Annotated in this window: 98 protein-coding genes (2 of these 98 running past the window's edge); 61 read left to right on the top strand and 37 right to left on the bottom strand. The window is 68.3% G+C overall.

What is annotated here, in order from left to right; genetic code table 11:
- From Q9K23_RS11680 to Q9K23_RS11660, 5 genes are all read left to right on the top strand, one after another.
- Nucleotides 1–234, top strand: the final stretch of a protein-coding gene (locus Q9K23_RS11680) for an MBL fold metallo-hydrolase (RefSeq protein ID WP_020790453.1). Its footprint begins 396 nt before the window's first position; only the last 234 of its 630 coding nucleotides appear in the window; its start codon lies beyond the left edge, outside the window; it ends in the stop codon at nucleotides 232–234.
- Nucleotides 235–455: 221 nt separating this feature from the next.
- Complete coding sequence (locus Q9K23_RS11675) at nucleotides 456–926, top strand: DoxX family protein (protein WP_020790451.1); 471 nt, start codon at nucleotides 456–458, stop codon at nucleotides 924–926.
- A gap of 60 nt (nucleotides 927–986) precedes the next feature.
- Nucleotides 987–2,345, top strand: a complete 1,359-nt coding sequence (locus tag Q9K23_RS11670; protein ID WP_020790448.1) for an MFS transporter — start codon at nucleotides 987–989, stop codon at nucleotides 2,343–2,345.
- A 114-nt stretch (nucleotides 2,346–2,459) separates the two neighbouring features.
- Nucleotides 2,460–4,175 (top strand): SulP family inorganic anion transporter, encoded by a 1,716-nt coding sequence (locus tag Q9K23_RS11665; RefSeq protein WP_053776961.1) that lies wholly within the window; start codon nucleotides 2,460–2,462, stop codon nucleotides 4,173–4,175.
- Nucleotides 4,172–5,698, top strand: a complete 1,527-nt coding sequence (locus Q9K23_RS11660; protein WP_053776962.1) for an ATP-dependent DNA ligase — start codon at nucleotides 4,172–4,174, stop codon at nucleotides 5,696–5,698. Before Q9K23_RS11665 ends, Q9K23_RS11660 begins: the two co-directional genes overlap by 4 nt.
- Nucleotides 5,699–5,713: 15 nt before the next feature.
- On the opposite strand, the gene Q9K23_RS11655 is transcribed toward Q9K23_RS11660, so the two are convergent.
- The 7 genes from Q9K23_RS11655 to Q9K23_RS11625 form a co-directional block, all read right to left on the bottom strand.
- On the bottom strand, nucleotides 5,714–6,487 hold the full coding sequence (locus Q9K23_RS11655) for an anti-sigma factor (protein ID WP_053776963.1): 774 nt from the start codon (nucleotides 6,485–6,487) through the stop codon (nucleotides 5,714–5,716).
- Complete coding sequence (locus Q9K23_RS11650; protein WP_053776964.1) at nucleotides 6,480–7,064, bottom strand: sigma-70 family RNA polymerase sigma factor; 585 nt, start codon at nucleotides 7,062–7,064, stop codon at nucleotides 6,480–6,482. Before Q9K23_RS11650 ends, Q9K23_RS11655 begins: the two co-directional genes overlap by 8 nt.
- A gap of 78 nt (nucleotides 7,065–7,142) precedes the next feature.
- Entirely contained in the window at nucleotides 7,143–7,997 is an 855-nt protein-coding gene (locus tag Q9K23_RS11645; RefSeq protein ID WP_053776965.1) for a DUF1295 domain-containing protein, read from the bottom strand.
- Nucleotides 7,994–9,364, bottom strand: a complete 1,371-nt coding sequence (locus Q9K23_RS11640) for a class I SAM-dependent methyltransferase (RefSeq protein ID WP_020792581.1) — start codon at nucleotides 9,362–9,364, stop codon at nucleotides 7,994–7,996. The genes Q9K23_RS11645 and Q9K23_RS11640 overlap by 4 nt, the downstream gene beginning before the upstream one ends.
- On the bottom strand, nucleotides 9,361–10,203 hold the full coding sequence (locus Q9K23_RS11635) for a DUF1365 domain-containing protein (protein WP_020792582.1): 843 nt from the start codon (nucleotides 10,201–10,203) through the stop codon (nucleotides 9,361–9,363). Before Q9K23_RS11635 ends, Q9K23_RS11640 begins: the two co-directional genes overlap by 4 nt.
- A complete protein-coding gene (locus Q9K23_RS11630) occupies nucleotides 10,200–11,606 on the bottom strand; it encodes an FAD-dependent oxidoreductase (protein WP_305950513.1) in 1,407 nt (468 codons plus the stop codon). Before Q9K23_RS11630 ends, Q9K23_RS11635 begins: the two co-directional genes overlap by 4 nt.
- Nucleotides 11,607–11,693: 87 nt before the next feature.
- Entirely contained in the window at nucleotides 11,694–12,101 is a 408-nt protein-coding gene (locus tag Q9K23_RS11625) for a YccF domain-containing protein (protein WP_020792583.1), read from the bottom strand.
- 68 nt (nucleotides 12,102–12,169) lie between these two features.
- On the opposite strand from Q9K23_RS11625, the gene Q9K23_RS11620 reads away from it, so the two are divergent.
- Nucleotides 12,170–12,424 carry a hypothetical protein gene (locus tag Q9K23_RS11620; RefSeq protein WP_020792587.1) on the top strand — a complete coding sequence of 85 codons (255 nt, stop codon included), beginning with the start codon at nucleotides 12,170–12,172 and terminating at the stop codon, nucleotides 12,422–12,424.
- 3 nt (nucleotides 12,425–12,427) lie between these two features.
- On the opposite strand, the gene Q9K23_RS11615 is transcribed toward Q9K23_RS11620, so the two are convergent.
- Together Q9K23_RS11615 and Q9K23_RS11610 are read right to left on the bottom strand one after the other, a co-directional pair.
- Complete coding sequence (locus tag Q9K23_RS11615; RefSeq protein ID WP_053776966.1) at nucleotides 12,428–12,997, bottom strand: LemA family protein; 570 nt, start codon at nucleotides 12,995–12,997, stop codon at nucleotides 12,428–12,430.
- Nucleotides 12,998–13,106: 109 nt separating this feature from the next.
- Nucleotides 13,107–14,894: a DUF2207 domain-containing protein gene (locus Q9K23_RS11610; protein ID WP_305950512.1), complete on the bottom strand. Its 1,788-nt coding sequence runs from the start codon at nucleotides 14,892–14,894 to the stop codon at nucleotides 13,107–13,109.
- Between the two features lie 195 nt (nucleotides 14,895–15,089).
- On the opposite strand from Q9K23_RS11610, the gene Q9K23_RS11605 reads away from it, so the two are divergent.
- The 6 genes from Q9K23_RS11605 (at nucleotide 15,090) to Q9K23_RS11580 (ending at nucleotide 21,865) form a co-directional block, all read left to right on the top strand.
- Entirely contained in the window at nucleotides 15,090–16,373 is a 1,284-nt protein-coding gene (locus tag Q9K23_RS11605; protein ID WP_053776967.1) for a helix-turn-helix domain-containing protein, read from the top strand.
- Between the two features lie 290 nt (nucleotides 16,374–16,663).
- Entirely contained in the window at nucleotides 16,664–17,290 is a 627-nt protein-coding gene (locus tag Q9K23_RS11600; protein ID WP_053776968.1) for a hypothetical protein, read from the top strand.
- A gap of 59 nt (nucleotides 17,291–17,349) precedes the next feature.
- A complete protein-coding gene (locus Q9K23_RS11595) occupies nucleotides 17,350–18,651 on the top strand; it encodes a dipeptidyl aminopeptidase (RefSeq protein WP_053776969.1) in 1,302 nt (433 codons plus the stop codon).
- A 211-nt stretch (nucleotides 18,652–18,862) separates the two neighbouring features.
- Nucleotides 18,863–19,720, top strand: coding sequence for a hypothetical protein (locus Q9K23_RS11590; RefSeq protein WP_053776970.1), 858 nt, complete (start codon nucleotides 18,863–18,865; stop codon nucleotides 19,718–19,720).
- A gap of 146 nt (nucleotides 19,721–19,866) precedes the next feature.
- Nucleotides 19,867–21,390, top strand: a complete 1,524-nt coding sequence (gene adh / locus Q9K23_RS11585; protein WP_053776971.1) for an aldehyde dehydrogenase — start codon at nucleotides 19,867–19,869, stop codon at nucleotides 21,388–21,390.
- A 52-nt stretch (nucleotides 21,391–21,442) separates the two neighbouring features.
- Complete coding sequence (locus tag Q9K23_RS11580) at nucleotides 21,443–21,865, top strand: DUF779 domain-containing protein (RefSeq protein ID WP_020792178.1); 423 nt, start codon at nucleotides 21,443–21,445, stop codon at nucleotides 21,863–21,865.
- Nucleotides 21,866–21,978: 113 nt separating this feature from the next.
- On the opposite strand, the gene Q9K23_RS11575 is transcribed toward Q9K23_RS11580, so the two are convergent.
- Entirely contained in the window at nucleotides 21,979–23,718 is a 1,740-nt protein-coding gene (locus Q9K23_RS11575; protein WP_305950511.1) for an HNH endonuclease signature motif containing protein, read from the bottom strand.
- 820 nt (nucleotides 23,719–24,538) lie between these two features.
- Between Q9K23_RS11575 and Q9K23_RS11570 the strand changes: the two genes are divergently transcribed.
- The gene (locus tag Q9K23_RS11570) at nucleotides 24,539–26,698 is read left to right on the top strand and encodes a DUF2254 domain-containing protein (protein WP_020790060.1); all 2,160 of its coding nucleotides are present in this window, start codon (nucleotides 24,539–24,541) and stop codon (nucleotides 26,696–26,698) included.
- Between the two features lie 448 nt (nucleotides 26,699–27,146).
- Here Q9K23_RS11570 and Q9K23_RS11565 read toward each other — a convergent pair whose 3' ends face one another.
- Both Q9K23_RS11565 and Q9K23_RS11560 read right to left on the bottom strand, forming a co-directional pair.
- Nucleotides 27,147–27,731: a DUF937 domain-containing protein gene (locus Q9K23_RS11565; protein WP_020790057.1), complete on the bottom strand. Its 585-nt coding sequence runs from the start codon at nucleotides 27,729–27,731 to the stop codon at nucleotides 27,147–27,149.
- Nucleotides 27,732–27,751: 20 nt separating this feature from the next.
- The gene (locus tag Q9K23_RS11560; protein WP_053778895.1) at nucleotides 27,752–28,828 is read right to left on the bottom strand and encodes an alpha/beta hydrolase; all 1,077 of its coding nucleotides are present in this window, start codon (nucleotides 28,826–28,828) and stop codon (nucleotides 27,752–27,754) included.
- 415 nt (nucleotides 28,829–29,243) lie between these two features.
- Here Q9K23_RS11560 and gltB point away from each other — a divergent pair, with 415 nt between their 5' ends.
- The 4 genes from gltB to Q9K23_RS11540 all read left to right on the top strand — a co-directional run bounded on the left by gltB (nucleotide 29,244) and on the right by Q9K23_RS11540 (nucleotide 36,741).
- Nucleotides 29,244–33,845, top strand: coding sequence for a glutamate synthase large subunit (gene gltB / locus Q9K23_RS11555; protein WP_053778894.1), 4,602 nt, complete (start codon nucleotides 29,244–29,246; stop codon nucleotides 33,843–33,845).
- Nucleotides 33,838–35,289: a glutamate synthase subunit beta gene (locus Q9K23_RS11550; RefSeq protein WP_053778893.1), complete on the top strand. Its 1,452-nt coding sequence runs from the start codon at nucleotides 33,838–33,840 to the stop codon at nucleotides 35,287–35,289. Before gltB ends, Q9K23_RS11550 begins: the two co-directional genes overlap by 8 nt.
- Before the next feature lie 239 nt (nucleotides 35,290–35,528).
- Nucleotides 35,529–36,380, top strand: a complete 852-nt coding sequence (locus tag Q9K23_RS11545; protein WP_305950544.1) for a cutinase family protein — start codon at nucleotides 35,529–35,531, stop codon at nucleotides 36,378–36,380.
- A gap of 196 nt (nucleotides 36,381–36,576) precedes the next feature.
- Nucleotides 36,577–36,741 (top strand): hypothetical protein, encoded by a 165-nt coding sequence (locus tag Q9K23_RS11540; protein WP_020791945.1) that lies wholly within the window; start codon nucleotides 36,577–36,579, stop codon nucleotides 36,739–36,741.
- A gap of 115 nt (nucleotides 36,742–36,856) precedes the next feature.
- Here the strand turns inward: Q9K23_RS11540 and Q9K23_RS11535 are convergent, their stop codons facing one another.
- Complete coding sequence (locus tag Q9K23_RS11535) at nucleotides 36,857–37,078, bottom strand: RNA-binding S4 domain-containing protein (RefSeq protein WP_053778892.1); 222 nt, start codon at nucleotides 37,076–37,078, stop codon at nucleotides 36,857–36,859.
- A 55-nt stretch (nucleotides 37,079–37,133) separates the two neighbouring features.
- Between Q9K23_RS11535 and lysX the strand changes: the two genes are divergently transcribed.
- The 4 genes from lysX to Q9K23_RS11515 all read left to right on the top strand — a co-directional run bounded on the left by lysX (nucleotide 37,134) and on the right by Q9K23_RS11515 (nucleotide 44,124).
- Nucleotides 37,134–40,490, top strand: a complete 3,357-nt coding sequence (gene lysX / locus Q9K23_RS11530) for a bifunctional lysylphosphatidylglycerol synthetase/lysine--tRNA ligase LysX (protein WP_305950510.1) — start codon at nucleotides 37,134–37,136, stop codon at nucleotides 40,488–40,490.
- A gap of 213 nt (nucleotides 40,491–40,703) precedes the next feature.
- Nucleotides 40,704–41,201, top strand: coding sequence for a ribonuclease E activity regulator RraA (gene rraA / locus Q9K23_RS11525; RefSeq protein ID WP_020792514.1), 498 nt, complete (start codon nucleotides 40,704–40,706; stop codon nucleotides 41,199–41,201).
- 92 nt (nucleotides 41,202–41,293) lie between these two features.
- Nucleotides 41,294–42,847 (top strand): succinic semialdehyde dehydrogenase, encoded by a 1,554-nt coding sequence (locus Q9K23_RS11520; RefSeq protein ID WP_020792515.1) that lies wholly within the window; start codon nucleotides 41,294–41,296, stop codon nucleotides 42,845–42,847.
- Between the two features lie 146 nt (nucleotides 42,848–42,993).
- Complete coding sequence (locus tag Q9K23_RS11515; protein WP_261978150.1) at nucleotides 42,994–44,124, top strand: CapA family protein; 1,131 nt, start codon at nucleotides 42,994–42,996, stop codon at nucleotides 44,122–44,124.
- Between the two features lie 642 nt (nucleotides 44,125–44,766).
- On the opposite strand, the gene Q9K23_RS11510 is transcribed toward Q9K23_RS11515, so the two are convergent.
- Nucleotides 44,767–45,336, bottom strand: coding sequence for a hypothetical protein (locus Q9K23_RS11510; RefSeq protein ID WP_053778558.1), 570 nt, complete (start codon nucleotides 45,334–45,336; stop codon nucleotides 44,767–44,769).
- Nucleotides 45,337–45,542: 206 nt separating this feature from the next.
- On the opposite strand from Q9K23_RS11510, the gene Q9K23_RS11505 reads away from it, so the two are divergent.
- Nucleotides 45,543–47,666 carry a glycosyltransferase family 39 protein gene (locus Q9K23_RS11505; protein ID WP_053778559.1) on the top strand — a complete coding sequence of 708 codons (2,124 nt, stop codon included), beginning with the start codon at nucleotides 45,543–45,545 and terminating at the stop codon, nucleotides 47,664–47,666.
- Nucleotides 47,667–47,696: 30 nt separating this feature from the next.
- Here the strand turns inward: Q9K23_RS11505 and Q9K23_RS11500 are convergent, their stop codons facing one another.
- Nucleotides 47,697–48,155, bottom strand: a complete 459-nt coding sequence (locus Q9K23_RS11500; RefSeq protein WP_020792401.1) for a DUF3224 domain-containing protein — start codon at nucleotides 48,153–48,155, stop codon at nucleotides 47,697–47,699.
- A gap of 70 nt (nucleotides 48,156–48,225) precedes the next feature.
- On the opposite strand from Q9K23_RS11500, the gene Q9K23_RS11495 reads away from it, so the two are divergent.
- Both Q9K23_RS11495 and Q9K23_RS11490 read left to right on the top strand, forming a co-directional pair.
- Nucleotides 48,226–49,059, top strand: a complete 834-nt coding sequence (locus tag Q9K23_RS11495; protein WP_053778560.1) for a helix-turn-helix domain-containing protein — start codon at nucleotides 48,226–48,228, stop codon at nucleotides 49,057–49,059.
- A gap of 31 nt (nucleotides 49,060–49,090) precedes the next feature.
- Entirely contained in the window at nucleotides 49,091–49,930 is an 840-nt protein-coding gene (locus Q9K23_RS11490; protein ID WP_053778561.1) for an alpha/beta fold hydrolase, read from the top strand.
- Here Q9K23_RS11490 and Q9K23_RS11485 read toward each other — a convergent pair.
- Both Q9K23_RS11485 and Q9K23_RS11480 read right to left on the bottom strand, forming a co-directional pair.
- Nucleotides 49,908–50,744 carry a histone H1-like repetitive region-containing protein gene (locus Q9K23_RS11485; RefSeq protein ID WP_305950509.1) on the bottom strand — a complete coding sequence of 279 codons (837 nt, stop codon included), beginning with the start codon at nucleotides 50,742–50,744 and terminating at the stop codon, nucleotides 49,908–49,910. The two genes, Q9K23_RS11490 and Q9K23_RS11485, sit on opposite strands and share 23 nt — an antisense overlap.
- A gap of 84 nt (nucleotides 50,745–50,828) precedes the next feature.
- Nucleotides 50,829–51,542, bottom strand: a complete 714-nt coding sequence (locus Q9K23_RS11480) for a DUF6474 family protein (protein WP_053778563.1) — start codon at nucleotides 51,540–51,542, stop codon at nucleotides 50,829–50,831.
- A 194-nt stretch (nucleotides 51,543–51,736) separates the two neighbouring features.
- On the opposite strand from Q9K23_RS11480, the gene Q9K23_RS11475 reads away from it, so the two are divergent.
- Nucleotides 51,737–53,608, top strand: coding sequence for a TM0106 family RecB-like putative nuclease (locus Q9K23_RS11475; RefSeq protein WP_261978093.1), 1,872 nt, complete (start codon nucleotides 51,737–51,739; stop codon nucleotides 53,606–53,608).
- Here the strand turns inward: Q9K23_RS11475 and Q9K23_RS11470 are convergent.
- Nucleotides 53,540–54,523, bottom strand: a complete 984-nt coding sequence (locus tag Q9K23_RS11470; RefSeq protein ID WP_305950508.1) for a hypothetical protein — start codon at nucleotides 54,521–54,523, stop codon at nucleotides 53,540–53,542. The two genes, Q9K23_RS11475 and Q9K23_RS11470, sit on opposite strands and share 69 nt — an antisense overlap.
- A gap of 217 nt (nucleotides 54,524–54,740) precedes the next feature.
- Between Q9K23_RS11470 and Q9K23_RS11465 the strand changes: the two genes are divergently transcribed.
- From Q9K23_RS11465 to Q9K23_RS11455, 3 genes are all read left to right on the top strand, one after another.
- Nucleotides 54,741–55,298 carry a helix-turn-helix transcriptional regulator gene (locus Q9K23_RS11465; RefSeq protein WP_020791469.1) on the top strand — a complete coding sequence of 186 codons (558 nt, stop codon included), beginning with the start codon at nucleotides 54,741–54,743 and terminating at the stop codon, nucleotides 55,296–55,298.
- Nucleotides 55,299–55,369: 71 nt separating this feature from the next.
- Nucleotides 55,370–55,876: a hypothetical protein gene (locus Q9K23_RS11460; protein WP_020791468.1), complete on the top strand. Its 507-nt coding sequence runs from the start codon at nucleotides 55,370–55,372 to the stop codon at nucleotides 55,874–55,876.
- Nucleotides 55,876–57,051, top strand: coding sequence for an MAB_1171c family putative transporter (locus Q9K23_RS11455; protein ID WP_053778564.1), 1,176 nt, complete (start codon nucleotides 55,876–55,878; stop codon nucleotides 57,049–57,051). Before Q9K23_RS11460 ends, Q9K23_RS11455 begins: the two co-directional genes overlap by 1 nt.
- 94 nt (nucleotides 57,052–57,145) lie before the next feature.
- On the opposite strand, the gene Q9K23_RS11450 is transcribed toward Q9K23_RS11455, so the two are convergent.
- The 3 genes from Q9K23_RS11450 to Q9K23_RS11440 all read right to left on the bottom strand — a co-directional run bounded on the left by Q9K23_RS11450 (nucleotide 57,146) and on the right by Q9K23_RS11440 (nucleotide 59,443).
- On the bottom strand, nucleotides 57,146–57,907 hold the full coding sequence (locus Q9K23_RS11450) for an SDR family NAD(P)-dependent oxidoreductase (protein ID WP_053778565.1): 762 nt from the start codon (nucleotides 57,905–57,907) through the stop codon (nucleotides 57,146–57,148).
- Between the two features lie 145 nt (nucleotides 57,908–58,052).
- Nucleotides 58,053–58,778: a TMEM165/GDT1 family protein gene (locus tag Q9K23_RS11445; protein ID WP_020792487.1), complete on the bottom strand. Its 726-nt coding sequence runs from the start codon at nucleotides 58,776–58,778 to the stop codon at nucleotides 58,053–58,055.
- Nucleotides 58,779–58,918: 140 nt separating this feature from the next.
- Complete coding sequence (locus Q9K23_RS11440; RefSeq protein WP_053778566.1) at nucleotides 58,919–59,443, bottom strand: hypothetical protein; 525 nt, start codon at nucleotides 59,441–59,443, stop codon at nucleotides 58,919–58,921.
- A gap of 184 nt (nucleotides 59,444–59,627) precedes the next feature.
- On the opposite strand from Q9K23_RS11440, the gene Q9K23_RS11435 reads away from it, so the two are divergent.
- Nucleotides 59,628–61,709, top strand: a complete 2,082-nt coding sequence (locus Q9K23_RS11435) for an ATP-binding cassette domain-containing protein (RefSeq protein ID WP_053778567.1) — start codon at nucleotides 59,628–59,630, stop codon at nucleotides 61,707–61,709.
- The gene (locus Q9K23_RS11430) at nucleotides 61,706–62,455 is read left to right on the top strand and encodes an energy-coupling factor transporter transmembrane protein EcfT (RefSeq protein WP_053778568.1); all 750 of its coding nucleotides are present in this window, start codon (nucleotides 61,706–61,708) and stop codon (nucleotides 62,453–62,455) included. Before Q9K23_RS11435 ends, Q9K23_RS11430 begins: the two co-directional genes overlap by 4 nt.
- Before the next feature lie 73 nt (nucleotides 62,456–62,528).
- On the opposite strand, the gene Q9K23_RS11425 is transcribed toward Q9K23_RS11430, so the two are convergent.
- From Q9K23_RS11425 to Q9K23_RS11415, 3 genes are all read right to left on the bottom strand, one after another.
- Nucleotides 62,529–62,978, bottom strand: a complete 450-nt coding sequence (locus Q9K23_RS11425; RefSeq protein WP_020792285.1) for a hypothetical protein — start codon at nucleotides 62,976–62,978, stop codon at nucleotides 62,529–62,531.
- A 313-nt stretch (nucleotides 62,979–63,291) separates the two neighbouring features.
- Nucleotides 63,292–63,921 carry a superoxide dismutase gene (locus Q9K23_RS11420; protein ID WP_020792288.1) on the bottom strand — a complete coding sequence of 210 codons (630 nt, stop codon included), beginning with the start codon at nucleotides 63,919–63,921 and terminating at the stop codon, nucleotides 63,292–63,294.
- A 309-nt stretch (nucleotides 63,922–64,230) separates the two neighbouring features.
- Nucleotides 64,231–64,377: a hypothetical protein gene (locus tag Q9K23_RS11415; protein ID WP_187343590.1), complete on the bottom strand. Its 147-nt coding sequence runs from the start codon at nucleotides 64,375–64,377 to the stop codon at nucleotides 64,231–64,233.
- Nucleotides 64,378–64,524: 147 nt separating this feature from the next.
- Between Q9K23_RS11415 and msrA the strand changes: the two genes are divergently transcribed.
- Together msrA and Q9K23_RS11405 are read left to right on the top strand one after the other, a co-directional pair.
- Entirely contained in the window at nucleotides 64,525–65,226 is a 702-nt protein-coding gene (gene msrA / locus Q9K23_RS11410) for a peptide-methionine (S)-S-oxide reductase MsrA (protein WP_053778584.1), read from the top strand.
- Between the two features lie 6 nt (nucleotides 65,227–65,232).
- Nucleotides 65,233–66,300, top strand: coding sequence for a winged helix DNA-binding domain-containing protein (locus Q9K23_RS11405; protein ID WP_053778569.1), 1,068 nt, complete (start codon nucleotides 65,233–65,235; stop codon nucleotides 66,298–66,300).
- A gap of 22 nt (nucleotides 66,301–66,322) precedes the next feature.
- Here the strand turns inward: Q9K23_RS11405 and Q9K23_RS11400 are convergent, their stop codons facing one another.
- Nucleotides 66,323–67,069 (bottom strand): VOC family protein, encoded by a 747-nt coding sequence (locus Q9K23_RS11400; protein WP_020792971.1) that lies wholly within the window; start codon nucleotides 67,067–67,069, stop codon nucleotides 66,323–66,325.
- A gap of 229 nt (nucleotides 67,070–67,298) precedes the next feature.
- Here Q9K23_RS11400 and Q9K23_RS11395 point away from each other — a divergent pair, with 229 nt between their 5' ends.
- The 5 genes from Q9K23_RS11395 (at nucleotide 67,299) to Q9K23_RS11375 (ending at nucleotide 71,824) form a co-directional block, all read left to right on the top strand.
- Nucleotides 67,299–68,153, top strand: a complete 855-nt coding sequence (locus tag Q9K23_RS11395; RefSeq protein ID WP_020792968.1) for a S49 family peptidase — start codon at nucleotides 67,299–67,301, stop codon at nucleotides 68,151–68,153.
- A gap of 397 nt (nucleotides 68,154–68,550) precedes the next feature.
- Nucleotides 68,551–68,892, top strand: coding sequence for a rhodanese-like domain-containing protein (locus Q9K23_RS11390; RefSeq protein WP_053778570.1), 342 nt, complete (start codon nucleotides 68,551–68,553; stop codon nucleotides 68,890–68,892).
- A gap of 11 nt (nucleotides 68,893–68,903) precedes the next feature.
- A complete protein-coding gene (locus Q9K23_RS11385; RefSeq protein ID WP_305950507.1) occupies nucleotides 68,904–70,031 on the top strand; it encodes a DUF4328 domain-containing protein in 1,128 nt (375 codons plus the stop codon).
- Nucleotides 70,028–70,819, top strand: a complete 792-nt coding sequence (locus Q9K23_RS11380; RefSeq protein ID WP_053778571.1) for a glycerophosphodiester phosphodiesterase — start codon at nucleotides 70,028–70,030, stop codon at nucleotides 70,817–70,819. The genes Q9K23_RS11385 and Q9K23_RS11380 overlap by 4 nt, the downstream gene beginning before the upstream one ends.
- A gap of 12 nt (nucleotides 70,820–70,831) precedes the next feature.
- The gene (locus tag Q9K23_RS11375) at nucleotides 70,832–71,824 is read left to right on the top strand and encodes a DUF5926 family protein (RefSeq protein WP_053778572.1); all 993 of its coding nucleotides are present in this window, start codon (nucleotides 70,832–70,834) and stop codon (nucleotides 71,822–71,824) included.
- Between the two features lie 898 nt (nucleotides 71,825–72,722).
- Here Q9K23_RS11375 and Q9K23_RS11370 read toward each other — a convergent pair.
- The 4 genes from Q9K23_RS11370 to Q9K23_RS11355 form a co-directional block, all read right to left on the bottom strand.
- Nucleotides 72,723–73,265, bottom strand: coding sequence for a ferritin (locus Q9K23_RS11370; protein WP_020792123.1), 543 nt, complete (start codon nucleotides 73,263–73,265; stop codon nucleotides 72,723–72,725).
- Between the two features lie 81 nt (nucleotides 73,266–73,346).
- Nucleotides 73,347–74,783, bottom strand: a complete 1,437-nt coding sequence (locus Q9K23_RS11365; RefSeq protein ID WP_348533961.1) for an LCP family protein — start codon at nucleotides 74,781–74,783, stop codon at nucleotides 73,347–73,349.
- 48 nt (nucleotides 74,784–74,831) lie between these two features.
- Nucleotides 74,832–75,641 (bottom strand): CPBP family intramembrane glutamic endopeptidase, encoded by an 810-nt coding sequence (locus tag Q9K23_RS11360; protein WP_053778573.1) that lies wholly within the window; start codon nucleotides 75,639–75,641, stop codon nucleotides 74,832–74,834.
- Between the two features lie 92 nt (nucleotides 75,642–75,733).
- Nucleotides 75,734–76,510, bottom strand: coding sequence for a DUF2470 domain-containing protein (locus tag Q9K23_RS11355; RefSeq protein WP_305950506.1), 777 nt, complete (start codon nucleotides 76,508–76,510; stop codon nucleotides 75,734–75,736).
- Nucleotides 76,511–76,646: 136 nt separating this feature from the next.
- On the opposite strand from Q9K23_RS11355, the gene pheA reads away from it, so the two are divergent.
- Together pheA and Q9K23_RS11345 are read left to right on the top strand one after the other, a co-directional pair.
- Nucleotides 76,647–77,645, top strand: coding sequence for a prephenate dehydratase (gene pheA, locus Q9K23_RS11350; RefSeq protein WP_053778574.1), 999 nt, complete (start codon nucleotides 76,647–76,649; stop codon nucleotides 77,643–77,645).
- Nucleotides 77,645–78,316: a histidine phosphatase family protein gene (locus Q9K23_RS11345; RefSeq protein WP_053778575.1), complete on the top strand. Its 672-nt coding sequence runs from the start codon at nucleotides 77,645–77,647 to the stop codon at nucleotides 78,314–78,316. The genes pheA and Q9K23_RS11345 overlap by 1 nt, the downstream gene beginning before the upstream one ends.
- A gap of 49 nt (nucleotides 78,317–78,365) precedes the next feature.
- Here Q9K23_RS11345 and Q9K23_RS11340 read toward each other — a convergent pair whose 3' ends face one another.
- A complete protein-coding gene (locus Q9K23_RS11340) occupies nucleotides 78,366–78,716 on the bottom strand; it encodes a metallopeptidase family protein (RefSeq protein ID WP_053778576.1) in 351 nt (116 codons plus the stop codon).
- A gap of 89 nt (nucleotides 78,717–78,805) precedes the next feature.
- On the bottom strand, nucleotides 78,806–79,924 hold the full coding sequence (locus Q9K23_RS11335; protein ID WP_082366100.1) for a septum formation family protein: 1,119 nt from the start codon (nucleotides 79,922–79,924) through the stop codon (nucleotides 78,806–78,808).
- Nucleotides 79,925–80,056: 132 nt separating this feature from the next.
- Between Q9K23_RS11335 and serS the strand changes: the two genes are divergently transcribed.
- Both serS and Q9K23_RS11325 read left to right on the top strand, forming a co-directional pair.
- Complete coding sequence (gene serS / locus Q9K23_RS11330; protein ID WP_020791111.1) at nucleotides 80,057–81,313, top strand: serine--tRNA ligase; 1,257 nt, start codon at nucleotides 80,057–80,059, stop codon at nucleotides 81,311–81,313.
- A 51-nt stretch (nucleotides 81,314–81,364) separates the two neighbouring features.
- A complete protein-coding gene (locus Q9K23_RS11325; protein WP_053778577.1) occupies nucleotides 81,365–82,309 on the top strand; it encodes a hypothetical protein in 945 nt (314 codons plus the stop codon).
- Nucleotides 82,310–82,357: 48 nt separating this feature from the next.
- On the opposite strand, the gene Q9K23_RS11320 is transcribed toward Q9K23_RS11325, so the two are convergent.
- Nucleotides 82,358–83,047 carry a response regulator transcription factor gene (locus tag Q9K23_RS11320; RefSeq protein WP_053778578.1) on the bottom strand — a complete coding sequence of 230 codons (690 nt, stop codon included), beginning with the start codon at nucleotides 83,045–83,047 and terminating at the stop codon, nucleotides 82,358–82,360.
- The gene (locus Q9K23_RS11315) at nucleotides 83,044–84,276 is read right to left on the bottom strand and encodes a histidine kinase (protein WP_053778579.1); all 1,233 of its coding nucleotides are present in this window, start codon (nucleotides 84,274–84,276) and stop codon (nucleotides 83,044–83,046) included. The genes Q9K23_RS11320 and Q9K23_RS11315 overlap by 4 nt, the downstream gene beginning before the upstream one ends.
- A gap of 123 nt (nucleotides 84,277–84,399) precedes the next feature.
- Here Q9K23_RS11315 and Q9K23_RS11310 point away from each other — a divergent pair, with 123 nt between their 5' ends.
- Nucleotides 84,400–84,966, top strand: coding sequence for a hypothetical protein (locus tag Q9K23_RS11310; RefSeq protein WP_053778580.1), 567 nt, complete (start codon nucleotides 84,400–84,402; stop codon nucleotides 84,964–84,966).
- A gap of 33 nt (nucleotides 84,967–84,999) precedes the next feature.
- Here the strand turns inward: Q9K23_RS11310 and Q9K23_RS11305 are convergent, their stop codons facing one another.
- A complete protein-coding gene (locus Q9K23_RS11305) occupies nucleotides 85,000–86,595 on the bottom strand; it encodes a Rieske 2Fe-2S domain-containing protein (protein ID WP_020791488.1) in 1,596 nt (531 codons plus the stop codon).
- Nucleotides 86,596–86,810: 215 nt separating this feature from the next.
- On the opposite strand from Q9K23_RS11305, the gene Q9K23_RS11300 reads away from it, so the two are divergent.
- Complete coding sequence (locus Q9K23_RS11300; protein WP_160319635.1) at nucleotides 86,811–87,410, top strand: DUF5134 domain-containing protein; 600 nt, start codon at nucleotides 86,811–86,813, stop codon at nucleotides 87,408–87,410.
- Between the two features lie 47 nt (nucleotides 87,411–87,457).
- Nucleotides 87,458–88,228 (top strand): lysophospholipid acyltransferase family protein, encoded by a 771-nt coding sequence (locus Q9K23_RS11295; RefSeq protein ID WP_053778582.1) that lies wholly within the window; start codon nucleotides 87,458–87,460, stop codon nucleotides 88,226–88,228.
- Between the two features lie 31 nt (nucleotides 88,229–88,259).
- Here the strand turns inward: Q9K23_RS11295 and Q9K23_RS11290 are convergent, their stop codons facing one another.
- On the bottom strand, nucleotides 88,260–89,132 hold the full coding sequence (locus tag Q9K23_RS11290) for a LysR family transcriptional regulator (RefSeq protein WP_305950505.1): 873 nt from the start codon (nucleotides 89,130–89,132) through the stop codon (nucleotides 88,260–88,262).
- A gap of 162 nt (nucleotides 89,133–89,294) precedes the next feature.
- On the opposite strand from Q9K23_RS11290, the gene Q9K23_RS11285 reads away from it, so the two are divergent.
- Genes Q9K23_RS11285 through Q9K23_RS11275 form a run of 3 tightly spaced genes read left to right on the top strand, consistent with a single transcriptional unit; the run spans nucleotide 89,295 to nucleotide 91,384 of the window.
- Entirely contained in the window at nucleotides 89,295–89,675 is a 381-nt protein-coding gene (locus tag Q9K23_RS11285; RefSeq protein ID WP_053778585.1) for a nuclear transport factor 2 family protein, read from the top strand.
- Nucleotides 89,676–89,732: 57 nt separating this feature from the next.
- Nucleotides 89,733–90,545 carry a lysophospholipid acyltransferase family protein gene (locus Q9K23_RS11280; protein WP_020793271.1) on the top strand — a complete coding sequence of 271 codons (813 nt, stop codon included), beginning with the start codon at nucleotides 89,733–89,735 and terminating at the stop codon, nucleotides 90,543–90,545.
- Nucleotides 90,542–91,384 carry a Cof-type HAD-IIB family hydrolase gene (locus Q9K23_RS11275; RefSeq protein WP_020793272.1) on the top strand — a complete coding sequence of 281 codons (843 nt, stop codon included), beginning with the start codon at nucleotides 90,542–90,544 and terminating at the stop codon, nucleotides 91,382–91,384. Before Q9K23_RS11280 ends, Q9K23_RS11275 begins: the two co-directional genes overlap by 4 nt.
- Before the next feature lie 443 nt (nucleotides 91,385–91,827).
- On the opposite strand, the gene Q9K23_RS11270 is transcribed toward Q9K23_RS11275, so the two are convergent.
- Nucleotides 91,828–93,222, bottom strand: coding sequence for an IS1380 family transposase (locus tag Q9K23_RS11270; RefSeq protein WP_053777956.1), 1,395 nt, complete (start codon nucleotides 93,220–93,222; stop codon nucleotides 91,828–91,830).
- A gap of 244 nt (nucleotides 93,223–93,466) precedes the next feature.
- Here Q9K23_RS11270 and Q9K23_RS11265 point away from each other — a divergent pair, with 244 nt between their 5' ends.
- Complete coding sequence (locus Q9K23_RS11265) at nucleotides 93,467–94,708, top strand: HNH endonuclease signature motif containing protein (RefSeq protein ID WP_160319578.1); 1,242 nt, start codon at nucleotides 93,467–93,469, stop codon at nucleotides 94,706–94,708.
- A 925-nt stretch (nucleotides 94,709–95,633) separates the two neighbouring features.
- Here the strand turns inward: Q9K23_RS11265 and Q9K23_RS11260 are convergent.
- A complete protein-coding gene (locus Q9K23_RS11260; RefSeq protein WP_059039794.1) occupies nucleotides 95,634–97,103 on the bottom strand; it encodes a peptidoglycan recognition protein in 1,470 nt (489 codons plus the stop codon).
- A gap of 330 nt (nucleotides 97,104–97,433) precedes the next feature.
- Between Q9K23_RS11260 and Q9K23_RS11255 the strand changes: the two genes are divergently transcribed.
- From Q9K23_RS11255 to pks13, 13 genes are all read left to right on the top strand, one after another.
- Nucleotides 97,434–98,921 (top strand): SpoIID/LytB domain-containing protein, encoded by a 1,488-nt coding sequence (locus Q9K23_RS11255; RefSeq protein WP_082365770.1) that lies wholly within the window; start codon nucleotides 97,434–97,436, stop codon nucleotides 98,919–98,921.
- Nucleotides 98,922–99,077: 156 nt separating this feature from the next.
- A complete protein-coding gene (gene glf / locus Q9K23_RS11250; protein WP_053776681.1) occupies nucleotides 99,078–100,280 on the top strand; it encodes a UDP-galactopyranose mutase in 1,203 nt (400 codons plus the stop codon).
- The gene (locus tag Q9K23_RS11245) at nucleotides 100,281–102,242 is read left to right on the top strand and encodes a glycosyltransferase (RefSeq protein WP_053776680.1); all 1,962 of its coding nucleotides are present in this window, start codon (nucleotides 100,281–100,283) and stop codon (nucleotides 102,240–102,242) included. It abuts the gene before it with no gap.
- Nucleotides 102,223–102,834 (top strand): phosphatase PAP2 family protein, encoded by a 612-nt coding sequence (locus tag Q9K23_RS11240; RefSeq protein WP_053776679.1) that lies wholly within the window; start codon nucleotides 102,223–102,225, stop codon nucleotides 102,832–102,834. Before Q9K23_RS11245 ends, Q9K23_RS11240 begins: the two co-directional genes overlap by 20 nt.
- A complete protein-coding gene (locus Q9K23_RS11235) occupies nucleotides 102,834–103,763 on the top strand; it encodes a decaprenyl-phosphate phosphoribosyltransferase (RefSeq protein WP_053776678.1) in 930 nt (309 codons plus the stop codon). The genes Q9K23_RS11240 and Q9K23_RS11235 overlap by 1 nt, the downstream gene beginning before the upstream one ends.
- A gap of 24 nt (nucleotides 103,764–103,787) precedes the next feature.
- On the top strand, nucleotides 103,788–106,199 hold the full coding sequence (zomB, locus tag Q9K23_RS11230; protein ID WP_261977766.1) for a flagellar motor control protein ZomB: 2,412 nt from the start codon (nucleotides 103,788–103,790) through the stop codon (nucleotides 106,197–106,199).
- Between the two features lie 394 nt (nucleotides 106,200–106,593).
- Complete coding sequence (locus tag Q9K23_RS11225; protein ID WP_053776677.1) at nucleotides 106,594–107,625, top strand: alpha/beta hydrolase family protein; 1,032 nt, start codon at nucleotides 106,594–106,596, stop codon at nucleotides 107,623–107,625.
- 352 nt (nucleotides 107,626–107,977) lie between these two features.
- Nucleotides 107,978–109,399 carry an alpha/beta hydrolase-fold protein gene (locus Q9K23_RS11220; RefSeq protein WP_187343524.1) on the top strand — a complete coding sequence of 474 codons (1,422 nt, stop codon included), beginning with the start codon at nucleotides 107,978–107,980 and terminating at the stop codon, nucleotides 109,397–109,399.
- 188 nt (nucleotides 109,400–109,587) lie between these two features.
- On the top strand, nucleotides 109,588–110,151 hold the full coding sequence (locus tag Q9K23_RS11215; protein ID WP_315971994.1) for a DUF732 domain-containing protein: 564 nt from the start codon (nucleotides 109,588–109,590) through the stop codon (nucleotides 110,149–110,151).
- Nucleotides 110,152–110,167: 16 nt separating this feature from the next.
- On the top strand, nucleotides 110,168–111,166 hold the full coding sequence (locus Q9K23_RS11210) for a cutinase family protein (RefSeq protein ID WP_053776676.1): 999 nt from the start codon (nucleotides 110,168–110,170) through the stop codon (nucleotides 111,164–111,166).
- A 183-nt stretch (nucleotides 111,167–111,349) separates the two neighbouring features.
- Nucleotides 111,350–112,360 (top strand): LLM class F420-dependent oxidoreductase, encoded by a 1,011-nt coding sequence (locus Q9K23_RS11205; RefSeq protein WP_053776675.1) that lies wholly within the window; start codon nucleotides 111,350–111,352, stop codon nucleotides 112,358–112,360.
- A 319-nt stretch (nucleotides 112,361–112,679) separates the two neighbouring features.
- Complete coding sequence (fadD32, locus tag Q9K23_RS11200; protein WP_020791898.1) at nucleotides 112,680–114,584, top strand: long-chain-fatty-acid--AMP ligase FadD32; 1,905 nt, start codon at nucleotides 112,680–112,682, stop codon at nucleotides 114,582–114,584.
- A gap of 94 nt (nucleotides 114,585–114,678) precedes the next feature.
- Nucleotides 114,679–115,343 carry the beginning of a polyketide synthase Pks13 gene (gene pks13 / locus Q9K23_RS11195; RefSeq protein WP_053776674.1) on the top strand. The gene runs 4,630 nt beyond the window's last position, so only the first 665 of its 5,295 coding nucleotides appear in the window; its start codon is at nucleotides 114,679–114,681; the stop codon falls past the right edge of the window.

Below are 115,343 nucleotides of genomic sequence, written 5' to 3'. Positions count from 1 at the left end.
TCGGTCATCCACGTGCCGGAGGCCGGCGTGCTGTTCAGCGGCGACACCCTGTTCCAGGGCGGGCCGGGTGCCACCGGGCGCTCGTTCTCGAGCTTCCCGACGATCATCGAGTCGATCCGCGACAAGATCTTCGCGCTCGACCCGGAGACCAAGGTCTACACCGGGCACGGCGACGGCACCACCATCGCCACCGAGGCCCCGCATCTCGAGGAATGGATCAAACGCGGCCACTGAAATGCCCTTCCGAACGGGCATATCGGTCGATGAATCGGAGATATCCGGCATCTGATCGGACATGGTGGACACACGGACGCCCCGGCCTCGGCCGGGGCGTCCGCGCGTGCAGGACCAGCAAGTATGCGGGATCTCGCGCCGCTGCGGGAGGTCTGCGTGGGATGGCTCACAGTAACTTCACAGCTATTGGTTGATTCTGCAAGCTCTGCGATATTTAGGCAATGCTCACCTCACTTGATAAGGCCGCGCCCTGGGCGATCGGCATCTTCCGCATCGTCGTCGGATTCCTGTTCTTCTGCCACGGGACGTCCACCCTGCTGGCCTGGCCCGTGGCTCCCTACAGCGGACAGACCGCCGACTTCGGCGCATGGCCGTCGTGGTGGGCGGGCGCGATCCAGCTGGTGGGCGGCGTGCTCATCATGGCCGGCATCGGCACCCGCGCCGCGGCGTTCATCGGGTCCGGGTCGATGGCCGTGGCCTACTTCTGGAAGCACCAGGGCGACGGACTGCTGCCGATCCAGAACGACGGCGACTCCGCCGCACTCTTCTGCTGGTCGCTGCTGCTGCTGGTGTTCATCGGATCGGGTCGCCTCGCGCTCGGATCGCTGCTGAACTCCCGCACCGAATCGGCTGCCCCGGAGCCGGTCCCGACCGGCTCCCGGTCCGAGGCCCCCACCCCGGAAACCGTCTGACCGCAGGGTTTGTGACGGGCGGCGTCTACGCGGTGCGGTCGTGGGGATAATATTTTCACAGTGAAGCACATCAGTACTGCGGACACGGAGCCCCAACCCGTACCGCGTAGCCGCATCGTCGTCGCCTCGATGGTGGGCACCAGCATCGAGTTCTTCGACTTCTACATCTACGCGACCGCCGCGGTGCTGGTGTTCCCCACACTGTTCTTCCCGGCCGGTGACGACACCGCCGCGCTGCTCTCGTCGTTCGCGACCTTCGGGCTGGCCTTCGTGGCACGCCCCATCGGATCGATCCTGTTCGGGCACTTCGGCGACCGCGTCGGACGTAAGGCGACGCTGGTCGGATCACTGCTCACGATGGGCATCGCCACCTTCGTGATCGGTCTGCTCCCGACCTTCGACTCGGTCGGCTATCTCGCTCCCGCCTTGCTGGCGCTGATGCGGTTCTGCCAGGGCCTCGGGCTCGGTGGCGAATGGTCGGGGGCCGCGCTGCTGGCCACCGAGACCGCCGAGAAGGGCAAGCGTGCCTGGGCGGCGATGTGGCCGCAGCTGGGCGCACCCATCGGCTTCTTCTTCGCCAACGGAACCTTCCTGCTGCTGATGGTCGGCCTGGACTTCGACGCCAAGAACGCCGCGACCAACCACGCCTTCCTCACCTGGGGCTGGCGCGTGCCGTTCCTGGCCAGCGCGATCATGGTGATCGTCGGCCTCTACGTGCGGCTCAAGCTCACCGAGACCCCGGTCTTCGCCCGCGCCGTGGAAGAGGGCAAGAAGGTCAAGGCGCCGGTCGCCGAGGTCGTCAAGACCAGCTGGCGGCCGCTCATCGCGGGCACCTTCATCATGCTGGCGACCTACACGCTGTTCTACATCGTCACCACGTGGACCGTGTCGTACGGCACCGGCAAGGTCGCCGACGCGACCGGTCCGAAGCTGTCGATCAGCTACGTCGACTTCCTCACCCTGCAGCTGGTCGCGGTCCTGTTCTTCGCCCTGTGTGTTCCGATCGCCGGGTGGCTGGCCGACCGGTACGGCCGGAGATCGGTGCTGCTGGTGATCACCACGGCGATCGTGATCTTCGGATTGTGCTTCGGCTGGCTGCTGAACCCCTCGTCGGTGACCCAGGGATCGATGCTGTTCTTCCTCATCCTGGGAATGGGACTGATGGGACTGACCTTCGGTCCGATGAGCGCCATCCTGCCCGAGCTGTTCCCGACCAACGTCCGCTACACCGGTTCGGGGATCGCCTACAACGTGTCGTCGATCCTGGGTGCGGCGGTGGCACCGTTCATCGCGACCTGGCTGGTGGCCGACTACGGCGTCTTCTGGGTGGGCGTCTACCTGGCGATCGCCGGCGTGCTGACGCTGATCGCCCTGTGGTCGGTCAAGGAGACCCGCACGCTGGACCTGACCGAGGTCTGACCCGTCCCCGGCCGGGCCGGCGCGGTCTGGTGTACCCCGTCTGACACATGCCCCCGGCCGCCGGGACGGCATTAGGCTTGGTCGGTGACGACGACATCGCCGCTGCGGCGCCTGATGCCGCCCGCGCTCGCGGGATATCAGCGGTCCTGGCTGCGTGCGGACCTCCTCGCGGGGGTGACGCTGGCCGCTGTCGCGATCCCGGAATGTATGGGGTACAGCTCCATCGCGCACGTCCCGGTGTCGGCGGGGCTGTACACGATCATCCTGCCTGCGGTGGTGTTCGCCCTCGTCGGGTCGTCGCGTCTGATGGTGGTGGGTGCCGACTCGGCCACGGCGGCACTGCTGGCGTCGGGTATCGCCGGCCTCGGAGTGGTGGGGCTGCAACCGGATTCGACGCAGTGGCTGCAATGGGCCTGCCTGATCGCGATCGTCACCGGCGGGATGCTCGCGATCGCGCGGGTGCTGCGCCTGGGTTTTCTCGGCGACTTCCTCTCGACGGCGGTGCTGATCGGCTTTCTCGCCGGTACCGGTCTGACCGTCCTGACCGGGCAGATCCCAGGCCTGCTCGGGATCCCCGGCACCGACGGGCAGCTGTGGACACGCTGGTGGAACGTCGTCACCCACCTCGGTGACATTCGCTGGGGTGCCGTCGCTTTCGGTGCCATCTCGCTGGCCGTGCTGATCGTGGGTGCGCGATTCGCACCGCGCGTCCCGGTTGCGGTGATCGTGGTGGTCGCCTCGATCGCGATGGTGTCGGCGTTCGGCTGGTCGGATGGGGTGCCCGTGGTCGGGGAGGTGTCCGGTGGACTGCCCGGCTTCGGGTGGCCGGAGGGCCTGGCCGTCACCGACGTCGGCAAGGCGGCCACCGTCGCGCTCGGCTGTGCTCTGGTGATCATCACCCAGAGCGCGGCAACCGCACGCAGTTTCGCACAGCGTCACGGTCGCAGCGCCGACATCAACCGCGACATCCTCGGGTTGTCGGGGGCCAACCTGATCGCCGGTTTCGGTGGGACGTTCGTGGTCAACGGCAGCCCCACCAAGACCGAGCTGCTCGACTCCGAGCGCGGACGCACGCAGGTGGCCAACCTGGTGATGGCGGCGATCACCCTGATGGTGGTGGTGTTCGCCGGGAGTGCGCTCCAGAATCTGCCCCATGCCGTGCTGTCGGCGATCGTCGCACTGATCGCGGTACGTCTCATCGACCTCGACGGCGCACGCCGCCTGTGGCGGATGCGCCGCATCGAATTCGGCATCGCCGCCATGACCGCGGTGATCGTGGTGATCTTCGGTGTGCAGATCGGTATCGTCGCGGCCATGGCGGTTTCGCTGCTCGAACTGGTCCGGCGTCAGTACCGTCCGGAACGATTCGTCCTCGGCGTCGGCTCCGGCGGAACCCGGCGATACGAGACCGCCGTCCCCGGACAACAGTCCCTGCCCGGACTCATCGTGTTCCGCTACGACGCCGACCTGTTCTACGCCAACGCCGGTCGCTTCGCCGACGACGTGATGGACCTGGTCCGCACCGCCCCGGATCGGGTGAAGTGGCTGGTCCTCGACACCTCGGCGATGAGCGACGTCGACTACTCGGCGTCGACGGTCCTCAAGGACCTGATCGACTACATCCACTCCTACGGAGCACATTTCGTCCTGGCCGGTGTCGACCCGGAACTGCAGCGCACCCTCGAGGTGGAGGGGCTGCTGGCCGACCTCGACCCCGACCACGTCTTCGTCACCGTGGGTGCGGCATTGCGTGCCTACCTCGTCGCCCACCCGGAGGCCACGCCCCCCGGCTGGGAACCCATGGACCCGGGGCCGGGCCGCACATCATGAGATTCGGACGGGTGGTGGAGGTGTCGACGGCGGTCGGCGCGACACGATCACGAAATGCCAAGGCCGAACTGCTCGGTCGGCTGCTCGCGGAGTCCGGCGACGAGATCGGTGTGGTGGTGGCCTGGTTGTCGGGGGAGATACCGCAGGGCCGGCTCGGAGTGGGTTGGCGCACACTGCAATCGCTCGCGGCCACGCCCTCGGGCGGCGGCCCGGACGCACCCGATGCCCTGACCGTCGCCGGCGTCGACGTCGCATTCACCGGGCTCGCCGCGGCGAGCGGCGCCGGATCGACTGCGGTGCGCTCGGAACTCCTGCACCGATTGTTCTCGCGTGCAACCGAATCCGAACAGAACTTCCTCTTCCGGCTGATGTCGGGGGAGCTGCGGCAGGGCGCCTCGGCCGGGGTGATGTCGGAGGCGATCATCGCGGTGTCGGGGCAGCCCGCCACGCTGGTGCGGCGCGCACACATGCTGACCGGGTCGCTGTCGGCGACCGCCCGTCTCGCGGTGGCCGGCCGGACTGCGCTGGAGACCGTCGGACTACAGGTCGGGCGGGCGATCTCGCCGATGCTGGCCACCCCCGCCGACGGTCTCGCCGATGCACTCACCGCATTGGGTCCCGAACTCGTCGTCGACCAGAAACTCGACGGGGCGCGCATCCAGGTGCATCGTGACGGCGATGACGTCGCGGTCTTCACCCGGACCCTCAACGACGTCACCGAGCGTGTTCCGGATCTGGTTGCGGCGGTACGGGATCTGCCGGTGCGGTCGGTGATCCTGGACGGGGAGACACTCACCCTGGCCGACGACGGACGGCCGCGACCCTTCCAGGACACGATGAGCAGATTCGGGTCGATGCAGGACGCCGGCGACACGCCCCGGGTACTCCGGCCGTTCTTCTTCGACTGTCTGCACCTCGACGGCGACGACCTCATCGACCGCCCGCTCGCCGAGCGGCTCGACGCGTTGGATTCGATTGCGCCGCAACTACGTATCTCCTCGATCCGCAATCCCGACCCGGACACCGCGCAGGCCTACCTCGAGGCCACCATCGCCGCCGGCCACGAGGGCGTGATGGTCAAGTCGCTGACCGGCCCCTACGCCGCGGGTCGTCGGGGCAAGGCCTGGCAGAAGGTCAAACCCGTGCACACGCTGGACCTGGTGGTGCTGGCGTGCGAGTGGGGATCGGGCCGGCGGACCGGGCTGCTGTCGAATCTGCACCTGGGCGCCCGCGATCCCGACGGGGGACCGCCGGTGATGGTCGGCAAGACCTTCAAGGGGATGACCGACGCACTGCTGGCATGGCAGACCGCCGAGTTCCCCCGACACGAGGATCACCGTGACGCGCACGCGGTGTATCTGCGGCCCGAGATCGTCGTCGAGATCGAACTCGATGGTGCGCAACGGAGTTCACGGTATCCGGGTGGGGTGGCCCTGCGCTTCGCGCGGGTGGTGCGGTACCGGCCGGACAAGACCCCCGCCGAGGCCGACACGATCGACGGGGTCCGCGCCCTGCTGCGGTGACCGAACCCGCCCGGATCAGCGCAGGGGCAGCTCGGCGACGATGGCACCGGGCGAGGCGGACCCGCCCGGCGGTTCGACCGTGAACGCCAGCGCCGTCGCGTCACCGAGATGCGGGATCACCGCCGTGGTCGACGGGGCCACGTCCTTGTCGGTCATGGTGCCCGCCGAGGTGGCACCGTTCGGACCGAGCAGCCACATCTGATACACCGACCCCGGCTGAGGGGGCGGCACATCGTTCATTACCAGGACTCCGGCATCGGCGGTGTCGGAGTAGGTCAACGTCGCCTGCCCGCCGGCGACCGCGCCGGAGGCCGACCGCACGTCGCCCGCGGTGAACACCTGCTGGGCGGTGGCCGGTTCGGTCGGGGCCTGCTGTGTCGACAGGCCGCTGCCGATCGCCCAACCGAGGCCACCGACGGCGATCGCCACCGCCGCGGCGGCGACCGCATAGGCGAGGCGGCGCGGGTTCCGGCGACTGCGGTCCTGCCGTGGGACCAGCGGGATCGGCTCGGGAGGTGCGGGCTCGGTGTCGACGGCGGGGGAATCGTCGGCGGAATCGGTGCCGATGGCCTCGAGGAGCCGAACACGCAGCGTCGCAGGAGGTTCGGTGACAGTGGTGGTGCTCACCGTGGCCATCGCCTCGCGGGTGTCGCGTACCAGCTCGTCGAACTGGAGACGTGTCTGCGCGTCGGACCGGGCACGCCTGCGGCGGACCGAGTCGAGCTCGGCGGGCGACAGTCCGTGCAGGCCGAGGATAGGGGCGAGATCGAGTAGTTCGTCGTCAGGCATGGCTGTCCCCCAAGCAGTTACGCAGGCGGCTGAGTCCGTCGCGGATCCGGCTTTTCACCGTGGGAAGGGCCACCGACAGGTGTTCGGCGACCTCGCGATAGGTCAGCCCGCGGTAGTAGGCGAGACCGATCGACTCACGCTGCACCTCGGTGAGGCTTTCGAGACATCCACGAACCTCGGCCCGGGATTCCCTGGTCTCTGCGGTCGCGGTCACCACGTCGAAGTCGGGCATGTGTTCATCTGTGGCGAAACCCAGGTCGCGGCGGGTGGCGGCGGTCTCCGAGCGGACCCGGTCGACGGCACGCCGGTGAGCCAGCGTGATGAGCCAGGACAGACCCGAACCCCGGCGTGGATCGTAGGCGTCCGCCGAGCGCCACACCTGTAGATAGACCTCCTGGGTGGTCTCCTCGCTGTATCCGGGATCGCGCAGAACCCGCAAGACCATCCCGTAGACACGATGACTCGTCTGGTCGTACAACTCGGCGAAGGCTGCTCGGTCGCCGCCGGCGATTCGCGCGAGCAGTTCGGCGAGGCCATCGGTGCCCGGTGCCGGTGCGGGGCGGGTCTGTGAACTCATTGCCGATCACCCTAACCGGCGCCGGGACCCTCATCAACGGCCGGTGTCGGGAGCCTGTCGCGGTTTCTGCACCGTCCATCAGCGCACCTCCGGCGTCCGAGGTGGACGCGGCAGGAAGTACGACGTGCGTTCCTGGTACTCGCGATAACCCGGGCGACTGGCCATCGATTCCTCGAGCAGCCGCGCCCCGGTCGCGTAGACCAGGAAATACGTCATCGCAACCGGTGACAGTACGGACAGGAGCCCGGGGGCGCCGATCACCGACGTCCCCGTGGTCATGGCGCCGGCGCTCGCGGTGAACAGCCAGATGCCCCACCACACCGACGCGTCCCCGAAGTAGTTCGGGTGCCGTGTCCACGCCCACAGGCCACGATCCATGATGCGTCCCCGGTTGGTCGGATCCGCCTTGAACGCACGCAGCTGGGCATCGCCGATCGCCTCGAACAACAGGCCGAGCACGTACAACGCGATACCGATCGCGGCCACGATCCAGGCAAGACCGGAGGTGGGACCGGCGACCGCCGACACCATGACGGGGATCGACACGAACCACTGGGCGAGGCCCTGGATCGCGAACACCCGCCGGACGACCACGGTCAACCGGGGGCCGTCGGGTCCGTATCCCCCTGTGCGCGAGAGAAGGTCGACGTAGCGGGGATCCTCGCCGTGGCCCTTCGACTTGACCGTCATATGCCAGGCCAGACGCAGACCCCAGATGCTCACGCCGACGGCGAGGATCCATCGCCGGATGGGATCCCCGCCGCCGAGAGCCAGTGACAGCCAGGCGATCCCGATGAATCCGAGGCCCCAGGAGACGTCGACGACGTTGAATCGGCCGATGCGCCAACCGATCGCGCACGTGATGGCCTGCAATGCCACCACGAACAGCAGGCCGCACCCGGCGAGCACGGCGAACCCGGTCCATCCGGTCATCGGGCATCTCCGAACGGGGCGTCGTCGGGAGCGTTCGCCGGACGCCGGAACACCAACTGGTGCACGTCGAGATAGCCGGCGCGGAATCCGGCCTCGGAGTAGGCCAGGTAGAAGTCCCACAGGCGGGCGAACGTCGCATCGAATCCCAACGGTGCGAGGTCGGTACGCCGCGCGAGGAAACGTTCCCGCCACAACCGCAGCGTCTCCGCGTAGTGGATGCCGAATGCCGAGGATTCGGTGAGGCGGAGCGAGGTGTGCTCGGCAGCCGCCGTCCGGAGCGCCCGAAGCGACGGGATCTGCCCTCCGGGGAAGACGTACTTGTGGACCCACGTGTAGGTCTGCCGCGAGGCCAGCATGCGGTCGTGGGGCATGGTGATGGCCTGGATCGCCACCCGCCCGCCCGGTGCCAGTACCCGGTCGATGGTGGCGAAATAGGTGGGCCAGTACTTCTGGCCGACCGCCTCGATCATCTCCACCGAGACCACCGCATCGTAGTCGCCGTCGACGTGGCGGTAGTCGAGCAGATCGATCCGGACCCGGTCGGCCAGACCCGCATCCGCGACCCGCTCGCGCGCGAGATCGCGCTGCTCCACCGACAGCGTGACCGACCGGACGGTGGCACCACGCTGCGCTGCGCGCAGGCACAGCTCGCCCCATCCGGTGCCGATCTCGAGCAGCCGGGTTCCGGGGCCGACCCCGGCGAGGTCGAGGAGACGATCGATCTTCCGGTGTTGGGCGTCGGCGAGGTCTTTCCAGACCGGACGGCCGGGTTCGGCGGTGGGTTCGGGGGTGAACAGGGCCGCCGAGTAGGTCATCGTCTCGTCGAGGAACAGCTCGAACAGGTCGTTGGACAGGTCGTAGTGGCGAGAGATGTTGGAGCGGGTGTTGGCGGTCGTGTTCTCCTCGTCGGCGGGGTGTCGCGGCAGTACCGCACGACGCAGGATCTGCAGGGGGCGTGGGACCACGTGTGCGATGTGTTCGGCAAACGGGGTGAGTACGCCGACCAGGTCGTCGGTGGTCCAGTCCCCGGCCATGTAGGCCTCGCCGACACCGATCAACCCCAGCGATCCGATCCGCCGGAACAGATCGGCTGGACGTCGGATGATCATGCGTGGCTGCACACCGTGGGAGAACCGCCCGCTGCGGGTTCCGTCCGGGTACTCGATCCGCACGTCGACCCCGGCGCTCGCCCGGGCGAACAGCCAGGCGGCCACGGCTTCTCGGGTCCGGGCCGACCACCTGTCGGGGACGGTGGCGACGTCTGGCCAGCGGTCGGCGTCGACCGGAGGTGTCTCGGCACCGGGTACGCCCCGTGGGTCGGGTTGTGCATGCCCGACGTCGAGCCGGTGGTGACGTGATGAACTCATGACTGTCCCTTCGCGATGTCGGCGGCTGTCTGGTCGGTGATGGTTCGGTCGGTTGCCGGGCCGTCGATGGTGGCGGAGTGCCCCGTCGTCGAGTGCCGGGGCGGTCGCGGATGGAGGGGAAGGCGCCGTGCCCACAAACGGATGCCGTGCAGACGGATCCGTGCGGCCACCACCAGCGGGGCCATCGGGGAACGCACCTGCGCGACGAGGACAGAGCGGATTCCGACCGGCCGTCCCTGCCCGGTGAGGGTGGCCACGAACGGTGGCTGCCCGACCCGATCGAGGATGATCGACACCGCGACCCGGCCGCCCCTCGGTTCCGGTACCCGCAGCCGGTACCGGCCCGAGACGTCGTTGAACGGGGAGACGTAGAACTCCTTGTCGACCAGCGCACGTCCGTCGGCATCGGGATGCACCACGTAGCAGTGCCTGCCGCCGTACGTGTTGTGGACCTCGGCGACGACGTGGGCCAGGGTGCCGTCGCGGCGATGACACCAGAACACACTCAGCGGATTGAAGACGTAGCCGCCCACCCGGGGCGACAGCAGCGCGACGATCCGGCCGTCGACGGGTTCGATCCCTGCGTTGCGGACGAACTCGTCGATACGGCTGCGCAGTGTGTCGGAGGGTCTGGCGGGTTGCGGGAAATGGTCGCCGGCACGGAAGTCGGCGAGCAACCCCAGTCCTCGCGGCATCGCCGGGGGTGCGTCGACGTCGATCAGCCATGAGGTACCGGAGTAGCTGAACGCGTGTCGGATGGGCGATCGCCGTTCATGGGTGATCCGTGTGCGTACCACCAGCGCGGTGGTGGGCGGGGCCGGTGCGTGCGTGGTGGTCACGACATCTCCAGGGAGCTCTCGGGTTCGGCTGGAAGGACGGTCCTCGCGGCGCCGGCCGGAAGGATCACGTCGGTCAGGATCCGGTGCGCCGCAGCCGCTCCGGAGGCGGCCCCGTCCTCGTGGAAACCCCAGCCGTGGTAGGCGCCCGCGAAGCGGACGGCGGGCGAGTCGATCGTCGGTAGACATGCTTGTGCGGCAACCGATTTGGTGGTGTAGACCGGGTGTTCGTAGGTCATCTCCGCGTGCACCGTGGTGGGATCGACCAGATCGGTCCGGCCGAGCGTCACCAGCATCCGGGGGTTGTGGACCTCCAGGCGCATGAGGCGCGTCAGATCGTAGGTGACCGCGACGCCGGACCCGTCGAGCACCCCCGACCCGATCTGCGTGCGGGCGGGGGCATCGGTGCGGATCTGGTCGGTGCGGATCTGGTAGTTCCATGCCGCCCGGGCCCGGGCGGAGTGCGGCAACAGTGACGTGTCGCTGTGCAGCACAGCAGATTTGGCGCTGTAGGTGATCGCGCCGAGTACCTGTCGCTGCGCGTCGGTGGGTGCGACGAGCATGTCGAGCGCCTGATGGGGGTGGGTGGCGACGACGACGGCGTCGAAATGCCCGGTGCCGAAGCCTCCGGCGGTGATCTCGACGCCGGACCCGTGATCGACGATGCGGCGGACGGGGGCGGAGAGTATGACTCGACCGCCGTGGTCTCGGACACGATCGGCCACCGCCTCCACGTATGTGATCGATCCGCCCTCGACGGTCCGCCACGTGGGCGACCCGAAGACCGACAGCATCCCGTGATGCTCGAGGAAGGTGAAGAGATATCGCGCCGGATAGCCCGCGGCGGTATCGGAATCGCACGACCACACCGCGGCCACCAGCGGTAGCAGGAAGTTGTCGAGGAAGTACGTCGAGAAGCGGTGGCGGGCGACGAACGCGTCGAGCGGTTCGTCGGACCCGGTGGAGTCGAGGACCCGTCGTGCGGCCCGGTGGAAGCGCACGATCTCGCCGAGCATCAGCAGGTAGCGGCCGCGAACCAGATTTCTCGGGGTGGGGAACAGGCCACGGGCACCGAGGGCGCCCGCGTACTCGAGACCGGAGATCTCCGAGTGCACCGACATCGACATGTCGGTTTCCCTGGTGGGGATCTTCAGATCGTCGAACAGACGGAGGAGGGTCGGGTAGGTCCGGTCGTTGTGCACGATGAACCCGGAATCCACCGAGACCTCGCGGCCGTCCGGCGTCGCGATCCGGTGGGTGTGGGCGTGACCGCCGAGTCGGCTGTCGGCCTCGAACAGCGTCACCCGCGCGTGTTCGCAGAGGTCGTGGGCTGCGGTGAGTCCGGCGACCCCACTGCCCACGACGGCGATCGACGGCGGGCGCAGCGCGTTGAACGATGTCGTCATGCCCGCTATTCGGAACGGTCACGGATCCGGATGGGTGAGGTCCCGGTCGCGGCGCGTCCTACGGCCGGGGCGTACGGCGAGATGCGTTCACACCGACACCGCGGCACCACCCGGGCCGACCTGATCGCTCGGGACGATGTCGGCGCCGAGCGGCAGCAGGGCGATCGGCACCATCTTGAAGCTCGCGATCCCCAGGGGGATACCGATGATCGTGATGCACATGGCGATGCCGGTGGTGATGTGTCCGATGGCCAGCCAGATCCCGGCGAACAACAGCCAGATGATGTTGCCGATCATCGACATCGCCCCGGCCTCGGGTTTGCGGACGACGGACCGGCCGAACGGCCAGAGAGCGTAGTTCGCCATCCGGAAGGAGGCGATGCCGAACGGGATGGTGATGATCAGGATGCAGCAGATGATCCCGGCGACGACGTAGCCGAGCGCCATCCACAATCCGCAGAGGAGGAGCCAGATGACGTTGAGAATGGTGCGCATGCCGTCGATTGTCCGCTCTTTGGGGCGTCAGGTGTGCGTTACGGCGCGGCGGGTTAACGTTACGAGCCATGGCCCCCGATGCCGATCAGGTGCGGACGACACTGTGGTGGCTCGTCACCACCTTCGTGCTCGTCGTCCGACTGCTCGCCACCATCGCGACCGTCCTGCTCACCATCTTCTGGGTGATCGCCGCCGTCCGTGACTCGTTCGGCAACGTCTTCTTGTGGCCGGCGGTCGGCAGCGCGGTCGCCCTGCTGGTCAGTACCTATCTGTACAGCCATCTGCGGGCACGCTATCCGCGCCGCAACGGCTGGATTCCCTGACCGTCAGAACCGCACCTCCGGAGGCTGCTGTTGCCCCTCGGGTGCGCGGTAGAACTCACGGTTGCCGACCTTGGCCATCCCGGCGAAGAACATCCACGGGATGGTCTGGACCAGCTGATTGAGGCGCGACACCGCATCGTTGTAGAACTGTCGGGCGAACGACAGTTTGTTCTCGGTGTCGGACAGCTCGGTCTGCAGGGCGATGAAGTTCGACGACGCCTTGAGATCCGGATAGTTCTCGGCCACCGCGAACAGCCGGCCGAGTGCGCCGTCGAGGCGCCCCTCGGCGGCGGCCTTCTCCTCGACGCTGCCGCCCTGCGCCGCCCGCGCCACCCCGGCACGTGCGGCGGTCACCTCCTCGAACACGCCGCGCTCGTGGGTGGCGTACCCCTTGACGGTGTTCACCAGATTGGGGATGAGATCGGCGCGGCGGGTCAGCTGGACGTCGATGCCGCCGAGCGCCTCCTGGGCGGTGATGTCGGCGCGGCGCAGTTTGTTGAATCCGACGGCGGCGAGTGCGAGGGCCACGACGACCACGATGACGACGATGACGACGATGACGGTCAGGAGCATCGGAGGACTTTCTGTGACGGGGGAATCCGGGCGATGTGCGAGTCGGTGCGGGGCAAGGGCATCGGTGTGGGTGGCGGTAGGGGCGCCGGCGGGGTCCGGTGGGGGCATCTCACCAGGAGCCGCCGCCCCCGCCTCCGCCTCCACCCCCGCCTCCGCCGCCGCTGCTCGACGACGAGGAGGACTGGCTGGCCGAGTACGCCGACAACGCCGAGGACAGGCTCGACTCGAAGCTGTCGATCCCGCCGCCCCCACCGAACAGGCCATGCGAGGAGCCCGATCCGGAGGAGACCAGCCAGACCGGTTGCGGCGGTTCGGCACCGGTGGCGATCCGGTACTTGCGTGCCCATGCGTCGGCGCAGTCGAATGCCACCGCATACGGGATGTAGTCGGTGTAGAGCTCACGCCGGGCACTGAAGTCGAGGCGCTCCACATTCGACGGCGTCGACAGCAGACGTTCGAATCCGCCTGCGCGTGACCACACGTCGCGTCCGAGCGGGGTCCGGCGGGTACCGACCCCGGACACGAACAGTCCGGCGCCGCCGACGGCGAATGCGGCGAAGGGCAACAGCCACAACGAGAACGGCGCCAGGAACACCGCGGCGATCGCGGCCGCGACGGCGAGCACCACCAGCCATCGGCCGGTCTTCTCCGATCGGCTGTGGGCCAGGACCCCGCTCCCGACCGCCCACGTCGCCGCGGCACCGGCCGCCGCACCCTTGGCGGTGTTGAGCTGTCGGCCCGCCGACACCGAGCCGTCGGCGTGGAAACTCGATCCCTTCCCGCCCAGACCCAATGCCGTGGCCACCGCCTGGCTGACCGGGTCGGCGGTGCTCCAGGTGACGGCGTCGATCTGGGAGGTGATGGTCCAGTCGTCGCCGGACCGCTGCAGCCGCACCAGATCCCGGTCGGCCATGTGCAGCAGCGTCGCCACCAGACCACGGGCGGGGGCGGCCTCGCGGGTCACGTAGTAGGTCTGCACCGGCCCGAGGAAGCCGGCGGTCTGCCCGGGATCGCGTGGCGGCTCGTACATCACCGGGAGCAGCGGCGTCGCCTCACGGCTGCGCAGCACCCAGTAGACGCCGAGGGCAAAGGTGAGCGCCGACACCAGCAGGAGCACGATCACGACGGTCGGTGAGCGGCCCAGCACCAGGTCGAGCGGCTGCGGCCACGGCGCGGTGATCTGTGGGGGAGCGGCGCCGGCGAGGTCGGCGCGGAAGGACACACCGATCATCGGCGGCAGCGGGCCCGTGGTGACGACGCGGGTCGTCGGACCCTGTTCGGTCACCACACATTCCTCGCGGGTACCGATGCTGCACGCCGCCGACACCGGTTCGGACGGCAGCGTGACGGTGGTCGTCGACCGCTGGATGGGCATCTGCCAGCCGTCGGCGACGATCCGCCACAGGAAATGCGAGCCGCCCTCCCCGGTCCGGCTGCCCGACGACGACTGGTCGGAGGTGCCGGGGGCGAGCGCCCCGCGCACCGTGTAGGTGATCACGTAGGTGTGCACCCCCTGCGGCACGTAGCGGCCGGGGTCGCCGATCTTCGCCACCACGAACCGGTGGCCCTGTTTGTCGTCGATCTCCACCGGGACCGGTCCGCCGTCATAGGTGACCTCGATGTTCTCCGGCTCGTAGCGGACCCTCGCATCGGCCGGGTCGGTGATGTCCCAGAACCGGAAGATCCCGTGGCGGCCCGACGGGAATGCGGTGGTCACCGTCTCGCGGGCGGTGAGCAGACCGTCGGCGGACACGTCATAGGTGGCGGTGTAGTCGGTGATGGTCACCGGGTCGGCCGACGATTCCGACGCCGACTCCGGGATCGCCCGGAACAGTGGGGCGATCAGTCCGACGAGGGTGAAGATCGCCAGGAACAGTGAGAACACGACGCGTTTCACCCGGGAAGCGTATGTGCGAAATGCCTGGCTGTACATGGTTCGGCCGGCGCGATGTCGATCGAACGATGCACTTGCTCGCCGGGAGTGGGCGAGGGGGTGCCGAACTCCGGTGTGGCCGGGTCGAAACCGGGGGTTGTTGCCGCAATCACACTTTTCACGGCACAATTGACGGCACCGGTGACGGAGAGAGGATGTATGGCCGAAGCTGGACCCTCGTCGCGGATTCGTCGTGCCTACGAGGAATTCCTTGTCGGGGTCAACCCGCCCACTGATGCGGTGCGATCGGTGGTGCGTGATTCCTGGGCCCGCTCACTCAAACGTGGGATAGACCCGGGAGAGGCCGTTCCGGAGGACGACGTCAGCGCGACCATGACGATGGCCGAGTTCGCCCGCTACCGCGACACCCATCCGATCACCTCGATCCGCCCACTCGTGCGATCGCTGATGCTCGATGACATCGCCGACACCGGCGTCGTCGTCGCCCTGACCGATCAGGTCGGCCGGCTGCTGTGGGTGGAAGGCGATTCCGAGGCCCTGGACCGGGCCGGCCGGATCAACTTCGTCGAGGGTTCGGTGTGGAGTGAGGACATCGTCGGCACCAATGCCCCCGGTCTGGCCCTGACCATGGACAAGGGTGTGCAGGTGATCGGCCCCGAGCATTTCGCCGGACCGGTACAGGATTTCAGTTGCGCCGCGGCCCCCGTGCACGATCCGATCACCGGACATGTCATCGGCGTCATCGACGTGACCGGTGGCCGTGAGGTGGCCGCGCCGTTCGCCCTCGCCGCGGTCCGCTCGGTGGTCGCCGCCGTCGAGCGTGAGTTACGTTCGCAGGCAGTCGATCTCGCCGATCCTGCGACATTTGCCGCCGAGGCGCCGGAACCGGCGGGTGCCCGACTGGTGGTGTTGGGCGACAACGGTTATCGCTGGGAGTCGGGGAGCGGGACCGCTCGGCAGCTGTCCCGGCGGCATGCCGAGATCCTGGTGCTGCTGCAGGAGTACCCCGAAGGCCTCAACACCGAGCAGCTGGCGATGCAACTCGCCGGCGACGAGATCGACCCGGTGACCGTTCGCGCCGAGATCTCCCGGCTGCGTCGCGATCTGGGCCCCGACGTGGTGCGGTCGCGGCCGTACCGACTCACCGCCGACCTGGTCTCCGACCTCGCCGACCTGCGCCGCCGCGTCGCCGACGGTGCCGACACCCGCGCGATCATCGACGACCTCGGCCGCGGTGGGCTCCTCGTCGAATCCAGTGCGCCGGGCATCGTCGAGATCTTCGAGGTGGTGCGCGAGGACATCCGGTCCCGGGTGATCGCGGAGGGCGAGGTGGGTGCGTTGCGCACCTGGACGTCGTCGATCCACGGGCGTGACGACCTGCAGGCGTGGCGCCGGCTGGAACACCGACTGCCCGTCGGGCACCCCGACCGCGCCGTCGTGGGCGGACGCATCCGGCTGCTCGACCGTCGTTACGGCGTCTGAGGCCCCGCCCCTGCCGAGGGCGCACCGGCGCCGACGTCCCGCGGTGGGCCCGACCGGGACGATCCGGGTGCTGACCGCCCGGCCGTGGTGAGCGGCATCTGCCGATGACATCCGTCTGGGCGGTGATCATGCGGTCTGCTCGTGGCGGATTGCCTGGTGGCAGCGAAATCACCGCCATCCGACGGACGACGGGCATGTGGTGTGCAGCGCACAGTGAGAAGCACCGATTCGAGAACCACATCGAATCATCGCCTCCCTCAGACGATCTCTGCAGACCCGAAGGACCCGCCATGAATGCCAAGGACATGATCATCGGCCTCGCGCCGTGGATACTGTTCTCCCTCGTCGCCTCCCACCTCGGCCCCGACGCGGCCGGATGGGCGGGCCTCGCAGCCTTCGCCGCCGCCGCGGGACTCCTCCTGGTCAGCGTGCTGCAGGGCCGTTCGATCAAGATCCTGGACGCGGCCGGTGCCGTCACCTTCGGGATCATCTCCGCGATCGGCTTCACCGGCGGACATGCGATGGACGTGTGGCTCACCGACTACGGCCGTGGCGCCACCACGGTGATCCTCGGTCTGGTCATGCTGGTCTCGGCCTACACGGTGCCGTTCACCGAGCAGTACGCCCGTGAGACCGTCGACCCCCGCTACTGGTCCAGCCCGATCTTCCGTGCGAAGAACAAGGCCATCAGCCTGCTGTGGGCGGGGACGATCTTCGCCATGGCCCTGAGCCATCTGATCGCCGGAGTACTCGCCGGTGCGGACGCGGTGTCGGGCGGTCATCCGGGCAACGTCCTGCTGAACTGGGTGATCCCGATCGTCCTGATCGTCTTCGCGGTCAAGCGGACCCGGCGCATCGCCGACGCCGACACCCCACCCGCACCGGTGCCCGCCGGTCACGCCGGACCGCGTCCCTGACCGGCATCTCTGACCGGCGTTTCTGACCGGGCCACCACCGAAACCGAAAGCGATCGATCGTGAACATCCTGCATCCGACCCACACCGCCTACTCCACGGGTTTCTACTCGGACCCCGGTCGCGACTATTCGGTGCGACTGCTGCTCGGCTACTGCGGTTCCGGGGCGGCCGACGCCGGCGAGGTCCTGCGCACCATCGACACCGTCGGCGCCGGTCACCAGCGTGACTGGTACGAGGCATGGCATCGCGTCGGGCGGCGACTGGCCGCCGACGCCGATGCCGGCGCGGCACGCGGACACCGCATCAGCGCGGCATTCGCCCACCTGCGGGCGGCCACCTATCTGTCCGAGGCCTTCGACGCGCTCGACGGGATCGCCGACGACGCCGAGCGGATGCCGGTCTTCGCCGAGCACCGGGCCGCCTGGGAGAAATTCGTCGACGACGGGCCCTTCGTGGGACGTCGGCTGACGATCCCGTACGAGGACACCACGCTGCCGGGCTGGTTCCTCTCACCCGGCGACGCCGGCGACGAGCCGCGGCCCACCCTGGTGGTGGTCAACGGCAGCGACGGGTCGGTGTCGGGTCTGTGGTCGTCGGCCGCGCACGGGGCGTTGCGTCGCGGCTACCGGGTGGTGATGTTCGACGGACCGGGTCAGCAGTCGATGCTCTTCGAGCACGGCGTGACCTTCCGGCCCGACTGGGAGGCAGTGCTGACCCCGGTCACCGACACGGTGCTCGGGCTGACCGGCGTCGACCCGCGTCGACTCGCCGTCTACGGCATCAGCCAGGCCGGCTACTGGGTGCCGCGGGCGTTGGCGTTCGAGCACCGGTACGCCGCGGCCGTCGTCGACCCGGGCGTCGTCGAGGTGCAGACGTCGTGGCTGGACAACATCGGCGGCACACTGGGCAAGAAGCTCGCCCAGGGCAAGTACGCCGACTTCGACTCGATGATGTCGATCGGGATGAAGGCGAGCAAGGCCACCAAGCGGATGTGGGACTGGCGTGCCCGCCCGTACGGCTCCGGCAGCTACTCCGACACCATGCGGGCCGTCGCCGAATACACCCTCACCGATGACGTCGCCGCACGTATCGCCACCCCCGTGCTCATCACCGCACCCGAGGACGAACAGTTCTGGCCCGGACAGTCCGAGAGACTGGCCGCCATGCTCGGTGACCGGGCGACGCTGATCGCCTTCACCGCGGCGGAGGGGGCGAGCGGACACTGCGAGCCGATGGCGCGGGCGCTGACCGAGCAGCGGATGTTCGATCGGCTCGACGAGATGCTCGCCCATGCGTCAGGCGCCGATGCCGATGCCTACGCCGATGCCGACCCCGGGGCGGCCGGGGTCGCGGCCGGATGAACGCCTGAATTGCCTGGATTTCATATCTTCGGGCGATACCCGACGACGCCGTCGGCGCCTACCCTTACCCGGCATGACTCGATCCGGCTTTCCCCCGATCCCGCCTGGTCCCACCCCGGGCGGCATGCCACCGGGGCCCGGTCCCATCCCGGGCGGCATGCCACCGGGGCCCGGGCCTCAGCGCCGGTCGGTCCCGATCCGCAAGGTCGCGATGGGCGTCGTCGTGGCGGGGCTGGTGCTGGTGGCCCTCGGGATCGTGACGACCGGAGTCGGTGTGGTCATCACCGGAATGGTCATCGCAGTCATCGGCATCCTCGTCCTCGCGGGGCGTACCCCGGGCAGCCTGGCTGTCGTGCTCGGCCTGACCGCATTCGCGACCGGCATGTCGTATGCGTTCGCGGTGGAAAACACCTACGAGTACGAATTCGGCACCGGACGTAGCTCGAGCTCGTCGGACTTCCAGGTGAACGGCGGCGCGATCGCCATCGCCGTCATCGGGGTGATCCTGGTGATCGTCGGATCGGTCCTGAACAAACGGCGTGTGCGGTGGCCGAGTGACCTCGGACCCGCTCTGGCGGGGGTGGGGAGCGCGGCGCGGCAGGCCGGTGCGGGTCTGGCGCGCTCCACCGAGTCGGCGATCACCGCTGCGCAGCGGGGTATGCAGGGATCGCGCCCGGATCAGACCGTCACCGCTCCGGTTCCGCCGAGTGCACTGCATGATGCGCTGCTGGCGATCCTCGCGCCGTCGGCGCCCGGGCCGCGCCCGGCGGGATACCTGTTGGAGAACCGGCCGGGGCTGATCCGACTAGCATTCGGTGCCGCCGACCGGCCGCCGCTGTTCGTCCTCGAGTTCCGGATCGCGGCCGCGGCGACGCCACCACCGCCGGGGCCGCCCGGCTCGATCCAGCCGCCCTCGTCGTCGGCGCAGGTCTTCACCGTGTGCAGTACGCCGGCGGCGCCGCCGGCCACCGGGATCGTCGCCGGTGAGGTACGCGCCGAGATCCTCGGTCTCATCGATCGGCAACTTCGGCTCCAGCTTCCCGGAGCTCAGGTTCAGGCGGGGGGCTGACCTGCGGTTTTGAGGGCAACCAACGTTGCAAACGTATCTGCAACGTGGCTGCAACCACACCACTCCTACGCTGTGCAACAGATCACATTGGCGGCCACCAACCGCCGGTGACACCCAGATGAATGCACTGAGGAGCTGGAGAAGAGATGACTGTCTACGCAAAGCCGGGCACTGCGGGCTCGGTGATGAGCTTCGAGTCGCGTTACGACAACTGGATCGGCGGCCAGTGGACCCCTCCGGTGAAGGGCCAGTACTTCGAGAACCCGTCCCCGGTGGACGGCAAGACCTTCTGTGAGGTCGCCCGCTCGACCGCCGAGGACATCGACCTCGCGCTCGACGCCGCCCACAAGGCTGCCCCGGTGTGGGGCAAGACCTCGGTCGCCGAGCGTTCGCTGGTGCTGCTGCGCATCGCCGACCGCCTCGAGGAGAACCTCGAGAAGATCGCCGTCGCCGAGACCTGGGACAACGGTAAGGCCGTCCGCGAGACCCTGGCCGCCGACATCCCGCTCGCGATCGATCACTTCCGTTACTTCGCCGGTGCCCTGCGCGCCCAGGAAGGGTCGATCTCCGAGATCGACGAGGACACCGTCGCCTACCACTTCCATGAGCCGCTGGGCGTCGTCGGCCAGATCATCCCGTGGAACTTCCCGATCCTGATGGCCGTGTGGAAGCTCGCCCCCGCGCTCGCCGCAGGCAACGCAGTGGTCCTCAAGCCGGCCGAGCAGACCCCGGCGTCGATCCTCTACGTCATGAGCCTGATCGCCGACCTGCTCCCGGCCGGTGTGATCAACGTGGTCAACGGCTTCGGCGTCGAGGCCGGCAAGCCGCTCGCCTCGAGCAACCGCATCCGCAAGATCGCGTTCACCGGTGAGACCACCACCGGCCGCCTGATCATGCAGTACGCCTCGGAGAACCTGATCCCGGTCACCCTCGAGCTGGGCGGCAAGAGCCCCAACATCTTCTTCTCCGACGTCATGTCGGCCGACGACGGATTCCTCGACCGTGCACTGGAGGGCTTCAGCATGTTCGCCCTCAACCAGGGTGAGGTCTGCACGTGCCCGAGCCGCGCTCTGGTCCAGGAGAGCATCTACGACAGCTTCCTCGAGAAGGCCGTCGACCGTGTCTCGAAGATCAAGCAGGGCAACCCGCTCGACACCGACACCATGATGGGTGCCCAGGCGTCCAACGACCAGTACGAGAAGATCCAGTCGTACCTGGCGATCGGTAAGGAAGAGGGCGCCAAGGTCCTCATCGGTGGCGAGGCCGCCGACCTCGGAGGCGACCTGTCCGACGGCTACTACATCAAGCCGACCGTCTTCGACGGCCACAACAAGATGCGCATCTTCCAGGAGGAGATCTTCGGCCCGGTGCTGGCCGTGACCACCTTCAAGGACTACGCGGACGCCATTCACATCGCCAACGACACCCTCTACGGTCTCGGTGCCGGCGTCTGGAGCCGCGACGGTGCCACCGCCTACCGCGCCGGCCGCGAGATCCAGGCCGGTCGTGTGTGGACCAACACGTACCACGACTACCCGGCCCACGCCGCCTTCGGTGGTTACAAGCAGTCGGGCATCGGTCGCGAGACCCACCTGATGATGCTCGAGCACTACCAGCAGACCAAGAACCTGCTGGTCGGTTACGCTCAGAACGCGAAGGGCTTCTTCTGATCGGGAGATCCCGCCGCTTCTGAGCCAGCTCGACCGAAAGCAGGTGAACCCCGTGTCAGAACAGAACGTTCCTGATCGGGTGGTCGCCACAGACACCGCCGTGCAGCTCCTGACCAAGTTGTCGGAGCTGCACGGCGGCCTCATGATCCACCAGAGCGGTGGATGCTGTGACGGTTCCGCCCCGATGTGTTATCCCGTCGGCGAGTACCGGGTGGGCCAGCGCGATGTGCTGGTGGGCGAGATCGTCCTCCCGGAACCGCTTCCCGCCGTGCGGGTCTGGATCAACGGCGACCAGTTCGAACTGTGGAAACACACCCAGCTGGTCCTCGACGTCGTCAAGGGCCGGGGCGCCGGATTCAGCCTCGAGGCACCAGAGGGAGTGCGGTTCCTCTCTCGCTCACGGGCTTTCAGTGACGACGAGAACGCAGTACTCGCCGCTCACCCGCCCTTGACCGGGGCGACCGCCGGCGTCTGAGGGACCGATAGACCGACAACTGAAGACGAGAACAGCGAGACCACCTGCATGCAGGTGGTCTCGCTGCTTTCGAGCGCGGTCGGGTGTGGCGCACGAAGGTGTGCGTTCCCATGTCAGAGTCCGAGGCCTTCCAGGATCTCGACCAGTCGGGTCTCGATCGGCCCGACGGGGGTGATGACTTCCCGGATCGGGAGTCTCAACCCAGTGTCTGTCGGGTCGGGGTTCGGGGTGATGTCGATGGGCGGTTCGATGTGGATGGGTGGGTCGAACACCTTGATCACCAGGGCATCGTCGTCGATCATGACGAACCCGTCGTCGGTGGTGCTGTCGAGAGTCACCGTGGCGGGCTGACCGGCCTCGGTACTGCTGCTGGTGTTGGTTTCGGTGCCGTGGATTTCGGCACGTACTTGTGCCAGGTGTGCCACATACTGTTGTCCGACATCCGGTAACCGGTTCACCTGTTTCTCGTTCTGGGGTTGGCCGGGTTTCGCATTGCGTTGCCACCAGGTGCGGCCCTCATCCGGGCCCGACCTGATTTTCCCGGTGGTGTACTGGCCGGGTTGGTCACCGACCATCCGGTGATGGGTGGGACACGCCGGTGCCAACTCGATGATGTCGGTGCGGCCGCCGTCGGCGAAGTCGTTGACCGCGTGATGGATTTCGACGTGTGCCGCGGCCCGGTCACATCCGGGTGCCGAGCAGTGATGCCCGTCTGGGGCGGAAAACAACATCAACCGTTGATGTTTCGTAGCTACCCGTTTCGCTTGCCCGAAATAGAGGGGGATCGCGGTGTGGCTTTTGAACACCGACAAATACATTTGGGCGTCGGCGGCGAGGTCGATCAGGTCTGGCATGGGGATGAGGGTTCCGGTCGCGGTGATGGCGTAGCCGGCTTCGCGGATCAGGTCGTTGACATCGGTTTTGACGATCAGTTGGATCGGGACACCCATGTTGGTTGTGCCGAGCATCCCGTCGGCGAGCACGGCGGTCAGCAGGGCGTTGACCGCATCATGGTTGCGTTGGGGTTGGGTACGCATGTCTTTGACCGAGGCCGCGTCCAGACTGTCGGGGTCGACGATCTCGGCGGTGCGACTGTCCCCGTTCAGGCCGTGTGGTGTGTCGGGGTTGTTGACGCCATGTTTGCCCCAGGCGGCGAAGAGTGTTTCGAGGCGGGCGCGCAGGATGGGGTCGACGTAGCCGGTCAGTTTGGACATGCCGTCGGCGCCTTGTTTGCCGAGGGTGATTCCGCGTCGACGGTCGCGGTCTTTCTTCTCGATGAGTTCGCCGTCGGGGTCGATGTGGGCGATGATGCGGGAGCCGCAGGTGCCGAGTGCGGATGCCCCGAATTCGGTGGCGTGTCCGGCGAGGGTGCGTTCGGCGGCGATCTTTTCGTCGTAGGCGGCGGCGAGGGGGATTTTTTTGAGCCAGGACAGGGCGATGTCGATGTGGGTGGTGCCGGCGTCGCCGGAGGCGAACACTTTCGCGAGTTCGGGGTATTCGGCCTGGGTGGGTTCGCCGGTCAGGGAGCGTTCGGGTTGGACGCGGTCCATCCGTTCGAGTCGGGCTTTGCAGTTGGAGGCGTGGAGTTCGGTGTCCATGAATGCGAAGATGGTGCGGTAGCCGCGGTCGCGGTGGATGTCTCGGTGGTTGATTTCGGTGATCACTCGGTCGCTTTGGAAGGTCAACCGGTTCAACGATTTTTCGGTGGTTTTCGCGATGGTGATCAGGGTGTCGGCATCACTGGTGGTGAGGTCGGCGGTAGCGAGTAGGTCCAACCCTTGTGTGATCAGGGCGACTGCTTGTGACACACGGGATTGGGGATCGGCTGTACCGGTGTCGGTGTTGTTGGTCATCGACGCTCACCCCCTGTCGCGTGAAGATCCTTTTATGATACAGGTGTTCGATGGTGTGTGCAATGGGTTTGGGGTGGTGGGTTTTCGGAGTTTGTTGCGGGAGTCTTGCGGGTTGGGTTCTGCTCGATCGGTTACGCCCAGTGGGTGGTTGTGTTGTTGGATGTGGTCGCCACTCGAGGCGGCCGGCGGAGATTTCGACACGAGTCCTCGCTGCGCTCGGTCCCGGCTCAATCAGCAATGCCCAGTGGGTGGTTGAGCCGATGAGGAGCGTAGCGACGAGGCGTGTCGAAACCTCAGACGGCCGGGTTCGTCGACGCGACCACCTCGGCAGTGCTCACCTCCCAGCGTGCGCTGCGGAGATTTCGACTCGGGTCCTCGCTACGCTCGGTCCCGGCTCAATCAGCAAAAGAGCCCGGCTCAATCAGCAATGCCCAGTGGGTGGTTGAGCCGATGAGGAGCGTAGCGACGAGGCGTGTCGAAACCTCAGACGGCCGAACTCAGGAGCGTCACCACCTCAGAAGTGGTCGCCTCCCAGCGTGCGCTGCGGAGATTTCGACACGGGTCCTCGCTGCGCTCGGTCCCGGCTCAATCATCAATGTGCGTCCCGGTTCGATCATCAATCGGTGTCCCGGCTCGATCATCGATGGCGTGCGTGGCACGCGTCGAACTCGGGGATCGATGTCGAAGCGGTGGATGGCATGGTGCGGCATCGGGTAAACCATGCAGCGGCTCCACATCACTCGTAGACGGGCCGCTGATCCCCTAGGCTCATCGGCAGTGCAATACGGACCGGATCGTGTAGGGATCGAGGACTTCAGAGATGACCGATTGGTTCCACCGCACCGTCATCGACCCCGGACGACTGCCGTTGTTCCTCTTTCTGGTCGCGTTCATCCTGACCTTCTTGTTCATCCGGTTCAGCGTGCGGATGATCCGGGCGGAGGTCAGCTGGTGGCCGGGCAACGTCACCCCCGGCGGGCTGCACCTGCACCACGAGTTCTTCGGCGTGATCATGATGGCGTTGTCGGGGTTCGGGCTGATCGCCGTCGCCCGCTACGACGCCCCGATCGCCGATGCGGTCCTCGCGTCGATCTTCGGGATCGGCTGCGCCCTGGTACTCGACGAGTTCGCCCTCATCCTGCATCTGCGCGACGTGTACTGGGAGGAGGAGGGGCGCTCGTCGGTGGACGCGGTGTTCGTGGCGATCGCGATCGGTGGCCTGTTCCTGGTGGGGCTGCGGCCGCTGGACATCTCGGCTGCGGTGGGGGACTGGCAACACACTGCGGATCCGTCCGAGCGAATCGGCGTGGTGATCGGGGTGGCGGTCAACGTGCTGCTCGCGGTGATCACCCTCGCGAAGGGCAAGCTCTGGACCGGGCTGGTCGGGATGTTCCTACCGTTCCTGCTGCTGTTCGGCGCGATTCGGGTGGCCCGTCCGGCATCACCATGGTCGCGGTGGTTCTACGGATCGCGAGAGGCCAAGTACGAGAAGGCCGTCGCCCGTGAGGTCCGGTACCGCGAACCGCTGATCCGCTGGAAGATCGTCGTGCAGGAGGCTCTTGCCGGACGGTTCGGTGTCCCCGACAAGCCGCCCGCCCTCCCCCCACAGTTGCCGGCCTCCGATACGACGGCACCGAAGGCCGTGGCACCCAATGCGATCGCCACCGCGATCCGGTGGCGGCGTACCCGGCGGGCATTGCATGTGGCGCCCACCTGGCGACTGCCCGCCGTCCTGATCGTCCTCGCGATCATCACCGCGATCCTGTGCATCACCCTCGACGAATCCGTCGGTCTGGATGTCGATTCCGGCACCCTCGCCGCGGTTCTGGGTGTGATCGCCGGCGCGATGGCCACCCTCACCGGCCTGGTGTTCACCGCCGTCACCCTCGCCATGCAGTTCGGCGCATCGCAGATCTCGGTACGCGTGATCCCCCGGCTGCAACGGGAACCCACGATGCGATGGTCGATCGGATTCTTCCTCGCCACCTTCGTGTTCAGCGTCATGGTGGCGATGGATCTCGCGTTGTCGGAACCGGAGGACGCCACGCCGGGTATCTCGACGGCGATCGCCGCCGTCCTCACCGTCGTCTCGGCCTTCCTGTTCGTCGCACTTGTCGCCAAGGTGGGGACGGTGCTCAACTCGGCACAGCTTCTGCGGTGGATCGCCGCCGACGGCCGGGGAGCGATACGCCGCGAGTACCCGGATGTGCACGACGTCCCGACCGCATCGCCGCTCGAGGAGTCGGCCGAGTCACCCGACGAGCACGACGAGTCCGACGAGCAGCCGCGCACCGTGATCCCGCTGCGGGAGACGGCGAGTCGCGGCCGTGTGTTGCTGGCGGTGAACATCCCCCGACTCCAGGCGCTCGCCGTCCGCTGGGACGTGCGTTTCGAGCTGCTGGTCGCCGTCGGCGACTACGTCCCGCACCACGTGGGGGTGATCGCGGTGACCGGGCCCGGACAGGATCGCGTGGCCATCCCCAAGGTGTTGCGCTGCTTGTTCTTCGGGGACACCCATCAGCCGTCGGTGAGCCCGTCGGCGGCCTTGCAGTCGATCTCCGACATCGCGCTCAAGGCGATCTCGAGTGCGGGCAACGACCCGAGCAGTGTGGTGCTGGCACTCGACCACACCGAGGACCTGTTGCTGATGCTCGCCCCGCGGGTACGCGCAGATGTGGTGGGCAGGCAGGCCACACTGGTCGACGGATATCGGCGCACCTGGGGTGACTACGTGGCGATCGGCACCGACGAGATACGGCGCCACAGCCGGAACCAGGCGCAGGTGCAACGACGCCTGCGTGCCCTCTACGGCACCCTGCTCGAACAGTGCTCGTACGACCAGCAACCGCCGATCGTCGAACGCATCCAGGCCCTCGACGAGCAGATCGAGACGGAATGGACGGTGCCACTGGACCGCCGGCTCGCGTCGGCCCCCGACCGCCAAGGATCTGGATCGGAGCGGGGCTCGACGCTCGCCTGACGACACCGTCGACCTCGACCGGCACCGCCGTGTTCTCCCAACGCATGCCACCGGTAGGGGTCGCGTATCGACGTGTGCTGCGGAGGTTTCGACGGCCGGTCGGCCTCGCTGCGCGAGGACGTCCTGCTCAACCATCCGGTGGTGGTGGGTGGTCGAGTTGAGTCGACGAGGAGTTCGGCAGTGCGTGGTCGCCGACATCGTCGGGTCACCAGGTTTCGACACGGGTCCTCGCCCAGGGGCTCGGTCCCGGCTCAACCACCAAGCGGGCCAATGTATTTGGTTGTGAATTGATCGGTTCTGACTCGGCCACCAAGTAGCACGACTTCTTGGGGTTGTGAATTTATCGGTTCGGGTTCGACCGCCAAGTAGGACGACCTCTTGGGGTTGTGAAACATATGGTCGTGGCTCGACCATCGAGCCGCGCATCATGTTCGGTCAGGGCGGGAGGCTATTTCTTCCCGCCCAGGATGCCGCCGAGCAGATCGCCGAGGCCTCCGCCGCTCTTCCCTCCGCCGGAGCCGCCGAGGACGTTGCCGAGGATCGAACCGAGCCCGCCGCCGCCGGCGCCACCCAGGACATTGCCCAGGATGGAACCGAGATCTCCGGTGCCGCCGCCGGTTCCGGAGCCCTTCATGACCTTGCCCGCCAGGTAGCTCATCACGATCGGTGCGAGTATCGGCAACAGCTTCTGGATCAGGCCCGAGTCGACCGCCGCCGCCGGGACCTGTCCGCTCAGTGCCGTCGCGACGTTCTCGGTCTCGCCGCCGAAGACGTGCGAGACGATCTTCTGGCCGTCGCCGGTGTCGACCGCACCGAGATCGATCTGGCCCTGTGCCAGATCGTTCTGATGTCCGGCCAGCGCGTTCGCCAGACCCTCCGCACCACCGGCCTGGTCGGCCTGATGTGCCATCCCGCCGAGCAGCGCGGGAAGTGTCTGTGCCACAGCGGACTGTGCCGTGGCCTCGTCGACGCCGAGCCGGCCGGCGATGTCACCGATCGGTAGGCGTGACATGAGGTCGTCGAGATCGGACATGGAAGGCCTCTTTCTTGTTGTCAGGACTGCTGGGGCAGGGTGGCGGGGGAACCCACCGTATCGATGAAATGTGCGGCGGCGGTGACGGCGTGGCCCGATTCGGGGGTGAGCCGCGGGAACATCTGGAAGACGTGGCCCTGGTCTGGCCAGCGCTGCAGGGTGGCGTCGGCGCCGGCGGCCAGCAGTGCGCGGTGGTAGGTGATCGCGTCCAGGCCCATCACCTCGAGGCCGCCGTACTGGATCAGGGTGCGGGGCAGGTCGTCTGCCGCCTCGAGTGCGATCCGCATCCGCGGCTCGTCCGGATCGGCGTTGCCGGTGTAGAACTTCAGGATTCGTTGCGCGGCAACGGCATCGATCAGGGGATCGCGAATGCCTGCCCGCTGGTGCGCCACTGCGAGATCGAAGGACGGGTCGTAGAGCGGGGAGAACAACACCATCCCGCCGGGTTGTGGGGTGCCGGTCTGCTGGTTGTCGGCGAGCAGGTCGAGCGCGAGGTGGCCGCCCGCCGAATCCCCGGCGACCACGATCCGGTCGGCATCGATGCCCTGCGCCAGCAGCCAGTGATAACCGCGGATGGCGTCGTCGCCGGCGGCCGGCCATCGGTACTGCGGGCCGAGCCGGTAGTCGAGGCTGAACGCGAGCGCGCCGGACCGGTGCGCGAGCCGCGCGACCAGCCCGCGATGGGTGCGGGGTGAGCAGACCACATAGCCGCTGCCGTGCAGGTAGTAGAGGACGGTCCCGGCGTCCCGCAGGGTCAGATGGTGGCCGTGGTGACCGGTGGCACCGACCCACTCGCCGCGGACCAGACCGCGCCGGTGGCGGGCCACCACGGGACGGACGGTGGTCCCGGCCGGCACCGGACTCAGCGCCACCAGCGTGCGGTTGACGCCGGGACGGGTGGCCCGCAGCATGCGTTCGGCGACCGGCGGGGGATTGAACCGGGTCGCCGCCATCATCGGGCGGCTGACCCGACCGAGGTATCCGTTGAGGGCACGGGCCCGGCGTGAACCACGGGTCCCGGCGGGGTGCGGCCCCCAGGTCGGGGCCTCGCCGGCCCTGTCCGGAAGCTCGGATATGTCCCATGCCGGCGTGCTCACAACCCGACCCTAGGACCTGGGCGGACGCGCCGGAGGGCAATTGGGTGACGGACAGGTACCGGTTGTGATGCGGTGCATGCGCTCTGGCGGTCCGAACAGGGGTTCCGGCATGCCCCCGGGCAGGTGTTGAGCTGCGGAATTCATATCGATGTGGTAGCCGGATTTCGATAGTGGGTACCCGCCGTGAGAAAATGGACGACAATGCTTAGCAAGCAGGGTGGTGTCATGTCCGGCCGATGATGTCCGGCCCACCAGTCAGCAACGGCGCTGACCATCCGGACGCCACCGTGTGACCGTCGGAGTGCCTGTTCAGCCCATATCGGGCGCTCCGAACTGCCGGTCGCCGGTGACGCGTACCGCGAAGACGCATATCGGGTGAATCTGTGCGCAGTGTCGCGCACGAAGTGAGGCGAACATGAAGTATGCCCCCGGGCCAGTGGGTCTCTACGACCCCATCAACGAGCACGACTCGTGTGGTGTGGCATTCGTCGTCGACATGCATGGTCGACGCAGCCGCGACATCGTCGACAAGGCCATCACCGCACTGGTGAACCTGGAACACCGTGGTGCCGCCGGTGCCGAGCCGAACACCGGCGACGGTGCAGGCATCATGATCCAGGTCCCGGACCGGTTCCTGCGTGAGGTCGTCGACTTCGAGCTGCCCGCCGAGGGTCGCTACGCCACCGGTATCGCATTCCTGCCGCAGGGCTCCAAGGACGCCGCCGACGCGGCTGCCGGGGTCGAGAAGATCGTCGACTCCGAGGGGCTGACGATGCTGGGCTGGCGCGAGGTGCCGGTCAACGAGAACGGACTCGGTGCGCTCGCCCGCGATGCCATGCCGACCTTCCGTCAGCTGTTCCTGGCGCTGGGCGACGACGTCGTCGACCCCGACGGCATGGAACTCGAGCGCAAGGCGTTCGTCGTGCGCAAGCGCGTCCAGCACGAGCTCGGCCTCAAGGGTGCCGGTGCCGACGGCCCGGGCCGCGAGACCGTGTACTTCCCCAGCCTGTCCGGCAAGACCTTCGTCTACAAGGGCATGCTGACCACCCCGCAGCTGCGCGAGTTCTACCTCGACCTGCAGGATGCGCGGGTCGAGAGTTCGCTGGGCCTGGTGCACTCGCGCTTCTCCACCAACACCTTCCCGTCGTGGCCGCTGGCGCACCCGTTCCGCCGGGTCGCCCACAACGGTGAGATCAACACCGTCACCGGCAACGAGAACTGGATGCGGGCCCGCGAGTCGCTGATCGACACCTCGGTGTTCGGCGCCGACGCCGCGGAGAAGATCTTCCCGACCTGCACCCCGGGTGCCTCCGACACCGCTCGTTTCGACGAGGTGCTCGAGATGCTGCACCTCGGCGGCCGCAGCCTGCCGCACGCCGTGCTGATGATGATCCCGGAGGCCTGGGAGCGGCACGAGTCGATGAAGCCGTCGCACAAGGCGTTCTACGAGTACCACTCGACGCTGATGGAGCCGTGGGACGGCCCGGCGTCGGTGTGCTTCACCGACGGCACCGTCGTCGGCGCCGTGCTCGACCGCAACGGCCTGCGCCCCAGCCGCGTCTGGGTCACCAAGGACGGACTGGTCGTGATGGCCTCGGAGGTCGGTGTCCTCGACATCGACCACGCCGACGTGGTGCAGAAGATGCGCCTGCAGCCGGGCCGCATGTTCCTGGTCGACACCGCCGCCGGTCGCATCGTCGACGACGAGGAGATCAAGGACGAGCTGGCCGCCGAGCATCCCTACGAGGAGTGGCTCGAGGCCGGGCTGGTGCACATCGACAAGGTCAAGGCGCTGCCCCACACGCATATGCCCCATGATCGGGTCACGTTGCGGCAGTTGGTGTTCGGTTACACCAACGAGGAGCTGAACCTGCTGGTCGCGCCGATGGCGAAGACCGGTGCCGAGGCCATCGGCTCGATGGGCACCGACACCCCGATCGCCGTGCTGTCGGCGCGTCCGCGGATGCTGTTCGACTACTTCCAGCAGTTGTTCGCCCAGGTCACCAACCCGCCGCTGGATGCCATCCGTGAAGAGGTGGTCACCAGCATCGGCGGCACCATCGGTGCCGAGGCCGACCTGCTGAACCCCACTGCCGGCTCCTGCCGCCAGATCGCGCTGCCCTCACCGGTTCTCGACAACGACATGCTCGCCAAGCTGGTGCGCATCGACGAGGACGAGAACCTGCCGGACTTCCGCAGTACCCACATCCACGGTCTCTACCCGGTGGCCGAGGGTGGCGCGGGCCTGCGTGCGGCGCTGGATGCGGTGCGCGCCAAGGTGTCTGCCGCGATCGCCGACGGTGTGAACCTGATCGTGCTCAGCGACCGCGAGTCCGACGAGACCCTCGCGCCGATCCCGTCGCTGCTGCTGACCGCCGCCGTGCACCACCACCTGGTGCGCGAGCGTCAGCGCACCCGCGTCGGCCTGATCGTCGAGTCCGGTGACTGCCGCGAGGTGCACCACGTCGCCACGCTCGTCGGTTTCGGTGCGGCAGCGGTCAACCCGTACATGGCCTTCGAGTCCATCGAGGACATGGTGGAGCGCGGGGTGCTCGGGGACATCGACTTCGAGACCGCCCGCAAGAACTACATCAAGGCCGCCGGCAAGGGTGTGCTCAAGGTGATGAGCAAGATGGGTATCTCCACCCTCGCCTCCTACACCGGTGCGCAGCTGTTCCAGGTGATCGGCATCGGCCAGGACACCGTCGACGAGTTCTTCACCGGTCTGCGCAGCCAGCTCGGCGGTATCGGTCTCGACGAGATCGCCACCGACGTCGCCGCCCGCCACTCGCTGGCGTTCACCGACCGGCCCAGCGAGCGGGCCTACCGCGAACTGCCGGTCGGCGGCGAATACCAGTGGCGCCGTGAGGGTGAGTACCACCTGTTCAACCCGGACACGGTGTTCAAGCTGCAGCACTCCACCCGCACCGGCCAGTACAAGGTGTTCAAGGAATACACCAAGATGGTCGACGACCAGTCGCGCACGCTCGCGACGCTGCGCGGTCTGTTCGACTTCAACTTCGGTGACCGCGACCCGATCCCGATCGACAAGGTCGAGTCGGCGCGCGACATCGTCAAGCGCTTCTCCACCGGCGCGATGAGCTACGGCTCGATCTCGGCCGAGGCCCACGAGACCCTGGCGATCGCCATGAACCGTCTCGGCGGCCGGTCGAACTCCGGTGAGGGCGGCGAGGATCCGCGTCGTTTCCATCACGACGAGAACGGCGACTGGCGCCGCAGCGCGATCAAGCAGGTCGCCTCCGGCCGCTTCGGTGTGACCTCGCACTACCTGACCAACTGCACCGACATCCAGATCAAGATGGCGCAGGGTGCCAAGCCGGGTGAGGGTGGCCAGCTGCCGCCGCACAAGGTGTACCCGTGGGTCGCCGAGGTCCGTGGTTCGACGCCGGGCGTCGGCCTGATCTCGCCGCCGCCGCACCACGACATCTACTCGATCGAGGATCTCGCACAGCTGATCCACGACCTGAAGAACGCGAATCCGCAGGCGCGGGTGCACGTGAAGCTGGTCAGCGAGGTCGGTGTCGGCACCGTCGCCGCGGGTGTCTCCAAGGCGCACGCCGACGTGGTGCTGATCTCCGGGCACGACGGCGGCACCGGTGCCTCCCCGCTCACCTCGCTCAAGCATGCGGGTGCGCCGTGGGAGATCGGTCTGGCCGAGACCCAGCAGACGCTGCTGCTCAACGGTCTTCGTGACCGGATCTCGGTGCAGGTCGACGGTCAGCTCAAGACCGGCCGCGACGTCGTCGTCGCGGCACTGCTCGGCGCCGAGGAGTTCGGTTTCGCCACCGCGCCGCTGGTGGTGTCGGGCTGCATCATGATGCGTGTCTGCCACCTCGACACCTGCCCGGTGGGTGTGGCCACCCAGAACCCGCTGCTGCGTGAGCGGTTCACCGGCAAGCCGGAATTCGTCGAGAACTTCTTCCTGTTCATCGCCGAAGAGGTCCGGGAACTGCTGGCCCGCCTCGGGTTCCGCACCCTGCAGGAGGCCGTCGGCCACGTCGAGGCACTCGACACCGGCAAGGCGCTCGCACACTGGGGTTCGGCCAAGGCCGGCAAGCTCGACCTGTCGTCGGTGCTCGCCGTCGCCGAGTCGCCGTTCATGAACCAGGACCTGTACTGCTCCGGCTCCCAGGACCACGCCCTGGACAAGGCACTCGACCAGCAGCTCATCGCGCAGAGCCGTGAGGCGATCGACCACGGCACCGCGGTGTCGTTCACGTCGACGATCACCAACGTCAACCGCACGGTGGGCACCATGCTCGGCCATGAGGTGACCAAGGCCTATGGCGCACACGGGCTTCCCGCGGGCACGATCAACATCGACTTCACCGGCTCGGCCGGCAACAGCTTCGGTGCGTTTGTCCCCAAGGGCATCACCCTGCGTCTGGCCGGTGACGCCAACGACTTCGTCGGCAAGGGTCTGTCGGGTGGCCGGATCGTGGTCCGCCCCGCCGACAACGCGCCGGAGGGCTTCGTGGCCGAGGACAACATCATCGCGGGCAACGTGATCGGGTTCGGCGCCACCGCCGGCGAGATCTACCTGCGCGGTGTGGTCGGCGAGCGTTTCTGCGTGCGCAACTCGGGTGCCACCGCCGTCGTCGAGGGCGTCGGCGACCATGCGTGCGAGTACATGACCGGAGGTCGCGTGGTGGTGCTCGGTGCCACCGGACGCAACTTCGCGGCCGGGATGTCGGGCGGTATCGCCTTCATCCACGACCCGGCACAGAACTTCGCCGACAACCTGAACACCGAACTCGTCGACCTCGAAGAACTCGACGCCGACGACATCGAGTTCCTGCACAGTGCCATCAGCACGCACCACGCGGAGACCAAGTCACCGGTCGCCGTCGGGCTGCTCGCCGATTGGGCCACTGCGCAGAAGCAGTTCGCCAAGGTGATGCCCCGCGACTACAAGCGGGTTCTCGCGGCGGCCGCAGCGGCCGAGCGTGAGGGACGAGACGTGAACGAAGCGATCATGGAGGCCGCACGTGGCTGACCCCAGAGGATTCCTGAAGCACCCCGAGCGGGAGCTGCCCGACCGCCGTCCGGTGGACCTGCGTCTGCTCGACTGGAAAGAGGTCTACACCGACTTCGACAAGGGCGAGTTGGCAACCCAGGCCAGCCGTTGCATGGACTGCGGTATCCCGTTCTGCCACAACGGATGCCCGCTGGGCAACCTGATCCCCGAGTGGAACGACCTGGTGTACAAGGGGCGGTGGGAGGACGGTATCGAGCGTCTGCACGCCACCAACAACTTCCCCGAGTTCACCGGCCGGCTGTGCCCGGCCCCGTGTGAGGCGTCGTGCGTGCTGGGCATCAACCAGCCCGCGGTGACCATCAAGCAGGTCGAGGTGGAGCTCATCGACAACGCCTGGGACGAGGGTCTGGTCCAGCCCGTGCCGGCGAGCCAGAGCACCGGCAAGACCGTCGCCGTGGTCGGTTCCGGCCCGGCCGGTCTGGCCGCCGCCCAGCAGCTCACCCGCGCCGGACATGCGGTGACCGTCTTCGAGCGGGCCGACCGCATCGGTGGACTGCTCCGCTACGGCATCCCCGAGTTCAAGATGGAGAAGCGCCACATCGACCGCCGTCTGGAGCAGATGGAGGCCGAGGGCACCGTCTTCCGTGCCGGGGTCAACGTGGGTGTCGACGTCACCGTCGAGCAGCTGCGCGGCGACTTCGACGCCGTGATCCTGGCGGTCGGGTCGACCATCGGCCGTGACCTGCCGATCCCGGGCCGCGAGCTCGACGGCATCCACCAGGCCATGGAGTTCCTCCCGCAGGCCAACAAGGTGCAGCTCGGCGACACCGTCGAGGGACAGATCACCGCCACCGGCAAGAAGGTCGTGATCATCGGTGGCGGCGACACCGGCGCCGACTGCCTGGGTACCTCGCTGCGTCAGGGCGCCGAGATCGTCCACCAGTTCGAGATCATGCCGAAGCCGCCGAACCACCGCGCGGACTCCACCCCGTGGCCGACCTACCCGCTGATGTACCGGGTGTCCTCGGCTCACGAGGAGGGCGGCCACCGCGTCTTCTCGGTCAACACCGAGGAGTTCGTCGGTACAGACGGCAAGGTCACCGCACTCAAGGCCTACGAGGTGGTCATGCGTGACGGTCGCTTCGAGAAGGTGGAGGGCAGCGACTTCGAGCTCGAGGCCGATCTGGTGCTGCTCGCGATGGGCTTCGTCGGCCCGGAGCGCGGCGACCTACTCGACAAGCTGGGCGTGGAGTACGACGCCCGCGGCAACATCAAGCGCAACGACGACTTCGCGTCGTCGGTGCCGGGTGTGTTCGTCGCCGGTGACGCCGGCCGCGGACAGTCGCTGATCGTGTGGGCGATCGCCGAGGGCCGTTCGGCCGCCGCGGCCGCCGATGCGTTCCTGGCCGGCTCGACAGATCTGCCGTCCCCGATCGTGCCGACGCAGGTCGCCCAGCGCTGATCTCACGGACAACTCCGACAGGGAGCCACCCACCCGTTCGCGGGCGGGTGGCTCCCTGCTCTCGTCGGCCGGCCGGTCCCGATCTGCCTTCGCACAGCGCCGATTCCGGCGATCCGGGCGTGCGCCGAATGTTCATCCGTCGGATCGGTTGCGAACGGCCCGGGCGGTCCTAGACTCTGCTGGGTACCACGTCGGGGATTGTGCTGGAGGATGCTGTGCGCAGGTTGTTCGTGGCGGCGATGGCCGTCATCATCGGGATCGTCGGCGCGGTGCTCTCCGCAGGTCATGCCGCAGCGGCGGACTGTCCGAAGCTGTATGTGCTGGCCGTGCCCGGCACCTGGTCGAACGACGGCCCCGGATTGCTCGGTCCGGTCACCTCCGGCCTGGGTCCGGAGACCAAGGTCACCTACGTCGGCTACGACGCCACCGCCTTCCCCTGGGAGTCGGCGATCTACGGCAAGTCCAAGGCGCAGGCCGTCGACAACGTCAAGGGACTGGCCACCACCATGCTCCGACGATGCCCGGGCACCAAGATCGCGCTGACCGGGTACAGCCAGGGCGCCGACGCCGCCGGTGACGTGGCCAGTGAGATCGGCACCGGCCGGGAACGGATCAGGCCGGGACAGGTCGCCGGTGTGGTGCTGCTCGCCGATCCGCGCCGGTCGTCGAAGGACCCGCTGGTCGGTCCGCCGCTGACCGGGCAGGGCAGCGGTGGTCCCCGGGTGAACGGTATGGGCTGGCTGACCGCCAGGACCCGCACGATCTGCATCCCGACCGATCTGTACTGCAACACCCCGCGCGACTACTACCTGACGCGCATCGTCGGCTATCTCGCCGAGACGAGCGATCCGACGCCGAGCCAGATGGCCCAGTATCAGGCCGAGGCCGGTGCGATCGTGGCGGAGATGCTCACCGGTGGCGGACCGGGACGGATCGTCGAGGAGCTGTCGAATGCGCGCGCACGGCAGCAGATCATCGCCTTCAACCGGTTCATCCAGTCCGGCTCGCACGGTGACTACACCCGGTTCGAGGTGAAGCCGGGGGTGACCGCGGTGCAGTGGGCGCACGACTACCTGGCCGATCTGGCCTGACGGCAGGGGTCCCGGACGCTGCGGATTCGGCGCCGGAACGTCCTCTGAGGGGATGAAGTGTGACGCGCGTCGCTCCCGGAAGGGTAACGAACGTGGTGCGATGATCGATGGTACGGGTAAGTCGGCGGCGCCGAGAAGGTCCGCTACAGTAATTGAAACGATAGATCCGCTATCTCGAATTCAGGGATGTTCCGTCATGAAGTTGACCACGACTTTCCCCCATCCGAAGACCGCCAACGGCCTGCGGCGGCCGTCCATGTTGGGCTCGATCATCGGCCGGCGCCGCACCCGGTCGCAGATGTTCCCGGCCGAGGCCGAACGACTGGTGACCGCCGCCGAGCTCGAACGCCTCCCGCGCTGACCCTCCTGCGCTGACCCGCCCGCGCTGAACCGCCCGCACTGAACCTCTTGCGCCGGCCGTCGGCGATCCCCGGCCGGAGGGATCTCCGGCCGAAGTCATCGAAGGCCGTCGGGGGTCAGCCGCGGGTGACCCGGGCGGACTGGCCGGCGAACTCCACCACATCACCGACCTCGAGTTGCCGCCCCCGGCGGGTCTCCACCTCGCCGTTCACCGACACCAGACCGTCGGCGATCACCTCCTTGGCCTCCGCACCGGATTCGATGAGGCTGGACAGCTTCAAGAACTGGCCCAGCCGGATGCCCTGATCTCTGATCTCCACGTCGAACACGAATGCCATCCTGCCGAACACAGATGGCTGCCGCGAGCCCGGGCGCCGACTACGGTTGTCCGTCATGGCGGTCATCACCCCACCCACGCGTACCCCGGCAGATCGCCGGTCCGCGGATCTCCTCGAGAGCATCCGGCATCCACGAGGATTCGGGCATCGCGCGCCCCGTATCGCCGGCACCGTCCTCGGTGTCCTCGCGACCATCGCGCTGCTGTCGAGCATCTTCCCGTTCTTCCGGCACTGGATCCATCACCCCCGCGACTACGTCGACAGCTATCTGATCTCCATGCCCGACACCAGCTTCGCGTGGGCGTACGTGCTGGCACTGGTCGCGATCGCGCTCGCCTCCCGCAAACGCATCGCCTGGTGGATCTGCGTGATCTACCTGGTGCTGTTCATGATCGGCAATGCCTTGCTGTTGCTGCCGCCGGTGAGCCAGGACTTCGCGATCTCCGAGGGCGAACGCGTCAACATCTGGATCGGCCTCGGCGTCGACGTGGCGGTCCTGGTGTTCCTGATCGCCACCTACCGGCAGTTCTACACCCGGGTGCGCCGCGGGGCGCTGCTGCGCGCCGTCGTGGTGCTGATCGCCGGACTGGGCGTGGCCACCCTGGTCGGCTGGGCGCTGGTCTGGGCCGTCCCCGGCTCCCTGGTCCCCGGCGAGAAACTCACCTACGCGTTCAACCGGGTGGTGGCCTTCGCGACCATCGACCAGCGCACTTTCGACGGCCATCACGCACCGGCGTTCATCAACGGGCTACTCGGCCTGTTCGGGGCGATCGCCCTGATCGCCGCGGCAATGGTGCTGTTCCGGTCGCAGCGGCTCAAGTCCCTGATGACCGACGCCGACGAGCGACTGATCCGTGCGCTGATCACCCGGTTCGGTGAGCTCGATTCGCTGGCCTACTTCTCCACCCGTCGCGACAAGGCGGTGGTGTTCGCACCGGACGGCCGGGCGGCCATCACCTACCGCGTCGAACTCGGTGTGTGCCTGGCCGGTGGCGACCCGATCGGCGACCGCGACTCGTGGCCGGGTGCGATCGCCGAGTTCCTCACCCAATGTGAACGCTACGGCTGGCATCCGGCGGCGATGGGTGCGAGCGAACGGGGTGCCGAGGCCTACGACGCGGCCGGATTCGGCACCCTCAACATCGGTGACGAGGCGATCCTGCACACCGCCGAATTCAGCCTGCGCGGCGCCGCGATGAAGGGTGTCCGTCAGGCCGTCACCCGCACCCGCCGTGCCGGGGTCACCGTGCGGATCCGCCGGCACGGCGAGTTGTCGGCGGAGGAGATGGCGGCCGCCGTCGAGCGGGCCGAGGCGTGGCGCGACACCGACGAGGAACGGGGCTTCGCGATGGCGCTGTCCCGGCTCGGCGACCCCGCCGACGGCGACTGCCTGCTGGTCGAGGCGATCGAACCCGGTTCCGACGGCGACGAGCGGGTGATCGGCATGCTGTCGTTCGTGCCGTGGGGTCGTCGGGGCGTCTCGCTGGATCTGATGCGGCGCGACCGCACCGGCCCCAACGGCGTGGTGGAGACGATGGTCAGCGAGTTGTGCCGGGACGCCGACCGATTCGGCATCGCCGACGTCTCGCTGAACTTCGCCACCTTCCGTGCGTTCTTCGAGCAGGGCGGGCAGATCGGTGCCGGACCGGTGATGCGTGCGACCTACTCGGCACTCATGTTCGGGTCCCGCTTCTTCCAGATGGAGTCGCTGTACAAGTCGAATGCCAAGTACCTGCCGGACTGGCAACCCCGGTTCCTGTGCTTCGAGGACGCACGGATGCTGCCCCGCGCCGGGATCGCCTCGGTGGTCACCGAGGGGTTCATCCGGCTGCCGTCGTTCGGCCGTACCCGGCAGCGCGGTGACGGGACGCCGTCGGTCCCGGCCGCCGTCGACGTCGACGCCCTGATCGCGACGCTGCGCGAGGAGGCCGACGCCGAGGTGGGCGAGGTGCGCCGCCCCGAGCAGGTGCGGGTCCGGATGACCAAGCTGGAGCGGCTGATCGAGGAGGGATTCGATCCCTATCCGCCGGGCGACGCCCCCAGCCACACCGTCGCGCAGGCCGTCGCCGCGCCGGCCGGGACGCAGGTGACCATCGCCGGGCGGGTGACCCGGATTCGTGACTTCGGCAAGGTGGTCTTCGCCGACCTGCACGACTGGTCGGGGCAGGTGCAGCTGCTCGTCGAGGAGTCGGCGATCATCCCCGGCACCCCCGACTTCGGTTGCGACGTCGACCTCGGTGACCTGATCCAGGCGCGCGGCGTGGTCGGCGCCAGCCGGTCGGGTGAGTTGTCGGTGCTGATCGACGCGTGGCGGATCAACGGCAAATGCCTGCGGCCGTTGCCGGACAAGTGGGCGGGTCTGACCGATCCGGAATCCCGTGTGCGTCAACGATATGTGGATCTCGCGATCAACCCGGAGAGTCGTCGGCTGCTGCAGACCCGCAGTGTGGTGGTCAAGGCGCTGCGCGACTTCCTCGCCGCGCGTGACTACCTCGAGGTGGAAACGCCCATCCTGCAACGGATTCACGGCGGTGCCAATGCCACCCCGTTCCGCACGCACATCGACGCCTACGATCTGGACCTGTATCTGCGGATCGCGCCCGAGCTGTATCTCAAGCGGCTGTGTGTGGGTGGTGTGGAACGGGTCTTCGAGCTCGGCCGCAACTTCCGCAACGAGGGGGTGGACTTCAGTCACAACCCCGAGTTCACGAGCCTGGAAGCCTATGCGGCGCACAGCGATTACCTCAAGATGCTGGATCTGACCCGGGAGATGATCCAGTTCGCGGCGACCGCCGCGCACGGTGAGCCGGTGATCATCCGCCCCGACGCCGACGGCAATCCCGAACGCATCGACATCTCCGGTGAGTGGCCGGTGCGGACCGTCCACGAGGTGGTCTCGGAGGGGGCGGGGGAGGAGATCACCCCGGAGACCGGGGCCGACGACCTGCGCCGGATCTGCGATCGTCTCGAGATCGCCCACCGCCCCGACTGGGATGCCGGGGCGCTGGTGCTCGAACTCTACGAGCACCTCGGCGAGGACCGCACCACGTTCCCGACGTTCTACACCGACTTCCCCACCTCCACCTCACCGCTGACCCGCGCGCACCGAAGCCGTGCCGGGGTGGCCGAGCGATGGGACCTGGTGGCGTGGGGGGTCGAGCTCGGTACCGCCTACACCGAGCTGACCGACCCGGTGGAACAGCGGGCCCGGCTCACCGAACAGTCGATCCTGGCCGCCGACGGCGACCCGGAGGCGATGGAACTCGACGAGGACTTCCTGCAGGCCCTCGAGTACGCGATGCCGCCGACCGGCGGGCTCGGGGTGGGCGTCGACCGGGTGGTCATGCTGATCACCGGGCAGTCGATCCGGGAATCGCTGCCGTTCCCGCTGGTCAAGCCGGACGAGGGGTGACCGGCCGGCCGGGACTGTCGCCCGAACGGTGTTCCTCGGGGGCCGATCCGGTTCGTCTCGTTCGACGGGATCGCGCCGTCGGGTGGGCGTCGTCGGGTGGACGCCGTCGGGTGGGTGCCGGTGAACCGACGCCGGTGACGCCGGTGCCGTCGGTGGCGCACCCACGATTGCGGTAGGTGTGGCACTGGGTAACACCTAGTCGGGGCACCGCCTATGCTGGGCGGCATGACCGAACTCACCTTCACCCCGACCGCGGACCTCGTCGACGAGATCGGCGCCGATGTGCGCAGCTGCGACACCCAGTTCACCCAGTACGGCGGCGTGCGCGAGTTCGTCGGACCGATCACCACCGTCCGCTGCTTCCAGGACAACGCCCTGCTCAAGTCGATCCTCGGCGAGTCCAACCCGGGCGGTGTCCTCGTGATCGACGGCGACGCATCGGTGCACACCGCGCTCGTCGGTGACCTCATCGCCGAACTCGGCCGCTCCAACGGCTGGGTCGGCATCATCGCCCACGGCGCGATCCGCGACTCCAAGACCATCGGTGGGATGGAGATCGGCGTCAAGGCGCTCGGCACCAACCCGCGCAAGTCCACCAAGACCGGTGCCGGTGAGCGCGACGTGCCCCTGGAGATCGGCGGCATCACCTTCGTCCCCGGCGACATCGCCTACTCCGACGACGACGGCATCGTCCTCGTCGCCGCAGTGTGATCTGACCGGTCCGATCGCACCGGCCTGATCCGGACCTCCCGTCCGAAGCCCTTCCACGCCCGACCGCCCCAACCCGCAGAGGAGTCCTCGCGATGCCCAGACCCACCGCCGACTACTTCGCCCGACTCGGTGCCCTGGTGGCGATCGACGACGCCGCCGACCGGCCTACCCGCCCCGTCCTGGAGGCGTTCAGCGGCGCGGAGATGGCGACCATCCCGGTCGGCACCGCCGAAGACCTCGAGACCGCGGTGACCCGTGCGCGCCTGGCCCAGAAGCCGTGGGCCGCGCGGACCGCCGCCGACCGTGCATCGGTGATCGACCGGTTCTCCGAACTGGTCCACCGCAACGCCGGTGCGCTGATGGACATCGCGCAGGCCGAGACCGGCAAGGCGCGGGCATACGCCCAGGAAGAGGTGCTCGACGTCGCGCTGACCGCACGGCACTACGCCACCGTCGGGCCCAAGCTGCTCGCCGACCGCAAGGTCAAGGGCGTCATCCCCGGCGCCACCAGCGTGCGCGTGCGGCACCAGCCCAAGGGTGTGATCGGTGTGATCAGCCCGTGGAACTACCCGCTGACGCTCGCGGTCTCCGACGCGGTGGCCGCGCTCGTCGCGGGCAACGGTGTGGTGATCAAACCCGACAGCCAGACCCCCTACTGCGCGCTGGCGCTCGCCGAGCTACTGTATGAGGCCGGGCTGCCGCGGGAACTGTTCGCGGTGGTGCCCGGGCCGGGCAGCGTCGTCGGCCAGGCCATCGTCGCCACCACCGACTACGTGATGTTCACCGGGTCGTCGGCGACCGGCGCGACCCTGGCCGAGCAGGCCGGCCGACGCCTCATCGGTTTCTCCGCCGAACTCGGTGGCAAGAACCCGATGATCGTCACCGCCGGTGCCGACATCGGCAAGGCGGTCGAGGGAGCGGCACGGGCGTGCTACTCGAACTCCGGGCAGCTGTGCATCTCGATCGAGCGGCTCTACGTCGAGAAGTCGATCGCCGACGAGTTCACCGCGAAGTTCGCCGAATACGTCCGCAATATGAAACTCGATGCGACATACGACTTCTCGGCCGACATGGGATCGCTGGCCTCGGCTGCACAGGTCGAGACCGCCGAGGCGCACGTCGCCGACGCCGTCGCCAAGGGTGCCACCGTGCTGGCCGGCGGCAAGCGTCGCGCCGACCTCGGACCGTTCTTCTACGAGCCGACCGTGCTCACCGGCGTCACCGAGGAGATGACCTGCTACGGCGACGAGACCTTCGGGCCGGTGGTGTCGGTGTACCCGGTGGACACCGTCGACGAGGCGATCGCCCTCGCCAACGACACCCCCTACGGCCTCAATGCCAGCGTGTGGGCCGGCAGCAGCGCCCAGGCACAGCAGATCGCCGAGCAGCTGCGGGCGGGCACCGTCAACATCGACGAGGGGTATGCGGCGGCGTGGGCGTCCACCGCGGCCCCGATGGGCGGCATGGGGATCTCCGGCGTCGGCCGCCGGCACGGTGAGGAGGGTCTGCTGAAGTACACCGAATCGCAGACCATCGCCGAACAGCGCTTCCTCGGCATCGACCGGGCCCCCGGCATCCCGCAGGGCGTGTACCGCGCGGTCACCCCGCTGGCCATGCGGGCGCTGAAGTACCTGCCCGGACGGTAGGACATCCCGACCGCACGACAGGCCCGACGGTGACCCGGGTCACCGTCGGGAACCGGGGATTCCCCTGAACGCAGGACAGGCCGCAACCCGCCGGATCCGGTTGGATGTCAGGGGTGTTCGGTTGGTTGTCGGGTCGTGGTGCCCGCATGTCGCGACGGTCGGTGCTCTGTGGTGCCGTCCTGGTCGCGGTGAGCGGGGCACTCGTCGCGGCGTCGGCGGTACCGACCGGCGGGGTCGCCGCCGAGATCGTGGCCGTGTCCGAACCGATCCCGGCACCGCCGGTGGACCAGGAGCTGGTGGTCAGCTTCACCGGTGACAACATCCTCGGCACCGACGACAACTTCTCGTCCGCGACGAGCCTGCCGACGGTGTGGGCGCAGAACGGCCGACGCCCGGACTTCTTCTTCCAGAACGTCCGCCGCTACTTCGACACCGACGACCTCACCGTCGCCAACTTCGAAGTGGCCCTGACCGATCGGCTCACCAAGCGGTACAAGGGCGAGGGGGAGGTCTACCACTTCCACGGCAGCCCGGCGCTGGCCGCGACGCTGCCGGCCGGCGGGATCGACGTGGTGACCGTCTCCAACAACCACACCTTCGACTACGGACAGACCGGCTTCGACGACACCCTCGCCGCACTTCGCGGTGCCGGGGTCCCGTTCTTCGGAACCGGTTATGCCGGTGAGGGATCGGACTACGACTACCGTCACCTCGCGACCGTGAAAGGCGTGAGGTTCGGGTTCGTCGGCTACCAGGCCTGGACCGACGACGCCGACATGCGGCGAAAGCTGGTGTCCGACATCAAGGCCCTGCGCGCCGATGGCGCCGACGTGGTGATCCCGTTCATGCACTGGGGAATCGAGTCCGAACACCAGCCCTACGGCGTGCAGACCGAACTGGCCCACCTCGCCATCGACTCCGGGGCCGACCTCGTCGTCGGCACCCACCCGCACGTGATCCAGTCGATGGAGATCTACCGCGGCAAACTCATCGCCTACTCGTTCGGCAACTTCTCGTTCGGCGGCAACAGCAATCCCACCGACAAACGGACGTTCATCCTGCAGACCAGGTTCCGGATGTCCGGCGAGCAGGTCCGCGGCGTCGACTTCAAGGTGATCCCCACTCGGGTCTCACGGACCGAGTCCTACAACGACTACGTCCCGACCCCATACCCGGCCGGTGAGAAGGAACAGGTGCTCGACTTCATCAACGAGATCTCGCCGACGCTGCACGGCCGTGCCACCGACGCCTTCGTGCCGGTGGTCGGGCGCGGGTAGGGCCGGCTCCGTCGCTCTCGCGACAACGTCCTGCGCGATCGACGGGGGCGGGTGGTCGGCGTCGGGGGTGGGTGGTTGGGGTTGTCGGGTTGCGGGGGTCTCGACACGGGTCCTCGCCTTGGCGGCTCGGTCCCGGCTCGACCATCGGAGGTGGCTTGTCGGGTCTTGACGTGGGTTGACCACCGGAGGTGGGTGTCGGGTCTCGACGTGGTTCGACCATCGGGGTGGGGTGTCGGGTCTCGACGTGGGTTGACCATCGGGGGTGGTCGCCGGGTCTCGATGCGGCTTGATCATCGGGGGTGGTCGCCGGGTCTCGATGTGGGTTGATCATCGGGGGTGGTCGCCGGGTCTCGATGTGGGTTGATCATCGGGGGTGGTCGCCGGGTCTCGATGTGGGTTGATCATCGGGGGTGGTCGCCGGGTCTCGATGTGGGTTGATCATCGGGGGTGGTCGCCGGGTCTCGATGTGGGTTGATCATCGGGGGTGGTCGCCGGGTCTCGACGCGGGCTGACCATCGGAGATGGCTGGTTGAGCCGGTGAGGAGCGGAGCGACGAGACGTGTCGAAACCTCCGCCGGCCGACGTCGGAAGGTGACCACCGCCGATCGTGACAACGCACGACCGCGATGGTGGTGCGGCTCTCTAGCGCGACGCCCACCCGTGGGGGGCGATACCCGCCTGCTGCCACTCGCGGTCCCAGTCGTCGGCGAGTTGTCGGGTGATGCGGCGGCGCAGCAGCACCGCGATGCCGAGGGCTGCGGCTGCCGCGGCGATCCAAGCGGTCAGGCCGACCCACACACCACAGAAGACCCGCTCGAACGGACCGGCATGATCGGTCAGCCGCGACCCGTCCGGAGTCGTCCAGACCGGTACCTGCGTACCTGTCCGGGTGGAGCGCGAAACCTGGGTCATCCCGGTGTACTGGGTCTCGCCCTGACGCCACACCACCGATGCCGCGGACTCGGCCGACGTCGGGTCGGTCGCGGCGACGCTGACCACCGTCGCGGTGGCCGGGACGGCGGTCTCGGCACGCTCGGTCACCATCCGGTAGGTCCCCATCCCGGCCCACGCACACAGGGGTACTGCGACCAGCACGATCACCAGCATGGTGAACATGATCCAGGCGATGACGCGGTCGCCGTGGCGCATGAGGGGATTAGACGACCAGGGCCGATACGGCGCGGTCCGCTGCCGGCTGAATGAGGTGGCCATGTTGTCCTCGTGGTTCGGGATTTCCTGCAGTATCCAGAATTCGCCTCGAACGCCGCAAAATCCAATCTCGTGGGGTAGGACACACACTACCTGTGACCGACGACACATGTACCGCGGCGCTCACAGACTTCTCCCAGCTTGCTACCAGCGGCGCCGGAGAGCGACAGCGCACGGTGGACACCGAAGTCATCCGCTCAGGAGGAAGAATGACCGCACTACTGGACCGGGCGAGCACCTCGCCGCCATCCGACCACACCGCGCCACCGGAGCGTCGCCGCACCGGCCGATCACTGCCCTGGGGGAGGTTCGGTCTCGTCGGACTGCTCGCGTCGACGGCCGTCCTCTACCTCTGGAACCTGTCGGCCAGCGGCTACGCCAACACCTTCTACGCGGCGGCCGCCTGGGCCGGTTCGGAGAGCTGGAAGGCGTGGTTCTTCGGGGCGCTGGACCCGTCGAACTTCATCACCGTCGACAAGCCCCCGGCCTCGCTGTGGGTCACCGGACTGTCGGTGCGCCTGTTCGGGATGAACTCGTGGGCCGTGCTCGCCCCGCAGGCGATCATGGGTGTTCTCTCGGTGGCCCTGCTCTACGCCACCATGCGTCGCGTGTTCGCCGATCCGCGGCAGGGGGCCGCGGCCGGCCTGATCGCCGGTGCGGTACTCGCCTTCACCCCGGCCGCCGCCCTGATGTTCCGGTTCAACAATCCCGACGCGCTGCTGGTGCTGCTGATGGTGGCCGCCGGGTACTGCCTGGTGCGTGCCGTCGGCACCAACTCGGGCCGCTGGCTCGCACTGGTCGGCGTGGCCCTCGGCTTCGCCTTCCTCACCAAGATGTTGCAGGGACTGCTGGTGCTGCCCGCGTTCGCGCTGGCCTACCTGGTGTTCGCGAACAACGGCTGGGTCCGTCGCATCCTGCACCTGCTCGGCGCGGCCGTCGCGATGATCGTGTCGGCGGGCTGGTTCGTGGTGGTGACCATGCTGGTCCCGGCGAGCTCACGCCCCTACATCGGCGGCTCCACCGACAACTCGTTCATGGATCTGGTGCTGGGCTACAACGGCATCGGCCGGATCAGCGGTGGTGAGGGCCCCGGCGGCGGTGGCGCCGGTGGCGGACAGGCCGGCGGTTCGTTCGGCGGCTCGACCGGACTCAACCGGCTGTTCAGCTCCGAGATGGGCAACGAGATCTCCTGGCTGCTGCCCGTGGCGCTGCTCGTCGTCGCCTTCGGCGTGTACCTGATGATCCGCAGCTTCCCGGTGTTCGGCTACCGCAACGGCGTCAACCGCATCGAGTCCGCGGCGATCGTCGCCTTCGGTGGCTGGCTGCTGGTGACCGGCATGATCTTCAGCTACATGAGCGGCACCATCCACCCGTACTACACGGTGGCGCTGGCACCGGCGATCGGCGCACTGGTCGGCATGGGCGGGGTGTTCGCCTCGCGGCGTCGCGCCAACTGGGACGGCCGGATCGCGTTGGGCGCGATGATCGGACTGGCCGGCTGGTGGTCGATCGTGCTGCTCGACCGCAACGACTGGGGCCCCGTCTGGTGCCGCTGGCTGATCGGCGCGGTGGCGATCCTGGCGATCGTCGGCGTGATCGCGGGCAGCCTGCTCGGGATGAAGAAGATGCTGGTCGCCTCGGTGATCGCCGGTGCGCTCGCCGGATTCGGCGGAACCGCGGCCTTCTCGATCGCCACAGCCGCCACCGCCCACGGCGGATCGATCCCGACCGCGGTGCAGACCGACATGGCCGGCGGCGGAATGGGCGGCCCCGGCGGCGGTCCGGGCGGCGGGACCCGACCCTCGCAGGACGGCACGACGGCCCAGAACGGTACGACCCAGAACGGTACGACCCAGAACGGTACGACCCAGAACGGTACGACCCAGAACGGCCAGAACGGCCAGTCCGGCTCGACTGCGCAGAACGGGACCCAGCAGAACGGGACCCAGCAGAACGGGACCCAGCAGTCGCAGTCCCAGCGTCGTGGCGGCGGGATGGGCGGCCCCGGCGGAGACACCTCGTCGAACACCGAGCTGGTGACACTGCTGCAGGCCACCGACACCAAGTGGGCGGCCGCGACCAACGGATCGCAGTCGGCGGCCGGGATCGAGATCGCCACCGGCAAGGCCGTGATGGCCATCGGCGGCTGGAGCGGCGACCCCGCCCCGACCCTCGACGAGTTCAAGCAGATGGTCGCCGACGGCCAGATCGGCTACTACATCGGCGGCGGCCAGGGCGGCGGACCCGGCGGCAACTCGGAGATCTCGCAGTGGGTGTCGGAGAACTTCACCGCCACCACCGTCGGAGGGCAGACCGTCTACAAGCTGATCTGACCCGACGACCCTCCTGAGCCCCGACGGCGGCTACTCGATCGTGTACTCCACGGTGATCGGGTAGCCGCCGTCGTCGTGTCCGGCGATCTCGATGTCGGCGTGGCCGCGCATCCGCTCGAGCCCGCCGGTGCCGAGACCCTCGACGATGGTCAGCCGCTCGTGGACGCCGACGGCGTCGTGGGTGCCGTCGTGGCGGAACACCAGGGTGCCCTCGTGGCCGTCGATGGATCCTTCGAAGACCTCGAAGCCGGTGGTCGGCGCCGCGGCACCCTCGATATAGGCGATCAGATAGGCCAGGGTGCCCCGGCCACTGAGGTCGCCGGAATAGGTGTAGCCGACGTCGGCGCGGGTGAACCCGTGCGCCGGGTACTGCACCCCGCTGATCTCGACGGTGCGGTCGTCGCGGGTGTAGACCGGGTTCTCCGTCCAGGACGAGACCTGGAAAGTGGCTGTGGCGGTGTGGGATCGGGCGCGTGATGAGGTGGTCATGAACTCATCGTCGCGCCGGGCCGGCCAGGATTCTTGGACAAACGCGACAGCGCCCCCGACACTGGATTCCGTGGCAGCAGACGCCCCCGAGGGGCGGGGACAGGGCGCGATCATCGGGGGCGGCACGCGTCTGCCGTTGCGGGTGGGGCGCCATGCGCCCCCGCAAGCACTCGCGTACTGGGTGGACTACCTCTGGATCGTCCGGTGGTCGGTTCGCGAACCCCATGTGCAGCAGGTGATCCCGCAACCGGTGATCCACGTGGCCGCCGAGGACGGCCGGTTGTCGGTCCACGGGGTGGGCGACAACAGCTTTGCCCGCACCCTGCTCGGCGACGGGCACGTCGTCGGAATCGCCTTTCGGGCCGGCGGTTTCCGCGGATTCGCCGACGGCCCGGTGAGTGCCCTGAGCAGATCTGTCCGGCCGTTGCAGGAGGTGCTCGGCGTCGACGACCGGCCGATCGCGGCAGACCTGCTCGACCCGGACCCCGACGACGCCGAGCTCACCCGGCGGGCAACGGAATGGCTGATCGGACTCGGCCCCACCGCGGACCCGATGATCGACCGGATCGCGGCACTCGTCGACATCGCCGAAGGTGATGCGACCATCACCCGTGCCGAGCAACTCGCCGAGATCGCGGGCGTGAGTCTGCGGACATTGCAGCGCCAGTTCGGCGACTACGTCGGGATCGGCCCGAAATGGGTCATCCAGCGATTCCGGGTGCTCGACGTCGCCGCCGTCGCCAACCGTGGTGGGGAGGTGGACTGGGCCGATACCGCCGTGCGGCTCGGCTTCAGTGACCAGTCCCACCTGATCCGTGCGTTCACGCGTATCGTCGGAACACCACCGGCGTCCTACGCCCGCGGCGACCTTCCGTCGGCGCGGACGGACACCGACAGTCGGTGACACGGACGAAGCGGAGGGGTGATGTCCTGTCATGATCACTGAATTCAGCAGGGGCGGATACATTTTCGATGTCATCGACTCGGGACCGGCCGATTCGGCCATCCCGGTGGTGCTGCTGCACGGATTCCCCGAGCGGGCGTCGTGCTGGGAATCGGTGACGCCCATCCTCAACCAGGCGGGACTGCGCACCGTCGCCCCCGACCAGCGCGGGTACTCACCGCGGGCCCGGCCCGGCCAGGTGCGCGACTACCGCATGTCGGAGCTGGGTGCCGACGTGATCGCACTCGCCGACGCGCTCGACGCCCCGCGGGTCCACCTCGTCGGTCACGACTGGGGTGCGGCCGTGGCCTGGGCGGTGGCCGCCGATCACCCCGATCGGGTGGCCACGCTGACCGCCCTCGCCGTCCCGCACCCGGGTGCCTACCTGCGCGCGATGCCGCGGGGACAGCTCCTGCGGTCGTGGTACATGGGACTGTTCCAGATCCCGCGGCTGCCGGAGTGGCTGATCAGTACCGGCGCGTCGGGGCGGGGGCCGCAGATCGGGTCACCCGGTTTCACCGAGACACTGCGCACCGACATCGTCGAATATGGTGCCCTGACCGGCGGTCTCAACTGGTATCGCGCCATGCGCCTGGGTGATCGGTCCCTGTACGGCCGCAAGATCACCGTCCCCACCACCTACATGTGGGCCGACCGCGACATCTTCTTGTCTCGCGCCGGTGCCCGCGGCTGCGCCGCGATGGTCGATGCGCCCTACGAGTTCCGTGTACTCGAAGGTGTCGACCACTGGATTCCGCAGCGCCGCCCCGAGGTGGTTGCCGAGGCGATCCTGGCGAGGGTGGCCTCGATCAGCGACGACGACGAAGGATGACCAGCACCGCGAGCAGCGCGGCGAGGATGCCCCCGACGATCGCCGGCACGGGCAGCGGGTAGGGCAGCTCGGTCGGTGCGCCGGCGCGGAGCTGGGCGAAACTGGCCCGCTGCGCGTCGGATTCGGCCACCACGTCCACGACCGGCTCGGCCACTGTGTCCACGGTCGGCTCTGCCTTGGCGTCCACGGTCGGCTCTGCCTTGGCATCCACGACCGGCTCGGCCGCTGCATCCGCGGTCGGCTCTGCCGGGCCGGCCGGCCGGGGATCGGCGGTGACCTCCGTACGAGTGTCGGAAACCTTCTCGGCCGCAACAGGTTGCGACGGAATCGATTCCGGCGCAACGGCTTCGGGTGCCGGGTGCCCGGAGGTGGCAGGTCCGCCACGCTCGGCCGGGGCGGGTGCGGGCTTCGGGGCGGGGTGCGACGGTACGTCGAGCGGGAGGGTCGGCTCGAGGACGTCGTCGGCGGGAAGCCCTACCGGCGGAACGGACTTCGGCGGCGCACTCTTGGCGGTGGTCTTCTTGGCCGGGGCCTTGTTCGCGGCCTTCTTCGCCGTCGCCGGCTTCTTGGCCGCGGCATTCTTCACCGGAGCCTTCTTGGCCGGCGCCTTCTTCGTAGGGGTCGAGGCGGCGGCCTTCTTCGCCGGAGCCTTCTTTGCCGGTGTCTTCTTGGCCGGCGCCTTCTGTGCCGCGGTCTTCTGCTCGGTGTTCTTGTTCTCGGTGTTCTTGTTCTCGGGGGCCTTCCCGGCAGACGACCCGCCGGCGGGTGTCGAATCGGTGGGGGACGCAGCGGTGGTCGGATCCGGTTCACTCATGGCTTGATCGCTCCCTTGCGTCTGCTGCGGTAGGCCACCATCCTAGTGGCCGGTGTCCGATTCGGTTCTGGTGTGAATTGCGGGTCAGGCCCGGACGCCCAGCCGGGCCAGGATGTCGGCGTCGATCGCACTCAGCTCGTCGGTGATCGCCCGATGCGCGGTCCGGCGCTGTGCCGCCGACATCGGCTCCGCGGCGTCGACCGCGATCGACAGGTTGTCCAGACGCTTGGTCATCGCGGCGACGAAGGCCCGCGAGTCGGCAGAGGAGTCCTGGGCGGCGACCTTCTGCAGTGAGGTGCGCGTGGTGGCGATGCGCGCGGCCAGCGGTGCGCCGTGGCCGGAGTACTGGCTCAGCAGTCCCGGGGCCACGCCGGCCCGCTCGGCCTGCAGGCCCGCGATCCGCCCGCGTCCGGCCACCGCGGCACGGTAGGCGATCGGTGCGACGATCGGGGCGACCATCCGCGCGACGGTCAGGTAGCGACGCACACTCGCAGGGCTGAACGGTTTGGCGTCGGCGGCGGCCTTGGCCTCGGCGGCCACCGTCTTGGCCTCCGCCTGCGCGATCTTGACCTGCGCCTTGGCGTTCTTGCGCTCCACCTTGGCGAGCTTGCGGCCGTTCTTGCGTTCGAGCGCGAGTTCCTGCTCACGGAAGCGATGCTCGGCCTTGCGCTCGGCCTTCGCGGCCTTCCGGCGGTCCTTGGACTCGAACTTCGCCTCGTACTTGGCCTTCGCCTTCAGCGCCTTGCGTTCGGCCTTGCGCTGGGCGCGGGTCTTACCGTCGGACGAGAACAAACCCATCAGGGCAACCTTTCGCTGCGAAAACGCCGGATGGTGGCCGCCCATACCACGACGCACCGGGCCGGCGCGCGGGCGTGAAGCAGACACCGCACGGTCAAGCATTACATAGGCTCGGCAGAGGAGGTCGGCGACGCCCGGCCGAACCGGAGCTGGATGACCGATGCGCCCGAGCGGGCGGGGAAACGAGGGACAGAGTGGCGGTGCCGATGCTGCATCCGCGGGATCTCGCCGGGTGCGAACACCGCCTTGCACTCGACGTCGCGCACCCGGACCTGGTCCGCGACCGGCCGCAGCCCCCGGATGTCGCACGCCGCACCGAGGCCGCGGGCCGGCATCGTGATCGTGTCCGTGACCTGCTCGCCTCCATGCACACCGACCAGCCGGGCGCCTTCGTGGTGATCGACCCGGGCCCCACGCCGCAGCGGGCGGAGGCGACCCTCGCGGCCTGCGCCGCCGGTGCCGAGTGGATCTGGAACGCCACCCTGCCCACCGACCGCGCCGCCGGCCGCCGCGGCCACTCCGAACTGCTGGTGCGGGTGGACGGCGGGTACCTGCCGGTCATCGTCGTCAACCATCGGGTCAGCTACCCGGCCAAGACCCGCCGCGACCTCGCCGGGGAACCGACCGTCTTCCGGACCAGCCCCCTGTGGGGATGGGTGCCCACCCCCGACCCGTACCGGGTGGGCCGCAACCACCGGCGGGATCAGCTACGACTGGCGCAACTGACCCACATGCTGCTCGACGCCGGGCTGGCGGCCGCCGACGACGAGGAGCAGTTGCGGGCCGGGGTGATCGGCCTCGACGCCGACTGCATCGTCGTACATCGCATGCAACCGCTGCTCGACGACTACCGCACGGTGTTCGAGCGGCGTCAGGCCATCGCGGCAGGCCGACTGGTCACCACGCCGCGCCGGATCGGCGAATGCCGCAGCTGCGTGTGGTGGGGCCGATGCGGACCGGAACTGGCCGAACGCCGCGACATCAGCCTCGTCGCCGCCGGAAACCAGGCCGATGCGCTGGCCGAGATCGGCCTGACCACGATCGATCAGCTCGCCCATCACCGTGGCCCCGCACCGGTGAACTGGCCCGGCAACGTGGCATTCGACGACGCGATCGTCAACGCGATCGCCTGGCTGACCGACACCCCGCTCATCCGCAGGCACGAGCGGCCGCAGGTTGCGCGCGCCGACGTCGAGGTGGACGTCGACATGGAGTCGTTCGGCGAGGACGGCGCCTACCTGTGGGGGACCCTGCTCACCGACAACGTCGACCCCGACCGGCCCGTGGTGTACCGCGCGTTCGCCACCTGGGACCCGCTGCCGACCCGAGACGAGGCGAGATCGTTCGCCGAGTTCTGGCGGTGGCTGATGGCCGAGCGCCGTCAGGCCCACGAGGCGGGCAAGACGTTTGCCGCGTACTGCTATTCCCAGCAGGCCGAGAACCGGTGGTTGCTGGGGTCGGCCGACCGATTCGCCGGTGCGCCCGGCATCCCCCGCCGCAAGGAGGTCGAGGCGTTCATCGGCTCGGCCGAATGGGTCGACATCTACGAGGCGGTGGGCACCAACTTCATCTGCCCACAGGGCAAGGGGCTCAAGAAGATCGCCCCGGTCGCCGGGTTCACCTGGCGTGATGCCGAGGCGGGGGGTGCGGCGTCGATGGACTGGTACCGGGCGGCGGTCGGGATCGGTGACGCCGTCCTCGACCTCACCCAGCGGGACCGGTTGCTGGAGTACAACGAGGACGACGTCCAGGCCACCAAGGTCTTGCGTGAATGGATGGACTCGGCCGACGTCCTGCGATTGCCGACGGCCGCCGAACTCCTCGCATTCCGGGGTGCGGACGACGCCGACGTGGTCGATTCTGCCGAAAACGATTCGCCCGCAACAGATCCGGCGGCAACGGCGGGGTCGGGTGCGGTGGATTCCGACGCCCAGGATTCGGACGCCCGGGATTCGGACGCAGGAGATGCGGCGGTGACGGGTTCGGTTGTGCCCGACTCAGAAGCGGGTGGTGCGCAGCGCGTCGAGGAACGGGCCGCTGCCGACGAGGGCCAGCGCGCCGAGTAGAAGTAGGCCACCGGGCGCGGTGTCGACGAGGAATCCGCGCACCCCGGTGAGCGCCGGGGTACCCGTCTGCGGTGCGGCCTCCGGCCGGGTGACCGGGGCATCGGCCGCCACCGCGGTGTCGGCGTTCGTGTTCGGCTGCCGGTCGGGGGTGTCGGCGGAGCCCGCTCCGGTGCTCGGGCCCGTGGTACCGGAGCCGGCGCTCCCGGCACCCGCACCCCCGGGAGCTGCGGGAGCTCCGGGTGCGGCCGGAGCTGCGGGGACGCCCGGCACGGTAGGTGCCGCAGGGGCCACCGGGACCTGCCCGCGGGGTTCGGGTGCGTCCACCGGTCCGGCCGGGGCGGGGGCCTGGGGTGCGCCCGGGCCCTGTCCGGTCGGCGGCAGGACCGGAACGATCCCGCCGTTCGAGGTGTGATGGCTGGTGGTCGTCACCACGCTCGTCGTGGTCCCTGAACTGGTGGTCCCTGAGCTGGTGGTCTCCGACGTCTCCGAAGTATCCGAGGTCTCCGAACTGCCCGAGCCGGATGTCGTGGTCGTACCCGACGACGAACCGGTGGTCTCGTCATCGTCGTCGTCATCCGGGGTGCTGCTGGACTGGCCGGTGGTCTGGCTGTTCCCGCCGGTGGTGCTCCCACCTCCGTTGTTCCAGCCGCCGCCGTTGTTGCCGCCGTTGTTCCAGCCGCCACCGTTGTTTCCGCCGTGGTTCCCGCCGCCGTGGTGGTGTCCGTGGCGGGAGTTGTCGCCGGGGGTGGCGAGGGCGAAACCGAATCCGGCGCCGATCAAGAGGACGGCGAGTGCGCCGAGGGCGAGGGTGATCGGCAGGCGTCGCCGGGGGGCGGTCGGCAGACGATGTCGTGAACCCATACGTTCTCTCCGGTCGGGGTCGGTGATGCGGTGGCACCGGCTCGTGTTGGTCATATGTTCACCTCGCGGTCAGGCGAGTGTCGCCCGCCACGTGCAGGACCGGTGAACTCGTGTGATCAACGCCACACTCACCGGCGCCGTGCTGGCAGAGAGGTTTGCCAGGGGCGGAGATTCGAACATCAGACAATATTTGATGATAGTCATCGTTGCGGTGTCGGCCGCTCACGGTCTTTAATGATTGCAAATGCAACTTTCAGGTTTCGGAGAAGGTATGACGCCACGAGGGGACAGCAAGTCCGCGGGTCAGACGAACGACGACCTCCAGAAGCCGGTCGACACCGATCCTGGACTGTTCGCCCGCCGGCTCGAAGAACTGTTCCGTACGGTTCCGGGCCCCAACGGCCGGGCGTACAGCGCCAAGGCCATCGCAGCGCGGTCCACCGAACGCGGATTCCGGCTCGGTGAGTCGTACCTGAGCCAGCTGCGGTCGGGTAAGGCCAAATCGCCGTCGTTCCGGACCGTCGAGGGCATCGCGGCGGCGTTCGGCGTCGACGTGCACTACTTCCTCGAAGACCGGGCAGCCCAGCGCACCCGTGACGAGATCGACATGATGCGCCTGCAGGCCGACACGAATGTGCAGCTCGCAGCCTTCCGGCTGGCCGGTTTGTCCAGTGATTCGGTGACCGTCGTCAACGAGCTCATCAAGGTCCTGCGCGAGCAGCAGGGGCTGCCCAAGGATCCGCCGGATATCGTGGCTGCTGGATTGACCGAGGAGCAGGAATCGGATCAGCGGCTGCGGGTTGTCGGCGGCAAGGAGATCCAGGACTGACATCCACGGACCGGCGGCCACCACCACCGCCGGCCCGACCTGCTCCGTCGACGACGAGAGCAGGTTTTTCGATGATGCGCACGGGGCGAGAACTGCGGGCGCTGTGCCGCGAGGCACTGTCGGATCTGGATCTGGATCTGCCGCTCGATGCCGAACAGCTCTGTGAGCGATACGGCGCGCGGCGCGGACGCCCGATCCGGGTGATCGCCCATCCCTTGCCGTCCGGTGTGCCCAACGGGGTGTGGCTGGCCGCCGAGGACGCCGACTACTTCTTCCATCAGGCGAACACCACCCGCTGGCACCGTGACCAGATCATCATCCACGAGTTCGCGCACCTGATCGCCGGTCACCAGATGCTCGGTGAGGTGTCCATGGTGGCGGCGCTGACCGCCGAGACCACCGACGCGACACTGCAGCGGACCTGCTACTCCGACGAGCGGGAACGCGAGGCCGAGACCCTGGCCTCGATGATCCTGACCTGGGCCGCCGAGGCCCGGGATGGTGTCGGCCACACCGCCGACGACCCGGATGTGCGTGGCCTGCAGCGATTGCTGGGAGGCCACCGGGGGTGGCTGTGATGGCGTCGGAGCCGGTGGCCGCATCGTGGGCGACCGGCCCGATGGTGGTCAACGTGGTGGCCCTGGTGGCCTTCGCCGGGGCCCTGTGCTGGCGGATCGACCAGGTCCGTCGCAGTGGTGGCGGGCTGCAGGCCTTTGCCATGACCACCTCGATCGCCGCCCTCACCCTGGCCTTCGCGGTGTCCAACCACTCGGCGTCACAGACCCTGGACGACGTCGGCTTCGCCGGTTTGTCCCGGTTGTTGTTCTACGTCCTGCTCGCCGTCGGCGTGGCGGGCCTGGTGATCGTGTTCTTCATGCCGGGCAGCCGGGTGACCCGCGAACGCCGTGCCGGGGTGGAGGCCTTTCCGCTGGTCGCGGCGCTGCTGGGCCTGCAGATCAGCCTGTTCTTCATCCCGACCGACATGCGGACCGCGTCGATCAGCGAGTGGACGCTCAAGAACTGGGGATTCGCCCTGTTCTACCTGATCGCCAGCGGTTATCTCGCCTACGGACTGGGTGCGTGCGTCCGCAGCGTGAGCAAGTACCTGCGGCTGGCCGACGGCTACCTGCGCACCTCGCTGCGGGTGCTCGTTGCAGGGCTCGGCCTGCTCGCCGCCGGTTCGATCGCCCAGGTCGTGTACGTGCTGACCGGCGCACTGGGGCTGTTCGACCTGCCGTGGGTGCTCAGCGTCAGCCGGGTGTTCTCGGTCGCGGGTCTGGTGCTGTTCCTCGTCGGGATCAGCTACCCGATGGTGCGGGCCAAGTGGCAGGGGGTCACCTCCCGGCATCGGCGCAGGCGGGATGCGCGGGCGATCCTGCCGCTGTGGACGCTGGTCACCGGCGCGGTACCCGAGGTGGTGTTGCCGATCGACGGCGGTCTCGCGCCGACGGCACTGCTGCACCGACGGGTGGTGGAGATCCGTGACGCCCTGACCCAGCTGAGTCCGCTGCTGCCGGGGGAGTTCGCCACCGCCGAGCCCGACCAGCAGATCTGGATGCTGCAGATGGCGGTCGCCCTGCGCAAACGCGACGGGACGAGCCCGGGGCCGGTGCGGACCGTGCTGCCCGAATCGGCCGGCGGCCTCGACGGCGACGCCGCTCCGCTGCTGGTCCTGTCGAGGGCACTCGCCGCCGAGGAACGGGCCGAGGAGGAACGGATGGCCGAAGAGGATCGGATGGCCGACGAGGACTGACCCGTCTCCTGCCGAAACCGATCGGGCCGGGGCCGGCCACGACTGCCGTCGTGTGCTCGGCCCCGGCCCGATCGGGGTGCTGCGGACCTACGGGTCAGCGCGGCGACATGCGGATCGCGCCGTCCATCCGGATGGTCTCGCCGTTGATGTAGTTGTGGGTGGCGATGAACTCGGCCAGCTGCGCGTACTCGGCGGGCTCGCCCAGACGCTGCGGGAACGGGATGGCCTCGGCGAGGGTCTTCTGGAACTCGGGGGTGACCCCGGCCAGCATCGGGGTGCTGATGGTGCCCGGCGCGATGGTGCACACGCGCACGCCGATACGTGCCAGATCGCGGGCCGCGGAGATGGTCATCGCGTGCACGCCACCCTTGGAGGCGGCGTAGGCGATCTGACCGATCTGACCCTCGAAGGCAGCCACCGATGCGGTGTTGATGATCACGCCGCGCTGCCCGTCACCGTCGACGGCGTCCTCTTCCTTCATGCGGTTGGCGGCCAGGCGCATCACGTTGAAGGTGCCGACCAGGTTGATGTCGATCAGCTTGCGGAACAGGTCGAGCGAGTGCGGACCCTCCTTGCCGAGGATGCGGGCGGCCCAGCCGACACCCGCGCAGTTCACCGCGACACGCAGCGGCGCACCGGAGGCGGCGATGGTGTCGATGGCGGCCTGGACATCGTCCTCGCTGGTGACATCGGCGGCGATGAGGGTGACCCCACCGACCGGTGCGGCCTTGTCGATCGAGGCCTGCAGATCCAGACCGAAGACCTGGGCGCCGGCGGCGGCGAAGCGGGCGGCGGTGGCCGCGCCGAGGCCGGAGGCGGCGCCGGTGACGAGTACGGAGGAGCCGGAGACGTCCATCGAGAGTCCTTTCAGAAGGTCGCCGGCAGATTGCCGAGCGATCGTTCGGGTCCTTGATCACCGTAGCCACCCGCGGTTCCGGGCAGATCGGCCACCCCCGGGTCGGCCGGCCACCGCTGCCGTGGCGGGTGCCTGTGGCGATCGGTCAGGAGTGGCCCTCGCCGGTGTGCCCGACGACCTCCCGGGCCCGGTCGAGCCGTGCACGTGCACGCTGCTGATGGACCCGGCGGATGTAGACCGCACCCACTCCGACCAGCACGACCACCGCGGAGACGGTGCCGACGACGACCGGCGTGCTCGCCGCGGACAGGCCCTCGGCCAGCAGGAGTCCGGCGAAGACGAAGAACAGCACCGCGGCGCCGTAGGCGATCGCCCGCTCGGGCAGATGCTTGCCGAGGAGTACGCCGATGGCGATGGCCAGCGCGTCGGCGGCGACCATGCCGATGGTGGACCCGATCCAGACGCCGAGCCAGTTGTTGTCGGTGGACAGGGTGATGGTCGCGAGCATCGTCTTGTCGCCGAGTTCGGCGAGGAAGAACGACGACATCACCGCGAAGAAGACGGACTTGCCGACGCGGTCGGCCTTGGTCTGTTCGTCGTCGTCGAGGTCGTCACCGCGCAGGGTCCACAGACCGAAGACCAGCATCGCCAGGCCGGCGACGATCGAGATCAGATCCGTCGGGATGGACAGGCCCAGGAAATGTCCGAAGAACACCGAGACGGCGTGCACGGCGGTGGTGGCCACGGTGATCGCGGCCAGCACCACCCACCACCGGTAGCGCAGGGCATAGGTCATGGCCATCAGCTGCGACTTGTCCCCGAGTTCGGCGACGAAGATCACGCCGAAACTCAACAGGAGGGCAGCGGTCATATCGGCCAGGTTAGACAGCCCTCACCGCGGGTCGCAACACCACGCCCCACCCACATTTATGCAGGTAGGGGGCTCAAAACCTAGAGTTAGGGCACCCTGAAAAACCGATCGGGTCCAGCTGTGCGGAGCCGGTGGACACCTCAGGCGGTCAGCAGCATCGCGAGCACCGCGGTGTCGGGGTCGGCGTTCGGGTCGATGCCCACCTGGTTGCGCAGCGTGACCACCGTGCCGTCGGCCTCCGCCTCGGCCCATCCGGCGCGGTGCTCGAGACCGAGCTCGGGCAGCCCGGGCAGCAACACGCAGCCCGATGCCACCTGCGAGCACTCCGGCAGCGACGGCCGGGTACGGCTCGGCGGGTGCAGCATCACCAGCGCCGGTGGATTGGTCAGAAAGCGTCCGGCCTCGAGAAACGAGTCGTCGACGACGTTGCCGACGGCGACCATCATCCCGACCGCGTCGGTGTCGGCGTCGTCGGGATGCTCTTCGACCACCCCGAAGATCGTGGTGGTCGGCAGAAATCCCGGCCGACACGCGATCCGGACCGACGCGACGAGCGTCTGCGTCCACTCCAGGGTCGACTCCGGCCACCGGCCCGAGATCAGGATTCCGTTGAGCTCACCCTCCTGATGGACGGGGGTGAGCCCGATGGGGATCGACGACTGCATGATGTCCTCCTCCCTGCTGGGCGACGAGAACCGGAATCCGTGGATACCCGGTCCAGCAAGAATCCCCCCGTTCCGGTGACCCCGACAACTCGAATCACCATCATGTGACTGTTCTTTTACACGCGATCGGCCGTGGGACCGACGGGCCGCACGGTATGTCACCGCCGCCAGGCACACTGGACAAGTGCGAAAAGTGACCGAGACCGTGCGCGGCCCCCTGCGGCCCGTGGAGATCGCATCGATCGCGATCTTCGGTGGCCTGGCCGTGGCGGCCGTGGTGATCGCCTCGGTGATCCCGCTCGCCGGGGCCGTGCGGGTGCTCGCACCGGTGCCGCTGGCGCTGATCGGGGCGCGGACCCGGCCGCGTGCGATGGTCGCGACCACCGTCGCCACCAGCTCGGTGGCCTTTGCGATGGCGGGCACGGGCGCGGCGATGTCGGTGTTCGGGTCGGCGGTGCTCGGCGGCATCATCGGCGAGATCAAACGACGGGGTCGCGGTGCCCCCACGATGCTGCTGGCCGCGGTGGTGACCGCGCCGCTCGTCGCCGGCGTCAGCGTCCTGCTCCTGCTGATCCTCAAACCGCTGCGTGAGCTCGTCCTGGCCGCGATGGACAACACCCTCAAGGGGATGGCCCGCTGGATCGGGAAGGTCCCCGGGATGGACGGCACGGCCGAGTTCCTGCGTGGACTGGGCGACAACATCGTCGCCTACTGGTGGGCCTGGATCCTGGTGTCCGGTGCGGTCGGCACCTTCATCACGATCGTGGTGGCCTGGTGGATTCTCGGCGCCGTGATCGAGCGGCTCGCCGACGTCCCGAGCGAGGACACCATCGATTCCGGTGACGCCGACACCGACGTGGGCATCGCGCCGCTGCCGATGAGCCTGGAGGGTGTGGAGTTCGCCTACCACCGCGGGGGCCGCAAGATCCTGCGCGGCGTGGACATGACCGTCGAGCCCGGCGAGTTCGTGGCGGTGGTCGGGGTGAACGGGTCGGGCAAGTCGACACTGGCCAAACTGCTGGCCGGGCGGCATCCGACCGGCGGCGCCATCCACCGTCCCGGCACCGCCGGGCTGGGCCGGGCCGGCGGCACCGCCATGGTGTTGCAGCGTCCCGAGACCCAGATGCTGGGCTCGCGGGTCGCCGACGACGTCGTCTGGGGACTGCCGCCGGAGGCCGACGTCGACGTCGACGCCCTGCTCGCCGAGGTGGGTCTGGCCGGCCTCGGGGAGCGGGAGACCTCGGATCTGTCCGGTGGTCAGCAGCAGCGTCTGGCCATCGCCGCCGCACTCGCCCGCGACCCGGCACTGCTGATCGCCGACGAGGTCACCTCGATGGTCGATCCGCAGGGACGTGAGGAGATCATGGCCCTGCTCACCGAACTGCCCAGGCGGCGTCGGATGGCGCTGGTGCTGATCACGCACCGGGCGTCGGAGGCCGCTGCCGCCGACCGCATCATCCACCTCGTCGACGGCCGGGTGGCCGCCGAACCGCCGTCCTGGGTGCCCGCCGGTGACGTCGAGGCCCAGGCCGAATCGGTGGGCACCGGGCCCGCCGCCCACGACGGCCGCCGGCCGCTGCTGCGCCTCGACGGCGTCGGACACACCTACCTGACCGGCTCGCCCTGGGAAGTCCGTGCCCTCACCGAGGTGTCATTGCAGATCAACCGCGGTGACGGCCTGCTCATCGTCGGCGGCAACGGCTCGGGCAAGACCACCCTCGCGTGGATCATGGCCGGACTGATCGCCCCCACCGAGGGGGAGTGTCGCGTCGTCGACATCGTCGGCGACGGCGCACCGGTCACCGACCGGGTCGGTGACGTGGGACTGGCCTTCCAGCACGCGCGCCTGCAGATCCAGAAGCAGAACGTCGGCGACGAGATCATGGCCGCCGGCGGTGAGAAGGTCGGCACCAGCGAGGTGGCCCGGGTGCTCGAGTCGGTGGGACTGCCGCGGGAGATGGCCGCGTCCCGCACCGACTCGCTGTCGGGCGGACAGATGCGCCGGGTGGTGCTGGCCGGGCTGCTCGCCCGCCGGCCCGAGATCCTGGTGCTCGACGAACCGCTCGCCGGCCTCGACCCGGGGGCGCGCGACGAGGTCATCGGGGTGCTCGCCGGTCTGCGGGCCGGGGGGATGACCATCGTGATCATCTCGCACGACTTCTCGTCACTGGGCCGGGTGTGCGACCGGCGGGTGCACCTCGATCACGGGGTGCTCGACGCGATCGACGAGGTGCCGCGCATCCTCGGGGAGGAGACGGTCGAATGACGATGCGAACGGTGCCGTTGCGGCAGGTGCCCGGCGATTCGGTGATCCACCGACTGTGGGCCGGGACCAAACTGATCGTCGTCCTCGTGCTGGGTGTGATGACCTGGGTGCTGCCGAGTTGGCCGGCCCTGGGCATGGTGGCCGCGGTGCTGATCGTCACCGCGCTGCTCGCCGGGATCCCCCTCGGGGCGCTGCCCCGGCCGCCCTGGTGGTTCTGGGGTCTGATCGCGCTCGGCGCGGTGGTCAACATCATCGTCTCGATGGCGGCGGTGATCGTGTTCCTGCGGGCCACCGCACTCGGCCTGGTGGTGGTGGGGACGTCGATCCTGGTGATCTGGACGACGCCGCTGGCCGAGGTCGCCCCGGCGATCGCGACCCTGATGCGTCCGCTGCGCTGGCTGCGGCTGCCGGTCGACGAGTGGGCGGTGGCGATCGCCCTGTGCCTGCGCGGACTCCCGCTGCTGATCGAGGAGCTCCGCCTGCTGCGCGCGGCACACCGCCTGCGTCCGACCGCACCTGCCGGATCGGATCATCCGTCCGCGGAGATGGGTGTGATCGACATGCTGGTCGCGGCCATGTCCTCGGCGCTGCGACGCACCGAGGAGATGGCCGAGGCGATCACCGCACGCGGCGGCACCGGCCGGCTGACCGCCTACACCGCCCGGCCCCACAAGGCCGACTATCTGGTGCTGGTGATCATCGCGCTGGCCTGTGCCGCCGCGATCACGGGGACCATTCTGCTGTGACGCGCCACCGCGGCACACCGCGGTGACCGATCCTCGGTGTTCGATCCTCAGGGGTCGATCAGGCGGGGGTCGATCAGGCAGGGCATTTCACGGTGTACGACCAGTTGGTGTTCTGGCCGCCGTGCACGAGCACGTCGACGAAGTCGTCGCTGCCGCGCGGGACGTTCACCCGCACACTTCCGGTGCCCTCGTTGACGTCGTCACCGACATAGCCGGTGGTGTAGATCTCCTTGCCCTGGTAGATCACGTCGATCTTGTCCGGGACGTTCTCGGTTTCGTAGTCCAGGACGAATGACGTCGGTCCGGTTCGGCCGAGGGTGTGGCGCGTGCGGGTGACGCCGTCGTGGCCCGACTCGGTCGAGTCGTTGCAGTGCTGGGTTCGTTCGGGGGCCGAGGTGGTCGGCGGCCCGCCGAATCGCGGATCCTTGGTGCCGTCGGCATGGGCGACGGCGGGGACCGCGAGGGTCAGGGCGGCGGCCGACAATGCGGCTGCCGAGAACACGCGGATGCTGCGTGAGGTCACGGATGCTCCTTCAGGGTTGTGGAGGTGAGCATCGTGACGCTAACCGGACGAGTACCCGCCGCAGTATCGGCCGACCGGGTGATTCACCGGCGGACGGCGTCGTCCGTTTGGGGGAAAGTTGTTGTGGTTCCCCAGATTTGGTGACACCCGATCGGGGGACCGGGCGGCGACTGTGTGCGCCGGTGCCCTTGTGCGACGGTGCCTTTACGCGACGGTGCCGTCACATCACGGTGCCTTCGGAAGACAGCGGCCTCCTGACGACAACGGGCGGCCGTCCACGAGGGACGGCCGCCCGTCGAGCGGTGATGATCGATCAGGCGGGGACGATCAGGCCCTTGCCCTGAGCGGTCGCACGGGCGAAACGCTCTGCGGCGTCGGCCCAGTTGACCACGTTCCACCAGGCCTTGACGTAGTCCGGCTTGACGTTCTGGTAATCCAGGTAGAAGGCGTGCTCCCACATGTCGAGCAGGACGACCGGGATGATCGCGGCCGGGATGTTGCCGCTCTGGTCGGTCAGCTGCAGGATCACCAGCTTGCCACCGATGGTGTCGTAGCCCAGGATCGCCCAGCCCGAACCCTGCAGGGTGGTGGCGGCGGCGGTGAAGTGGGCCTGGAACTTGTCGAAGCCACCGAACTGGTCGTCGATGGCGGCGGCCAGCTCACCCTCCGGCTTGTCGCCACCGTTGGGCGACAGGTTCTGCCAGAAGATCGAGTGGTTGGTGTGACCACCGAGGTGGAAGGACAGGGTCGCCGACAGGCCGTAGACCTTGCCTGCGATGCTGCCGTCCTCGCGGGCCTCGGCGAGCTTCGCGAGGGTGTCGTTGGCACCCTTCACGTAGGTCGCGTGGTGCTTGTCGTGGTGGAGCTCCATGATCCTGCCGGAGATGTGCGGCTCCAGAGCCGCGTAGTCGTAGGGGAGATCCGGCAAGGTGTATTCAGCCACGGTAATCCTCTCTGCGCTCAAACCCTCTGGGCGCATACCTCTTTTCGGGTACTGCTTCTCACTATCGACGCGCGGTGACCGCCTTGGTGGACGCCGCCTCGCGGATGTCTTCCAGCTTTCCGTAGCCGATGGGGCATTGCAACAAACCCACCACAATAAACCTCAAGTGTGGTTGAGGTCTCGCGGGTCGTCGGCGAGGTCCTCCGTTGTCGAAAAGTATTGCCGGCATGAGGATTTCACGTACGCCGCGGACGTCCTTAGGGTGGGTCGGACCGGGGTGGCGAGGATCTGGCCTGGTGGGATGCGATCTCAGATGAGGATCAGGGCGAGCAAAAGGGCGAGCAGTGCGGCGATGCTCAGGCCGATCCCGATGCACGAGGTGCGGACGTCGTAGCGCGGCGGAACGGGGCGGGCGCGACCGGCCGATCGCAGGTGGGGTACCGCGGGAGAGACCATCGCCGTCCTCGAATCGCTCCGTGTGCCGATCGGTGCGTGCCCCCCCAGTGGACAGTGACCGGCATCACATTTGTGACCGTCATCATAGACACCGACGTGAGCTTTCTCAAAACCGGTGTCCTGCCGAACACGCGTACAGTTGACGACATGTCGTGGATTGACCAGCTGATTTCGTCCCGACTCGGTAAGCAGGAGCTCGTCGCCGCCGAGGCCGCACTACCCGGACGGGCCACCCCTGTCCGGCTCGCCGCGGAGAACATCATCACCCATCACCCCATGCGCGGGGCCGATGCCGATCAGGGCACCGGAATCGGGACCTTCGACGCCGGATTGTCCGCGGTGGTTCTCGCCGGCGGGTGTTTCTGGGGCGTCGAGGAGATCTTCTGGCAGGTCCCGGGCGTGTGGACCACCGCAGTCGGCTACGCCGGCGGGCACACCCCCAACCCCACCTACGAGGAGACCTGCACCGCGCACACCGGGCACACCGAGTCGACGCTCGTCGTCTTCGACCCGTCGGTGATCGACCTCGAGGGCATCCTCAAGATCTTCTGGGAGTCGCACGATCCGACGCAGGAGATGCGGCAGGGCAACGACATCGGCACCCAGTACCGGTCGGCGATCTTCACCACGTCCGACGCCGACGCCGAGACCGCGCGCGCATCGGCGGCAACCTTCCAGACCGCGCTCACCGCTGCCGGACTCGGTCCCATCACCACCGAGATCGCGCCGCTGGCCGACGCCGGGGACGGGCGCTTCTACTACGCCGAGGACTATCACCAGCAGTACCTGGCGAAGAATCCCCACGGCTACCGCTGCCACGCGGCCACCGGGATCAAGTTCCCGGCATAGCCGCCGATGGCGCAGGCCCTCACCGCCGGGCAGTGGAATCGCACCCTGCTGCACCGGCAACACCTGCTCGCGCGTGCCGACGAGGACGCCATCGAGGTGATCGATCGCCTCGTCGGCATGCAGTCGCAGGACCCACGCGCGGCGTTCTTCGGATTGTTCTCGCGCATCGAGGATTTCGATCCCGGCGAGCTCGACACCTTGATCACCGACCGCGAGGTGGTGCGGATGGCGCTGCTGCGCGGCACCGTCTTCCTCGTCGATGGCCAGGACGCACGGTGGATCCGGCCGTTGGCGCAGGCGGCCTTCGACACCGGACTGCGTGAGCACCGACGCCACCTGGTGTCGGCCGACGCCGATGCGGTGATCGCCGAGGCGCGTGCGGTGCTGTCCTGCGCTGCACTGCGCGTCGCCGATCTCGGTGCACGCCTTGCCGAACGGTTCCCCGACGAGACCCCGACCACGCTGACCGCCCTGGCCCGCAGCGGATTACCGCTGGTGCAGGTCCCGCCACGCGGATTGTGGGCCGGTCGTGGCACCCCCACCTATCAGCTCCTCGACGACTGGATCGGCCCCGGGGAGGCCGCCCTGGCCGACGACGAGGCACGCCGGGAACTGATCCGGCTGTACCTGCGCGGGTTCGGTCCGGCCTCGGTCGCGGCGATCCAGACGTGGTCGGGGATACGGGGACTGCACCCGATCGTCGAGGCGATGGAACGCGACTGGGAACTCCTCGAGTACACCGGCCCGGACGGTCAGAAGCTCTACGATCTCGAGGGTCTGCCCCTCGTCGACGCCGACCGGCCGGCCCCGGTGCGCCTGATCGCACCCTTCGACCATGTCCTCGTCGCCCAGGGTGACCGCGCGCGGATCGCCGACGACGACCTGTTCGCCCGGACGGTCACACCCAACGGGCGCTCGCCGGGATTCGTGCTCGTCGACGGCCGGCTGGCCGGGACCTGGCGACTCGACGCCGATGCGGCAGTGGCGGTGGAGCTCTTCGTCGCCGTCGACCGGCGCACCCGCGCCGAGCTCGACGACGAGATCACCCGACTGACCGGGTTCGTCGCGGGCTGAGTCCTGGACTCCGGTGCCATTCTCATTCTCCGGTGCGGGGATTGCGATCGGTGATGCAGTAACGCCGCCCCGCCGGATCGCGCATCACCGTCCAGTGCTCGAATCGTTCGACAACCGTTGCGCCCCAGCCCTCGTGGCGGGAGATCTCGTCGTCGACGGAGGTGGTGGCGAGGTCGAGATGGGCGGTCGTCGTCGAATCCGGCGCGCCGACGTCCAGCCGTTGCAGCAGGATTCCGATCGCCAGTCCTCGATCACGTTCGAGCGCAACCAGTTCCGGTCGGCTCGTCGAGACCGCGGGCCGGCCGGTGAGGTGTTGCCAGAAGTTCAGTTCGCGTTCGAACCGTGTGTCCGGGACGTCCATACACACCTGGTCGATGATGCTGATGGTGTCCTCGGGCCATCGGATCGGGCGGGATCGGCGGGCGCTGCCGTTCCAGGCGACCAGACAGAACGGCAGCCCGCCGGGTGAGGTGAGGGTCAGGTGATCGCCGTGGTCGCCGGTCGTCACCGCGCCCGCTGCGCAGGCCACGGTGGCAGCCACATGCGGGTCGTCGACGTGGAGGTCGAGGTGTACCCCGCCCGGCCCCTCCTGGATGCGTTGGACCCGAAGGTGGGCGTCGCCGTTGAACGGTTCGAGGGTGGCGAACTCGCGGTGTGCTCCGCGCGGAGGGGAGACGGTGCTGCCGGCGATGGCCCGCCAGAAGGTCACCTCGTCGCCGAATTCGGCAGGTGTGAAGTCGAGGAACGCGGTGAGCCACCGGATCTGCACCCCATGCAGTGTAGGTCGGCCGATCGGTCCGGACAGGGGTTGTGAGCACAGGGATCGCCGGTGGCGGGGATCGGGGACGGTGGCGGATCGAGGACGGTAGTGGATCGAGGGCGGCGGGGATCGAGGACGGCGGGGATCGGGAACCGCGGGGATCGGCGGTGGCCCCGGCCTGTGCCGGTGGGGGTTGCGCCGACGAGGGGCGGGTGACCGTGTCACTAGACTCGGCGGGATGAGAGGTGGACCCCTGGGCAGGATCGCGGCCAAGCTGAACCACGACCGCGCCGAGAAGGTGGCGGTGGTGCGACTCGAGGGGGCGATCGGGCACGGTGGCGGACCGGGAGCGGGCCGCGGCATGACGACGACGTCGGTGGAGCCGGTGCTCAAGCGGGCATTCGGGACCGAACATCTGCGTGCGGTGGTGATCGTGATCAACTCGCCGGGCGGCTCGCCGGCGCAGTCGGAGTACATCGCCGAGCGCATCCGGCAGCTCGCGTCGGAGAAGAACGTCCCGGTGCTGGCGTTCTGCGAGGACATCGTCGCGTCCGGCGGCTACTGGATCGCCTGTGCCGCCGACGAGATCTACGCCGCGCACACCTCGATCGTCGGATCGATCGGTGTGGTGTCGTCCGGTTTCGGTTTCGGCGATCTGCTGTCGCGCTTCGGTGTCGAACGCCGCCTGCACTTCGCCGGTGAGAACAAGGTGCGGCTGGACGCCTTCTCCCCGGAGCAGCCCGACGACGTCGCATGGCTCGAGGGGCTGCAGGGCGACCTGCACGAGGCGTTCAAGGCGTGGGTGCGGCAGCGGCGCGGCAAGCGGCTCACCGTGGAGGACGCGTCGGTGTTCTCCGGCGATGTCTGGGTGGGGCAGAAGGCGGCCGAGGTCGGGCTGGTCGACGGTATCGGGGTGATGCGGTCGGTGGTCGCCGAGCGGTACCCGGATGCCGAGATCGAGTCGGTGGATGCACCGCGACCGCTGCTGAGCCGACTGGTCGGTGATCAGTTCGAGGCGTCGGCGCTGGCCGAGCAGGTACTGACCGGGGCGATGAGCGCCGTCCACCGATGGCAGGACGTACGGTTCCGCTGATCGTCCGATCGACTTCGATCCACATTTGTGCACAACTTTCCCCAATCTATCCACAGGGCCCAGGTGGGCTTGTGGATGACCTGTGATCGACCGGGAATGCAGTTCCGTGAACTGTGTGGCAGATATCGGGGCCCAATCGGTGACCGGCGTCACAAATGGGTGGGGTCGGCCAGCGTGTTTGCCACATTGTCCACAGGCGGATCCACAACCCGCGCCGCCAACTGTGATCCGGGTCACGGGTGTGCACAACGGCATGTGGATAAAGTTATGTAGGTCTACATAGCCGATATCACGGGCCTGTTCCGGCACGTCGGCGGGGTTGCGTCGACGCTGCCCGGGTGTCGGCGACATCGCCGTTTCCCCCGGCGACGCTCGGTGGTCGGGCCGCTGTGCAACCATGGATCCCGTGAGCACGGGCGATATTCCACAGGTACCGGTCACCGAACTTCCGGACGATTTCAGCGACGACGCCGGCCGGCTGCTTCTCGACGTCCGTGAGGACGACGAATGGGCCGCCGGCCATGTCCGCGGCGCCGTGCACATCCCGCTCGGCGAGGTGCCGGCCCGGATCGAGGAGATCGATCCCGACGCCGAGCTCTACGTGATCTGTCATTCCAGTGGCCGCTCGATGCGTGTGCTGGCCTATCTCGAGCGGATCGGCTACCCGGGCACCTGTGTCGAGGGCGGCATGCTCGCCTGGTACCAGAACGGCAAGCCGATGATCACCGGACAGGGATAGGTCCGACGCCGATGCTCGACCTCTGTCCGCGGTGCCGTATCCAGGCGCCGCATCGTCCGGGCCGCGGGCGGTGTCCCCGCTGCGGTGGTCCGCTGACCGTCGTCGCCTCCGACGCCGAGGCGTCGGCGGTGGTGGCCCGGTACGCGGCACTCGGGTCGCCGGCCCCCGGTCATCCCCAGACCCAGGCCTATCCCCAGGCCCCGGCCCATCCCCAGACCCCGCCGTCGCAGACCCCGATGGCCGGGCCGCCCGCCCGCCCGTCGTCGACGGTCTCCCGGCCTGCGGGTATCCATCCGGCCGGTGCGCCCCGGATGTATCGCAGTCGGCACGTGCGCTGGGTGGCGCGACGTCCCGCCGACACCCTGCCGCGGCCCCGACCGGCGCGGGTCCGGATTCCGCGTCGCATCCCGCGCTACATCTACCTGCCCACCTGGGGCCTGTACGACGCCCCGATCGACGAGACCGAGTCCACCCGCGACTCCACCCGCCTCGGCGCCGCGCTGACCACCGCCTTTAACATCGCCGGTGCCATCTTCGTCGCATCCGCGCTGGCGCACCTGCTCCGCTACCTGCTGCTCGTGATCAACCGTTCGACCACGCTGCCCGGATGGCTGATCGCGATCAGCACCGCGCTCGTCCTGGTCGCCGGCCTGTTCGCGATCGGCGGTCTGGTCTATGCGACCGTCGTCTTCGTCCGCTGGCTGATCGCGGTGCGTGCCGACACCTACGCCGACGCCGGCCACCTCGAACCGCGTCGGCGCTGGCAGATGATCGTGTTGTCGGCGATCCCGCTGGTCAACCTCGTCGGTGCGCCGCTGCTGCTCCACGAGGCCGTCGCGATGGCCGACGGGGGACCGACCGGCCCGAACGGGGTCGACGGCCGGTCCCGCGATCGTCTGGTCCGGCTGTGGGTCGGCTGGGCGGTGGTCAACGCCGTCGCCGTCGCCGCCGCCGTCACCTGGTGGGTGGCCGCGGCATCCGGATCGATCCAGACCGGCGCCAATGCGCTGCTGCTGGTGATCGTCACCGCCGCGGTGTCCGCGGCATTCGCCTACTGGGCGGCCCGCCGGCTGCCCGCACTGTTCACCGCCGAGGCGCACCAACCGGCCCCGGCCCGACGCTGGGTGGTGGCCGCATGACCAACGGGGGACAGGTCTCCAGATCGGGTACACCCGCCGTCGTCGCCCACCGTGGCGCGTCGGCCGACCGGCCCGAGCACACCCTCGCCGCATACGAGCTGGCCCTCGCGCAGGGTGCCGACGGACTCGAATGCGATGTTCGACTGACCGCCGATCACGAGCTGGTCTGCATCCACGACCGCACCGTCGACCGCACCTCCGACGGCACCGGCATCGTCAGCGAGATGACGCTCGCGCAACTGCGTGAACTCGACTTCGGCACCTGGCACGCCTCGGGTACCTCGGCGCAGGTGCTGACCCTGCGGGAACTGCTGACGCTGACCCTGGACTGGCGTCGGCCGGTGCGCCTGTTCATCGAGACCAAGCATCCCGTCCGGTTCGGCAGCCTGGTGGAACAGAAACTGCTCGCCGCGCTCCAGGAATTCGGGGTGGCCGGCCCGCCGTCGGCCGATCACAGCCGCGCGGTGGTCATCTCGTTCTCCTCGGCGGGGGTCTGGCGCATCCGACGCCATGCGCCGATGCTGCCCACCATCCTGCTCGGCGACACCGCCCGGGTACTCGGCGGCAGTGCCGCCACCGCCGTCGGTGCCACCGGGATCGGGCCGTCGGTGGAGACGCTGCGGCTGCATCCCGATCTGGTCGACCGGGCCGCCGCGGCCGGGCGGGTGACCTACTGCTGGACCGTCGACGAACAGCCCGATGTGCAACTGTGTGCCGACCTCGGCGTCCGGTGGATCGCCACCAATCATCCGCAGAAGGTGCGCGAATGGCTCGTCACCGTCGCATGAGAAGCTTGAGCGATGGGCAAGAAGAGCAAACGCGGTAGCGGGCCCCGGCCCGGGAGCAATCGGGCCGAGCGCGTCGCCGCACGCAAGGCGCGGCAGGCGGCCGCACCGGCCGAGCCGAGTCGTCCCTTCGCCGGTCTCGCCGCCGAATGCGACCTCGTGGCACTGAGTGTGTTCGTCTCCTCGGCCACCGCGGTCCTCGACCTCGTCGAACCCGGTCCGCCCGAGCCCGAACTGACCTCGGTCATCCCGTCCGACGACGCCCCCGCCGTGGAGGTCCCGCCGGGCACCCGCAATCGTGTGGTGCTCGCGACCGTGCTCCCCGGCGCGGTCTCGGCACTCACCCGTGAGAACCGCGGCGTCACCGAGGGCATCGTCGCCCTGCAGACCGACCCCGAGCCCGAGGACATCCCCGCGGCCCTCGGCGTCGCCATCGACTGGGCCGCGCACGCCGCACCCGGCGGCGAATACCGCGGCCAGATCGTCACCGAGGCCGGTCCGGCACTCACCGATGTACTCAAAGCCGATGCGCCACTGGACATCACCGTTCACGGCGACTTCGACTGGTGGTTCGTCGCCGGCTCCGACATCCCCGCCGACATCGCCGCCATGGTCCAGCGTGCCAAGGACACCATCCTGCCGTCGGCGCGGATGCACGTCGACAGCGGTGTCGGCGCCCCGTGGTGGGTGGACGCCGGCGAGAAGGCCCACCTGCGTTGGGTTCGCCCGGAATCCGAGGACGAGCTGATGAATGCGCTTGCACGACTGCATGCCTCGGGTCGGCTCACCCTGGGTGAGGGCTCGCGTTTCGCCGGTTCGTTCCGCACCCACGGCCTGTTGGTGCCGGTCTTCGATCTCGACGTCGAGCGCCACCACGAGGAGTGGTACGACGCCCTCGACCAGCTCGACACCTGGATCGGTGACGCGCTCGCGCAGACCGGTGATCTCAGCATCGAGGAACGCAGTTCGCGTGACGGCCTGCGCTCACGGCAGGTGACCCTGCGCTAGGGGCCGACTTCCGGGGTGGTCGCCGACATTCTCGGCGTACGGGGTTTCGACTCGGGTCCTCGCCTTGGGGGCTGTTTCAAAATGGCCGACAGCCAGAATGTTGAGGTCGAACGCTCAGTTCGCCGAAGGTGATTTGGTCCCCAAATCGCTTACGCGGCGATTCAGCCCCTCTTTTCCGAGGACCAGCTGGCTATGTTCTTGAAAATGAAACAGCCCCCTTGGCGGCTCGGTCCCGGCTCTACCATCCAAGGTTGTTGCGTCCGTTGGTGGTTGAGCCGATGAGGAGCGTAGCGACGAGGTGTGTCGAAACCTCAGACGGCCGGGTTCGTCGACGTGACCACTTGGGAGGTGGTTGCGTCCCGACATGGGCTGCGGAGATTTCGACTCGGGTCCTCGCCCTTCTGGCTCGGTCCCGGCTCAATCATCAATGCCCAGTGGGTGGTTGAGCAGGTGAGGAGCGTAGCGACGAGGCGTGTCGAAACCTCTGTCGGCTGGGCTCGTCGGCGTGACCAGTTCGGAGGTGGTTGCGTCCCGACGGGGGCTGCGGAGATTTCGACTCGGGTCCTCGCTGCGCTCGGTCCCGGCTCAATCATCAACCGGCCGTTGGTGGTTGAGTCGATGAGGAGCGTAGCGACGAGGCGTGTCGAAACCTCAGACGGCCGGGCTCGTCGGCGTGACCAGTTCGGAGGTGGTTGCGTCCCGACGGGGGCTGCGGAGATTTCGACTCGGGTCCTCGCTGCGCCCGGTCCCGGCTCAATCATCAACCGGCCGTTGGTGGTTGAGTCGATGAGGAGCGTAGCGACGAGGCGTGTCGAAACCTCAGACGGCCGAATATGCCGACGCGACAACCGGATACGACGAAGTCCGCCCACCGACGGTGGACGGCCTTCAGCGTGAATCAGAGATTGCCGCCCGCAGCGGGGGGAGCGGTGGCGTCCTTGCCCGCGCTGCCGTTGAGCTCACGCTCGACGAAGTTCTCGAGGTCGAACAGGTTGCCGTTGGCGCGCTCGGCGATGGTCTGCAGCGTGGTCATGGTGGCGACCTCTTCGATCTGCTCCTTGAGGAACCACTGCATGAACTGCTCGCCGAGGTAGTCGCCGGTGTCGCGGGCCGACTTGGCGAGATCGACGATCTGCTGGGTGACGCGCTTCTCCTGGTCGAGGGCCAGCTCGATGGGGGCCTTGTAGTCGGAGAACTCCGAACGCGGCGGATCGATGCCGGGAACCGACACCTCGATGTCGCGGTCGAGGAAGTACTGCACGATCATCATCGCGTGGTTCCGCTCCTCGACGGACTGGGTGTAGAAGTGGCGGGCCAGCTGCGGCATGTCGTGATTGTCGTAGTAGACGGCGACCGCGATGTACTGCTGCGACGCGGCGAACTCGTGGCCGATCTGCGCGTGCAACAACTCCTGGAACTTGGTGCGATCTGTGGTGGTCATACGTCGAGGATAGAGTCCTTCGGCCGTCCGATTCACCCCAGTTGACCCTTACTGAGGACAGTCTGACCTTGTTCTATGTCCTCAGTTCGGGGTCGAATCGAGCAGATGATCGGGGATGGGTTGTCCCCGCCGGATGGCGTCGAAGAACTCCTTGGTGTTGTCGCCGACGGCCAGTGAATCGCCGTCGTCGGTGTAGATGTCGCCGCCGTTCGGGGTGGTCACGGTCTGCGGGGAACTGCGCAGCGCCCACGCGAGGGAGGCCAGATTCCAGATGTGGGTGCCGTTGTCGACGACGAGGGTGTCGACGACACCGTTGACGAACGGGAACAGCCGGAACGGGTTGAGCAACACCGAGAAGCCCGTCGCCTTGGACATCAGTGCGGCCAGGAACTTGCGCTGGTTCTGCACCCGCTGGAGGTCGGCGTTGGGGAAGTCGCGGGTCCGGACGAAGCCGAGGGCCTGCTGCCCGTTGAGGGTCTGGCATCCGGCCTTCAGGTTCAGGCCGGCCTTCGGATCCCGCATCGGGGCGTCGACGCAGATGTCGACGCCGCCGATCGCGTCGACGAGCGAGTCGAATCCACCGAAACCGATCTCGGCGTAGTGGTCGAGCCGCATCCCCGACAACTCTTCGACGGTCTGCACGAGCAGCGGCGCACCGCCGATACCGAAGGCGGCGTTGATCTTGTGCTCGCCGTTCCCGGGGATCGGGACGTACAGGTCGCGGGGGATCGAGATGATCGCCGGATCACCCGACGGCGGTTTGTAGACCAGCATGATCGTGTCGGTGCGGGCACCGTCGCTGTCGCCGGTGGCGAGATCACGTTTCTGCTCGTCGGTGAGCCCGGCGCGGGAATCGGTGCCCACGATCAGCCAGGTGGTGCCCGGACTGGCGGCGGGCCGACCGGCATAGGTGGCCAGTGCGTCGATCCGGTCGAGTTTGCTGTCGTAGTAGAACATCAGCCCGATCGGGGTGACGACGAGCAGGAGCAGCACCACCAGCAGGATGCGGCCGATCCGGCGCCTGCGTGGCCGTCGCGGACCGCTGCGGCGACGACGCCGACCGCGGTCCGGTGTGGGCGGGGTGTCCCGCGGGGGCGGGGCGGTGGGGCCTGCCGGCCGCGGCGACGCGGGTGCGGCGGAGCGGGCCTGGGTCCGCCCGCGGGGCTCCGGTCCGGCCGGGATGGGCTGGGGTTTCTGCGGCGGCGCATACCCGGGGACGCCGGGACCGGTCGCCGACCACGCCTGGGGTGGCCGATAGGCGGCGTCGTCGGGGCGCGCACCGTGGCGGCGCGTCCGCTCGTCGGATGCCGGTGGCGGCGGTGGTGCCGGTCGTCGTGCGCCGGGCTCGGCGGGTGGGCCCGGATTCCGCGCGCCCTGGGCCGGGAACCGGGGGGCCGGCCCGGCATGTGCGGGGTTGTTGCGCGCGGGCGACTGATGCGCCGGTGCCGGATTCCGTCGGGCCGGGCCGGGCGGCGGACCACCGCGTCGTCCCGCATTCGGCGGATCGGGCTGGTTCATTGCATCGAAGATACCGAGTACCGGCAAGGGGCCGTGTCATTCACCTGATCACCCCACCCAGGACAGATGCCGATGCAACAGTGCGTATCCGACGAACGCCACCACGTCGATCACCGCATGTGCCACCACCAGCGGCCACACGCGGTTGGTCACCTGGTAGTACCGGCCGAACACGAGACCCATCACGATATTGCCCAGACCTGCACCGACACCCTGATAGAGGTGGTATCCGCCGCGCAGCACCGCACTCGAGAGCAGCGCCGCATTCGCCGACAACCCGAGCTGGCGCAACCGTGTGATGAAGTACGCCACGACGACGATCTCCTCGGCGGCGGCGTTCCCGACGGCCACCAGGATGTACAGCGGCCAACGCCACCACGCGCCTTCGGTCTCGCTGGGCACCAGATGTGCGTTCATGCCGAGTGCGCGGGCGACGGCGACCAGCGCCAACCCGGGCAGTCCGATGAGTGCGGCGAGGAACAGGCCGGGCGGGACGTCGGTCCGCGGGCGCAGCCGCCCCAGGCCGACCGATGACAGGCGCAGCCCGCCACGCCAGAGCAGATACGCCCCGAGTCCGGCGATCGCGTAGAGCCGCACGGCGCTCATCAGCTGCCGGATCAGGTCGATGGCCGAGACATCGGATCGACTCGGATTGAGTGCCACGGTCGCATTGCCGACGCCCACCGACACCTGCAGTTCGATCAGCGACAGGATCGCCGAGACGGCCGAGAACCCGAAGGTCAGCACACCGACGATGCACAGTTCGAGGATCAGTGCGCGGCGTTCCCGGGGGTCGGTGACGGTGCCGGGGACATGGTCGGCCGGTGGGCGCAGCCAGGCGGCGACGGGGACACGCATGCCGGTCAGCCTACGGCCGCCGAACCGGGTGCGGTCCGCGCGTCATCTCGGCCGCCGGCGGGACAGGCCACCGTGATCGGCCGCGGTGGAGATCAGTCGGGCAGGCTGTTCATGAACGGGCAGCCGGCCAGCGAACGCAGTGCGCGGGACAGCTCGGCGACGTCGGCGACCGGCCGGGGGAAGGGGAGCCGGACGTCGGAGTCGCCGTCGATGCCCTCGATCCGGAAGCGGATGCCGAAGCGGTCGAGCCCGAGCGGACGGACCCGGCCGCGGCGCAGATCACGCGGCAGGCGACGGGCGAGCTGCCCCACCATGTCGGCGTGGTCGGCGTCGAGATGGGCGATCCACTCGCCCTCGTACTCCCAGAACGGGTCGGGGTCGGCGACGGCGAGCTCGGCCGCGGGCACGCAGGCGGCGCCGGAACTGCTGGCGACGACGGCGGTGTCGACCTGCAGCCGGATCATCGACCGGCCGTGGCCGATGTCGAGGAGTCCGCCGTTGGGGTGTTCGGTGGCGATCTCGAGGGCCAGGTCGCGTTCGAGGTCGCGGGGCACGGGGTGGGCGGTGCCGTTCAGCCAGATCAGGGACCGGACGCGTTCACGCAGTTCGATGGGTGCGCAGTCGGTGATCTCGACCATCGCGGGCACACCGTCGGGGGAGTTCCCGGCCAGCGGGATGATGTCGCTGTCGGTGGGGATCAGCAGGAAAGCCTGGGACTCGAAGAGGTGCACCAGGTCGACCGATGCGGGGGCGGGGGTCGGTGCGCCGCCGCCGGTGGTCTCGACGGCGATCATCGCTGCGCCGGCCCGACGGCAGGCGGTCGCGATGACCTCGGCGTCGGACGGGCGGTCGGTGATGGCTCGCGTCATGGGGGTTCCTCGTGGTGCGTCGTCGGGATTCGGGCCTGCAATGAAGGTAACCCTAACCTAAATCCCGGAGCCCCGTCGGTCAATGGTTCGAGTCGACGCGAACGAATATCCAACCTTGCTCGACTAAGCTCTTGCCGTGACCGTGTTCGCGTATTTCGGCCCTCCCGGGACCTTCACCGAGATGGCGCTCGACCGCCTCCTGGCAGATCCGCACCTGTCCACCGGGGTGCGTTCGGACGGTGGTCTCGGCGGCGTCGGCGAGGGCACCGTCGACAAGCTCGTCGCCGCCAGTCCCGTCGCCACCATCGCCGCCGTGCGCTCCGGCGCCGCCGACTTCGGCTGCGTACCCATCGAGAGCTCGCTGGAGGGGTCGGTCCCGGCCACGATGGACGCGCTGGTGCCCTTCGGGGACGGCGCCGCCGCATCCGAGGCCGGCCGGGTGCAGATCTTCGCCGAGGTCAACCTCGACATCGCCTTCACCATCGCCGCCCGCCCGGGCACCGCCCCCGCCGACGTGCGCACCATCGCCGCCTACCCGGTGGCCTCCGCGCAGGTCCGCGAGGCGGTTGAAAAGCTCTATCCCGGTGCAGAATTCGTCACCGCCGGCTCCAATGCCGCCGCGGCCCACGACGTCGCCGAGGGGCGGACCGATGCCGCGGTGACCACCGGTCTCGCCGCCGAGCTGGCCGGCCTGGAGGTGCTGGCCGACGGTGTCTCCGATGCGAGCGATGCCGTCACCCGCTTCCTGCTCGTCGGCAAACCGGCACCCCCGCCGCGCCGCACCGGTACCGACCGCACCGCGGTGATGCTCGAACTGCGCAACCAGCCCGGCAGCCTGATGGAGGCGATGAACGAATTCGCGGTCCGCGGAGTCGATCTCACGCGTATCGAGTCCCGGCCCCGGCGCGACCCGGCCGGTGGCAGCACGCATGCCGGCCAGTACCGCTTCTTCCTCGACACCGTCGGACACATCGACGACGCGCCGGTCGCCGAGGCCGTGCGTGCCCTGCACCACCGCTGCGAACGGATCGTCTACCTCGGCTCCTGGCCGGCCGCCGGAGACGGTGGCAGTCCGCCGCCCGACGACGCCGACAGCGCTGCCTGGGTCGAGGCGATCCGCCGGGGTGAGGGCTGATGGCCCGACTCCACCTCGTCCGCCACGGCGAGACCACCTCCAACGTGATGGGCCGGCTCGACACCGCGCTGCCCGGCGCGGCGCTCACCGATTTCGGTGTGCGCCAAGGTGTCCGGTACGCACTGGAGAATCGGCGCAACCAGCCGGCGGTGCTGGTCAGCTCGGTCGCCCGCCGCGCCCAGCAGACCGCCGAGATGATCGGCTCGGTGTGGGATCTCGACCCGGCGGTGGTCGAGGGCATCCACGAGGTGCAGGCCGGTGATCTCGAGGACCGGTTCGACCGTGACGCGCACGGGGTGTTCCGGGAGGTCATGCACGCCTGGCACGACGGCGATCTCGACACCCGGATTCCCGGCGGCGAGTCCCTGCAGATGGTCTACGACCGCTACCTCCCGGCCGTCGACGAACTCGCCGCGCACTACCTGCGTGGCCCCGAGCAGCGTGACGTCGTCGTGGTGAGCCATGGCGCGGCCATCCGCCTGGTGGCCGCCCGGCTGGCCGGCATCGACGGGAAGTTCGCCGCGGCGACACATCTGCCCAACACCGGCTCGGTGGAACTCGAACTCACCGAATCCGGGATCTGGGTGTGCCACCGCTGGGGTGCACGGCGCGCACCGTTCGGCACCGTCGACGAACCGCTCGTCGTCGACGACGACAACCCGATGGGCTGACCGCCGCCCTCGCATCCGGTCGCGGGCCGACCGCCGAAACCGGTGCCGCTCAGCCCCATCCGTGGGCGTGCAACCACTCGTCGTCGATCCCGAAGTGGTGGCCGACCTCGTGGATCACCGTGACCGCCACCTCGTGCACCACTTGCGCGCGGGTGTGACACATCGCCAGGATCGGTTCGCGGTAGATGGTGATCGTGTCCGGCAGGAAGCCGGCGTAGTCGTGGGTGCGCTCGGTGAGCGCCACCCCCGAATAGAGCCCGAGAATCCCACGCGACTCCGGATTGAACGGCTCGATCAGGATCACCACATTGCTCATCGCATCGGTGAACTCGGTGGGGATGGCGTCGAGCGCATCGCCGACGAGCTCCTCGAACTCGACGTCGGACATGTGAACCGGCATCGACTGCCTTTCTCCGACTCAGCATCGGGGACAAGTACACGGGGGCACGTGCTGGGTGGGACAAGTGTTCGGGGGTAGCCGCTGCGGCCCTAGCCTGCCGGGGCCGGGGCCTCCTGGGAATTGGGCTCGACCCCCGGCGGCAGCGGCACCGGCGTCGGCAGCGCACGTCCCGGCGGCGCCTGGGACGGCGCGACCGGCAGCTTGCCGTTGATCAGCACCGTCGCACGCGCATCGCCGACCAGGGTGGCGAATCCGCCACGGTCGGGAAGGCCCAGGTAGCACACCACCTTTCGGCTCCCGGCCAGCCAGCGCGGCTCACTGATCACCGACCACTGCACGTTCAGGGTGGTGTCCTCGAGCTTCTTCTTGCCGCCGACGAACCGCTCGGCCTGACCCGGGCAGATCGTGGTCAGGTAGGCGTTCTGCTCCTTCTCGCCCGGCCACGGCCGGCCCGATGTCTGATCCCCGAAACGCGGGGCGAGATCGACGATGCCGGTGGTCTGGAAGGCATGCGGCTCAGAGCAGTTCACCGCCGTCGGCGGTGTGGCCACCCGACGGGTCTGCGGGTCGATACCGATACACGTGCCGGCCGGCCACTGGAACGACTGGTCCTGATCGGCCACCTTGCCGGAGAACAGCTGCGGGGTGCCGTCCTTGCCGGTCACCTGCAACCCGCAGCGCAGCTCGCGCGCACCCTTGCCCCACTGCTGTTCGGACGGGAACATCATGCCCACCGAGAACCGCCCCTGCGGGTCGAGCTTTCCCTGCAGGTAGGCGTCGACGATCACCGGACACTGCTCGTCGCGGATCTCGGCGAACCGCTGCGCCCCCGGCCACGCCGCCGAGTCGCCGAACTCCGACCCCGGCAGCACGGCGGTGTCCAGTGCGCCGGCCACCTCGAAGCGGTGCTCGTCGGTGCACACGACCTTCGCCGGATCGCCCGGATCGCCCTCGGGCCAGGTGAGACAGTCACCGGAGCTCGACTGGGTGAAGGCGTTCTCGGCGAGCCGTTCGCTCTCGCCGATGTCGGTGCCGCCGACGCTGCCGCGGTCGTCGAAGGCATTCATCGACAGGGCGATCCCGCCGGCGACCAGTGCGCCGATCACGATCGCCACCAGCACGATGCGCATGGAGTTACGGCGCGCCCAGCCGGGATCGTCTGACCGGCCCTCGGGGCCGGGGTGTTCGTGGTGGGATTCGTCACTCATCGGGATCCATCATGCCCGGTCGGCCGCGGTGGTTCCGGTATCGACCCGCAGCCGGTCCTCCGACGGCACCGGCAGAGCCCTCAACTGCCTCAACTCCGGCACTCCCAGGTGACTCGCGTAGGGTCTTAGATCGTGATCGACCTGAAGATTCTCCGCGACGACCCCGAGCGGGTACGCGTGTCGCAGCGCGCCCGCGGCGAGGACCCCGGCCTGGTGGACGCGCTCCTCGCGGCCGATGCCATCCGACGTTCGGCGATCGTCGAGGCCGACTCCCTGCGTTCGGAGCAGAAGTCCCTCGGCAAGCAGGTCGGCAAGGCCTCCGGCGACGAGAAGACCGCCCTGCTCGCCCGCGGCAAGGAACTGGCCGAGCAGGTCAAGGCCGCCGTCGCGAAGCAGGCCGAGGCCGACGAGCAGGCGAAGGCCGCGCACCTGGCCATCTCCAACATCATCGAGAGCGCCCCCGCCGGTGGCGAGGACGACTACGTCGTACTCGAGCACGTCGGCGAACCGCGCGCCCTCGACAACCCCAAGGACCACCTCGAGCTGGGTGAATCGCTCGGCCTGCTCGACATGGAACGCGGCGCCAAGGTCTCCGGATCGCGGTTCTACTTCCTCACCGGTCAGGGCGCGCTGCTGCAGCTGGGCCTGCTGAACATGGCCGCGGCGAAGGCCGTCGCCAGCGGGTTCTCGCTGATGATCCCGCCGGTCCTGGTGCGCCCCGAGGTGATGGGCGGAACCGGCTTCCTCGGCGCCCACGCCGACGAGGTCTACCACCTCGACAAGGACGACGACCTGTACCTGGTCGGCACGTCGGAGGTGCCGCTGGCCGGCTACCACATGAACGAGATCCTCGACCTGTCCGACGGCCCCAAGCGGTACGCCGGCTGGTCGACCTGCTTCCGCCGCGAGGCCGGCAGCTACGGCAAGGACACCCGCGGCATCATCCGCGTCCACCAGTTCGACAAGATCGAGGGCTTCATCTACTGCCGCCCCGAAGAGGCCGAGGCCGAGCACCAGAAGCTCCTGAACTGGGAGAAGGACATGCTCGCGGCCATCGAGGTGCCCTACCGGGTGATCGACGTCGCCGGTGGCGACCTCGGGTCGTCGGCGGCCCGCAAGTTCGACTGCGAGGCCTGGGTCCCCACCCAGAACACCTACCGTGAGCTCACCTCCACGTCGAACTGCACGACCTTCCAGGCCCGTCGCCTGTCCATCCGATACCGCGACGAGCAGGGCAAACCGCAGGTTGCCGCCACCCTCAACGGCACCCTCGCCACCACCCGCTGGATCGTCGCCATCCTGGAGAACCACCAGCAGCCCGACGGCACGGTCCGTCTGCCGGCCGAATTGGCGAAGTTCGTCGGCACGGATGTGCTCGCACCGGCATGATGACGGCGAAGGTCTGACCCGCCCGGGTCGCCGTGCAGGGATAGGCAGGATATGACGGTCGGCATCATCGTCGCGGTGGTCGGTTCGGTGGCCTTCGCATTGGCGGCGGTCCTGCAATCGATGGCGGCCGCCTGGCACGCCCGCGACAACGCGATCGCGGCGGCCGAGGGTCGCAAGTGCGACACCAAACCGCACCCGAGCCTGCGCTCGACGCTGCGGACGATGATGAAGTGGCCGTTCCTGATCGGGCTGGCCCTCGACATCGTCGGATTCGCGGCCACCATCGTCTCGGCCAAGCTGATCCCGCTGTTCCTGTCCCAGTCGATCATCGCCGCCCGGCTCGTCGTGACCGCCCTGCTGGCGATGGTCATGCTGCACCTCGCGCTGCGGATGCGTGACTGGATCGCCGGCACCGTGGTGATCATCGCGCTGGTGGTGCTGGCCATCGGTGCCGGTTCGGAGGGGCACGTCAACGACGATTGGATGCACTGGGCGACCGTCGTCGCGAGCGTGCTGCTGTTCGTCCTCGGCCTGGTGCTCATGCGGGTGCTGCACAGCCACATCGCCTCGATCACCGGTCTGGTCGCCGGCGCCCTGTTCGGTGTGATGGCGGTGGCCTCACGTGTCCTGCACGGCCTGACCCCGTTCGACCTCGGCCAGATGGTCACCGACCCCGCGCTCTATGCCCTCGCGTTCAGCGGCCTCAGCGGCTTCTACCTGTTCACCGTCGCCTTGCAGACCGGCTCGGTCAACGGGGCCGCGGCCGCCCTCGTCGTCGGCGAGACCGTCCTGCCCGGCGCGATCGGCATCCTGCTGCTCGGCGACACCATCCGCGACGGCTGGGTGATCCCCACCGGCATCGCGTTCGCGGTGGCCGTCATCGGCGGGATCGTGGTGTCGTCGTCGAGTGCGGTGGCGGCGGTCGAGACCGGCGAGGCCGCGGCCTTCCACGAGTCCCGGCCACCCCGGCTGGAGAAGGCGTCCAGCGACGCCTGACCGATGGTCGGCCTGCACCGCGTCACCACAGCACCACACCGGGCCGCATCACCACGCCGGGCCGCCCAGGTCGCGGACGAGGATCGCCGCCTGTACCCGTGAGGCCAGCCCGAGCTTCATCAGCACCCGCGACACATGCGTCTTGACCGTCGCCTCGGTGATGAACAGCCGGCCGCCGATCTCGGCGTTGCTGAGGCCCTCGCCGAGGCAGCGCAGCACATCACGCTCCCGATCGGTGAGGTCGTCGAGTACCGGCAGCGGAGCCGGCGCACCGGGCGACCGGAAGGATTCGACGACGCGCGTGGTGATCGCGGGTGAGAGCACCGCGTCGCCACGCGCCACCGCCCGCACCGCATCGACGATCTCGTCGGCCGACGCGGTCTTCAGCAAGAACCCGCTCGCTCCCGCCCGCAGCGCCCCGAAGACGTATTCGTCGAGGTCGAAGGTGGTCAGCACGATCACCGGGCACAGGTCCTCCGCGACGATCCGGGCGGTGGCGGTGATGCCGTCGGTGCCGGGCATGCGGACGTCCATCAGCACCACGTCGGGCCGCAGCGATCGCGCGGCGGTGAGGGCCTGGTCGCCGTCGGCGGCCTCACCGACCACCTCGAGTCCCTCGGCCGGGTCGAGCAGCATCCGGATACCCGCGCGGATGGCGGCGTGATCGTCGGCGATCAGGACGGTGGTCGCGGCGGCAGCGGGCTGCGACGGGGCCGGGGCGGGCCGATCCGGGGTCATGATGTGCTCCGATGTGAGGTGGCGGTGCGGGCCGCGGGCAGGATCGCGGTGACGGTGAAATCGCCGTCGGTGCGCACGACGTCCAGGGTGCCGCCGACGAGCCCGGCGCGCACGGTCATGTTGGCCAGACCCCGACCGGCGTGCGGGGCAACCGAATCGGGTGCCGGGGTGGGCACCGGATTGGTGATCTGCAGGCGCAGCGTCGCGTCGGCGTGGGTGATGACGATCCGGATCGGCTGTCCCGGGGCATGGGTCACCGCATTGGTCAGCGACTCGGCCAGGATCCGATGGGCGGCGATGTCGGCCACCGGGGGCAGGGCGTCGACGGTGTCGGCGTCGGTGATCCATGGCGGACAGTCGATCTCGACATCGGTGCCCGACTCCACGATCGGTGCGACGAGCCGGTCGAGCCGGCGCAGCCCGGCCGTCTCGCGGGTCGCGGCCGGGGCGTCGGCGTCGGCGGTGTCGGCGAGCAGGTCGATCATGCCGCGCATCTCGGTGAGGGCGTCGACGCTGTTGGTCCGCACCGCGGCCAGGGCCTTGCGGGCCAGGGCGTCGTTGTCCGGATAGCGCAGCGCCGCAGCCGATTGCACCGCGATCGCGGAGAGCCGCCCGGCGATCACGTCGTGGAGTTCCCGGGCGAGGCGGCGACGCTCGTCGGCGACGGCCTCGGCCCGTTCGTGGTCGGCGAGTTCGGCCAGTATCCGAGACTGGTTGCGTTCCAAGGCGAGTGCACTGCGGTGCGTGCGCACGGCCAGTCCGTAGGCGAGGGGTGAGCCGACCAGCGCCAGCAGCCACAGCACGCACACGAACAGCAGCCGCCACTGTGCGAGGGCGGGGGAGGCGGCCACCAGGACGAGCACCGCCGCCGAGACCGTCGTACACACCCCGTACAGCACCCGCAGCAGACGCGCCGAGCCGTGCACCGCCGCGGCATAGACGATGTCGGAGAACACCAGCCACACCGGGATCGACGGGACGGTCACGGTGTCGAGGACCAGTGCGGCGGTCACACCGGCCAGTGCGATCGCCGGATGCGTCGAGCGCAGCAACTGGAAGGCACAGCCGATCCCCAGGGTGAGGAGCGGGAACCAGTCGGGACCCGGGCCGTGGAGGTCGTCGCCGATCCGGCCGAGGCCGGTGAGGTGGATGGCGATGCCCAGACCGAGGAACAGCAGCGTCATCCCCGCGTCGTCGAGGTGCGCGCGGGACACCGGAACACGCCACATGAGCCCATCGTCGCATGCCGGGCAACCCGGGCCATCCGACGAAAGGATGACCCCGGACGGCGGAGGGCGACTCGGCGACGCGGCCGATGTGGCGGCACCGGGTGCGACGGCACGCTGGGACCCATGAACACCGAACTCACCGCATCACCGGTCCTGTGGGCGATCGTCGGCTGCGAGATCGGCTTCTGGGTGCTGCTTCTCGCCGGTCTGTCGGCGCGATACCTGCTGCATCGCCGGCGGTTGTCGACGGCGCTGCTGGTCGCGGTACCCGCCGTCGACATCGCGCTGGTGGTGGCGGTGGTGCTCGATCTGGCCGGCGGTGCGCAGGTGACCTCGGTGCACCGGCTGGCCGGGATCTACCTCGGCGTCACCGTCGCCTTCGGCAACAGTGTGATCGGTTGGGCCGATGCACGATTCGCCCACCGTTTCGCCGGTGCGCCGGCGCCCTCGAAGCCGCCGCGCGGCGGGCGGGCCGCGCTCCGTTCGGAATGGATCGCCTTCGGCCGGTGGCTGCTCGCCGCGGCGATCTGCGCGGCGGTGATCCTCGGGTTGTCGGTGACCGTCGCCGACGCCGAACAGGCTGCCGCCCTGCGTCAGACGTTCGGGATCCTCGGGGTGGTGACGGTGATCTGGCTGCTCACCGGACCGGTGTGGGAGCTGTTCGGGGCGCGCGACGACCAGGCCGGGTGAACCGCCCGGCCGTCACGCACACCGCGGGAGGTCTCACTCGATGCGCGCGGCGCGCAGCTCGTGTCCCTTCGACGTCAGGCAACGGCCGCTGCCCAGATCCCATTGCCAGCCATGCAGATTGCAGGTCAGCTTCTCGCCCTCGATCACACCGAACTTGGACAGATCGGCCTTGAGGTGCGGGCAGCGGCGCTGGATCTCCCAGCCGTCCTTGGTGATCGACGCGGAATCGTCGTGTGCCTCGGCGAACCAGCCGTCCGCGTAGGCGATTCGCTCGTCGGTCAGACACTTGAAGAAGGTGTAGAGGTACTCGTTGTACCCGCCGATCCGCCACGTGGTGAACCGGGTGGACAGGAAGATGGTGTTGACCCAGTCCGGTTCCTGATCGCGCAGCACCGTGCGGACCAGCTCCGGTGCGATCCGGAAACCGTAGCGGTACTTGCCTTCTCCCTCCTTGGGTTCGCGCACGATCCGGTTCGGGAAGTCCACCACCACGGTCTGCTCGCCGATCACCAGACCCACCGGGTAGCCGATGCCGTCACAGATCAGATCCGACTGCGCCATGATCGGCTCGAACAGCTGCTTGAGCGGCTCGAGCAGCGGCTCCCCGTCGTCGACGGCCCAGGAGGCCTTCTCCGCGGCGATCACCGGGGCGAACTTCTCCTTCATCCGCTCCAGGTAGGCCTGCTTGTTCTCGCCGAACACCTCGTGCGGGGCGTACGGGTGGCTGACCTCGTCGAGGGTGGAGCCGGTGAACTCGGCGACCGAACCCGACACCATCATCAGCCCGCGATGCTTCTCGCCGTCGTCGGTGCCGTGGATGCGCATCTGCTCCAGGAAGGTCTCCTGGTCGGGGAAGATCGAGGTGACATCGCCCGGGCGGGCGTTCTCCGGGCTGTCGATACCCGAACCGAAGTCGTTGAGCCCGAACAGATCGTCGTCGAGGAACATCGGCGGACCGGCCGACGGAACCACCCAGGTGGCCCCGACCTGCTCGATGTAGGAGCGGGCCCGGTCCATGCCGCGCTGACGCTTCTGTGCGGCGAAGTTGGCCTTGGAACGGCGCGGGATGTCGTAGACCATCGGGTACCAGATGGCGCCCGAGTACTGCAGCAGGTGCACGTCGACGTGACCGAACGACTCACCGATCACGTCGAGGTCGATCGGCCGGGCGTCGTTCATGTTGAACACGGTGGTCTCGCCGTCGGACACGACCAGTCCGGAATCGCCGATCGGGCCGTCGGCCGGTGCACGCAACGCGATGATCATGACGTCGAGGGACCCCTTGGGACCGGTGATCGTCTGCTTGACCGAGTCGGTGGTCTCCACGAACTCGGTGAACCCGAGCTTCTCGAGCTCGCGACGCAGATCCGGCACCGGATAGTCGGGGAGGAGGACGGTGGCGTCCTTGCTGATGTTCTCGCGCAGATTCTGCTCGTCGAAGTGGTCGCGGTGCAGATGCGAGACATAGAGGTAGTCGCACTGCCCGAGGGACTTCCAGTCCAACTCCGAGTTGTCCGGGAACGGCACCCACGATGCGAAGTACGCGGGGTTGGTCCAGGGATCGCAGAGGATCGACCCGGCCGCGGTCTGGATGTGGAATCCGGCATGGCCGATGCTGGTGATCTTCACTTCGAACCTTTCACACGCTCGTTGCGCAGGGCTGGGATTTGCGCACTCGGTGTCTCAGGGTAGTCGGACCGCCGGCCGCCGCTACGGCCATCGGTCCCGAATCGGGTGGCGGGTCAGCGCCGATCACGACACCCCGGTGACCTGCGCCACGTCGTGGAACCGGGCCCGCCCGACGCGCGACTGCTCAGGGCATGACCATGCATCACCAGCAAGAGATGACTCCCGCGTTCGACTGGTTCCCGCCATGGTTGACCGTCATCGCGTCGATCCTGCTGCTCGGTGCGGCGCTGCACCACCTGCCGTGTGTGCTGCACGGTCACGGCAACCGCTGGTTCCATCTGGGCCATATCGCGATGTGCGCGTCGATGATCTACATGTACCTGATCATGTCGTTCCGGCCACCCGTGTCGTGGGGACCCGACGCCCGCACAGCCCAGATGTGGTTTTTCACCGCCACCAGCGCGGTGGTCCTGGCCCACCTCATGGTGCTGATCGCGCGTCGTCGGACGTTCTCGCTGCTCTGGGTGCTGTTGCTGGTGCAGCAGGTGGCGATGATCTACATGTGGCTGCCGATGAGGTGGTGGAGTGGGCTGCTCACCACCGTCGTGTCGGTGTGGTTCCTCGTCGAGGCGATCGGCTGGCTCGCCGATGTCTTCCGCGGCTATCGGATCACGCCGGCCGACTCGCGTACAGACGTCCCCGACGACGTGCACATGACCGGCGGCTGGGCCGACCGGCTGACGATGGCCTCCATGGCCGTCGCGATGGCGTACATGTTCGTCGGGATGCAGGCGATGGCCGGTTTCGAGTTCTGACGGTGATGGCTCCGCGCTTGGTGGCCGCTCTCGCTAGGGTCTAGGCCATGGAACCCGTGTACTCCACCGTGATCACCGCCGCCCGGCTGCTCTGGCTGGCCGAAGGGCTCGATTTCACGGTGTCCGGTGTCGAGAACACGCCGGCCACCGGGCCCGGCGTGATCGCCATCAACCACACCGGCTATCTCGACTTCACCTACGCCGGCATCCCGGCATTCCTGCAGGGCAGGCGATATGTGCGGTTCATGGCGAAGAAAGAGGTCTTCGACAACAAGTACTCGGGGCCGATCATGCGGGCGCTCAAGCACATTCCGGTCGACAGGGCCAACGGTGCGCAGAGCTACCACGATGCCGTCGACTATCTCAAACGCGGTGAGCTGGTGGGTGTGTACCCGGAGGCGACGATCAGCCGTAGCTTCGAACTCAAGGAGTTCAAGTCCGGGGCGGCTCGGATGGCGCTCGAGTCCGGTGCCCCGATCATCCCGACGGTGATCTGGGGTGCGCAGCAGGTGTGGACCAAGGGGCATCCCAAGAAGCTCGGCCGCCACGGTTTCACGATCATGATCGGTGTCGCCGAACCGATCGAACCGGTCGGCGACGCCGATGCCCTCACCGCGCGGCTGCACGAGTCGATGAGTGCGAAGCTGCTCGAACTCCAGGACGCCTACGGTCCGCATCCGCAGGGCGAGTTCTGGGTGCCCGCCCGGCTCGGCGGTTCGGCGCCGACGCTCGAGGAGGCCAACCGGATGGACGCCGAGGAGCAGGCCGCCAAGGCCGCGCGCCGTGCCGAGCGTGAGCAGGGGTCGTCGGAGGGCTGAGCGTCCGGTTGCCCGGCCGGACCTGACCGGATCAGTCCTGGTCCAGGCCGAATGCCGACCGGGCGAGTTCGACGAACACCGACACCGCCGGTGACGGTCGCCGCCGCCAGACCAGGCACAGCAGCGCCGGTCGGTCGACGCCGTCGATCGGGACTCCGTGCAGCGTGGCGAGGTGCTCGGCGGCGATCGACTCGCTGAGGATGCCCACCCCGACCCCGCCGCGCGCCAGTGCGGCCACCGCGTCGGGGGAGGTGGCCTCGACGTCGACGGGCCGGGCGCACCCGTCGTCGAACACGGTGCGGATACCCGCGCCGGACGGCAGGCCGATCAGGGTCTCGCCGTCGAGGTCGTCGGACCCGATGCGGCGTCGCCCGGCCAGCCGATGACCATGCGGCACCACCGCGACCACCCGCTCCGAGATGACGGTGAGCGCCTCCAGGCCGGCCGGTGGTGCCCCGGCCGAGCCGGTCAGCGCGGTGTCGAGATCACCGCGGCGGACCCGGTCGGCGAGGGCCGGGGACTCGTCCTCGCCCAGTGACACCCGGACCCCGGGGTGGGCCCGCCGGAACGCGGCGAATGCGTCGAACAGCGGCGCGATGGTGCATCCGTCGACCATCCCCACCGCCAGGGTTCCGGTGATGACCTGCGCGACCTCCGCCGATGCGAGTCGTGCGGACTCGGCCGCGGCCAGCGCCGCACGGGCGTGGGGGAGTGCGGCGTGCCCGGCGTCGGTGAGTGCCACCGTGCGCCCCACACGCTCGAACAGTCGGGTTCCCCATTCCCGTTCGAGGCCGGCGACCTGCGCACTGATGTTGGGCTGGGAGGTGTGGGTGGCCGCGGCCGCCCGCGTGAACGAACCGGTCCTCGCCACGGCGACGAAGTACTCCAGCTGGCGCAGTTCCATAACTGATGATGATAGGACTCATCCGAACAAACTCTTGGACTTATACATGTGATCGGGCTGACGCTGGACGGGAGAAGCGATCCGACCCGAGGAGGTCACCCCATGCCCGAGAACCGTCTGTCCGAGAACCCTTCGCCCGAGAACTCTTGGCCCGAGAACCATGTGTCCGACCGGGCTGCCCGAACCCCGGAGGACATCACCCGGCTGTTCGTCGAATACTCCAATGCCGGCGACGCCGACGCGGTGGCGTCGCTCTATCACGAGGATGCAGTCCTCGCCTATCCCCCGGGAGAGATCACCCGAGGCCGTGACGCGATCCGCGACCTGTGGGCCTCGGTGCTCGCCCACCGCCCGACATTCACGCCCGAAAAACCATTGCCGACACTGCGTTTCGGCGACATCGCGCTCACCTCCACACCGCCCCGGGACGGTGCAGGCGCGCGGGCGCAGGTGGTGGTCCGCCGCCCCGACGGTTCGTGGGTGCGCATCATCGACCAGCCCGAGCTCATCCACCCCGAGCAGTCGGCGAGCGACGCCGGCTGATCGACAACCGGCGGACGCTCAGGCGCCCGACCGTGGGCGGCCGTTAGGCTGATCCGCATGACAGATGCGGACCACCAGGCCCGTTCCCCGCGGCGGGAGCCGGTCTTCCGCGGACTCGAGATCATCGCGAACACGCTCGTCCGCGCGCAGAACCTCGACCTGCGGTATGCGGGGCTGGACAACATCCCGAGCGTGGGTGGGGCGGTGCTGGCGGTCAACCACACCTCGTACGTCGACTTCCTGCCCGCGGCCCTCGGCCTGTACCGCGCCGGACGCCGGGCGCGGTTCCTGATCAAGTCCGAGGTGATGGACGTCGGGATCATGCGCTTCCTGGTCAACCACACCCGGACGATCCCGGTGGACCGCTCGCAGGGTGCCGACGCCTACCGGGCCGCGGTCGCATCGCTGCGCAGTGGTGAGATGGTGGTCGTGTATCCGGAGGCCACGATCAGCCGCAGCTTCGAGCTCAAGGAGTTCAAGACCGGTGCGGTCCGGATGGCCGCCGACGCCGGTGTCCCCGTGGTCCCGGCGATCGTCTGGGGTGCGCACCGGCAGTGGACCAAGGGCGGTACCCGTGCCATGGGCCGCACCGGCATCCCGGTGTCGGTGCGATACGGGGCACCGGTCACGGTGGATGTCGACTCCGATGCCGCGACCGAGCGGCTGCGCGAGACGATGACCGGACTCTTGCACCATGTGCAGGACGAGTACGGATCGCATCCGGTCGGCGAGTTCTGGGTGCCCGCGCGACTGGGCGGATCGGCACCCACACCCACGGAGGCCGCAAAGATCGAGACCGAGGAGGCTGCGCGCAAAGCAGAAGCGCGCGCCCGTAAGGCGGCCGAACGGGCCGGAAAGGGTCGTCGGTGAACCCCACCCCTGAACTGCCGCGTCCGACGCTGATCGCCAGCGACGTCGACGGCACCCTGATCGACGACGCCAACCGGGTGTCGGCGCGCACCGCGTCGGTGCTGGCCAGTGCTGTCGGGACCGGTACCGAGTTCGTGCTCGCGACGGGTCGTCCGCCGCGCTGGATCGCCGAGGTGACCGACCAGTTCGATCCGTCGGCGGTCCGCGTGCGCTACGCAGTCTGCGCCAATGGTGCGATCGTCTACGACGTCGAGCATGACCGAGTGTTGTCGGCGGCCACGCTCGGCCCGGATGTGCTGCGACATATCGGAAGTGTTGCCGCCGAACTGATCCCGGGCTGCGGTATCGCCGCCGAGCGGGTGGGAAGGTCGGCGCACGATGCCGCGACGCCGCCGTTCGTCGCGACTGCCGGCTACCAGCACGCCTGGCTCAACCCCGACCACGTCGAGGTGGGCGACGACGAGATCTACGAGGCGCGCGCGGTCAAACTGCTGGTGCGCTCACCGGGGATGGCGAGTGCGGAGATGGCACAACGACTCTCGGTGCTCGCCGACCTCGCCCAGATCACCTTCTCCACCGACAACGGGCTGGTGGAACTCTCACTGCCCGACACGCACAAGGCGTCCGGTCTGCGGAAACTGCTGGAGCACACCGAGATCGATGCATCCACCACGGTCGCCTTCGGTGACATGCCCAACGACGTCGAGATGCTCACCTGGGTCGATCACGGCGTAGCCATGGGCCATGCACATCCGGCCGCCCTCGCCGCCGCCGACGAGATCACTGTCGGCAACAACGACGACGGTGTGGCCCGTGTGCTGGAACGGTGGTTCGGCTAGAGCGCCCACTGATGATTGAGCTGCGCCTTCTACGATGATTGAGGCGCGCGTTCTTTGCTGATTGAGCCGGGACCGAGCGTAGCGAGGACCCGTGTCGAAATCTCCGCAGCTTGTGTTGGGTGGTGACCACCTGCTCCTCATTGGATCAACCACCCACCGGGCGTGGCTGATTCAGCGGCACCTTCTACGATGATTGGGGCGCGCGTTCTTTGCTGATTGAGCCGGGACCGAGCCGAAAGGGCGAGGACCCGAGTCGAAATCTCCGCAGCTAACCTCGATGTTTCGTCGGGGGTCGCCCGGTGTTTGAGCGGGCCCGGAGTGGTGGTCTGAGGACCGGATTCCGGACCGGGGCCGTGAGTGGGTGGCCGAGCGTCGGTGGGCGTCGGGGTTCACGGCCCCGAAGTGCGTTGTCCTTTCAGTCGGTGGGTCAGGCTGGCCGGGGGTCAGCCGGGGTCGGGAAGTGCTGCGAGTCGGGTGAGTCCGTCGAGCAGTAGCTGCCGGTGGGGTGCGGTGGCGGCGAGTTTGAGTCGGGTCCGCCGCGCGTGACGGGTCAGTCGGGCAGCGATCGAAAACAGTTGTAGTCGTAGCCGTTTGGGTTCCCACCGTCGGGCGGGGGTGGTGGTGAAGGCGAGCATCTGGCTCCAGGCGATCAACTCACACGCCACCGCGACGATGGCACACCAGATGCGGTTCTGATCAAAACCGTGCAGGGGAAGGTTCGCCAGGCCGCAGTCTTTGGCGGTGCGGATGCGGTCCTCGCAACGGGCCCGCCGCCGGTGGCGTAGTTCGAGTTCGGCGAGCTGGCCGCGGGGTGTGTTGGTGGCGAACGCGGTCAGCCGCATCCCGTTGCAGTCGGTGAACCGCAACTGCGCTCCCGGATGCGGTGTCTCTTTCCGGACGATGACCCGCATCCCGGCGGGCCAGCCCGACAGGTCCAGCATGCCCGTCAGTTCCGCGACCCACGCCCCGTCACGCTCGACACCGTCGGCGTCGTAGGCCGGGGTCCACGCCTCGGGTAGTAGTCGGTCGACGATCTCGGCGATGGCCTCGGTGAGTCCGAACCCGACCGAGTAGGCCAACCGCCGCCTGGTCAGATACTCCAGGAATTCGTGGGTACCGCCAGCCGAATCGGTACGGATCAACACCGTCTTGCCGACCCGATAGCCATCGACGCCGGGTACCTGGACCAGGGCCTGCTCGACGACGGCGATGTGATCAGCAGCGGTGTTCGACCCGGCATTACCGGGCCGCAACATGATTGCGAGGGGTTCGCCGGTGCCGGCGGCTTGGTGGTCGGCGAACGCGCACAGCGGGTGAAATCCGTAGCCTTTCTTCCAGTTTGGGGTGGCGTGTTCTTTGTCGGAGTGTGCGGTCACCAAGGTGGCGTCGAGATCGATGATCAACGGATGACGCGCATCGCGGTCGTGGTCGGGGGCTGCGGTGCCGGCCGCGGTCCACGCCTGCGCCCGGGCGGCGGCGCGGGCGGAGTTGATCGCCGACAAGGCTGCCGGTGCTTCGGTGGCCAGCGTGGAGATCAGCCGCGACACCGTCGGATCCGAGGCCACCGGCCCGAACACGCCCGGGTCGGCACGGATCTGGTTGATATCAGCCAGACAGTCGCCGCCCAAGGCGACCGCGACGGCGAGGTCGAGCAGGATCTTGCCCGGATCGTGAGTGGCCAGAGGCTTGCGCCACGGCGTCAACCCGGTCGACAAGTGCCTGCTCAGACCGGTTTTCTCGGCCGCCCGCAGCAGGACCGTCGCCCCGGCGTGCGACACCACCCCGGTTCGGGAACCATCTACAGACAACGACGGATACCACGACGTAGACTTACTCACCTGAATGGTGCTCCTCGAACTGGTCCGATTGAAACTGTGGTAAGTCCAATCATCCCAGGTCAGGGCACCATTCTTCATTCACGACACGGAATCAGCGTGAAAGCCCGAGGCTAACAATGTCCCCAACAACCCCACAGGTGAACCCGAATCCCCAGGGTGAACGATTTTCACGATCTATCCACAAATCTTGTTCTACTTGCGAATTCGGGCTGTCGTCGCCTATACGTTCGCTACAATGGAACGCATGCAGGGGGATCTGGACACCGTGATCGACATACTCACCAATTGTCGTTTCGACGACGATCAAACCGGGCAGATCGTCTTCACGGACATGCAGAAACTGGTCACCATACGCAACCTCGTCGATTCGCACACCGCCGCCGGCGCCGGTCACCTCGACCGGCTGGGTTTGGCACAACGGCACGGCCACAAACCGATCACGTTGCTGATCGAGATGGGGTACGCGCCCGCCGTCGCCGCGCGGATGCAGCGGATCGGCACCTCGGCGGTGGTGGAACGCACGCTGAAACATGCTGCCGACGGCGCGATCTCGGGTGAACATGTCGATGCGATCGTGCGTGGGCTCAACCAGATCGGGTTACGTGCCGGGGAGGCGCCGGATGCCGAGACCTGGGCTGAGTTCGAGGGTGATCTGTTGGCGCAGGTGTTGTCCGGCGCGAAACCGGCTGAGGTGATGGCACGGGCACATCAGCTCGGGGACCATCATGCTGACGATGCCGAAGGCGGACGACCGGCAAAGGAAGACCGCAACCTGAATACTCTGGATATCGGGCGGACAGATGATGGGCGGGTCGCTGTCTCCGGGAGTCTGGATGTTGTTGTCGGGGAAAAGCTCGCGACGGCCATCGAGAAGCTCTCAGCCCCGCTACCCCAGCCGGATGGTTCGAAAGATCCACGTGAAGCACCCCGACGTCGCGCAGACGCGTTGGAGATGGTGCTCGATATGGCGGCTGGTGCGGGGGAGCGGTCGGTGACCGCTCTACCGTCGGCGTTGATCAACCTGTCGGTGCCTGCGGATGCGCCCGACAAGTCGGCGTTGATGTTCGGTGGGTCGATCACACACGGCACTTTGTTGGAAACGAGTTGTGATGGTGTGGTGGTGATGACCATCGTCGACGGTGAGCGGGTGCCGTTGGATATGGGTCGGTCGAAACGGTTGTTCACCGCCTGTCAGCGGCGGGCGTTGTTTGAGCGGGATCGGTGTTGTATCAAGTGTGGTGCTCCGGCGTCGAGGACTCAGGCTCATCACATTGCGCATTGGTCGGATGGTGGTGCCACCGACCTGGCGAACGGTTGTTTGCTGTGTGCGTCGTGTCATGCCGATGTCCATCACAACGGATGGGATGTCTATATGGGTCCGGATGCGCATCCGTGGTTGATCCCGCCGGAGGTGGTGGATCGGCGTCGTCGTCCGATTCCGGCGTATAACAGGCGGTTTGCCGACGAACTACCGAATGCTGCCTGAGTGTTGATTGAGCTCGTGTTCTTTGAGAACTTCATAGAGATAGTGGTGTGTCGGGACCTCCGTTGGCTACGTTGGTGAGTTCGGCCGGCGGAGGTTTCGACACGCCTTGTCGCTTCGCTCCTCGTCGGCTCAACCATCAACGGAGCGTGGCTAATTGAGCTGAGCCCTCTTACATGATTGAGCCGCGCCTACCTTGCTGATTGAGCCGCACCTTCTACAATGATTGAGCCGCGCCTACCTTGCTGATTGAGCCGCACCTTCTACGATGATTGAGCCGGGACCGAGCGTAGCGAGGACCCGTGTCGAAATCTCCGCAGCCTACCTCGGGTGGTGACCACCCCCGGGGTGGTCACGTCGGCAACTCGGCCGTCTGAGGTTTCGACACGTCTCGTCGCTTCGCTCCTCGTTGGCTCAACCATCAACGGGGCGTGGCTAATTGAGCTGATCCCTCCTACATGATTGAGCCGCGCCTACCTTGCTGATTGAGCCGCGCTTTCTACGATGATTGAGCCGGGACCGAGCGTAGCGAGGACCCGTGTCGAAATCTCCGTAGCCTACGTGGGGTGGTGACCACCTCGGAGGTGGTCACGTCGGCGAGTTCGGCCGTCTGAGGTTTCGACACGTCTCGTCGCTTCGCTCCTCGTCGGCTCAACCATCAACGGTCAGTGGCTGATTGAGTTGCGTGTTCTTTGCTGATTGAGCCGGGACCGAGCATCGCGAGGACCCGTGTCGAAATCTCCGCAGCCTGTGTTGGGTGGTGACCACCTCGGAGGTTGTCACGTCGGCAACTCGGCCGTCTGAGGTTTCGGCACGACTTGCCGTTTCGCTCCTCGTCGGCTCAACCATCAACGGCCCGTTGATGACCCGTGTCGAGATCTCCGCTGGGGACCTCGGATGGCAATGGGTGGGGACGGTTCTGTCGGGCCTATTGCGCCATCTGGACCGGCGGATCGGTGGTCGGGGGAGCGGCCGGTGCCGACTCGGCCGGTGCGCCCGGCTCAGGGGTCGGCGTGGTGGTGGCCGGTGGGGTGAACGCCCCGGCGAGGCTGCGGATCTGGGCGAGTGCCGGATAGCCGTATGCCCCGGGGCAACTGGTGTTGTTGTAGTCGCGGTGCCCGGCGATCACCGGCATCTGCGTCTGCGTTCCGGCGGGGAACTTGCTGTCGGAGAAGTACTCCGACGTCAGGTGTGCGGTACCGGCCGGGTTGAGGCCCGCCTTGCTCAGCCGCCACTTGAGGAAACGGCCCACCGAGGCGAGCATCGCCCCGGAGGGGGTGACCTCCTCGAGGTTGCCGATCATCGACACCCCGACGGTGTTGCGGTTGAACCCGCCGGTGTGGGTGCCCTCGACGTTGCGGTCGAGGCCACCGAAGGCGCCCTCGAAGATCTGTCCGTACTTGTCGACGAGCACGTTGTAGCCGATGTCGCACCAGTTCAGGGTGCGTGCGTGATAGGCGTAGATGCCGCGCACGATCTCCACCGACTGCTGCGGCGTGTAGTCGTTGGAGCCCGCGGTGTGATGGACGATCGCACCGTTCAGCGACGGCGAGATGGTCGGTTGCGAACAGCGGATCGACTCGTCGGCACCCCAGGCCGCCCGCGAGATCACCTGCGGGCCCCCCGACAGCGTCGTCAACATCGACGACCCCAGGGAGAGCAGGCTGTCCGGGCTGAGCAGCGTCGCCGACAACTCCGGCATCACCGTCCCGGCGAGGTTCTTCAGGATCTCGGCGCCGGCCCCGAGGACCTGGGTGAGCAGATCGGTGCCGTCGCCCTCGACCGGAGTGCCCGCGGCCCGGGTGGGGCGCAGTGCCGGGATGGCGAGTCCCTCCTCGGCGACGGCCACCTGGATCTCGGTGGCATCGCCCACCCACACCGGCTCGGTACCGCCGGGTTGCCTCGCCGACGGCGCGGCCTCGGTGTGGATCGGCTCGAGTTCCACCCATTCACCCCAGCGGCCACCGGCTTCCTTCGCCCGCAGCAACATGGTGGCGTCGTCGGGATCACCCCAGACCGGTTTGTTCCACGTGAATCCGACCATCTTGAACGGGGTGTCCCGGACGAGGTGTTTGACCGAGGCGCCGACCGCCGGCCGTGCGACCTCGCCGTCGGCGGAGACGGGGGTGCGACCGGACGACGGCAGGGCGGTGATGTCGAGCTCGGGCAGTTCGATCCCGGCGGCCTCGAGCCCCGACGACGCGAGGTCCAGCGCCACCGACGGAAGCTCACGCAGCGCGACCTCCTCGATCGCGGTGCGGTCGATCTGGCGCTGGTTGTCCACCGGGCGCACATCCCGCACCGAGCGGTCGGGTCCGAGATCGATCAGCATCCCCGCGCCGAGCGCGAGTGCCACCGCTGCGACCAGCACCGAGGGCTTACGTCGTGGGTATCGCACCGATCTCTGCTCCTAACGGGATGCGCGGCCGCTGCGTCTGCACCGGCGACGCCCCCGATCGTGTCGGGGAGTCGTCGTCATCACGGGCAGTCCACGCCGGGGGACGTATAACTCGTGATGCGGTTGTTATCTTCTGTGGTTGGTGATTCTTAAGAGACTTGATTATGGTCACTTGAGTCCCAGTAGTCACATTAGTAACAGATCCTGTGTGCTACCAACCGGCCGGAAGGGCTGATCGACCGTGGGGGAGATGCACTCGTGAACGCTCGTCTGACCGGCCTGTTGGCCTCCCGGACCCGACCGCGCCAGGCGCGCCGACGCACCACGTCGATGGTGGTGGGCGGCACCATGTCGGCACTGCTGGCCGGTGGCCTGATCTTCGGTGTGATCGCCTCCGACCGCACTCCCGATATCGGCCTCACCGCAGGCTCCGAGGTCACCCTGATCGGCCACGGTCACGGTCACGGTCGTGGCATGGGGCAGTGGGGCGCCTACGGCTACGCCAAACGAGGCTGGTCGGCGAGCCAGATCCTGCAGCACTACTACGGCAACACCACCCCCGGCCGCGTCACCACCCCCGAGGTGCAGGTGATCCTGACCGACAAGAGCGCGGTCAACGTCCGCTCCGACTCGCCGATGACGGTCGGTGGTCAGCGCGTCGAGGCCGGCCAGGCGGTCAGTCTCAACGGCAACACCGCCACCATCTTGAGCGGTTGCGGCGGCTCAGCCGTCCGGACGGTGCCGCTCGCGCAACCGTTCGTCGACCCGATCAACACCGCACCGAACCGCCCGGCCAACGAGTTCCTCCGCTTCTGCGGCTCCAACGAGGCATTCCGCGGCTCGCTGGGCCTCGACGGCGGCCAGGTCGTCAACAAACTGCACGTCGACGACTATGTGAAGGGTGTGATCGCCCGCGAGAGCGTCCCGGGCTGGGCCGACTCCGGCGGCCTCGAGGCACTCAAGGCGCAGGCCGTCGCCGCGCGCACCTATGCGTTGTCGGCGATCGCGGGGGGCAAGAAGATCGACGACACCCAGAACTCGCAGGTCTACGGCGGTGTCGCCGGTGAGGACCCGCGCACCAACACCGCCGCCGACGCCACCGCCGGTCAGATCCGCCTGCAGAACGGGGCGCCGGCGTTCACCGAGTTCTCCGCGTCCACCGGCGGCTACACCGCGGGCGGACGGTTCCCGGCGGTCGTCGACGAGGGGGACTCCGCCTCGCCGAACCACAACTGGACCGCCACGGTCAGCCCCGGCAGCATCGCGTCGGCGTTCGGGTTGCCGTCCCTCGACAGCTTCGAGGTGATCGAGGCCAACGGCCTCGGCGCCGAACAGGGCCGTGCACTCAAGGTCCGTGCCACCGGCGGCGGCCGCAGCGTGGAGGCCACCGGCGAGGAGGCCCGCACCAAACTGGGCCTCAAGTCGTCCTGGTTCTCGGTGCAGGGACAACGCACCCCGCCGCGGATCGTCACCCCGCCGACCGGGCCCGGTTCCACCGGCTCCCTCGATCTGGGCTCGCTGAACGGGATCGCCGACCAGCTGCTGCCCGGTGCCGGTGACCTGCTCGGCACTGCCACCTCCGCCTTCCAGGGTCTGCTCGGGGCACTCGGCGGAAACACCGGCGCGCTCGGGGCCGCGGTGGGTCTGCCCACCCTCACTCCTGACGCGGCCGGCGTCACCCAGGTGTTCGAGAAGGGGATGCTGTTCTTCAGCAAGCAGACCGGGGCGCATGCCCTGGCCGGCCGGGGACTGACGGACTACCAGGCCCGCGGCGGTATCCCGGTGCTCGGCTTCCCCAAGCAGAACGTGCTGCGCTGAGTCGTCGGGGCTGCGCCGAGTCGCCGGGCCGCGCCGGGATACATGGCCGCCGAGATGTGAGGATTCAGGCACTCCGGACGGGTCATCGCAGGTGATGGCCCCGTCGCCGCCGTGGCACGGAGAATCCTCAGGTTCGGTCCGTTACCCTGAACTCCCGTGGCATCCAATACCAACGCCGGTTTTGACCTGATCGTGGTGGGCTCGGGATTCTTCGGCCTCACCGTCGCCGAACGGGCCGCCGCCGAGTTGGGCAAACGAGTCCTCGTCGTCGAACGCCGCCATCACCTCGGTGGCAACGCCTACTCCGAACCCGAGCCGAGCACCGGCATCGAGATCCACAAGTACGGCGCGCACCTGTTCCACACCTCCAACGAGCGCGTGTGGGAGTACGTCAACCGCTTCACCGACTTCACCGGCTATCAGCACCGTGTCTTCGCGATGCACAAGGGGCAGGCCTACCAGTTCCCGATGGGCCTGGGCCTGGTCTCGCAGTTCTTCGGCCGGTACTTCAGCCCCGACGAGGCGCGGGCACTGATCGCCGAGCAGGCCGCCGAGATCGACACCAAGGACGCGACCAACCTCGAGGAGAAGGCGATCAGCCTGATCGGCCGCCCCCTCTACGAGGCGTTCGTCAAGGCCTACACGGCCAAGCAGTGGCAGACCGATCCCACCAACCTGCCGGCCGGCAACATCACCCGCCTGCCCGTCCGCTACACCTTCGACAACCGGTACTTCAACGACACCCACGAGGGGCTGCCGGTCGAGGGATACACCGCGTGGCTGGAGAACATGGCCGCCGACGAGCGGATCGAGGTGCGCCTGAACACCGACTGGTTCGAGGCGCGCGAGGAGATCACCGCCGCCAACCCCGATGCGCCGGTCGTCTACACCGGCCCGCTGGACCGCTACTTCGACTACTCGGCCGGCCGCCTGGGCTGGCGCACCCTGGACTTCGAGACCGAGGTGCTGCCCACCGGCGACTTCCAGGGCACCCCGGTGATGAACTACAACGACGCCGACGTGCCCTACACCCGGATCCACGAGTTCCGGCACTTCCATCCCGAGCGGGACACCTACCCGACCGACAAGACCGTGATCATGCGGGAGTACAGCCGGTTCGCCTCCGACGACGACGAGCCGTACTACCCGATCAACACCCCGGAGGACCGTGAGATGCTCGCGGCGTACCGGGACCTGGCCAAGGCCGAGACCGTCGAGCGCAAGGTGCTCTTCGGCGGCCGGCTGGGCACCTACCAATACCTGGACATGCACATGGCGATCGCGAGTGCGCTCACCATGTTCGACAACACGCTGGCGCCGCATCTGCGCGACGGATCGCCGCTGGCCGAGGCGGAGTAGATGAGCGTCACCGGAGCCACCACAGAACACGACACCGAGAACACCGCCGACGACGCGTCGGGTGCGCAGCCGGCGTCCAAGGCCGTCGAGCTGCTGCAGCGGGTGATCTTCCCGCGTCCCGGCGAGCCGGTCGACGTCCGCTCGCTCTATCTCGTCGAGTCGTGGGGCAACAACCAGCGGGCGCACTCGCCGAGCCGCACCTCGGTGGTGCTCGGCACCGACTCCGAGGTGAGCTTCGAGACCTACTTCAACGCCTTCGCCGCCGCCTACTGGCGACGGTGGAGCATCCTGGAATCGGTGGTGCTGCGGGTCGAGGTGATCGGCAACTGCCGCGTCGACCTCTACCGGTCCAAGGTCGACGGTTCCCGAATCGGCATCGGTGGCGACCTCATCCCCACCGACGAGGGTGGCCGCGGCGTCATCGAATTCGAGCTCGACCTCGGTCCGTTCGAGGACGGCGGCTGGATCTGGTTCGACGTCACCACCGACACCGAGACCCAGATCGTCTCGGCCGGTTGGTATTCCGCGGTCCCGTGCCCCACCGGCCCGGAGACCAAGCGGATCACCGTGGGCATCCCCACCTTCAACCGGCCCACCGATGCCGTCGCCGCACTCGCCGCCCTCACCTCGGATCCGTTGGTGGACGGCGTGATCGACGCGGTGCTGATGCCCGATCAGGGCACCCGCAAGGTGGTCGACGAGCCCGGCTACGACGACGCCGCCGCCGCGCTCGGCGACCGGCTGCGCATCTTCGACCAGGGCAACCTGGGTGGCTCCGGCGGATATGCGCGGATCATGTACGAGGCGCTGCGTCTGACCGACAGCCCGTACGTGCTGTACATGGACGACGACATCGCGATCGAGCCCGACTCCGTCCTGCGGTCCCTGGCGATGTCGCGATTCGCCAAGTCCCCCATGCTCGTCGGCGGGCAGATGCTCAACCTGCAGGACCGCAGTCACCTGCACTGCATGGGTGAGGTGATCAACCACCACACCTTCATGTGGACCGCGGCGCCGTTCGTCGAGTACGACCACAACTTCGCGATGCATCCGCTGCGCGACCGCGAGAACTCCAAGAACCTGCACCGGCGCATCGACGTCGAGGGCAACGGCTGGTGGATGTGCATGATCCCGCGTGAATGCGCGGAGCAGATCGGCCTGCCCATGCCGCTGTTCATCAAGTGGGACGACTGGGAATTCGCGCTGCGCGCCGCCAAGGCCGGATATCCGACGGCCACCATCCCGGGTATCGCGATCTGGCACATGGCCTGGAGCGACAAGGACGACGCGATCGACTGGCAGGCCTACTTCCACCTGCGCAACCGGCTCGTCGTCGCATCGATCCACCACGACGGCCCGATCAAGGGCATCCTGCAGTCGATGGTCAAGGCGACGGCGAAACATCTTCTCTGCCTTGAATACTCGACGGTTGCCATCCAGAACGAGGCGATCCGCGACTTCCTGGCCGGCCCGGACCACATCCGCAGCCTGCTGCCCACCGCGTTGCCCAAGATCGCCGCGATGCGCAAGGAGTTCCCCGACGCCGTGGTGCTGCCGTCGGCCACCGAGCTCCCCCGGACCAGCGGCGAGGCAACACATCTCGGCACCGCGATCCCGACCAACCCGGTCAGCAAGCTCAAGGCGCTCGCCGGTGCGGTGGTCAACAACCTGCGTCCGGCCGATCCGCGGCATCACGAGGTGCCGCAGGCCAATTACCCGCCGATCGAGGCCCGCTGGTTCTCCCTCGGCCGGGTCGACGGGGTCACCGTGACCACCGCCGACGGCCGTGGCGTGGTCTACCGCCAGCGCGATCGGGACAAGATGATCGCCCTGGCCCGCGAATCGGCGGCCCTGGTGCGCGAACTCAACGAGAAATTCCCTGAGCTGCAGGCGGCCTACCGGGCCAAGCATCAGGAGCTGACCAGTAAGGAGAGCTGGGCGGGTGTCTTCGGAATCGACTGAACAGACCACGACCGCGCCGGCGGGTGAACCCACCGGTGAGGTCAAGGTCCTGATGGACATCCAATCGGCGATCGCCACACCGCCGGTCACCGCGGCGGCCCGCGGGCTGTCGCACTTCGGGGAGCACTCCCTGGGGTGGCTGGCGATCAGTGCCGCCGGCTGGGCGCTGGCGACCCGACGCGACGACGCCGCCGCACAGCGCCGCTGGATCGAGGCCGGTGTGGGTGCGTTCGGCGCACACGCGGCGTCGGTGGTGATCAAGCGCATCGTGCGGCGCAAGCGTCCGCACGACCCGCGGATCGAGGTGGGGGTGTCCACCCCGAGCAAGTTGAGCTTCCCGTCGTCGCACGCCACGTCGACCACCGCCGCGGCGATCCTGATCGGTCGCGCCGCCGGTTTGCCGCCCTCCCTGCTCCCGGCGCTGCTGGTGCCGCCTATGCTCACCTCGCGACTGGTTCTCGGTGTGCACTACCCGAGCGACGTCGCGGCCGGTGCGGCGATCGGTGCACTCAGTGCGGGTGCGGTGATCGCCGGTGACCGGTACATCGACAGTGCCATGACCACCTGCGTCGGCAGGAACAGGGAGAAGTGATGAGCGAGGAGCCGATCGAGCACGGAAAGGTGCAGGGTCCGCCCAAGAGCCTGCCCGCCGGGCTGGTCAAGGCCGTGCGTCCGCGTCAGTGGGTCAAGAACGTCCTCGTTCTGGCCGCACCGCTGGCCGCGGGCACCGAGGTTCTCACCAACGGCGACATGATGTTCCGGGTGGCGATCGCCTTCGTCTCGTTCTGCCTGGTCGCGTCGTCGGTCTACCTGGTCAACGACGCGCTGGACGTCGAGGCCGACCGCAACCACCCGACCAAGCGGTTCCGTCCGATCGCCGCCGGCGTGGTGCCGGTGAACCTGGCCTATGTCCTGTCGGCGATCTTCGCCGCCGCGTCGATCGGCGTGGCCTTCCTCGCCAACTGGCAGACCGCCGTCACCATCGCGGTCTACCTGGTCATCCAGCTCGGCTACTGCTTCGGGCTCAAGCACCAGGCCGTCGTCGACATCTGCATCGTGTCGTCGGGGTTCCTGCTGCGCGCGATCGCCGGTGGCGTGGCCGCCGAACTGCCCAACGGCCTGTCCAGCTGGTTCCTGCTGGTCATGGCGTTCGGTTCGCTGTTCATGGCCGCGGGTAAGCGCTACGCCGAACTGCAGCTCGCCGAGCGCACCGGCGCCAAGATCCGCAAGTCGCTGGAGTACTACACCACCACCTACCTGCGGTTCGTGTGGACGCTGGCGGCGACGTCGGTGGTGCTCTGCTATGGCCTGTGGGCGCTCGACGACTCCATCCACGGCGACAACGTGTTCTATGCCATCTCGATCGTCCCGTTCACCGTCGCCATCCTGCGGTATGCGGTCGACGTCGACGGTGGTGCGGCCGGTGAGCCGGAGGAGATCGCACTCGGCGACCGGGTGCTGCAGTTCCTCGCGGTGGCCTGGATAGTATGCGTGGGTGTCGCCGTCTATGCAGTGTCGTGATGAATCCCCGGCACCGGTGGGCCCATGACCGACGATGCCACCCGGCTGGGTGGATCCGATCGTTCCGGCCCTGATCGTCGGCCCGACCACACCGGTGACCAGCCCGGCGACGACGCACCGACCCGCTGGCTGCGGCTGAACCTCGACGACCCCGCCGACGAGCGCCCGGTCGACGGGGAGAAGCGCCCGGCCGACGAGGAGAAGCGCCCGGTCGACGGGAAGAAGCGCCCGGTCGACGAGACCACCCGCACGGACGAACGCAAGCGCGACGAGCGCAGGGGTTCGGCCGTCGCCGCAGGGCGTACCCGGGGTCCGCGTGAGTGGGTCGCGATCGGCAGCTTCGTCGTCGGTGCGGTCACCGTCGCCACCTTCTTCGCGATCGGTGCCTGGCAGCGTCGGTGGATCGCCGACGACGGCCTGATCGTCCTGCGCACCCTGCGCAACCTGTTCGCCGGCAACGGCCCGGTCTTCAACGCGGGGGAGCGGGTCGAGGCCAACACCTCCACCGCCTGGACCTACCTGTTGTGGTTCTGGGCGTGGGTGACCGACGGACAGCTCGAGTACGTGGCCCTGTGGGTCGCCCTGGTGCTGTCGGTGGCCGCGATCCCGATCGCCATGTACGGCACCGCGCGTCTGCTGCGCAACCGCATCGGCGGGGTCACCGGCGACGGCTACACCTTGCTGCTGCCGCTGGGCGCGATCGTCTACATCGCCGTGCCGCCCGCTCGCGACTTCGCCACCAGCGGTCTGGAGAACGGACTCTGTATCTTCTGGGCCGCGGTGCTGTGGTGCCTGCTGGTGTCGTGGAGCCGTCGCGCCAACGGGGCCGACGCCACGCGCGGCGGAGCGGCCGCGACCCTGTTCCTCGCATTCTGGGCGGGTCTGGCCCCGCTGGTGCGTCCCGAGCTGGCCGTGGTCGGCGGCATCGCGCTGGTGCTGGTGTTCTTGGCCCCGCTGTCCTGGAAGATGCGTGTCGGTGTGGTCGTCGTCGCGGCGGTCCTGCCGGTCGGCTACCAGATCTTCCGGATGGGCTACTACGGCCTGCTGGTGCCCAATCCGGCCGTCGCCAAGGACGCTTCCGGCTCCAAGTGGGGGCAGGGGTTCACCTATCTGGCCAACCTGTTCGGCCCGTACACGCTGCTGCTGCCGGTGATCCTCGCCGTGGTTGCCGGTGTGCTGATGCTGATCGGCGCGCGGCTGCGTCGCCTCGCACCGGCCCCCGCCCCGGCCGGTGACAGCGCGTCCGTTGACAGCGCGTCCGGTGACGCCCCGGCGTCTCGTCGCGATCGCCTGGCCGGCTGGTCGCGCGCTCTGCAGACCCCCACCGCGGTCACCGTGGCCATCCTGCTGGCCGGTGCCATCGTCTTCGTCTACTGGCTGCGCCAGGGCGGCGACTTCATGCACGGCCGTGTGCTGCTCACGCCGCTGTTCGTCCTGCTGCTGCCGCTGATGGTCATCCCGGTCACCATCCCGGTACACGGCGTCGTCGCCGCCTTCCGTCGTACGCCCGCGGCCGTGTCCACCGATGATGCGAACACCGGCGAGAACACCGGTGAGGCGATCAACGGTGGTGTGAGCGCCGACGACGCCCCCGAAGGGACGGACCCGAGCGCCGGTATCCCCGCAACCGAGACCCCCGTACCCGATGTCCCCGATGCCTCCACCCGTAACCGTCGTACGAGGCTGCAGCTGGCCGGTTCGGTCATCATGGCCGGGCTGTGGGTCACCACCGTCGTGTGGGCGGCGATGGTCCACGAGACCGTCCTGCCCAACGCCGGCATCGACATCGGCCGCAGCGGCATCGTCGACGAGCGTCGCTTCTACGTGACCAACATGGGCAACGAGAACCCGGTCACCGCCGCCGACTACCTCGACTACCCGCGGATGCAGGCGATGGTCGACAACATCGCCGAGCACGAGAAGGAGGGCGGGGTGCTGGTGGCGTCGTTCAACTACGACGAGTGGTACTACATCCCGCTGCCGCAGTCGACGCCGCAGGACAAGCGCACCCTGACCGTGTACTTCCTCAATCTCGGCATGACCAGCATGAACGCGCCGCTGGATGTGCGCGTGGTGGACCAGATGGGTCTGGCCTATCCGCTCGCCGCGCACACCGAGCGACTCGAGGACGGCCGGATCGGCCACGACAAGGTGCTGCCCACCGAGTGGGTCGTCGCCGAGTCGGGTGCCGTGCCGCGCCGCCCGGTCCTGCCGGGATTCCTCGACGAGGACACGGTGCGTCAGGCGCAGGTGGCACTGACCTGTCCGGACACCCGTGACCGGTTCGCCTCCTTCGAGGGCACGTGGACCTGGCAGCGGTTCAAGAGCAATCTGAAGCAGTCCTTCGGCTTCAACAACTACCGGATCGAACGCAACCCCGAGTACGAGATCCAGCGGTGTGGATTGACGATGCCGCAGCGGATCAACCCGCGATAGCGATGGTGCGGTCTGTGTCCGGCACGGTTGCGTCGCGCCGAGGGTCCCGCCGAGGGGTCCGATGCCGGGCCGAACTCGGACGTTCGGTGCGTACCGCCCCCACGACTTGCGGGGGTTTGTCTCGGATCGGTAACGTGCGCCGAGGCGATATCGATAGAAGAACCGTGAACAACATGTCCGGGAGGCATTGCGTTCACCAACCTGAGAATTGTGTGATAGAAGTCACAGAGTTTGTCGAGGGTTGGTAATTGAAATAGGCTCCCCTGTCGTCCCAGGTGCCCATCGAGACACCGGGCCGGGTCGGGTGGGGGAATCCGGACATCGGAGTGACAATCCGGTATCGGCGTCGTGGTTCTGACGCCGATCGCCGGTGACAAAGGGAGATTTTCAGTCGATGGGTGCAGGTGGAATGAAACCGAAGGGCAGGCTACGGCTCCGTAGTCGCGTGGTGGCGATGATCGTCACGGCGCTGACCGTCGCAGGACTCGTCGGCACGGTCGCTGGAGTGGGCCAGGCGGATGCGCGCATCAACGGCACCGCCGGTGTCAAGGAGTTCTGGATCGACGCCTGTGGCATGCCGACCAACGGCGCCTTCGGCAACAAGTCGATGGCCCCGGGCAAGGTCAAGGTCCGTGCCTGGCAGCGTCCGGGCAACACCCGTACCGTCATCATGCTCGACGGTATGCGCGCCCAGTACGACTTCTCGGGCTGGGAGATCAACACCAACATCCAGGAGCTGGTGAAGCGCGGCGTCAACGTCGTCGAGCCGATCGGTGGCCCGGCCAGCTTCTACACCAACTGGAATGCGCCGAGTAACTTCAACGGCCAGCAGCGCCGGTACATGTGGGAATGCGTCATCAACAACACGCTCCCCGCAGCACTGAAGTCGGGCCGGTACGGCAAGTACGGCACCAAGGGCGGCAAGTTCGCCATCATGGGTCTGTCGTCGGGTGGTAACGCCGCACTGACCCTGGCCACCAAGCGTCGCGATCTGTACTACGCCGCCGCATCGCTGTCCGGCTACAACTTCCTGAGCGCGCCCGGCATGCACACCATGCTGCGTCTGGCGATGCTCGACGTCGATCCCAAGCCGTGGAACGTCGACGCCATGTGGGGCCCGCCGTGGGATGCCCGCTGGTACGACAACGACCCGTCGCTGCGCATCAACCAGATGCACGGCATGAAGATCTTCATCGGTTCGGGTAACGGCCTGTTCGGCCAGTACAACGCGCTGCCGAATGTGTTCGACGACCTGTTCAAGGGCTCGACACTGGAGATCCTCGCGTTCACCCAGGCCAAGGCCTTCGAGGGCCTCGCCGCCCTGAACGGTCTGCCGGTCATGACCTACTACGCCAACGGCACCCACGCCTGGGGCTACTGGCAGGACATGGTCTGGAACGCCTACGCACGAGGCTTCTTCCGCTGACCTGCTGATCCGCATCTCAGACGACCCCGCCCGGGACCATCACGGTCCCGGGCGGGGTCGTCTCGTCGGGTCGCCTCGCCCGTAGCTCCGGAGCGCCCGCCCCAGGTCACAGAAATCACAAAAAACCCACCAGTCACAGCGTGGCACTTCCCGAACCACGCCCGGGGCGTGTAAGAAACACCTGAGGCTAAATGACACCAGTGGGATCAATGTGACTTGGGAGGCCCCTGGTGTCATGCTTCGAAAGGTGCAGACGCGCCGACCGTCATGGGGTGTGAAGGAGCTCGAGGGTATGCAACACGTCAGCGTGGGGAGAGACGGACGCCGCAGGCCCATCCGTGGGGTGATTACGATGATCGTGATCGCGGTACTCGTGGCCGTGATGGCGCTGCTCGGTCAGCGTCCGGCAGCCGCGGATCCCGCACCGGCAGCCCCTGCACCCGCCGCACCCGCCCCGTCGTCGCCCGCGGCGCCGGCCGCACCTGCCCCGAACCCGGCAGCACCGGCGAGCCCCGCCGCCACCCCCGCGACCCCGGCCGCCGCCCCGGCACAACCGGCCCGCGTCACCAAGGTCTTCTGGTACACCGACCGCCGCGTGGCGCTGTGGGTGTTCTCCCCGTCGATGAACACCGAGATCCAGGTGCAGCTGCTGCTGGCCCGGGACTGGTGGGCCAACCCGCAGGCGAAGTTCCCGCAGCTGACGATGCTCGACGGTCTGCGTGCGCAGGACGACCAGAGCGGCTGGGTGATCAACACCGACATCGTCGACTTCTACAAGGACAAGAACGTCAACGTCATCCTGCCGATCGGCGGGGAGTCGAGCTTCTACACCGACTGGAAGGAACCCGACCGCGGGAAGAACTACCAGTGGGAGACCTTCCTGATCCGCGAACTGCCGCCGATCATCCAGGGCGACTGGCGTTCCACCGACGTCCGCGGCATCGAGGGACTGTCCATGGGCGGTTCGGCGGCGATGATGCTCGCCGCCCGCAACCCCGGCTTCTACAAGTTCGCCGCGTCGTTCTCGGGCATCCTGCAGATGACCTCCTACGGCATGCCGCAGGCCATCCAGTTCGCCCTGCGTGACGGCGGCGGCTACGACGCGATGAAGATGTTCGGTCCGCCCAGCGACCCGGCCTGGAAGGAACACGACCCGTACCTGCTGGCCGACAAGCTGCGCGGCACGAGTCTCTACATCTCCTCCGGCAACGGCATGGTCGGGCCGCACGACAGCCCGTCGGACATCCCGATGCTCGCCACCAACTACTCCGGCGTGGGCCTCGAGCTGCTCAGCCGCGTCACCTCCCAGCAGTTCGCGATCAAGCTCAACGAACTCGGCGTCCCGGGGCAGGCCGTCTACCGGCCGTCGGGTACCCACACCTGGCCGTACTGGGAGTTCGAGATGCAGCAGGCCTGGCCGCAGGCGGCCGCCGCCCTCGGCCTGTCCGGCGACAAGGTGGCCTGCAGGGTCAGCGCGGCGTTCAAGAAGGTCGCCGACCGCGCCAAGCTCGGCGCCTGCCTCACCCCCGAGTACGGCGTCACCGGCGGCAAGGCCCAGGACTTCGCCAACGGCCGCATCATCACCGGCCCCAAGGGTCCCAAGGTGCTCACCGGTGCGATCGGCGGCGCCTACGCCGGCCAGGGTGGCCCCGGCGGCAAGCTCGGTCTGCCCACCAGCGACGAGCAGCCCTGGCGCGACAAGGGTGCGTTCCAGACCTTCGCGCACGGGCGGATCAACTGGACCCCGCGCGGCGGGGCACAGATCACCCGCTGAGGCCGCGAGTGTGGGCGCCAGGTGTGGCTCCCCTGAGATCACCGTGAGAGTTCGCAGGGTTTTCGCAGGTGAGGTGCTCGGGGTGCGGAAGACGGTCGGTGGCGGCGGGTAGCCTTGCGCTGGCGGTCGGGGAGACCCCGGCGTCGGGCGATCTCGAAATCGCCGGGCGGTTGAGCGAGGAAGTGATGATGACGAAGTACCTGCGGCTGGGGCTGCTGCTGGCCGGTGCGATGTGTGCGGTCGGTTCGGTCGCGGCATGTGCCGACGATTCGACGGCGACCGCCCCGATCACCAGTGCCCCGGTGACCACCACCTCGGTCTATTCGTCGTCGCCGAGTGCGTCGGCCGCGGCGAGTTCGGTGGCACCCGCGGGCTCGGACAGTGCCTCGCAGTCCGCCGCCCCGAGCGCCGGTTCGAGCCTGCCGGCCACGGCACCGTCCGCGGTGACCACCACCCGGTCCACCGCCGCCGACGGCGGTTTCGCCGCACCGCAGGGGCAGACGCTCACCGACAAGGACCGCAAGTACCTGCAGGCGTTGCGCGACCAGAAGGTCACGCTGCTCGGCGACACCGACAACAGCGTCGCCCTGACCCTGGCGAACTACGTCTGCAGCGCCGAGAAGAAGAACACCGATCCGGTCACGGTGAAGGGCTATGTCACCGCGCTGGTGTCGCCCGGCACCAACAGCACCCAGGAGGCCAACGCCAAGGCCGACAAGGTGATCAAGGCCGCCGAGCAGAACTACTGCTGAGGCACGGATCCGATCTGTGAACGCCCGACGTAAAGCGCCGCGCCGCCGCCGGCGCGGCCTGGCCCTGTTCATCTCGTTCATCGCACTGATCGCGGTGATCGCCCTGGTCCTGATCCTGATCTGGGTCAAGGGCCTGTTCACCGGACCGCCGGAGCAGCCGGGCGGACGACCGCCGGGCACCTCGACCCCCACCACGCGGCCGGAGGCGCAACCGGCGTCGTGCCCGGACATGCTGACCCTGGTCGTGCCCGGCACATGGGAGTCCACCGCCGACGACGACCCGCTGAACCCGACGTCCAAACCGGCGTCGCTGCTGCTGCGGGTCTCCAAGGCGCTGAGCAACGAGTACCCGTCGTCGCGCACCGAGGTGTACACGGTGCCCTACGTCGCCGAGTTCCGGAATCCGACCAATCTCGGCGACCACCAGACCGACTACAACGACTCCCGCACCCAGGGCTACAAGCGGGCCGCGGGCAAGATCATCGCCACCCACGAGAAGTGTCCGCTGACCACCTACCTGATCCTCGGCTTCTCCCAGGGCGCGGTGATCGCGGGTGACCTGGCGAGTGCGATCGGTAACGGTCGCGGCGTGCTCCCGGAAGGTGAGGCCGACCTCGTGCGCGGCGTCGGACTGATCGCCGACGGCCGCCGCATGCCCGCCGAGGGCCGCCACATCGGACCGAACCCGCCGGGGGTCGGTGCCGAGGTGTCGCTGGGCGGCATGGGCAGTCTGGTCCCGGGTATCACCATGACCGGACCCCGCACCGGCGGCTTCGGCAGCCTGCAGGATCAGGTCGTGACCATCTGTGCGCCAGGCGATCTCATCTGCGACGCGCCGACGGTCACCAACCCGCTGGGTGCGGTCAACCAGTTGATGGGGGCGATCAACAATCCGGTCCACGCGATGTATGCGACCAAGAAGTACTGGTCGCTGAACGGCTCCTCGGCGACCCAGTGGATGTACGGCTGGGCCACCGGCGTGATCGACGAGGCGCCGCGTCCGGCCCACAACTGAGCTCCACGCCGGCTGTCGACTTGGTGGGAACTCGCTGATCACGATCACGAACCGTTTGGTCAGGCCCGCATGCTGCACTAACGTGGGCTGCTGGTCCGCGGATGTCGCCCTTTCGGGGGAACCCGCGGAGGCTGCGACACCGACGCCATGACGGCAACGGATAGACCGAACGAGGAGACATCGATGACGCAGGTCGAGGCCGAACGGCCGGACGAGTCGACCGGGCTGCGTAAGTTCCGGTTCGGCGCCGGCGGTGAGGGCAACAAGGACGAGGGCGGCGCCCGCAAGTTCGTCAAGCTCGCCCAGACCGCCGAGGAGTACGGATACGACACCTTCGCGGTGCCCGATCACCTCGGCAACCAGGTCGGACCGATGGCCGCGCTCGGCGCGCTGTCCCAGGCCACCAGCACCATCCGGCTGGGCACCTCGGTGCTCGCCAACGGCTTCCGTCACCCCGCGATCCTGGCCAAGGAGGCCAACACCATCGACGTCCTGTCCAAGGGACGTCTGGAGCTGGGGATCGGCGCGGGCTGGATGAAGGAAGAGTTCGACAAGGCCGGCATCGAGTTCGAGTCGCCCGGCACCCGAATCCGCCGCCTCGACGAGTCGCTGACCATCCTCGACCGTCTGATGCGCGGGGAGACCGTCGACTTCGACGGCGAGTTCTACCAGATCTCCGGCCTCGAGGGCAGCCCGCGGCCGCGGCAGGGCCCGCGCCCGCCGATCGCCGTCGGCGGTGGCGGCCCCAAGATGCTGGCCCTGGCCGCCAAGCACGCCGACATCATCTCCGTGGCGCCCGGCACCACCCCCGACGGCAAGATGAAGCTGTCGGACATGACCATCGAGAAGACCGCGGCGCGGGTCGACCGTATCCGTGAGGCGGCCGGCGACCGATTCGGTGAGATCGAACTCAACTGGACCATCGCCGTCATCGTCATCACCGACGACCGCACCGCGACCGCCGAGATGGCGCTGAAGGCCCTCGACCAGGGATATCCGCCGAACATCGAGCGCGACACCGAGTTCACCGTCGATGACGTGCTGAATTCGCCGTATATCGCGATCGGGGCGTTCGAGCAGATCGCCGACCAGATCCGGGAGGTGCGGCGCCGCACGTCGATGTCCTATGTCGGCGTGTTCCCCACCCAGATGGACGCATTCGCGCCGATCATCCAGCTCCTCAAGGGGGAGTAGGATGTCGGTTTGGTCTGGGGAGAACTGCCAAGAGACGCTGACGGGATAGGCGTAGGCGGCTGCGGGAAGTGATCGTTCCGCAGCCCGCCGACCATGAGACAACGAGTAAGAGACAACGATCACGTCCGATTCGAATGGGTAAACAGGACTGCGCTACCGTGTCACGCGGTAGCACGGAGTGGGTGCCGAGCCGACCGCTCGCCCGCCGGCCGAGACCGGCCGCGCAGGGTCGGTCGACGTGGTGCAACGGGGGAAGCATCGCGTGGCGCGGATGACGCGCCCCGGTCCGGTGGTCCATGCGGGGGCACAGGAGTTATGAATGCTGAACACTGAATTTGAGCAGTTCCTCGACGAGAACGGCCAGCTCCACTTCAACGAGGATGCGACGCTGGTCGACTATGTCGAGCGCAACGTGCGTGAACAGGCCGACACGCTCGCCTATCGGTTCATCGACTACAGCCGCGAACGCGACGGTGAACGTCAGGACCTGACCTGGGCGCAGTTCGGCAAGCGCCTGCGCGCTGTCGCGGCCCGGCTGCAGCAGGTCACCAAACCGGGCGACCGGGTGGCGATCCTCGCCCCGCAGTCGCTCGAGTACGTGATCGGCTTCTTCGCCGCGCTCTACGCGAGCAATGTCGCGGTGCCGCTGTTCAGCCCCGACGAGCCCGGCCACACCGACCGGCTCACCGCGGTCCTCGCCGACTGCGAACCCACCGCGATCCTCACCTCCACGAAGTCCGCCGAGGCCGTGCGCGACTTCTTCTCCGACCGTCCGGCCAAGCAGCGTCCGCGCGTCATCGCCGTCGACGCCGTGCCGGATTCGGTGGGGTCGAGCTGGGTGGCGCCGGTCGCCGGCAAGGACCACAACCGCGACACCGTCGCCTACCTGCAGTACACCTCCGGGTCGACCCGCGTCCCGGCCGGGGTGGAGATCACCTATCAGGCGGTCGCCGCGAACTGCCTGCAGATCTACGACTGCATCGAGATCGACCGCAACGCGCGCGGCGTCACCTGGCTGCCGATGTTCCACGACATGGGTCTGCTGACGGTGATCCTGCCCGCGCTGGGCGGCAAGTACATCACCATCATGAGTCCGCAGGCGTTCGTGCGTCGCCCGGGCCGGTGGATCCGTGAGCTCGCCGCCGACGACGACAACGCCCCCACCTACGCCGCCGCGCCGAACTTCGCCTATGAGCACGCCGCCGCGCGCGGCCTGCCGAAGCCGGGCGAGAGCCTCGACCTGTCGAACGTGATCGGCCTGATCAACGGGTCCGAGCCGGTCACCGTCAGCTCGATGAAGAAGTTCAACGAGGCCTTCGAGCCGTACGGCCTGCCGAAGACCGCCATCAAGCCGTGCTACGGCATGGCCGAGGCGACGCTGTTCGTCTCGGCGACCCAGCGCGACAACGAGGCCAAGATCGTCTACGTCGACCGCGAGGAGCTCAACGCCGGGCGCATGGTGGTCGTCGACGCCGACGCGGCCAATGCCGTCGCCCAGGTGGCGTGTGGTCAGGTCGCGCTGAGCCAGTGGGCCGCGATCGTCGACGCCGAGACCGGCGAGGAACGCCCCGACGGCCATGTCGGCGAGATCTGGCTGCACGGGCTCAACATCGGCGCCGGCTACTGGAACAAGCCCGAAGAGACCAAGGACACCTTCCAGAACACCATCAGCAAGGTCCTGCCCGCGGGCAGCCACACCGCCGGTGCCCCGGCCGACGCCCGGTGGATGCGCACCGGCGACTACGGCGTGTGGTTCGACGGGGAGCTCTACATCACCGGCCGCGTCAAGGACCTGGTGATCGTCGACGGTCGCAACCACTACCCGCAGGACATCGAGTTCAGCGCGCAGGAGGCCAGCACCGCCCTGCGTCCGGGCTTCGTCGCCGCCTTCGCCGTGCCGACCAACCAGCTGCCGCCCGAGGTCTTCGAGCAGTCCACCAGCGGCCTGACCTTCGACGCCGACGACGCATCCGAGCAGCTGGTGATCGTGGCCGAGCGCGGTCCGGGCAAGAAGACCGACCCGCAGGAGATCGCCGACACCGTCCGTGCGTCGATCGCCCAACGCCACGGCGTGATGGCCCGCGACATCCTGCTGGTCCCGGCCGGGTCCATCCCGCGCACCTCCAGCGGCAAGATCGCCCGCCGTGCCACCAAGGCCGCCTACATCGACGGCAGCCTGCGGGGCGGCTACAAGCAGACCGCGTTCCCCGACAGCGGCGAGTAACGCACCGGTCCGTGCGCTCGATCTACGGACGAGAGCTTCACCCATCCGCAGGGCCCGCGACATCGTGGGCCCTGCGCCAATTAGTCTGGAAGCGATGTCTGAACTGAATAGCGAACAGCCAGAAGGTGTCGATCCGGGCGCCAGCATTGCGAACCACGCAGCCGACGGGGAGACCGCCGGCGGTCTGACCGTTCCCGAACTGCAGGACTGGCTGCGCGACTGGGTGTCCGCGGCCACCGGTGTGCCCGCCGATCAGATCTCCGACGACCGCCCGATGGAAGAGCTCGGTCTGTCCTCCCGCGACGCGGTGGCCCTGGCCGCCGACGTCGAGGACAAGACCGGTGTCATCCTCACCGCGACGGTCGCCTACAACCATCCGACCATCGCCATGCTGGCGAAGCGGATCGTCGAGGGAGATCCCGACGAGGGTCTCGACGCCGACGCCGACCGCTTCTGGGAGCGCGAGCGCGACGCCGCCGATGACATCGCGATCGTCGGCTTCTCCACCCGCTTCCCGAAGGCCGGGCACACCCCGGAGTCGACGTGGGAGGCGCTCGTCGAGGGCCGCGACGGCATCTCCGAGCTGCCCGACGACCGGTGGGTCGAGTTCTGGTCCGACCCGCAGATGGCCGAGGTGCTCGCGCAGCGCAACCTGCGCGGCGGATACCTCGACGACGTCAAGGGATTCGACGCCGACTTCTTCCAGATGAGCCCGCGCGAGGTCGAGATGGTCGACCCGCAGCAGCGCCTGGCGATGGA

This window comes from Gordonia sp. NB41Y (genome assembly GCF_030718915.1).
In the GTDB taxonomy this organism is placed as follows: Bacteria; Actinomycetota; Actinomycetes; order Mycobacteriales; family Mycobacteriaceae; genus Gordonia; species Gordonia desulfuricans.
This window is presented reverse-complemented; position numbering and strand designations above follow the sequence as displayed.

What these genes read in the sequence shown, in the direction of transcription:
- zomB (WP_261977766.1), top strand. Translation starts at nt 103,788, where the DNA reads ATGACCGACGATGCCACCCGGCTGGGTGGATCCGATCGTTCCGGCCCT.
- Q9K23_RS11300 (WP_160319635.1), top strand. Translation starts at nt 86,811, where the DNA reads ATGACTCCCGCGTTCGACTGGTTCCCGCCATGGTTGACCGTCATCGCG.
- Q9K23_RS11515 (WP_261978150.1), top strand. Translation starts at nt 42,994, where the DNA reads ATGTCGCGACGGTCGGTGCTCTGTGGTGCCGTCCTGGTCGCGGTGAGC.
- Q9K23_RS11450 (WP_053778565.1), bottom strand. Translation starts at nt 57,907, where the DNA reads ATGGACGTCTCCGGCTCCTCCGTACTCGTCACCGGCGCCGCCTCCGGC.
- Q9K23_RS11655 (WP_053776963.1), bottom strand. Translation starts at nt 6,487, where the DNA reads ATGCCTGACGACGAACTACTCGATCTCGCCCCTATCCTCGGCCTGCAC.
- adh (WP_053776971.1), top strand. Translation starts at nt 19,867, where the DNA reads ATGACTGTCTACGCAAAGCCGGGCACTGCGGGCTCGGTGATGAGCTTC.
- Q9K23_RS11355 (WP_305950506.1), bottom strand. Translation starts at nt 76,510, where the DNA reads ATGACGCGAGCCATCACCGACCGCCCGTCCGACGCCGAGGTCATCGCG.
- Q9K23_RS11440 (WP_053778566.1), bottom strand. Translation starts at nt 59,443, where the DNA reads ATGCAGTCGTCGATCCCCATCGGGCTCACCCCCGTCCATCAGGAGGGT.
- Q9K23_RS11640 (WP_020792581.1), bottom strand. Translation starts at nt 9,364, where the DNA reads ATGAGTTCATCACGTCACCACCGGCTCGACGTCGGGCATGCACAACCC.
- Q9K23_RS11485 (WP_305950509.1), bottom strand. Translation starts at nt 50,744, where the DNA reads ATGAGTGAACCGGATCCGACCACCGCTGCGTCCCCCACCGATTCGACA.
- Q9K23_RS11385 (WP_305950507.1), top strand. Translation starts at nt 68,904, where the DNA reads ATGCTCGACCTCTGTCCGCGGTGCCGTATCCAGGCGCCGCATCGTCCG.
- Q9K23_RS11605 (WP_053776967.1), top strand. Translation starts at nt 15,090, where the DNA reads ATGGCCGAAGCTGGACCCTCGTCGCGGATTCGTCGTGCCTACGAGGAA.
- Q9K23_RS11340 (WP_053778576.1), bottom strand. Translation starts at nt 78,716, where the DNA reads ATGCCGGTTCACATGTCCGACGTCGAGTTCGAGGAGCTCGTCGGCGAT.
- Q9K23_RS11600 (WP_053776968.1), top strand. Translation starts at nt 16,664, where the DNA reads ATGAATGCCAAGGACATGATCATCGGCCTCGCGCCGTGGATACTGTTC.
- Q9K23_RS11345 (WP_053778575.1), top strand. Translation starts at nt 77,645, where the DNA reads ATGGCCCGACTCCACCTCGTCCGCCACGGCGAGACCACCTCCAACGTG.
- Q9K23_RS11315 (WP_053778579.1), bottom strand. Translation starts at nt 84,276, where the DNA reads ATGTGGCGTGTTCCGGTGTCCCGCGCGCACCTCGACGACGCGGGGATG.
- Q9K23_RS11245 (WP_053776680.1), top strand. Translation starts at nt 100,281, where the DNA reads ATGAGCGTCACCGGAGCCACCACAGAACACGACACCGAGAACACCGCC.
- Q9K23_RS11325 (WP_053778577.1), top strand. Translation starts at nt 81,365, where the DNA reads ATGACGGTCGGCATCATCGTCGCGGTGGTCGGTTCGGTGGCCTTCGCA.
- Q9K23_RS11455 (WP_053778564.1), top strand. Translation starts at nt 55,876, where the DNA reads ATGGCGTCGGAGCCGGTGGCCGCATCGTGGGCGACCGGCCCGATGGTG.
- Q9K23_RS11675 (WP_020790451.1), top strand. Translation starts at nt 456, where the DNA reads ATGCTCACCTCACTTGATAAGGCCGCGCCCTGGGCGATCGGCATCTTC.
- Q9K23_RS11615 (WP_053776966.1), bottom strand. Translation starts at nt 12,997, where the DNA reads ATGCTCCTGACCGTCATCGTCGTCATCGTCGTCATCGTGGTCGTCGTG.
- lysX (WP_305950510.1), top strand. Translation starts at nt 37,134, where the DNA reads ATGGCGGTCATCACCCCACCCACGCGTACCCCGGCAGATCGCCGGTCC.
- Q9K23_RS11625 (WP_020792583.1), bottom strand. Translation starts at nt 12,101, where the DNA reads ATGCGCACCATTCTCAACGTCATCTGGCTCCTCCTCTGCGGATTGTGG.
- Q9K23_RS11500 (WP_020792401.1), bottom strand. Translation starts at nt 48,155, where the DNA reads ATGACCACCTCATCACGCGCCCGATCCCACACCGCCACAGCCACTTTC.
- Q9K23_RS11295 (WP_053778582.1), top strand. Translation starts at nt 87,458, where the DNA reads ATGGAACCCGTGTACTCCACCGTGATCACCGCCGCCCGGCTGCTCTGG.
- Q9K23_RS11445 (WP_020792487.1), bottom strand. Translation starts at nt 58,778, where the DNA reads ATGACCGCTGCCCTCCTGTTGAGTTTCGGCGTGATCTTCGTCGCCGAA.
- Q9K23_RS11370 (WP_020792123.1), bottom strand. Translation starts at nt 73,265, where the DNA reads ATGACCACCACAGATCGCACCAAGTTCCAGGAGTTGTTGCACGCGCAG.
- Q9K23_RS11415 (WP_187343590.1), bottom strand. Translation starts at nt 64,377, where the DNA reads ATGGTCTCTCCCGCGGTACCCCACCTGCGATCGGCCGGTCGCGCCCGC.
- Q9K23_RS11310 (WP_053778580.1), top strand. Translation starts at nt 84,400, where the DNA reads ATGAACACCGAACTCACCGCATCACCGGTCCTGTGGGCGATCGTCGGC.
- Q9K23_RS11390 (WP_053778570.1), top strand. Translation starts at nt 68,551, where the DNA reads ATGGATCCCGTGAGCACGGGCGATATTCCACAGGTACCGGTCACCGAA.
- Q9K23_RS11255 (WP_082365770.1), top strand. Translation starts at nt 97,434, where the DNA reads ATGGTGGTGGGCGGCACCATGTCGGCACTGCTGGCCGGTGGCCTGATC.
- Q9K23_RS11225 (WP_053776677.1), top strand. Translation starts at nt 106,594, where the DNA reads ATGGGTGCAGGTGGAATGAAACCGAAGGGCAGGCTACGGCTCCGTAGT.
- Q9K23_RS11575 (WP_305950511.1), bottom strand. Translation starts at nt 23,718, where the DNA reads ATGACCAACAACACCGACACCGGTACAGCCGATCCCCAATCCCGTGTG.
- fadD32 (WP_020791898.1), top strand. Translation starts at nt 112,680, where the DNA reads ATGCTGAACACTGAATTTGAGCAGTTCCTCGACGAGAACGGCCAGCTC.
- Q9K23_RS11280 (WP_020793271.1), top strand. Translation starts at nt 89,733, where the DNA reads ATGACAGATGCGGACCACCAGGCCCGTTCCCCGCGGCGGGAGCCGGTC.
- Q9K23_RS11265 (WP_160319578.1), top strand. Translation starts at nt 93,467, where the DNA reads ATGCAGGGGGATCTGGACACCGTGATCGACATACTCACCAATTGTCGT.
- Q9K23_RS11510 (WP_053778558.1), bottom strand. Translation starts at nt 45,336, where the DNA reads ATGGCCACCTCATTCAGCCGGCAGCGGACCGCGCCGTATCGGCCCTGG.
- Q9K23_RS11335 (WP_082366100.1), bottom strand. Translation starts at nt 79,924, where the DNA reads ATGAGTGACGAATCCCACCACGAACACCCCGGCCCCGAGGGCCGGTCA.
- Q9K23_RS11460 (WP_020791468.1), top strand. Translation starts at nt 55,370, where the DNA reads ATGATGCGCACGGGGCGAGAACTGCGGGCGCTGTGCCGCGAGGCACTG.
- Q9K23_RS11650 (WP_053776964.1), bottom strand. Translation starts at nt 7,064, where the DNA reads ATGAGTTCACAGACCCGCCCCGCACCGGCACCGGGCACCGATGGCCTC.
- Q9K23_RS11565 (WP_020790057.1), bottom strand. Translation starts at nt 27,731, where the DNA reads ATGTCCGATCTCGACGACCTCATGTCACGCCTACCGATCGGTGACATC.
- Q9K23_RS11480 (WP_053778563.1), bottom strand. Translation starts at nt 51,542, where the DNA reads ATGGGTTTGTTCTCGTCCGACGGTAAGACCCGCGCCCAGCGCAAGGCC.
- Q9K23_RS11570 (WP_020790060.1), top strand. Translation starts at nt 24,539, where the DNA reads ATGACCGATTGGTTCCACCGCACCGTCATCGACCCCGGACGACTGCCG.
- Q9K23_RS11395 (WP_020792968.1), top strand. Translation starts at nt 67,299, where the DNA reads ATGAGAGGTGGACCCCTGGGCAGGATCGCGGCCAAGCTGAACCACGAC.
- Q9K23_RS11430 (WP_053778568.1), top strand. Translation starts at nt 61,706, where the DNA reads ATGACGATGCGAACGGTGCCGTTGCGGCAGGTGCCCGGCGATTCGGTG.
- Q9K23_RS11205 (WP_053776675.1), top strand. Translation starts at nt 111,350, where the DNA reads ATGACGCAGGTCGAGGCCGAACGGCCGGACGAGTCGACCGGGCTGCGT.
- Q9K23_RS11660 (WP_053776962.1), top strand. Translation starts at nt 4,172, where the DNA reads ATGAGATTCGGACGGGTGGTGGAGGTGTCGACGGCGGTCGGCGCGACA.
- Q9K23_RS11535 (WP_053778892.1), bottom strand. Translation starts at nt 37,078, where the DNA reads ATGGCATTCGTGTTCGACGTGGAGATCAGAGATCAGGGCATCCGGCTG.
- rraA (WP_020792514.1), top strand. Translation starts at nt 40,704, where the DNA reads ATGCTGGGCGGCATGACCGAACTCACCTTCACCCCGACCGCGGACCTC.
- Q9K23_RS11540 (WP_020791945.1), top strand. Translation starts at nt 36,577, where the DNA reads ATGAAGTTGACCACGACTTTCCCCCATCCGAAGACCGCCAACGGCCTG.
- Q9K23_RS11645 (WP_053776965.1), bottom strand. Translation starts at nt 7,997, where the DNA reads ATGACCGGATGGACCGGGTTCGCCGTGCTCGCCGGGTGCGGCCTGCTG.
- Q9K23_RS11470 (WP_305950508.1), bottom strand. Translation starts at nt 54,523, where the DNA reads ATGACCAACACGAGCCGGTGCCACCGCATCACCGACCCCGACCGGAGA.
- Q9K23_RS11365 (WP_348533961.1), bottom strand. Translation starts at nt 74,783, where the DNA reads ATGAACCAGCCCGATCCGCCGAATGCGGGACGACGCGGTGGTCCGCCG.
- Q9K23_RS11215 (WP_315971994.1), top strand. Translation starts at nt 109,588, where the DNA reads ATGACGAAGTACCTGCGGCTGGGGCTGCTGCTGGCCGGTGCGATGTGT.
- Q9K23_RS11545 (WP_305950544.1), top strand. Translation starts at nt 35,529, where the DNA reads ATGGCCGTCATCATCGGGATCGTCGGCGCGGTGCTCTCCGCAGGTCAT.
- Q9K23_RS11375 (WP_053778572.1), top strand. Translation starts at nt 70,832, where the DNA reads ATGGGCAAGAAGAGCAAACGCGGTAGCGGGCCCCGGCCCGGGAGCAAT.
- Q9K23_RS11290 (WP_305950505.1), bottom strand. Translation starts at nt 89,132, where the DNA reads ATGGAACTGCGCCAGCTGGAGTACTTCGTCGCCGTGGCGAGGACCGGT.
- Q9K23_RS11235 (WP_053776678.1), top strand. Translation starts at nt 102,834, where the DNA reads ATGAGCGAGGAGCCGATCGAGCACGGAAAGGTGCAGGGTCCGCCCAAG.
- Q9K23_RS11665 (WP_053776961.1), top strand. Translation starts at nt 2,460, where the DNA reads ATGCCGCCCGCGCTCGCGGGATATCAGCGGTCCTGGCTGCGTGCGGAC.
- msrA (WP_053778584.1), top strand. Translation starts at nt 64,525, where the DNA reads ATGTCGTGGATTGACCAGCTGATTTCGTCCCGACTCGGTAAGCAGGAG.
- gltB (WP_053778894.1), top strand. Translation starts at nt 29,244, where the DNA reads ATGAAGTATGCCCCCGGGCCAGTGGGTCTCTACGACCCCATCAACGAG.
- Q9K23_RS11360 (WP_053778573.1), bottom strand. Translation starts at nt 75,641, where the DNA reads ATGCGTGTCCCCGTCGCCGCCTGGCTGCGCCCACCGGCCGACCATGTC.
- Q9K23_RS11590 (WP_053776970.1), top strand. Translation starts at nt 18,863, where the DNA reads ATGGGCGTCGTCGTGGCGGGGCTGGTGCTGGTGGCCCTCGGGATCGTG.
- Q9K23_RS11490 (WP_053778561.1), top strand. Translation starts at nt 49,091, where the DNA reads ATGATCACTGAATTCAGCAGGGGCGGATACATTTTCGATGTCATCGAC.
- Q9K23_RS11505 (WP_053778559.1), top strand. Translation starts at nt 45,543, where the DNA reads ATGACCGCACTACTGGACCGGGCGAGCACCTCGCCGCCATCCGACCAC.
- Q9K23_RS11465 (WP_020791469.1), top strand. Translation starts at nt 54,741, where the DNA reads ATGACGCCACGAGGGGACAGCAAGTCCGCGGGTCAGACGAACGACGAC.
- Q9K23_RS11405 (WP_053778569.1), top strand. Translation starts at nt 65,233, where the DNA reads ATGGCGCAGGCCCTCACCGCCGGGCAGTGGAATCGCACCCTGCTGCAC.
- Q9K23_RS11320 (WP_053778578.1), bottom strand. Translation starts at nt 83,047, where the DNA reads ATGACCCCGGATCGGCCCGCCCCGGCCCCGTCGCAGCCCGCTGCCGCC.
- Q9K23_RS11380 (WP_053778571.1), top strand. Translation starts at nt 70,028, where the DNA reads ATGACCAACGGGGGACAGGTCTCCAGATCGGGTACACCCGCCGTCGTC.
- Q9K23_RS11620 (WP_020792587.1), top strand. Translation starts at nt 12,170, where the DNA reads ATGGCCCCCGATGCCGATCAGGTGCGGACGACACTGTGGTGGCTCGTC.
- Q9K23_RS11630 (WP_305950513.1), bottom strand. Translation starts at nt 11,606, where the DNA reads ATGACGACATCGTTCAACGCGCTGCGCCCGCCGTCGATCGCCGTCGTG.
- Q9K23_RS11520 (WP_020792515.1), top strand. Translation starts at nt 41,294, where the DNA reads ATGCCCAGACCCACCGCCGACTACTTCGCCCGACTCGGTGCCCTGGTG.
- Q9K23_RS11220 (WP_187343524.1), top strand. Translation starts at nt 107,978, where the DNA reads ATGATCGTGATCGCGGTACTCGTGGCCGTGATGGCGCTGCTCGGTCAG.